Here is a 113,232-nt window from a genome sequence, read left to right as displayed (position 1 = left end):
CGCTCGCCCGTGTCGGGGTGGATATGGATAAGGAAAGCGCCAATCGGGCCGCCGGGGATGTGAACTGCCGGCCCGAGTGGCTCGGCTTGCCAGCCCATGGCGAGCACATCCTTGCGGAAGGAGTCGGGAATAACACCCGTGTAGCGTTCGACGCCGCGCTCGAGTGCAACGTCGACCATCGCCGAAAAGAGCAGGTTGCGCAGGTTGCGCCGCCGCGCGGCACCGTGTCGCTGCGGCAGGCACAGCCGCGAGCTTTCCCAGGTGCCGGCATCCACGGGAACGCCGAAAGGGCAGAGATGAGGAAAGAGCGTGCCGAGCATATGCGGCTGGGTGCTGGGGAACAGCCGGATCGATGCCGCGTGCCCACCCTCGTCGTCAGCAACGATCAGGTAAATCGTGTGCTCATTGTCGAACTGGTCGATCTCATATTTGCCATCGATCACGGGCACGTCCCAGCCGAACAGGTCGACGAACAGGCGCTTGCGGTCGGCAAACATGGATTGCAGCAAGGGCCGGTTTTCCGCCGCGTGCTGGTTGTCGATGACATGGATCATTGCGGTGCTCCGGTCGTGATTTCACGCACGAAGGAAGCAGCAGAGCGTGATACAAAACAGACCGAGTGATTACCCGGGTTGACGGCGGACCAGTTCGTCAAGGCCGACCTCACCTGCAAGCACGGCGCTAACCACCAGTTCGGTGCGGTCATGAGCGCCGAACAGGCGCCGTGCCTCGGTCAGATAGCCGTCGACGGTGCGCGGCGTCAGGGCAAGCGCCCGGGCGATTTCCTTGTTCGAGAGGCCGCGCCCCGCGAGAACCACGCAATCCCGCGGACGAGGATGCAGCCGGGGCCTGTGCGTGAACGACTCCGGAGGGGCGATCAGTCGGCGCGCCGCCTGAAATGCAAAGATGCCGACCATCTGGGCTACGCCGAGGTAGCGATATGCCCGATCCGGAGAACGTGTCCCGGCGAATGTGCAGGAGCCCATGCAGTCGCCTAGACGCACGTAAGGCACAGTGATGCCCTCATTTAGGCCTTCGCGCATGCCGAATTCAAAACTGTCCCGGTCATGGCGGTTGAGCTCGATGAGGCTTTCCAGATCTGACCAGAGAAATGCGCCATCAACAAAAATGCAGCCGCGAATGACCGGATCGCGGCGATATCGATTGTTACTGAACAGGCGCTCAGTTACCGCCGGTGGATAATCTTTGAGATCGACACGATCGAGACGTTGCGTTCGTAGATCGTCATGATGAATCAAGGCGAAGTGGCGAAAACGCATTTCGCGAGTGACAGCTCTCATAAGCGTCGCCAGTTCCGCGCGCGTCGGGATCGTTCGCAGCGTCTGGACTACGTCACTTGCGAACGCCAAGCAAAATGCGGTTTTGCGCCGAGCCAAGCTGGACGGCATGCAGAAATATCCTCCCTGCTCCAAGCGCTGATGGAAAGGCCTGAGTGAGGCACAGCACGACCAGTTGCGACCGCTATCGCGGTACGTCATTCGCGAGGTCATTTCGTCGTGCGCGAGCTCTCGGCCTTTCGATTGCCTCACAGAAAATGTTCGTCGTGGCCCCCTGTAATATCTACGGAGGGGGTTACCGCCGGACTCGTTCCATAGAAAATGACTTGTCCACACGCCAATGATGCGCAAAAGTAATGATTGAGCAAGCTGGGATTTTTGGGATGGAGCTGCGCACGTTACGCTATTTTTGCGCGGTAGCGCGAGAGCGCCACTTCACGCGTGCAGCACAACTTTGCAACGTCAGTCAGTCTGCCCTGTCGCATCAGATCAAAAAGCTGGAAGAAGAGTTAGGTTGCCGGCTGGTCGAGCGCTCCAGCAAGCGGGTAGAGCTCACAGTTGAGGGAGCCATTTTCTTCGAACATTGCCGCCCTGCGATCGATCGCATTTTTGAAGGTGTCGAGAGGTTGCGCCAATTGTCGCCGGAGCCGCGAAGCCTTCGTATTGGCGTGTGGGGACATTTCCTTCTCACAGAGATCTTGCCATCCAGCCTATTGCGTTTGCGGGAAGGCGGGTTTTCTCAACCTATCCAGGTCATTGAAGTCTCAGGAATAGATCTTTTCGCCGCGCTCGACGATTCGCGAATTGATTTCGCGATTGCCGGCGAAGTGACACCGCGCCGCGGATTTACACTCACGCCCCTTTATATGGAAGAACTTGCGCTTGCTGTTCCGTTAGACGACCCCTTGGCTCCACTTGAAACATTACCGCTGACCGCACTTAATGGGCGCTCGTTGGGCGCGCTCACTAAGAATTATGCGAGCCGGCTGGCGCTGGAACGCGCGCTCGCGGAAGTCGACGTTCACCCGTGTTTTGTGGCCGAGCTCAATTCTCCAGAAACACTGAGGGACTTTGCAAATCGCGCTCAACTGCCCATCGTTGCTCCTATCCAAGGCTTTCGTGATCTACCGGAAGTCAAAACAGTCAGACTTGTATCGCCAACGCCGTCGCGACCAATGATGTTAATAACCCGTGAGGGCACGGAGTTCACTGCACCAGCTTTGGAATTGATCAAGACGATGCGCGAAATCTGGGATGCGTTCGGTCCGTCCGCCAACGAGACCGCAGCGTAAGCACATCGTTTATGAGTTCGGCGGATACGAATGGCGGCCAGCATGCTCTCGCGTAGCGCTTGGGTTTCCGAGATTTGCGCAGCGATGTGATTGGCGGCCAGTCCTGGGGTTAGCTTGGACGGTGACGCGACACCTCATCTCGGGATGCTGTCTATCGCATAATTCATTTTTGCGCTGCGCCAAATGGGCGGGATCGTGATCGCCTCGCCGGAGGCGACACAGCATATTACACTACTCAGCTCACTTGCCTCTACACGCACAGCGGCACAGGCGCCCCGCACTAACACGCAAGGGGTGGCCCTTACCTTGCGATGTGGCGAAGATTGGTCTGCGACCAAGGATTAGTTTTATGCATCATCAGGGTGCAAACATATCATTTTTCACCGCGCCCTCCGTAAGATATCTGCGGCAAGGCACGCAACTTAGAATAATATTTGCTAAAGGCAAAATTTAGACTGAATTCATTGTCGAATAAATCGAAAATTTTATTCGGAATGTATATTCAATCTCGCAATAATCTCACGCATGACAGCGAATTTAATATGAGCTATGCGCATTACTAATTGTGCTGTTCAAAATATTTGGGGGAGGTATATTTAACATGCGCACATTTTTACTTGGAACAACCGCCATAATTGCAGCCGGAGCCACTTCGCAGGTCCATGCACAAACCGCCGATGTCGCACCTTCTGCCTTCCGTCCGCAGAATGCCGAGGCTGCGGCTCCGCTTGATGAAATTATCGTGACGGCGCAACGCCGGTCGGAAAATCTGCAGAAAGCGGCTGTCCCCGTCACCGTGGTGACCGGCGACGCCTTGGCGACTGCGCAAGTATCGACCCCCGAGCAGCTGTCACGTCTCGTACCGTCCCTTGCTGTTCAAAGCGGTGGCGGTGCTAATACAACATTCTTCGTGCGGGGGGTTGGGAACTTCACGAATAATGCTTACAGCGATCCCGCGATCGCCTTCAACTATGATGGCGTCTACGTCGGGCGCCCCACCTCCACCTCGGGCGCTTTTTACGATTTGGAGCGGGTAGAAATGCTACCTGGCCCGCAAGGCACGCTCTATGGCCGGAACGCCACTGCTGGCGCCCTGAACATTATTCCAAAGCAGCCCGTACTAGGGCAGCTCAGCGCCAGCGCGCTGATGAGCTACGGCAATTACGACGCAATCAACGCCCAAGGCTCGGTAAATGCTCCCCTTGGTGGTTCCGCCGCCTTCCGGTTGGCAGGTAACCTGGTGAAACATGACGGCTATCTGTCGGACGGGACCTCCGATCAGCGCGATAGCGCACTGCGCGCCCAGATTTTGGGCGAATTCGGCCCTGATCTGACCGTGCGATTTGGCGTCGACTGGGCGCACCAAGGCGGCAAGGGGATCGGCTACTCTTACGCGACATTCTCGTCATTGAATCAAGGAGCAGGTACTTACTCCTATCCGCCGACACCGTTCGACCCCGAAATCGGCATTCTCGATCCCAAGGCGCAATCCCTGCGCGAGGCACGTTTCGTCCCTGTCATCGGCCGAACGTTGAGATCGCTGGATAGCCGGCAAAATCAGGATAATACCTTCTTCGGCGTGACTGGCGAAGTCAAGTATCAGACCCCTCTCGGTGCCTTGACCTTAATCCCAGCCTATCGATCTGCTAAACTCGACAATATTTTCCATGCCGGAGGCGGAACCTCGCTGATCAATGAATTGCAGCGCCAGCACAGCTTGGAGGTTCGTTTGGCAGGTGAGCGCCATGGCGCGCTCGATTACATGCTTGGAGGGTACTATTTCCACGAAACTGTGGACGGAAACGACAATTATAACCAAGAATTTCTCTGGAATCTGCAGACCTTTCGATCAAGGACCGATTCATATGCCGCATTTGCGCGGATCACTGCCCATCTTGCAGATCGCCTGCGGCTTGTCGGCGGCCTGCGCTACACGAAGGACAAGAAGCAGTTTGACGGCGTATCGAACGTCGTGACGCTGGTTTGCGCGGCTCCAGCGTGTCCGACTGCCCCGGGAATCCCCGCTTCGCTCAGCCTGTCGGATATCCCATTTCCCATACCGGCAGTTGGTGGCACGCCGCTTCCGGTAGGCAGCACGGGAGCGCTAGCCATTCGCATACAGACGGTAGTCGATCAGGGCATATCGACGGGCCAGGTTACGGCGCATGCTGGCGTCGAACTTGATCTCACGCCCACCTCGCTGCTCTACGCCAACTTTGAAAACGGCTACCACGCCGGCGGGTTCGCGCTGGCGGCAGGCTTCACCACCTACGCGCCTGAGTACATCGACGCCTACACAATCGGGTCGAAAAATCGCTTTTTTGGTGGCCGCCTGCAGGTGAACATTGAAGCGTTCTATTGGAAATATCGAAACCAGCAGGTCAGTCACTCCGGAATCGACGCCAATGGCAATCCCGGCTTTCTTACCGAGAACGCTGGCGCCTCAACAAATAAGGGCGTGGCAATCGACATCCAGGCTCGGCCGGCGACGGACACCCTGCTCACCGCAAACGTCCAATATCTGGATGCACGCTTCAACAATTTCTTATACACGCTCCCCAACCGAAACCCACCACAAGTCGGCTGTCCCTACAGTACAAACCCCGCAAACGCGGCAACCTTCCTTGTGAACTGTTCGGGCCAAACCAGCTTCAATGCACCCCGCTGGACCCTGAATCTCAACGCCCAGCAACGCGTATCGGTGGGGAACTTCAACTTGGTGCTTGATGCCAGCACGCAATTCAAAACTAGCCAGATGACCGGCTTCGAATACCTGCAATTCGAGCGGACCCCGTCTTACTGGTCATCAAATGCATCGATCACGTTAGAGCCGCGCCAGAAAAACTGGTCAATTTCTGCCTTTGTGCGCAATATCGAAAACCGGCGCATTGTGTTCACATCGACCATCTCCAACATTGGCTCAGGCACCGTCGCGACAACTCCTCCGCGCACCTACGGCATGCGTCTCGGCGCCACCTTCTAGCCCCCCTTTGTAAATCTGGCGGAGTTAACTCTCCGCCAGATATCACTCTCGGCTAGGGCGGCAAATCTCATGCGTCACGCAGGTATGAAGAGCGGATATGCCATCACTGAATGACACCCCCACAAAGTCAAATATTTGAAGTGACATCGTTCTATGGAGGTTATAATCGTGACTGATATTAACGTTCTTCAGCACAAATTAGATACACTCTCTCTAGAGGTTGATCGGCTTAAATCCGTCAATGACATTACAAACTTGATGTCGTCGTACGAATATCTGCATTTCCCACATCTGTTCCATCGCAAACCGGAGCTGTTCGCCCTGTCCATGCCCGATGTTAGTATGGACCTCTCCAATGGCGGTATATTTGTCGGGAAAGATGCGATCGAATTCCTGTGGAACGGCCTGCTAGGGCGAGCGGGGAATGAACCTGGCGCTTTCTTTTTGCACACGCTCACCACTCCGAACATCCAGGTCTCGGGCGATGGCGAGACAGCGAAGGCTATCTGGCTCTCGCCCGGTCTTGAGACCTATTATCATGATCATGCACACACAGTTCCGGAGGGGCATGTCGAAGGGAAAGCCCCAATGCGAGCGTATTGGTGTTGGGGGAAATACGCCTGCGATTTCATTCGAGAGAAGGGCGAATGGAAAATTTGGCACATGAAGTGGATCCGTAGCTTCCGCTGCGACTTTTACGAAAGCTGGGTGGACGACAAGGTCAGCACGGCACCTGCGGCAGCATATCCGAAGTTTCCGCGGGACGACATCAAGCCTCCCCGATTTCATGAGCCTTACAATCCCAAGATTCCGCAAAAAGCAATCCCGGCTATCCCGCAGCCTTATGAAACATTCGATGACCCGGACTGGATTTACTCGGGTTATGAGGATGTTATCCCGCCAAAGGCCTGACGATGGCCGATACCAGCGAGAATGTCGAAATCTCCAGCACGAGCACGAACCAAATGAGCCCCGCCGTTTCAAATTTGAACGCCCCGGTGCAAACGCCCGGTGATCATCGGCAGCGGTGGGGGCTTTTAGCCATGCTGCTCTTAGCGAATGGCCTGATGCTAGCGCCATCAATCGGATTTGTGCCGCTGATCCCCCAAATCAAGGCCAACTTTGACCTGACTTTCTCTCAAGTTGGTTTTTTCTCTGGGATAGCAGGGTTAGCCGGTATTCTCTGCGCTCTTCCAGCCGGCGCTGCCATCGCTCGGTTCGGCTATAAGCGTGCGTTGCTTGGCGGGATAGTTTTGGCTACGCTTGGACTGCTGGCGCTTGCGATAGCCAAAGGCTTCGTGCTGTCACTGACAGCCCGGGCGCTCTGGCAGGTCGGCGTCCGTTTCGCCGTCCCAGCCGCCGTGACCGGGGCGGTCCTGTGCACTGTACCGCAGTACCGCAGCACAGCCATGGGCCTGCTGACCGCCGCCGGAATGTTGGCAACCGTCGCTACGATGAATGTCAGCAGTGCGATCGCAGAACAAAGTGGCTGGCGCGCTTCCATTTTGTTCTTCGGCGGGGTTATGTTCTGCGCAGCGGCGATCGCGACCTTTCTACCTACGATGAAGGTGGAAGGAGAGGCGTCGGCTGATCCTGCGGCCTCCACCCACGACGCCGCCAGAACTGAGCATCGCTCTGCTTACCGACAGCCATGGATGTGGGTACTTTGCCTGCTGGTGCTCCTTGCGGGCGAAGAAGGGGTGGTGGACAACTTTGCAGCTCTCCAGATGCAGTCTGTCTGGGGCTACGGGCCAAGCACGTTCGCCAAGTTGACCTCGATCGGACTCGTTCTTGCCGTTGGGATGAATTTGGTGATTGGGCTCGTTGCCGACCGCTTTGGCCGGTGGCCACTCGCAATTGCAGTCTGTGGAATCAACTTGGTCGCAAGCCTCCTATTGCTGGTCGGTCAACACGCGACGACACCGGTGATCTACTCTGTCGGCCTGATAATCGCCAAGGCATTTCAGCTCAGCATACCGCTGCTCGTGAATTCTATGGCGCCCGCGTTCATGGGACGCGCGGAGGCGGGGCGTGTTATCGCTCTAACTGCGCTGGGAGCCAGCTTGGGGCAGTTCATCGGGCCCCAGTCGCTCGGCTGGCTGCGCGACATTACGGGTTCCTACTCGGCGGGCTGGCTATTTATGAGCGCCACCTGTGCGGCGACGCTAACCCTCGCGCTGCTACTCCGAGCCAAGTTCCCGTCGGCCGGCAGCGTTCATCCACCCTTGTAGACGCAGAGTGCTCTTATCGACGCAGGCATATGGAGAGGCGCAGTGGGGCTTATGACGTGTTCCCACCTCTTCTAACAGCCCACCTCCATTCTAACCGCGCCGTAGACGCGAACTTTCGCCTAGCCCCAATGGGCTACTGCCTTCGTCACCGCGTCGCACACAGCGAAAGCCAACATGGCTTGTGGTGGTGTCGATCGGTTGCGCGTAGCGAGCGGCTGGCCTGTAACGCTGACAATAATTGTCGGCGCATAGATGCGACCCGCCTTTGAGCACTTTTCGGGGCATGCGACTGCTATCGGACTTCGAGATGCTACCCCCTCGCGTGCCACCACGGGGGTTAGCCGGAACGCAGCAAGAACCGCTGACCTTCTTATTATTCTTTGGCTGCGAGAACCAGTCCCCAGTCCATTCCCAAACATTGCCGATCATATCGAAAATCCCGTAACCATTCGGCGGAAAGTGACGGACAGGAGAAGTTCGCAAGTATCCATCAGTAAGCTGGTTTTCGTATGGGAATTGTCCTTGCCAGTAATTGGCCAACACTTCGTCATCCGGCATCAGTTCGTCGCCCCACGCATAGTCACAGCCGTGCAAACCACCGCGCGCAGCAAATTCCCATTCGGCCTCGGTCGGCAGCGATTTGCCGGCCCATCTCGCATAGGCCTCCGCATCATCGTAAGCGATGTGAACGACCGGGTGATCCTCGATGCCCGAGATTGAGCTGCCGGGTCCGGTCGGTGCGCGCCAGTTGGCACCCAGGCGGAATTCCCACCAACTAGGTACATTGTAGTCGACCGGCCCGGTCGACATTTCGAAAACGGCTGAGCCTGGATGGGCTAACGCTGGGTCCATACCCGGATATTTCTGTAAATCAGGAGCGACTTCTGCGAACGAGACATAGCCTGTGTCTGCCACGAAAGCGGCAAACTGCTCGTTGGTCACTGGCGTCTTGTCGATCCAGAACGAGGCGACGGATACGCGCCGCACCGGCGCCTCTTCCGGATAGAAACGGTCGGAACCCATAGCGAAGGCCCCCCCGGGTATATACCCCATGCCCGCGTGCGTATCCGCTGAAACCACAGATCCCATCAAAATTCACCTTTATTCGCGCAGCCCGGGCCAGCAAGGCGACAGAGAAATCTATCAACCATCAATATCTATAACTGTCCAATTTTCTGCGTATCCAGCTAATCCACGTCAATTACTGCCATATGCACCGCACGTGCCTTTTAGACGTTTACATCAGGCACCTGAAGAACCCGCCCGAAATGCGGCAAGATCAAATGTCCAATCAACATTTGCGGCCGGATAATTCGGTAGAGGGGTGCTTGACACATGATGCGCAAGCTCGCGCTCAACGCCCATCATCCGCATGATGGATTCGACGATGAGACACGATTCTTCAGCCACCAGCTTGCCTTCATAAATGTCATGAATGGCTCCAACCAGCATCCAATTAGCCTGCCCCCAGCACGTTTCGATATTGGCTGGATCTAGCGCCAGTACACCGATCCGGATGCCGTCCCGCATGTCGCGCCTACCGAACGGCCCGAAACCATCTCGCATCCGATCACAAAGAAGATCGGGTCGCTTCGCCCACCACTGCCACATAGTACTAGATACGGCCTCGTGTATGAACAACCGCATTGAAGTCGGAATAACAAGTGCTGGCTCTCTTTCGCGCAACCCAGCAGTGACTTTTATATTTCTCCTACCCATGTCGTGTATGACGCAGTCGAGCACCTGCCCCGCTAATGCATCCCGACTTTCAAAGTAGTTGTAGAACGTACCAAAGCCGACATCAGCTCGATCGGTTATGTCACGAATCTTGACGCTATCGATTCCGCTAGATGACATTTCAACATACGCGGCTTCAAGCAATGCCGCCCTAGTCTGCACCTTGCGCCTCGCGAGGCGACCATCGGCTGCTACGTTCTTCAATCCAAATACCCCGTTTTCCCGCCCTACATGCCCACCCCGCACCCAAAGGGGAGTGGGGGGGGGCACAGCACATCCTATCGGTTTCAACATAACATATCAACTTTGATACCCGGTCATATTTGCGCCACCTTATGATATGATCATAATTCAAACTTGACCGCTGATCAGTTTTGCGTAGACTCGCGCTATTGACCACGAATCAGGATCAAACCCGGCCGCTGACACCAAAAGGCCTAAACGCCAGCCCCTGTTGTAAATTTCACAGAAAAAGTGGCGCTCTGAAGGAACAGCCATAACGGACGAGGATAAAATGAACGACAAACTCATGAATATTCCGGATGAATTTCCATTGGCGATCATAGGTTTGTCTATATCCTTTGAATTTTAAAGGTGCTGCAACATGTCAGGCATGGGATCAACAATGTCAGTAGCATCTGGCGTTCCTGTTTCAGATGTTGACCTGTTCAGCGAAGAGGTCATCTCCGATCCGTATCGAGCGTACTCTAATTTTCGTTCGTTAGGACCTGTGGTTTGGTTGACCCAATGCAGCTGCTACTTCCTCACGCGCTTTTCCGAAATTCATGCCGCGCTTGGTGACTGGAAAACATTCACGTCTGCACAGGGCGTGACTCTGAATGATCAGATGAATGCCGCCTTGCGGGGCGGGGTCCTTTGCAGCGACCCGCCCGAGCACGACGCTATTCGCAAGGTCTTGATCAAGCCGCTCATGCCAAACGCCCTTAGGGATTTGAGCGATAAGATAACCAGCGAAGCGGAAGGCTTGGTGGACAGGCTTGTTGCCAAGGGCAGTTTCGATGCCGCAACAGAGTTGGCCCAACATCTGCCCGTAACAATCGTTTCCGATCTTGTCGGCCTGCCTGAAGAAGGCCGCGAAAAGATGTTGGAATGGGCGGCTGCCAACTTTCAGTGCTTTGGGCCTCTGAACGACAGGACCTTGGCTGCCTTCCCGACGGCACAGGGAATGGTGGACTATGCCTTCACGCAATGCGTTCCAGGTAAGCTGAAGCCCGGCGGTTGGGCCTCCATGATTTGGGACGCGGCCGACCGTGGGGAAATCAGCCACGATCAGTGCGGCCCGATGATGAATGACTATATGGGCCCATCCTTGGACACGACTATCTTTGCGACTTCAAGCGCAGTTTGGCTGTTCGCACAGAACCCTGACCAGTGGGATATCCTGTGCGCAAACCCCCAATTGATTCCGAACGCAGTGAACGAGGTCATCCGCGTCGAGTCCCCGATCCAGAACTTTTCCCGTGTGCTCACTCGAGATTTCTCGGTTGGGGGCGCCGTGTTGCCTGCCGGATCCCGCATAATTGTATCGTATGGCTGCGCAAATCGCGATCCAGATAAGTGGGCAGCGCCCGATCGTTTCGACGTTCGACGAAGGGCCATGGATCATGTCGGCTTTGGTCACGGTGTGCATCGCTGCATCGGCAACAATTTGGCACGTATGGAGATCGCAGCCTTGCTGACGGCACTCACCAAGCGGGTCAAGCGCTTCAAAGTAGTGAACGCAGAACGTCACATCATCAACGTCCTTCGCGGCTTCAAGAAGCTGGAAGTTTCAGTGTCCTGACGTGTCACCGGATTAATAAAATACATATTTTCAATCTGATACTTTTGGAGAAAGATTATGCCCGGTTGGGAAGAAGGCGATTGGCGCGACGAAAGCCTGTGCCAGTTCAAGGAAACGAACCTGCTCAATTCGATGGGGCTGGAGTTCTATGATCTCAGCCATCCCTGGGGCCTTGGCCAGCCGTGCTGGCCCTATTTCGAGGATGTGAAGATCGAGCGTCTGCACGGCATGTCCAAGTCCGGCGTGCTGACCCAGAAGATCACCACCGTGATGCATTCCGGCACTCATATCGACGCGCCGGCCCACGTCGTGCCGGGTACGCCGTTCATGGACGAAGTGCCGCTGCCGTATTTCTTCGGTACGGGCGTGGTGGTTTCGATCCCCAAGGAAAAGTGGGGGGTGATCACCGCCGAGGATCTGGAGAATGCCCGCCCGAAAATCCGGGAAGGGGACATCGTGATCGTCAATACCGGCTGGCACAAGTACTACGGTGATAATCAGCACTACTACGGCTACTCGCCGGGCTTCTACAAGGACGCGGGTGAATGGTTCGTCCAGAAGAAGGTCAAGATGTGCGGGTCGGATACCCAGGCGCTTGACCACCCGCTCGGCACCGCCATCGGCCCGCATGGCCCGGGCGCACCGCACGGCCTGTTGCCGGGTATCAATCAGGAATACGAAAAGCTGACCGGCCGCAAGGTGATCGAGGACTTCCCGGAATGGGAACCCTGCCACAATGCGATCCTCTCTGCCGGTATCTGCGGTTTTGAGAACGTCGGTGGCGACATCGACAAGGTGACCGGCCAGCGCGTGACCTTCGCCGCATTCCCGTGGCGCTGGAAGAAGGGTGACGGCTGTATCGTCCGGCTTGTCGCCATCGTCGATCCGAACGGCACCTTCCGGATCGAGACCGGCAAGGACAACGACTGAACGAGCGGGCGCGGTCGGCCTGTTCCGGCCGCGCCTGCACTTCCGACCGGGAAATGCCCGGCACGTGGTTGAGAGGAATGTCATGGAAATCGTCCGGCTGGCCGATGCGCGGCCCTATATTGCCCCCAAACACTACGACATGCGTTCGCTCCGCCTGCAGGGCTTCGAAGCCAGCGGCGCCGATTTTGCCTGGACCGGCCTTTCCTATTTCCTGCCCGGTGGCGGCGCCGAAATGGACGCCGGACCGCTCGGCAAGATCTATGTCGTGCTGGAAGGCGCGGTAACCATCGAACTCGGATCCGGCGAGGTTCACGTGCTCAAGGCTCTCGACAGTTGCTTCATCCCGGGCGGGGAAGCGCGGGCCGTGCGTAACTACGGAAATACCGTGGCGGCCATGCTGGTCGTCATGCCCTACCCGGAGAAAAGCGCATGACGCTCCCCGCTATCGACACCCGCCAGTTGTTCGACGTTGCCGGAAAGTCGGCCATAGTAATCGGCGCGACTGGCTCGTTCGGCAAGGTGGTCTGCGCCACGCTGGGCAATGCCGGCGCGCGGCTGGTGATCACGGCTGGAAACGCCGGGGAACTCGATGCTCTCCGGGCCGAATTGGCCGGGAACGGCATTGAGGCTACCGCGGTAAATCGCCGCCCGAACACCGAGGCGGATTGTGACGCCATAGTCGCGGCGGCGGTCTCGGCTTATGGCGGGGTGGACATTCTCGTTATCGCTTCGGGCGTGAACGATGTTGGCATGATCAATGACCTTACGCCGGAGAGATTCCAGAAGGTCATGCTGGCCAATGTTGATGGCGCCTGGCTGATGGCCCGCGCGGCGGGCAAGCAGATGATCGCCCAGGGACGCGGCGGCAAGGTGGTATTCACCTCGTCCGCGCGCGGGAAGCTTGGCCATCCGGCAGGCTATACGGCCTATTGCACGTCGAAGTCGGCAGTGGATGGACTCACCAGATCGCTTGGCTGCGAGTGGGGCAAGCACGGCATCACCGTCAACGCCATCGCGCCCACGGTCTTCCGCTCACCGCTCACCGCCTGGATGTTCGAGGATAACGGGAACGCCACAAAAGTACGCGAAGGCTTTCTCGCCCGCGTGCCGGTGGGGCGGCTGGGCGAACCGGAGGATCTTGCAGGCCCGCTGCTGTTCCTGTGCAGCCGCGCCTCGGATTTCCATACCGGCCACATCATCTACGCCGACGGCGGCTATACGGCGGGCTGAGCCATGACGAGGCAATCCATAGCGGTCCTCGGCGGCGGCCTGATGGGTGCGGGTATCGCGCAGGTCTTTGCCGCTGCCGGTCACCCGGTCTCGGTCTATGAACCCTTTGCCGAAGTCCGCGCCACGGTGGTGGAGCGGGTGCGCGAAGGACTGTCCCAGGTGGGCGACCATCCCGGCGCGGCAGACCTCGTCATGGCCACGGACGACCTTGCGGAAGCTGTGGCCGCAGCCGCATTCGTGACCGAAGCCGTGCCCGAAAAGCTCGAACTGAAGCGCGCGATCTTTGCCCGGCTGGTCGAACACGCCCGGCCCGACGCGATCCTTGCCAGCAACAGTTCGGTCATGCCCATCGGCTCCATCGCTACAGGCTTGCCAACCGCGCACCGCATTGTCGGCACGCACTGGTGGAACCCTGCGGTGCTGATCCCGCTGGTAGAGGTGATCCAGGGCGCCGAAACGTCCGACGAGACCGTGGCGATCACGATGGATCTCCTCGCCAGCGTCGGCAAGAAGCCGGCCCATGTGAAGAAGGACGTCGCAGGCTTCGTAGCCAACCGGCTTCAGCACGCCCTGTGGCGCGAGGCGATCGCGATGGTGGCTGACGGCATCTGCGATGCGCGCACCGTGGACGATTGCGTCAAGAACTCGTTCGGCCTGCGCCTTGCCGTGCTCGGCCCGCTGGAAAATGCCGATCTGGTCGGCCTGGACCTGACGCGTGACATCCACCGCACCATCATTCCCGAACTCAATCGGGACAGCGGCCCCAATCCGCTGCTCGACACCCTGATCGAGGACGGCCGCCTTGGCTTCAAGTCGGGCGCGGGGTTCCAGGTCTGGTCCGAAGCGGATCAGGCCGCGCTCCGGGCCCGGCTGGTCAACCATCTGGTGGCTGCGCGCAAGGGCGGCAGGGCATGACTGCGGCGAGCCGCTCGGGCGAAGTTCAGGTGGTTGCGCTGATGGCGCTGGGCTTCGGCCTTGTCGGCATCGACCGTTTCCTCATCTCGCCGCTGTTCCCCACTATCGCGCGCGAACTGCACCTCGGCTATGGCGACATTGGCACCATAGCGGGCGCGCTTGCGTTGGCATGGGGCGTGGCAGCGCTGGTCATGGGCAACCTGTCCGACCGGATTGGCCGGCGCAAGGTGCTGACCGGCGCATTGCTGATGTTCTCGCTCCTGATCGGGGCGAGCGGGCTCGCCACGGGCCTGATGGGGCTGGTGCTGGTCCGCATTGTTATGGGCATGGCCGATGGAGCCTTCACCCCGCCCAGCATCTCGGCCACGCTCGAAGCATCGCCGCCGCGGCGTCACGGGCTCAACATCGGGATCCAGCAGATGATGCTGCCGCTGTGCGGGCTGGCCCTGGCGCCCTTTCTCGTCGGGCTGCTGTTGCCGCACATGGGCTGGCGCTGGATCTTCGTCGTGTTCTCCGTCCCCGGCCTGCTCCTAACCCTTGCGGTGTGGAAGCTGCTCCCCGATGCGGCCGCGCCGGATCAGGAACGCAACTCCTGGGCCGATTGGCGTGAGGTCTTGCGGCATCGCAATGTCCGCCTGCTGATGGCTCTGATGCTGTGCTGGTTGACCTGCCTCATTACCACCAGCGCCCTGATGCCGAGCTATCTGGTGGACTTCCACCATCTGAGCGAAGCGCAAATGGGCGGCGTCATGGCGGCAATCGGCCTTGGCTCCACGGTGGGAACCCTTGCCCTGCCCACCTTGTCGGACCTTACCGGGCGCAAGCCGGTGATGATCGGTTCCACCCTTGGGGTCGCAGGTTCGCTGTGGATGCTGTCGCAGTCCGATGGCTCGGTCACCAGTTTGTTTTTGTGGCTTGGCGCGGTCCATCTGTTCAACAACGCCTGCATCACGCTGACCGTTGGACCGATCTGCGCCGAAACCGTCCCGCCGCGCCTGATGGCGACGGCAACCGGCATGGTCATCGCTTGCGGCGAACTGTTCGGCGGCGGCCTTGCTCCCATTGTCGCGGGGCAAGTCGCCGACCGGTTCGGCATAAACCACATCCTCTGGCTACCGCTTGGCGCAATGGCGGCGGCCTTCGTCCTTACCCTTTTCCTTCGGGAAACCCGCTGGAGCGGCAATCATGGCCAATAAAGTCATCATCACCTGTGCGATCACGGGCGGCATCCACACGCCGACCCTGTCCGATGCGCTGCCCTACAAGCCTGCCGACCTTGCCTCTCAGGCGATCGAGGCAGCCGAGGCTGGCGCGGCGATCCTGCACATTCACGCCCGCGACCCCGAAACCGGCGCGCCGACCGGCAGCCCCGATGTCTATCGCCAGTTCCTGCCGATCATCAAGCAGGGCACCGATGCGGTGATCAACCTTACCACCGGCGGCAGCCCGGACATGACGCCTGAAGACCGGCTGGCCGGCGCGCTGACCTTTTCGCCCGAGATGTGCTCGCTCAACATGGGGTCGATGAACTTTTCCTTCCACGACATGGGCCGCAAGGTGAAGGAATGGAAGTTTGCCTGGGAGGACCAGTACATCCTCGATTCGGAAAAGTTCATCTTCCGCAACACCTTTGCCGACATTCGCCGCAACTACGAACTGCTCAGCGATCACGGCACCCGGTTCGAACATGAATGCTACGATATCGGCCACCTCTACAACCTGGCCTATTTCGTCGACAAGGGCGTGGCCAAGCCGCCATTCTTCATCCAGTCGATCTTCGGCATTCTTGGCGGCATTGGCGGCGATCTGGACAATGTGATGTTCATGAAGCGCACGGCGGACCGGCTGTTCGGCAAGGACTACGTCTGGTCCGTTCTGGGCGCGGGGAAATACCAGATGCCGGTCTGCACCATGGCCGCGCAACTGGGCGGCAATGTCCGCGTCGGGCTGGAGGACAGCCTGTTCATCGGGCGGGGCAAGCTGGCCTCGTCCAATGCGGAGCAGGTCAGAAAAATTGTTCGAATCATCGGAGAAATGGGGTTGGAACCAGCAACTGCTGATGAAGCGAGACAAATGTTGGCGTTGAAGGGCGCAGACAGAACCCAAATATGATGGAGGATAAGGTAATGTTTAACCTGGACAATCTGAGACTCCAGCTGGAGCACAAGGTCGATGCTTTGGAACGTGACGGTGCTGTAATTCTCCGCAACGTCATCGAGCAAAGCTGGATCGATAAAATGCGAGATGCCATCGATGCAGTCCTCGCTCAAGGAAGCAATTTCTCCGCGGAGATGTCCGACGACGGTCCAGGACGCTTCTACGGTGATTTCTTCGTTTGGCGTCGCGATCCAGTATTCCGAGATTTTATCTTGAACTCAAATCTCGCCGAGATCGCGGCCGTGATGATGCGTTCGTCGAAGGTCAACTTCTTTTACGATCAATTGCTCGTCAAGGAGCCTGGGACGAGCGCCAAGACGCCTTGGCATCAGGATCTGCCATATTGGTGCGTTGACGGGTGGCAGATCGTTTCGATCTGGGTTCCTTTCGACTTGGCAACGCCCCACAACGGCGCCGTCACCTATGTAAAGGGCTCGCACCTATGGGGAAAATCGTTCCGCCCGAGATCTTTTGGCCTAGAACGGCGCGCCGTTGACGATTCGACCGCGCATATGGACGAGGCACCGGACATCGACGCGTTTCCGGAACAATACGAGTTTGTAACGGGTGTGCTTCAACCCGGCGATGTGTTTGTCCATCATGCCCGTACGCTTCACGGCGCTCCAGGCAACGCCTCCGGCTCGAATCGGCGCAGGGCGCTCGCCACCCGGTGGACTGGGGACGATGCATTCTTCAACGACCGACCAGGAAATTTCTTGCGCGGTGAAAAGTTTGCCTCATTGTTGCCGCTCGCGCCCAGTGAGGAAGGTGCTCCGATGGACAGCGATATCTTCCCTCGCGTTCTTCCCCGTACGGTCTGACGATGAGACTTCATCCAGTCGTGTATATGCGGACGCTGGCGCGTTCGGGTGACAGATAAACATGCTGTATACGTGTCTGGGAAATCTCAGACACGTATCAGACTATGGGCTCCGTGCGGTCGGAATTAGCGTTCATAAATCTCAGTTAAGCAGTTCCGATGCAAGGCAACTTAGACTAACTTGGTAGTAGGTAGAGGTAGTGGCCGCAAGCCAGGATAGGTGACAGTGCGCTATTCAGCTACGCAGCCAATTTTAACAATTTATTTGACGAAAAGCCGATAGCCCAAAATTAAAAGTTGAAACCCCTCTTCCTTAAAATAAGCCAAGCTCGTACACCTCGTTTGCGGTACGACTAAAAAGTCTTGACTTCTCATGTTCAGTCCAATTTGTTGTCACAATCTTGAATGCATTCCAAATATCATGGTATGAGCGAGACGTTATGCTCTCGATCGGAAAATTACTTTCAAACATACACCGTTCCGGCGTGAATATTTCAACACAGCTTTCTATGTGGTGACGCTCGCGTTCCGCAATGCCGGCCGCATCGGTGCCAGGTTGTTGCGGCTCAAATAACCCCACCTGAGGCATTCCGAAGCCGCCCACTTTGAGGTAAATGTTGTCGAATTGCGCAAGCTTGCGCAATTCGTCCTGCCATTGCCGAAACGCAGCCGGTCGATCGCGCGCATTACGACCTACCCCAACCGGTCCGCCGCCATGGTCAAGAATGATGCGAGTCGACCCTGCCTTCGCAGCTAATGCAGCCAATTGAGGAAGCTGATGCTGGAACAGCCACGCTTCGTAAGCAAGGCCAAGTCGGCCCAGTTCCATTACTCCAGCCTGGTAGTCGTCCTGAAGCATAAGATCGGACGCAGGATAGGGTCCTCGAACGGGCGGCAGTGCGGGATCATCGCTCCAAACCGTAGAGTCGCGCACTGCGCGGAACCGTCCGCCCCCAGCTGCAATGTGCGCTTCAAGCACCGGAACAACGTGCGCCCCGAGTCTGAGGTCGGCGTATCCTACAATCCCACAGCAAAGGCCCTTTGGCCCGAAATTGCCGCTGGCACTGAGTGCGGCCATGCCATTGACAAATTCTGTCTCGCCCACCGGGCGCAATTCTACCGGCCCAGTACCCTTGTATCCGGTCCCCGCCTCAACATGGACGCTGCCGACAACGTTGTGCCCCGAGCTCACATCGCTGACGAAATGGTCGAACATGTACCGATGCGCAGGTTCGCCGATAAAATGATGATGAGGGTCTACAATGGCGAGTTCCGGCTCTAGAGTCATCTTACGCGCATTCTCCGGATGCATAGTGTTGTACGCCTCGCAAGATGTCTGTGCCCGGGAAAGACCAGGCCCCAGCGCGGTGGCTGCCGAAAGCGTGAATATTGCCCCCCTGCGCGAATAGCCGCTCGTACTCACGTTCCGCTCCCCGGCTTCGCTCGCATGATGATCAGTGCAGTTGCCGCTATCAGGATGCAGGCCACGACATTAACCGTTGCCATGGCTTCGCCAAGATGTTGAGCTCCGCCAAATCCCTCTGACAACGCGCCTACGAGCGGAGGCCCGACCACTGACCCCGCCATCGCAATCATTGTGAAAAAGATGGCGCCCACTCGTGCCCTCAAGGGTTCGGGAGTGAACTCGTTGAACGCCGCCGCGGCGTAACCAATGAATGGTGCGAACAGCAGCATGGTGAAAGCAAACGTTCCGACGAAAATTGCTTGCGACGAGGAAAGAAATCCCAATGCGGAAACGGGTAACGCCAAGACCGTAACGAAGAGCGAAATCAGCACATAAGCGTTCGCAGAACCACGCTGGCGTAGCAGCACTGCCCCCCGCCCCGTTACAAAGCTACCCGCCACAGCCGCGACAGTACCCATGATCGCCATTGGTGCAGCAGCGCTAGCGCCGAACATTCGTTGAGCATGGGGCGCTGACCATAACTGGAGTGACACACCCACGATCGCCATAATCCCAAACAACACCAGCAGACCTACGATTCGCCGCAAATTCTGCGCGAGAAACGGTTTCAGCTTAACGCGGCGGGCCTCTGCCAATTGCTCGGACGATTGCCCCCCTCCGGGCAGAAGGAAAATTAGCGGACTAATTACGAGCCCGATCACGGCTGTCGATATGAAACCCGCCTGCCAGCGGTGCAGGATACCAATCAGGGGAACCTCTACTGTGCCGATGACTCCGAGGTGTCCGCCCATCAGCAAGGCAAGGCCGAAGCCCAACGAGCTTCCGGTGGCGTAGACGGCCATCGGAAAAGCGGCCTTCCGGGGTGGGAACATGGCACCAATTAATGCGAAAGCAGCCGGGGAGAGTGCCGCCTCTGCAATGGCCACGACACAGCGCGCCACAATCAGCCCCGCGACGGTCGTAACCAGCGCTGATGCAAGTGAGGCCAGCGACCATATCGCAACAGCGACAAACAGGACGAGGCGGCGGCCGAACCGATCAGCGATCCATCCCATGGGGAATGCCATTACCCCGTAGAAAATTCCAAAAGCAGGCCCCAGTAATAGACCAGCCGAAAAGTCAGTTAGCGTGAAAGCTGCCTTTATGGGCGTCAGCAGAACCGAAACCAGAAGACGATCAACCACTGCCACAACATAGAGTGCGAAAAGCAGAGCTACGGCAGCCCATATGGTTAGCAATCGAGCAGGCGATTCGCGATCTTCAGCGGCAGCGGGCGATTCCTGCCCCATATAATGCGTTCCTTCAGCTTCACATAACGGTGCCAGTGTGTTGTCTGGTGCTCGCCATCCACCCTTAGTGGGCAACTTGAGCTTCGCGCGCATAAGCTTCCCAGGCTTTTGCCATCAACGTCGCCCGTTCGGGGTATTGGCCCGACAGATCCCTTTGTTCCGCAGGATCGAGGTCCAGGTTGTAGAGTGCCCAGGTTGCGTTACCCAAAGGGGGTTGCAGCCGGAGCAACTTCCAGCTGCCCTGCCAGACCGCGCGCTGGCCATGCAACTCGAATGAGATCGTCTCGTCGGCAGAGTGCACTCGCGGCGCCTTGTTGTCGAAATAGGGCAACATGGACTTGCCCCTGATCGGCGCTACAGCGTGATTTTCTACGACATTGCTTGTCTTGATCGACGCTAGTTGGAGCATGGTAGGTACGACGTCCATAACAGTCGCAAAGGCCCGACCAAACCCGCGACGCTTGAGCAAGGTCGGCGCGGTGACAAACGCCGCAACGCGGGTTCCACCTTCGGCGGTGGTATTTTTATAAAGCCGATAGGGTGCCGAACCCGCCTGAGCCCAGTTCTTTCCGTAGAAAATCATCGATTTCCTCGAACCCATCGATGCGTAACTGTTGTCACTAGAAGCGATGAAATTTGCCATGACCGGAAGATTCGCAAAAAGCTCAGGACCTTCACCCGCAGGACCATTGTCCGAAAGGAAAAAGAATAGCGTATTTTTGTAGGCGCCATCTTTTTTCAGATTAGCGATCAATCGACCAACATTTTGGTCCATGCGATCCACCATCGCGGCGTAAATTTCCATCTTTCGTGATTCAATCTTCTTCTGCTCCGGCGTCAGCTTGTTCCACTCCTCGTCATCAGCCAGTGGCGCCGGAATGGTATTTTTAGCGACAATTCCCAGCGCCTTCATTCTTTCCAACCGCTGACGACGTAAAGCCGCCCACCCGCCGTCATACTTGCCTTTGTAGCGCGCAATGTCTTCCGGCAGCGCCTGCAAAGGCGAGTGGGGCGCGGTGTAGGTCAAATAGGCAAAAAAGGGCTTGTTACGCGGGCGGGCAGCTAGCTGCGCGAGCAGCTTGGAGGTGTAAGTGTTCGACGAATAAAAATTGGCAGGAGTGCCGACCTCAACGCCGTTCTCCGTGTAGTTGGCCCGCGAGCTCGGGTCATCTTCAGGCCCTTTGCCACCACCGAAATGATTTCCGCCCCCCTGTAGTAAGGCAAAGCTAGTATCAAAACCCCGGGCATGCGGATCTTGAGGGGGCTTAACCCCCAGGTGCCATTTTCCGGCCATTGTGGTGAAATATCCACCTGCCCGCAACCGCTCCGCCAAGGTGGCGACCCGGTTTGTGAGAACACCTTCATAGCCCCACCCGGAGGGGAAATTGGGATCTCCGCTCAACACCCGGGTTTCGGCCATCGCCCCCACTCCGGCGGTGTGATTGTCCGTACCAGAAAGCAACATAGACCGTGTCGGCGAACAGGTCGGCGCAGCGTGGAAGTTCGTCAAACGCAGGCCACGCCGAGCAAGGGCGTCGAGGTTCGGCGTACGTATTTCGCCGCCGAATGCCCCAAGATCTGAGAAACCCAAGTCATCGGCAACGATAACGACGATATTGGGCTGCTGCCTCGCTGGCGCCTGAGGGGCGGCTAGGGATACAGATGACGTGGTGGCTACCAATGTGGCACACAGCGCCTTGATTATCGGCTTCATAAAGGCTCCCTACCAACTTACGACATACGCACGACACCCAGCGGCCAACCGCTACAAAGCGGCCCCGACGCCGAACTCCGATTCAATCAGCCCCACCTTTTTACAGATATGTCAGTATTGTGGCGGAACGTAGCCAAGGCGGTCCTTCCACTCACCGAACCACCAGTCGAATTCCCCCTGGTAGGACTCATAAGGTTCCGGATTGACAGGAACAGGAGTTCGCTCATCGTCAGCGCTGTATGGATGATGAAACGTCGGCGGCTCCACCCCGGGGAAGTCAGAACGGTTTGGTGCTCCGGTCATGACTTCGCGGTAGGCATCAACTGGACTCTTGTAATAGTCAGTTCGAAGCAGTCGGAACCATTTCAGGTGCCAGATTTTCCATTTGCCGCTTTCCCTTATGAAATCTGCGGCATACTTACCCCATGCCCAATAAGTGCGGATTTCATTGTCGCGCGGGTCACCTGCTGCTTGGTCCCCTATGGTGGGCAGGATTTCAAAGCCAGGAGACCAGAACACCGCCTTGGCGGTTTGACCATCACCGGCCACCTCGATCATTGGGGTAGTCAGATGATGCTCCGTCACCGTACCCTTGCGGGGAACATTCATCACTTCTTCGAAGAGGTGGCGGAGTGCCTCTGGCCCCCGCCATACCCCCCAGTCCGAAATCTCAACGGACACGTCATCTCGCGTCATCGCGAAGACTTCGGACGATCGATTTATCTGCGCGGGCGTGTGAATGACCTCATAGCGAGCCATCACACTCTGTATCTCTTGGTATGCCCGTAGGCGATCAAGTTGACGCTCCAAGGTTACGAAGCGTGCTTCAATGCTCTCACTGTTATTCACGCGCAGCGCTCCGCTCAATTAGAAGGTCAGACGAGCCTGGACGCCATAACTGCGTTCCCGGTTGGACACGACCGGGATCCCGTCACGCGTGTTGGCGTCGTTTGACCGATTGAAAAGACTGTTTGCGGAGAAGTTCAGCACCCTCTTGTTGGTGAGGTTGTTGACGTATCCCGTAACGGTCCAGCGGCCGTTCGAGGGCCCGATACCAAGGCGCATATCGACCGTTGCGTAGGTATCGTTCCTGAAGAATGGATCAAGGTTGGCGTTGATGTTGTAAGGCCCGCTAACAAAGAGCGTCCCACCCAGCGTGGCCTGCCAGCCCTCGGCGAGATCGATTTTGAGGTCTGGGGTCAGCGAAACCGACCACGGAGATGCGAACGGGATGCGCCTGCCCGACAGATCCTGCGTGCAAAGACCTGCGGGCTGGCCAGTCTGCTGGGTGAATTGCTTGCCTTGAAGGGCATAGCAGGATGCACCGGCATAGTTACGATACGTTGCATCGAGTAACGAAGCGCCGAAGCCGACGATGAAATTGCGGGCCAATAGCACTCGACCATCAAGTTCGATGCCACGGTTGCGAGCCGCCGCCGCATTGCTTGTGACGAACGATCCCGAATTCGGATCAAATACGCTAACCTGAAGGTTTGTGACGTCGGTGGTGAACAAGGTCAGGTTGGCGGTCAGTCGGCGGTTGAACAGCTGGGTCTTCGCACCCAATTCAAAGGTCCGAGCCTTTTCCGAAGCGAAGATTGTCCGCGGAGGCGGGAAAGCGCCAAGGGGCGCGCCAAAAACAAAGCCCCCGCCCTTGAATGCCTGAGCATAGCGGCCGTACAGCATCACGTCGCCCTGCTTCCACTGGAGCCCGACTTCAGGATTGAAGTCGCTGTCATCGAAAGCAAGCGGAAGGTTGACATTGCCCGGGGTTCGCGGCCCGAACGCCGTATCGCCGACCCCAAGGGTAGCCACGCTATTGGACAATACAGCCCGCTTGCGAAGATCGGTATAACGGGCACCGGCGTTGACGGTCAGCTGATCCGTCAGATTGTAAGATAATGACGCAAAAGCCCCCAACGAACGTGCATGTTCGTCCAGATTTGCCCCAGGACTGGTACCAAGGGGCAAAAAGAGTTCATCCGTCGTATCGAGGTGGTTCTTCTGATAATATGCACCAATCATCCACCGGAATGACGATGTTCCCCGGGACGCCAACCGCAACTCCTGACTAAACTGTGTAAAGCTTTCTGGCCGGTGATCCTGAAAGAATGCGATCGAAGTCCCATCGATGTCCGCCCAGAAATCTGCCTTGTAGGCGATATAGCCCGTAGTGGAGGTCAGCGAGACTCCGCCCAGATCCGCATCGAGAGTTCCGGCAACGATGTTGGAATAAAACTTACGGTCATTGTTGTTATAAACTGGGAGCTTATTTAGACCTGCGCGGATCGCACCTGAGCTCAGCGGATACCCAGGCTGCCCGACATGGGCAGCATTGATCTGATTGATGAGTGCAACATAATCGAGGGTGCCAGCATTTTCCGTAACTCGATCAAGGGCAAAATTGCCAAGACCAGCAAGAGCTTGAACGGTGCACGGAGCAGGACGCCCGGTGTATGGTCCGGCAGCGGCGTATGGGGGAGACAGGGCGGCGCCGGACGTCTGCGGGTTTAGATCGCAGCCAACTGTCTCGCTCGCCAAGCCCGTGCCACGCACGTCCTGATGTTCGTACTTGAGCGTTGCGGTGATATTTTCAATTGGCTTCCATTCGGCGATCAACCGGGCGGCGATGTCCCGAGTGATGCCATTCTGCCGACCCGTTACAGCGTCAGGCTGATTCTGCCCCAGTTTGTAATATCGCGCCGCAGCCCTTACGCCGAACGTGTCAGTGAGTGGCCCGCCAAAGGCACCTTCGATGGACCCTTCCTTCGACGAGCCGTAGCTCCCCAGAACGTAGCCATTCCAGGTATTGCCGGGCTTGCGGTTAATGATGTTGATCGCACCGGCAATTGCATTCTGCCCGGCAAAGAGGGGCTGAGGGCCCCGCACAACTTCTACCCGGTCCGTGTCCAGAAATACGGATTTTGTCAGAACGCTGCGGCTATAGTAGATTCCATCGACAAACGTTGCCACCGACTGCTCGAATGCTGCGTTCCCACTGCCGCTGCCGACGCCGCGGATGTTCACCATTTGGCCGGTAGCCGTCTCAGCGAAACGCAGCGACGGCACAAATGAACTGAGGTCCTGAACCTTTGCAGAGCCGCTGCTCTGAAGTGCGTCCCCCCCGACGGCCGCGACGGATACGGGAACATCCTGAAGGCGTTCAACTCGACGGGTCGCCGTCACCACAATGTCAGCGAGCTGATCGGGATTGGGCTGGGTCTCCGATGAGCTCGATTGGGCTTGGGCGGGTGCGCCGTTGACCTGTGCGGATGCTGAAGTCGCAACCGCGCCAGCAGCGGCAGAAGCGAGCAAAATAGACGCAAATTTCCTCACGATTGTATTCCCTCTCCGTAGACCATTTTAGCGAGGACATCTTGTGCCGGACGCCTCGCTCTCTGGTTATCACGGGGGAATTTGCCCGCTCAGCATAACGCTGGCCAATGATTATACTGGACTCTGCTATCCATTTATGGATAACCGCTGTCGCGCCGGGCAACGGCAGAACCTGTTGGAGTGCAAACATGTCCTATGGGCGCCTGTTACACCGCGTGAGTGAACTGCTCAAAGTGCGGGCAATTGTGGTTGCGGGTAGCTTCAATCGTGCCGCGACGTCCTTGTTCCTGTCGCAACCGGCGCTCACGCGCCGCGTCCGTGAACTGGAAACCGACCTTCAGATGGAATTGCTGATCAGATCTGCCAGCGGCGTGATTCCAACCTCGGCTTTCAACGAAATCTCGGCTCACCTGAATCAGATTCACGACAGCGTGATGAAACTGGGCACACTACTCGATCAAATTGCACTGGATCACCAAACCCGAATTCGATGCGGCGCGACATCTCTCGCCTCCAGCGCCCTCCTACCTGACGCACTCGACCTTTTGGGAGAGAGGGCCAATCTAACGTTCGAAGTTGTTGACGGTGGATTCGATGATTTACTCGGGCGTTTGGCCCGGCGAGAGATTGAGGTCGTTCTGGGCCCAGCGTTGAGCGGAAAAATCCCAAGCGATTTAAAGGGCGAGTCCGTTTGCTCATACGAGATCGGCCTATTCGTACGCCCCGAAGATCTCGATGGCATTAAATCAGTGCGATTAGAAGATCTTTCTGACAACAGTTGGCTTGTTCCTCCCCGAGAAAGCAAAGCATTTTTAGATGTTGTCAGAATTTTCGACGAAGCAAATTTGAAACTTCCGCGAAAACTTATCTACGCAAACAATATAGATTTGATACATAGGGTCCTCAAAAATCGAAATGTATCTGCGTTCGCTCCGGTTCCTATGTTTGAAAAGGAAGTAGCAGACGGATCACTTGTCAACGTAGAGCCAAAAGGCGCGAGCATCCAAGGCGAAGTGATCTTGTATACCCATCGCTCTTCCGTCGAAAACAATCGCCTGAAAGCCTTTTTTGACGCTGTACGTCGGGTAGCGATGAATTCGCCGGGATTCGTCGCACTTGCTAAATCCATCCCAGGCCAGGCAACGATGCGACGCGCGCGCACCTCGACACCCATCTCGCGGAGCTAAAGCGTCCGAGAAACCTAGGCTTCAGATAATGCCATCGTGTCTGGCAAACTTGAATAGTTCATCCAACGTCGCGGGATCGACACAAAACTCCAAGGAATGGGCCAGAGCCGCAGAGCGCATCATTGTCCAAAGTCAGCAGGTCTATTCGATATATGTGTTCTCCTTCGAACATGATCCGGTTTGCCCAGCTGCTCCTGGAACTGCCTAGATACGGCTCACCATAACCTTCTTAAGAGCGCCGGTTGCCTCCGCAGACTCTTCCAAAGGGCTGTAGCGGTCAATCGATCAGCTTTAGAGCGCGACGCAGTCTGTTGGCCACTCACATACCAGTTGCCACTGGTCGTCAGTTTCGTCGATTCATTGCTGCGGCAAGCTCGTTTTTGAGCGCCTCTATGGCATGTTGAAGTTTGGGGAGTAGATGCCGGCGTTGCGGATAGACCGCCCAAATTGGCTCATCAGGTGCTTGGACCTCTTCGAGAACGAGTTCCACCATGCCACGCTTGAGAAATGGAAAAATATAGAAATCGGGCAGCTGGCAAACCCCCATGCCGTCGATGCATGCCTCAATTACCGCATGGCCGCTATTGCAATGGAATCGACCCGCAGGGCGATAAAGAAATTCTCGCCCGTCTATTTTGAATTGCCATGTTGCCGCAGTACCAATGATGCATTCATGCGAAGCGAGCGCCCCAATTTGATCGGGTCGACCCCTGCGCGAAAGGTAGTCAGGAGCGGCACAAGTGTGCAGCGTTCTTGACGCGACCGGAACCGCCACCAACCGCGGATCGTTTGTGCTCCCCGTCCGTATGGCAAGATCGAAGTCCTCTGCAACCATATCAATGACCCGATTGGTGAGCTCTATCGTCAGGCTTAGCCGGGGATGCTGCATCGCAAAGCGGCGGAGGATCGGTGCGACAAATCTTTCTCCCATTGCAGTCGAGCATGTCACGCGCAATTCGCCGTGGGGCTCTCCCTTTTGACCGACTAATGCGAAGGCCTCGTCACGTTCCTGAACAATGCGCTCGCAACGTTCAAGAAACCCGCGCCCTGCGTCTGTGAGCCGCACTGTACGAGTGGTGCGATGAAAAAGCTGGGTATCAAGGCGACGCTCTAGCGCCATTACCGCGCGGCTAACATGCGTGGGAGACATTCCGATCAGGTTGGCCCCTCGGGTAAAACCTCCAGCGTTCGCCACTGCGACAAACTCGTCAATGCCTTCCCAACGCGTCATTATAACTCCAAATGGCAAAGTATATTGTCAAACTAGCATATTAACACTCTGTAGGGATAATGATAGCTCGCCGCACTTCCCTTTTGGAGAGCAATGATGAAGACTCGCGCCGCCGTCGCATTCGCGCCCAAGCAGCCGCTCGAAATCGTCGAGCTTGATCTGGAAGGCCCCAAGGCCGGTGAAGTGCTGGTCGAAATCATGGCCACCGGCGTGTGCCACACCGATGCCTACACGCTCGACGGGCTGGACAGCGAAGGGATCTTCCCGTCCGTCCTTGGCCACGAAGGGGCGGGCGTTGTGCGCGAGGTTGGCCCCGGCGTTACCAGCGTAAAGCCGGGCGATCACGTGATCCCGCTATACACCCCAGAATGCCGCCAGTGTAAGTCGTGCCTCTCGGGCAAGACCAATCTGTGCACCGCGATCCGCGCCACCCAGGGCAAGGGGCTGATGCCGGACGGTACCACGCGCTTCTCCTACAAGGGACAGCCGATCTTCCACTACATGGGCTGCTCGACCTTCTCGAACTTCACCGTGCTGCCCGAAATCGCGGTGGCTAAGATCCGCGAGGACGCGCCGTTCCAGTCGAGCTGCTACATCGGCTGCGGCGTGACCACCGGAGTCGGCGCGGTGATCAACACCGCAAAGGTCCAGGTCGGCGACAACGTGGTGGTGTTCGGGCTCGGCGGGATCGGGCTCAACGTGATCCAGGGCGCGCGGCTGGCCGGTGCTGGCCGGATCATCGGCGTCGACATCAACCCAAGCCGTGAGGAATGGGGCAAGCGCTTCGGCATGACCCACTTCCTCAACTCGAAGGGCCTGAGCCGCGAGGAGACCGTCGCCAAGGTGGTCGAACTGACCGATGGCGGCGCCGACTACACCTTCGACGCCACCGGTAACACCGAGGTCATGCGCACGGCGCTCGAAGCGTGCCACCGCGGCTGGGGCACCAGCATCATCATCGGGGTGGCCGAGGCCGGCAAGGAGATCGCGACCCGTCCGTTCCAGCTCGTGACGGGCCGCAACTGGCGCGGCACCGCGTTCGGCGGGGCCAAGGGCCGCACCGACGTGCCCAAGATCGTCGACATGTACATGACCGGCAAGATCGAGATTGACCCGATGATCACCCACGTCATGGGGCTGGAGGAGATCAACACCGCCTTCGACCTGATGCACGCCGGCAAGTCGATCCGCTCGGTCGTGGTGTTTTGAGTTTTAACGCAAGGGAGAATAGTAATGGCTGATCCAGTTATCTCGGGTAACGAAGTCTTTTCGCACGCCTGCTTGGGTGCAAACGACCTCGACGTCTCGACCGCATTCTATGACGCCGCGCTGGCGCCGCTGGGCGTGAAGAACATGGGGCCGTTCGGCGAAACCGTGGTTCTCTACGGCAAGGACAAGCCGGCCTTCCTCGTGCTCAAGCCGGGCAATGGCAAGGCCCCGTCGGGCAACGGCGTGACGCTTGGCTTCGCCGCCGCCACTCCGGCGCAGGTCGATGCCTTCCACGCAGCCGGCCTTGCCGCCGGTGGGACCGACGAAGGCGCTCCAGGCGCTCGCAGCCACCTGCCCGGCGCCTACGCCGCCTATTTGCGGGATCCGGCCGGCAACAAGGTCTGCTCGTACACCTTCGTCTGACAGAGCTGGTCATTGAATAGGTCAGCGCCATTCAATCTCATGACGGCATTGGTACGTTGTACGCATTTTTCCGCCGGAATAGGCAACACCATGGCGATCTCGCTCTGCGTGAATGAACAGCCAGTCAGCGCGAAAATGTTGTGGTATCGATTGGGGCTGACCTGTCCTCATATTTACGCTCTCAACTAGCCCACGTAGCATCCCCGCACGTCTATCTATCTAGTCGCGCGGCGAGATCCGCCGCTTTCGGCCTGTAATAGGCTTGAATCGAAAAAGACTTGTGCCCGGTGATCGCGGCTAGGTCCAACACGTTGGACAACTTAGGGGCCATTTTCGACGCAGCTTCTCGGCGGCTGTCGTGGAAGTGAATATGCGACAAGCCGGCGTCGCGCCTTTCCAAGAAGCAGGTGAGCCGATCGTCTGCCGACATCCGGCCTTTTCCAGACGATCTGTTGGTGCTAGTAACGACTTCGGCGATTTCCTTCCGTCAATTTGCGATGGAAATCAGCTGCTTGGGAGCCCTCGAAGTTTCCTCTTCTGGGCACCATTACCCCTCTAAGGGGTTGATTTTGGGGGAAATCCCCGGATATCGCTACTTTTCAACCGCTCGGTCGTACACTTACTCGTACACCGAGGCATGAGATGAAGGTAGTGGTGTCGTACCTCCAAACCGAGAAGAGCGGTATTCTCAGCTACCGCCGCAAGTTCCCCAAGGAGCTCGTGCAACTTATCCCGAGCTCCAGTCCGACTGGTAGAGGCCGGATCGAATACAAGAAGTCGCTGCACGCCAGGTCTCTGAACGAACCCGGGGCCATGGACCGATACCGCGCTGCCGAGCGGGACTTCGAAAACATCGTCGCTGCCGCGAGAAAAGCAGAGGTCGCCGGACACAAACGAGCGTTGGGCAACTACGACGAGCTCGATGCGCCAACGATTGCCATCTTGGCCGAACGCTACCGGGTCGAAGCCCTGGCATCTGACGACGCCCGGCGTCGCGACCCAGAGGCAAAGGCGCTCGCGGCTCTTGGATCAGACGTGGCCCGGCAGGTTGGCTTTGAGCTGCCCGAAGTGTCTGCCGCCGCCAAGTGGACCCAGAGCATCCGGCTCGCGCACTCGGCCATACGGGAAAGCGCCCGCACGCTAAGAGCCACGGGTGACGAACCGGGCATTATCAGCGCCTGGGGCGACCTTGCCATGTCCATGGCGTCGGACTGCGAACTGGAACTGGAGCCGGGCGGAACCTCTTTCCGAGACCTGTGCTCGGCCCTGAACAACGCGGCGGCAACCGCTCACGAAGAAGCCCTGCGGCGCCTGGACGGGGACGATGTGCCTACCCCTCCGATGCCTGAACTCCCGCAGACGAAGAAGGGAAGCGCGACGCCTTCAGGCCGGATCAGCTTGCTCGACCTTTTCAACCAATATGCAGCGGTTCCCGGCAGGCATCCCAAAACGGTGGCCCAGTGGCGTCCCTACGTCATCCATCTGGCTGAGTTCGTCGATCAGGCCGACGTGCAATCCATCACCCACGACCAGCTCGTGGCATGGCGCAATCACCTACGAGACGAGGTCAAATTTCGCGGTCAGCCCCTCTCGGCGAAGACGATCAACGGCAGCTATCTTGGTGCGGTGAACGCCTTGTTTGCATGGGCTAAGGGCGACAACCTTATTCCCCGCAATCCGGCCCTGGAAGTTACCCCGGTAAAGCTGCCCGCCAAGCCCAAGACGCGGGGCAAGGCGTTTACCACCGAGGAGGCCCTGACGATCCTGCGGGCTTCCCTGGTGCCTGCGCAATCGAGAGAAGGCCAGGACCTCCGCAATGCCAAGCGGTGGTGCCCCTGGCTCATGGCCTACTCGGGCGCCCGCGTGAACGAGATCACTCAGCTCCGTAAGCAAGATGTCTTCCAGGATGAGGGCGTGTGGGTGATGCGGATCACCCCTGACGCTGGGACCGTAAAGACCAGGACCTTCCGAAACGTGCCACTGCACAGCCATCTGCAGGAGCAGGGCTTCCTGGACTTCGTCGCAGCTCATCCGGACGGACCGCTCTTCTACAACCCTTCCAAGCGCCGTAGCGACAACGCCATAAACCGTCAGTCGAACAGGCTGGGGTCGAAGCTGGCCGAATGGGTGCACTCGTTGGGGATTGACGGCGTGAAGCCCAACCATGCCTGGCGCCACCTATTCTCCCACCTGGCCGTCCGCCATGGACTGGATCGAGTGGTCACCAAGGCAATCACTGGGCACGCATCGTCAGACGTCCACGACAAGACCTATCTCGAAGACCTTCCGAACCTTGTCGACGTGTTGTCGCGCGAGCTGGAAAAGATGCCGCGCTTCCTGGAAGTTACCTAAGGCCTCGCCGAGTTCATCGGGCGCGATCGAAGACCGTTGCCGCTGTCGTCGAGAACATGTTTAAGGTTGCGAGACTATCAGGGCGTGCTCTTCGCCCAGGGGGATAATTGTGTCAGTCGATCTTCAGGACCTCTCGCGCCGCCTCTTCCAGACGGCCAACCAGCTCTGGACCAACACGGCGCTGCGCCCTGACCAGTACGCCCAGCCGGTCCTGGCGCTCATCGCCCTGCGGCAGATGGAAACGAAGTTCGACACCGTCCACGAGGAGTTGGCGCAGAGCTTCACGGGCCGCCTCAAGCCCACTCCTGGCGACTATCAGGGCCGGGGGGCTGTCTACCTGCCCGACCATGCCCGCTTCTCCTACCTGCTGGGCCTGCCGGAGACGGAGAACCTCGCAGACGCCCTCAACGCGGCCATGAAGGCCATCACAGAGCACAACCCGGACCTGGCGGGGGTGATGCCCCAGGGCTACGGATCGTTGCCCAACAGCGTCCTGAGGGAGCTCCTGCGCCTCCTCCAGCCCCTCCAGATCACCGGGGACGCCTACGGGCTGATCTTCGAGTATTTCATGGGCGAGTTCGCCTCGGCCTTCATGCAGAAGGGCGGGGAGTATTTCACGCCGTCGTCGATCGTTAAGCTGATCGTGGAGGTGATCGAGCCCTACCACGGGACCATCTTCGATCCCGCCTGCGGCTCGGGGGGCATGTTCGTCCACTCCGCCGAGTTCGTCCGGCGCCACCACAAGACCCCGTCGCGCGAGATCAGCGTGTACGGGACCGAGAAGATGGCGGACACCCAGAAGCTGTGCCGCCTGAACCTGGCGGTCCATGGGCTCTCCGGCGACATCCGCGAGGCCAACAGTTACTATGACGACCCGCACGGGATGGTGGGCAAGTTCGATTTCGTCATGGCCAACCCTCCATTCAACCAGTCGGAGGTGGACCGCTCGCGGCTGGTGAACGAGGCAGGCAAGGTCGACGCCCGGTTCGCTCTGGGCATCCCCACGGTCAACAATGCGAACTATTTGTGGATCGGGCTGTTCACCGCCGCGCTGAACGAAACCGGGCGGGCTGGGTTCGTCATGGCCAACTCGGCCTCGGACGCGGGCGGAAACGAGCGGGACATGCGCCGCAAGCTGATCGAGAGCGGAGCGGTGGACGTGATCGTCACCACCTCGCCCAACATGTTCTTCACAGTGACCCTGCCGGTGACCCTGTGGTTCCTCGACAAGGGCAAGGCGAAGGGGCCTCGCGCCGACGAGGTGCTGTTCATCGACGCTCGCCACATCTTCCGCCAGATCAGCCGCGCCCACCGCGACTTCACGCCCGACCAGATCGAGTTCGTGGCCAACATCGTCCGCCTGTGGCGCGGCGAGGAGGAGGAGCTGGATGGCGGCAGCGGCCCCCGGATGACCGAGACCTTCGGCGACGATGGCTACAAGGACGTCCCCGGTCTGTGCAAGGTAGCCAGCCGGGCCGAGATCGCCGCACAGGACTGGAGCCTGAACCCTGGGCGCTATGTGGGCGTGGCAGTGGGCGAGGAACCGGACGACGAGGACTTCAAGCTGCGACTGGAGGCGCTGCAGGAGGAGCTGGAGGGGCTGAACGCCGAGGCGGCACGACTGCAGGCGGTAATCGCTCAGAACGTGGCCGAGGTGCTGGAGGCATGAGCGGTTGGCCTATCGTGGAACTTGGGGGGCTGGCAGTCTTCCGCAATGGCCTGAATTACTCGTCCGCTGATGCGGGAGTAGGTCTGGCTGTTGTGGGCGTGTCGGACTTTAAGGATAACTCTTTCGTCGACTTCGCCAGCCTTGATGAGTTGGCCCCATCGGCTCTCGCGACGGAGGATGCGCTCGTTCGCCGCGATGACATCCTCTTCGTCCGATCGAACGGAAATCGCGAGTTGATCGGTCGGTCGCTCCTGGTATCGCATGATCCACCTAAGCCGACGTCGCACTCTGGGTTCACGATCCGGCTGCGCTTTCATGATCATCGCGCCGATCCTCGTTTTTTCGCCTACCTTTTGCGGGGCGGGACGGTGCGACGCCATCTATCAAGTCAAGGCGGCGGCACGAGCATCAACAACCTGAACCAAGGTATTTTGTCGAGGATGGAGGTTCCGCTCCCACCCCTCGAAACCCAACGGCGCATCGCGTCGATCCTCGGGGCCTATGACGACCTGATCGAGGTCAACCGGCGGCGGGTGGCGGTGCTGGAGGAGATGGCGCGGGGGCTATTCGAGGAGTGGTTCGTCCGCTTTCGCTTCCCTGGGCACGAGACTGCGCCTTTGGTAGATACCACCGACGGGAGTCTTCCTGCAGGCTGGCGAAATGGCACCCTCGGAGACTTGGTCGACTTCCGCAGGGACGGTACACAGCCCGGTGAACACCTCCAAGGCAGGGCCTATGTGCCTATCGAGTGTATCGGTCGGCGCACTTTGGTGCTCGACGAGGTGCGGCCTTGGCAAGACGCTCAGAGCAGTCTCCAGCTCTTTGAGAAGGGCGACATACTTTTCGGGGCGATGCGAGCCTATTTCCACAAGGTGGCTCCTGCCCCCCTCGCAGGCGTGACACGATCCACCTGCTTTGTGCTTCGCCCCCGCGAACCACAATTTGCCGCGTACGCTCTGATGCAGCTCTTTCAGGATGATACGGTTGCTTATGCCGCAGCGCATTCGAAAGGGTCCACAATCCCATACGCGCAGTGGGGCGGCGTGCTGGAACGCATGTCTTGCGCGGTCCCTGACCTGGGGTTGGCCGAGAAATTCCAGGCTGCTGTCCAGCCAATGATCGACCTTCTGGAGGCAATCTGGGCTTGCAACCACCGGCTCGCCGCCTCGCGTGACCTCCTGCTCCCCCGGCTGATCTCCGGGCAGCTATCCGTCGAAGTCGCCGAGTGCGAGCTACAGGAAGCTGCCTGACATGGCCCCGTCGCTGACCGGCATCATCGCCTCCGAGGACGGCATCGTCGAGCAGCCCGCCCTGGAGCTGCTGCAGGAGCTCGGGTGGACGCCCATCAACCTCATGGACGAGGTTCCAGGGCCAGCGAACCCCACGGGGCGGACCAGCTTTCACCAGGCCTGGCTGCCCGCCCGCCTGCGAGCCGCTCTGGCCAAACTCAACCCCGAGCTCCCCCTGGACGCCCTCCGCCACGCCGAGGTCGAGCTGACGCGGGACCGCTCGGCCATGCTGCCGCTCCATGCCAACCGCGAGGTGCTGTCGCTGCTGGTCGACGGCGTGCCGGTGCAGGTGCGGCGCGAGGAAGACGGGAAGTTCGAGGACCTGCTCGTCCGCGCGATCGACTGGCAGGACGTTGGCGCCAATGACTTCCTGGTGGCCAGCCAGGTGTGGATCGACGGCGTGCTCCATCGGCGGCGTCCGGATACCATCGGCTACGTCAACGGCTTGCCGCTGCTGTTCGCCGAATGGAAGGCCCCGACCAAGCCCCTCGCCGACGCGCACGAGAAGAACTTGCGCGACTATCGGGACACGGTGCCCCAGTTGTTCGACGCCAACGGCTTCGTGATCCTCTCCAACGGGATCGACACGGTGATGGGGGGCAGCCACGCCCCCTTCGACGTCTTCGCGCCCTGGAAGAAGCTGGAGGAAGGCCAGCCGGACGATCCCAGCCTGGAGACGATCCTCAGGGCCACCTGCGAGCCCTCGCGGTTCCTGGACCTGATCGAGAGCTTCCTGCTGTTCGACGACGCCCGTGGCGGGATGCGCAAGGTGGTTGGGAAGTACCACCAGGTTCTCGGCGTCAACCGCGCCATCGAGGCCGTGCAGCGGGTCAAGGAGAACCAAGGCCGCCTCGGGGTATTCTGGCACACGCAAGGCAGCGGCAAGAGCCTCTCGATGGTGATGTTCTGCGAGAAGGTCCTGCGCCGACTGGGGGGTAACTACACCTTCGTGATCATTACCGACCGGACCGAGCTGGACGACCAGATTGCGGGGCAGTTCGCCTCGGCGGGGGCTCTGACGAAGAAAATCCACGAGGCCCAGGCGGGAAGCCGAGCGCACCTGCGGGAGCTGCTGGCGGGCAACGAGCGGTACGTCTTCACCCTCATCCACAAGTTCGGCACCGAGGACCGGGAGCCCATGCCGGTGCTCTCGGATCGCTCGGACATCATCGTGGTGACCGACGAGGCCCACCGCAGCCAGTACGACCAGCTCGCGGCCAACATGAGGGCCGCCCTGCCCAACGCGGCCTTCATCGGTTTCACCGGGACCCCGCTGATCCAGGGCGAGGAGAGCAAGACCCGCGAGGTCTTCGGCGACTACATCTCGATCTACGACTTCGCCCAGTCGGTGAAGGACGGGGCCACGGTTCCGCTCTACTACGAGGCCCGCAAGCCCGAGCTCCAGCTCAACGCCGACGAGCTCAAGGATGAGCTGGAGGCCTTGCTCGACGAGGCCATGCTGGACGAGGAGCAAGAGAAGAAGCTCAACCGCGAGTTCGCCCGGCAGTACACCTTGCTCACCAACCCTGACCGGCTCGACAAGGTCGCCGATGACGTGGCGCTGCACTTCGCCATGCGCGGCTATCGCGGGAAGGCCATGTTCGTGGCGATCGACAAGGCCACCGCTGTTGGCATGTACGATCGGATCAAGGCTGCCGTCGCCAAGCTGATCAAGGTGGACGAGGAGCGGCTCAAGACCGCCCACGAGGCAGAGGGCGCCGCCATCGCCGAACGGCTGGTGTGGCTGCGCGAGCTCGACATGGCCGTCGTGGTGTCCCAGGGACAGAACGAGATCGACGACCTCAAGAAGAAGGGTCTCGACATCCTCCCGCACCGCGAGCGGATGCAGAAGGAGGACTTGGAGAGCAAGTTCAAGGACGCCAACGATCCGCTGCGCCTGGTGATCGTCTGTGCAATGTGGGTCACCGGTTTCGACGTGCCCACCATCGGCACCGTGTACCTCGACAAGCCGATGCGCAATCACACCCTGATGCAGACCATCGCCCGCGCCAACCGCAAGGCGGAGGGGAAGACCTCGGGCGTTATCGTGGACTATGCCGGGGTGTTCCTCAACCTCCAGAAGGCCCTGGCGGTCTATGCCGGGGGCGGCGCAGGTGGAGACCCGCCGATCAAGAACAAGGACGCCCTCGTGGCAGCCTTGGAGCAGGCGCTGGAGACCGCCAGGAGCTACGTCCAACCGCACGGCATCGACGCCCAGGCGATCCTCTCCGCCAAGGGCCTGGAGCGGCTCAAGCTGATCAACCAAGCCGTCGAGGCGACGGTCGCCCCCGATGATCGTCGCCGGGAGTTCCTGCGCCTCTCAGGAGCCGTTTCCAAGGCCTACAAGGCCATCCTACCGGACGAACGGGCCGCCCCCTATCTCGGGCCGGTTGCGGTCTTCCACACCCTTGCAGACGCCGTCAGGGCCAAGCTGGGTCCGGTGGACATCTCTGCCGTCGCCGACCGCATCGCCGAGCTCCTCGACGAGAAGATCGAGGGGGTGGCGATCCTGACCCCGATCGTGGAGGGCACGGCTGCCGAAGGGCGGGTGGACCTATCGGGCATCGACTTCGACAAGCTCGCCGACCTGTTCGCCGTCAGCCCCAAGGTCACCGCCGAGCGACTGAAGGACGAGGCCGAGGACAAGGTCGCCGCGATGGCCGACAAGAACCCCACCAGGGTCAAGCTGGTCGAGCGGCTGGAGAAGCTCGTGGCCGAATACAACGCGGGCTCTATCGACGCCGAGAAGTTCTTCGCGGCCCTGAAGGACTTCATCAGCGACCTCGACGAGGAAGAGCAGCGAGCGGCCCGCGAGGGACTCACTGACGAAGAGCTGGCCATCTTCGACTTGCTCACCACCCCTGATCCCAAGCTCTCCAAGAGCCAGGAGCAGGAGGTCAAGCTCGTCGCCCGTAAGCTCCTCGAACGGCTGCACGAACTGGTCGACGCGGTCGACTGGGTGCGCGGCCAGGAAACCCGAGGCGCCGTGTGGTCAGAAATCCGGGTGAAGCTCAACAGCCTCCCGGAGGACCCGTACCCGCAGGAGCTGTGGGACGCGAAGGTCAACCAGGTGTGGGACTTCGTGCTGCGGCGGTACGGTGAGGGGCCCAGGGCGCCAAGCTGACCCGGCCAGTGGGCACACAGCGCCTACTCTTCGTCATCATCATCGTCGTAAAGATAATGGACGGGTCCAGTCCTGAACACGACCCTTCGAGGCCCTGACTTGTTCTTTGGGCTGGCGGCGGGCTCGTTGGCTACGCTTGGCGGCGCGGGAGGAACGGCCTCGTCATGGTCCGGCTCTCGTTCGTCGGGTGGGACCCACTGATCCACGCCATCTTCCGGCTGGGCGACATAGGTCGGGTCAAACTGAGCCCACCACTCCATGATGAAGGCTTCGCGTTCCTTGCCGATGCCGCGAATGCCGCGGCAAGCCAGCAGCACGCCCTGGTGCATCTCCATGAGCCCGAAATCCTCCCCGGGTATCAGACCGGCCGCGTGGAGCTTTTGGAAGACGAGGTCGACGTCCAGCATGGACATGCGGACCAAGACGGACAGGTGCTCGTTGGCCCTCGCGGCTTGGTGGACGCGGTCGAACTCGTCCAAACCTCCGGGGAAGCTGCGGGTCACAGCCTCGCGCTTGACCACGATCGAGTAGAAGCTGACGTAGAGTGGCGGCTGGGCATCAGTCATTGGCCGATCCCCGTGTTCGAGGATAGCCGCAGGTCCGGGCGGATCGCGTACATCCAGCCATCATCGCCATCACGCCCTGGAAACGGCGCGACCCCAAGGGTCGAGCGGTAGTGTCGCATCATCGCCTCACGACGGCGGGTAAGGGATCGCTCGTACTGAGCGCTGGCCTTGCCTTCGTACTCCAGCGGGAACGCCTTGAGGACCAGCAGGCTCCGCTCTGTACTCAAGTCGACGAGCGCGTTGGCGGCCAGCGCGAAGCGCCTGCCGTTGGAGAACGAAGGACACATCCAGACACGGGTCAGTTCGAGAATGGTTCCGCAATCCGAGACATCGGACACGTTCTCCCAATGCTCCAGAATCACTTCGGCAAGTTCAATGCGCCCAGCGGACAGCGCGTCCGCCCAGTCAATGAACTGGCGGTTGCTGATGAGGGGCTCAGGGCGCATCTCGGTCAGCTTGAAGCTGCCCGCGTGACAGCCGTCGACATGAAGTGTCGCTTCCAGCAATCGTTCGCGAACGCCAGGGTGGTCAGGGTCACCCCGCCAGCGAGAACGGCGAAAGCGCAACTCCAACTCTTCTCGATCACCAAGTGTGCTCAGGGTCGTCTGCGGACGGAAGTGCGTCCTTCCGAGCACGGCATCTTCGCCATTGCGCCGGATGCGATCATTCGTTGCTGGAAGTGCTGTGCAGGCCATGGCTTGGCGCTCCTTGGTTGAGCGCGTGATGCCACAGGGGCACCCGGAGCCGTGGTTGAGAACCTACGCTGCCACGCGGTTAGATGGCGGTCCAGAGATATTTGTGCTCAATAATGGGTAAACCATCGGAAACGGGCGGTTTTCCTATTAGTGCCATATAATGCACATCCTGTGGCCGACGGGACCATGGGCATTTGTGCCGAACTAAGCATAACCTCCGCCCAGGAGGACCATCGTGCATTAATGCTGACACATAGAATATCCCAAGGCCGAGTGGAGGAGGACACCTTCGACCATCTACCCTCAGCCACCCTTCCGTCTCGGCGGTGAACCGATCGCCTTTCGGCTGACCCGCCGCATCCGGAAAAGGTCATAGGACCTCCCAAAGACCCTTAGGAAATCCGATTACCTTTGGGTCTTCCCTTCGCCACCACACGGGTGGCTATCAAGGACACCATCACCATCATGATTACCGAAACACCTTCGGGTAGCGTAAGGCTGCCCGAGGAAGCCTTGCGTCTGCTCGTCGAATGGCAGACTTCCAGGAGCTCCTCGATCGACACCTCCACCACGACTGCCTTCCAGGCGCTGTTCGGCCGCATGGCCTCCCTGTTGCATGGTCCGGCACCGACCGGCCTTCCGCAGTTCTACTTGGCGTCCCTCGACCCCGGCAAGGGAAAGACCGAGGCCGCCTGCGCCTTCCTCAAAGCCTGGGCTTCTCTGAATTTTCAGCCCGGTGGTGGTGTCCTTGTCGCAGTCTCCCGTCTGGACGAGGTCGATGCCTACATCGAGCGTTCGGGACTTGCAGACGATCAGTTCGCCGTCCTCGTCGCCCAGGACGCCAACGTAGGACTAAAGGGACGCAGGGACAGGACCAACGCGCCCGTGCTCTTCACGACCCACGAGATGATCCGTAGACGTACCCGAGGTGAACCCTTTAGCAAGGTCGGCGCCTTTCACTTCCATAGCCGCCCCCGCTCATGCCGCATCTGGGACGAGAGCCTGCTCCCGGCGATACCGGCAACCCTGCGGCTCGACGCGATCCAGGGGCTGCTGGAGCCCGCACGACCTGTCTTGGGCGAGGCGATCACGCTGGTGGAGGACCTGATCGAGAAGGTGTCCAACACTCTGCCGGGCAACACCGTCGACATCGACCCCGAGTTCTGCGTCGAAGGGGGGCATGGAAAGAAATTGCAGGGCCGCGACAGGGAGCGTTGGGAAGCCTTGGTGGCATGGGCCGGTGATGACGTCGTGGTCACGAAGAGCAACCGGCGCGGTCTGGAGTTGGTGGGTACGACCGACCGTCTGCCCGACGACTTCGCCCCTGCCGTGATCCTCGATGCCTCCGGTCGCGTTCGGCACACCTATCGGACCTGGGAGGCCAACGGCAGCCAGTTGGTTCGGCTACCATCGGCTACCAACAACTATGCCAAGCTGACCATCCATCACTGGGACCGAGCGTGCAGTCGCTCGACCTTCGACAATCCCGACGACCGCGCCGAGCTCCTGCAAGTTGCTGCCAACCTCATCAACGCAGAACCAGACCGGCGCTGGCTCGTCGTCCACCACCAACCACGAGGGGACTGGGACGCCCCCACACAGCTCCCGCCGCTCATCGACGGGCACGGGGACGCGAGCAGGGTGAAGTTTGTCCACTGGGGCAATCATCACGGAACCAACGACTTCCGCGACATCGACCGGGTCCTGGTGTTGGGCCTGTGGCACCTGCCGACCACGGTCCTCCAAGCCTACCACCTGGCAACCATGGACCCGGAAGAGCAGTCGCCAAATCTCCAGGACGACATTCGGGGCATGGCCACCGGAGAGCACCAGCACAACCTGCTCCAGGCGATCTGCCGGGCCTCTGTCCGGAACTCGATCGACGGCGTCTGCGGCGACTGTGCCGCCTACGTTATCGGTCGGATCGCTGGGGCTGACACGAAGGCGGTGTTGCGCGACACCTTCCCGGGGGCAACGGCAGGCGACTGGAGACCGCTGGAGGCGCCTTTGCGAGGACAGGCGGCAGCGGTGGCGGGGGTGATTGAGGGGCGGTTCGCTGATCCTGAGGTCATCAGCATCCGCAAGGCCGACCTCAGGGCTGCCGTGGGAATCGAGCGGTCCCAAGGGCTCGCTCAAGTCCTCTCGCGACCTGATGTTGGCCGGTGGCTGGCCGAGCGGGGCCTGGGGGTCACCAGCCGCACCGTTGCCCGTATCGCGGCATAGCCTGACCTAAGTGCAAGACGAGAGGGGGACCTGCCACAGTCCCTCTTTCGCTTTAACCGTCGATGTTTGTGGCCCCCGCCACTTCACTGCCCCAGGGGCGGGCTGCACGTCTGGAGACCGCATAAAATCTGCGTTCGGCGACGCTGATGTTGCCCGATTATTTCCGGCGGCATCACCGTGCGCGGGCCTCCCCACAGTACCGCTTGACGCTGGTGGGGCTGATCTTGAAGTGGGCTGCGGTCTGGCTGATGCTGGCTCCGTTCTCCTTCCTCCAGGAGACCACCTCGGCTCCCTCGGCGACCCTCGGCCTTCCCAGGCCGACCTTCCCGCGATGGGTACGTCCAGTGGCCTCCAGTGCCGCCCTGGCAGCCGCACGGCCAGCATCGCACCGCTCCCTGATCCTGTTCCTCTCAATCTCAGCCATCTGGGCCAGGACGGCCACGATCAGTTTCCCGGCATCACCGGAGATCGGACCCAGGCCCCGCACGTCCACAACGACGCCCTTGTCGATCAGCCGCTTAACGGTTGCCTGGACGTCCAGCGCATCGCGGCCCAGGCGGTCGATGGAGTACACGCAGAGGGTGTCGCCCTTTCGGACGTGAGCCAGGAGCCCGCCGAAGCCTGGCCGATCCGCAGCAAGCGTCCCGCCACTGACACCCTCGTCGGTGAACTCTTCGTCGAACCCACCGCCCAGGGCTTCCCGCTGGGCTTCGATGGACTGGTCGAGGGTGGAGACGCGGTAGTAGGCGACGCGGTGGGCCATGGGTTGCTCCAGATGGTCCGAAAGATATGCTCAATATATGAGCTATGGCCCATTATTCTGTCAAGTATCTTTCCGACCAACCAGGAGCCGCCGGATCGCCGTGGGCCACAAGGTACAAGTTCTGGACCCACAGGCGTACAATCGAGGTTCGGAGGCATTGCTGTGTGGCCGAATGTCGCAGCATGCCGAGTTGTAACGTGGGAGTGCTTCTCGCGACCTGACTCTCGCCCCCAGCATGAAACTCAGGATAGATACACTCCAGCCTCGAACGGCAAATCGGCTTCAGACGTCGGTGAGGCTCTTTTGGGTCCCTCCCTGGCCGATCAATGGTACCGGCGAATAATGCGATCCTCAGCTTCGAGAACTGGCGCTTCGCTGGCGATGTGCACATAGGTCGGACCGCAACCACATTTTCAAGCGCAGCGAAATCCCCAACTATGCGAGGCCTTCCCATGTGCATGGAGACTGCGTTCCTGTAGGAGCGCGAGCAATGAATAGCGGATTTCTGTTGTGGTGGTGGAGAGCGCTGACGCTTGGCCTAAAACGGCGGCTCACCCGTGGGGGAAGTTCGGCGCTCAGTGCGTTGGGCGCGGTCTGGCTGGTAACGGAGATCGCTACTCGGGTGTCCACAGACGCGAAGGACTATTTCGACGCTCACCATCAAGCATACCTCGGGTGCATTGCCATCATCGCTATCCTTGCCTTCCTGAGGGCTGTTTGGGAGCCCTCATCGGTCCGCTTCAGGGTTCCCACCACATCGACCCACGTCACGCTTCGCTACGGTGACTTCTTTGCCGGAGATGCGGACCTCCTCCTGGCCGTCAACGAGTTCTTCGATCACTCGCTCGGGACCCTTGTCGACCAATCATCCCTGCACGGGCAACTGATCTTGGGGGAGTTCCAGGGAGACCTGCAGCGCTTCCGCGCGAGCGTCGACGCCGCACTTGCTGGAGTGCCGGGTGAAGCCGTCCACCGGCCCAATTTACCGTCGACCAGATACCCCATCGGCACGACGGCAAACCTTCAGTTAGGGGCGCGGCAGGCGTTTTTGGTGGCGCTGACCCATACCGATTTGGCCACGGGCAAGGCATCCACGACCGTCCACGAGTTCTGGGCGGCGATGGCGGCAGCATGGCAGGCCGTTCATGATCGCAACAATGGCCGCCCTCTCGCCCTCCCCCTGATTGGTAACGGGCGGGCGTCCATCAACCTCCAGCCGCAGCACCTGCTTCGGCTACTCGTACTGTCCCTGGTCGATTACGCTCGCAGGCTGAGGTTACCTGACGAAATCGCGATTGTTCCGCCGCTCGGATGCTTCGAGCACCTGGACCTTCGTGAAATTGCGAGAGACTGGAGCCACTGATGGCCTACCGCAACGGAACGTATGTCGCATTTCATGCAGGCGGCACCACAGACCCGACAGCATCGGACATCCGGTATTACAACATCATGAAGGCGTGGCATGAGAATGCGGACGTCGATTTCCGGTTCGTCAACAGTCACGAAAAGACCGCAGCCGTCCGAGACACGAGCGCAAGGGAAACCTTGATGCGCAGTCTGCGTTCCCGGCTGGGAAACTCCAAGAACATGGTGTTGATCTTGAGTTCCACGACACGCGAGGACACGGACTGGGTGCCATACGAGATAGGCCAGGCCGTTGATGCATGCGGCATACCCATCATCGCCGCCTATGTCGGGTACGACTGGATTATGGCACCCGGCGAGTTAAGCCACCTGTGGCCGACCGCCTTGGCCAGCCGGATAAACAGCGGCACGGCACGTGTCATCCACGTCCCTTTTCAGCGGCGCGTACTCACAGCCGCCATCCACCAGTTCAACTTGTCGACGCCCCCGCAGGGAGCGCTGACATGGTACACGAAGGAGGCATACGCATCGTTTGGCGTGACGATCTATTGAGCTCTCAGCGGAGTAGGCTCCGGCCAAAGCACAATGTTGAAAACGTCGGTTGAAAGTCGTACACCGAGGCGGTACACGCACTCTCGACCAGGTGGTCTAAGAACGGCAGAAATCCGCCACTTCAGAGGTGTACCCCTCCGGTCCTCTTCTGGCACCATTTTCTGATCGGCGCACCGCGTCTTTCCGTGAAAACAGGCAGTTATGGCCGGATCCGCAGCGCGGGTCCGGCCGCCTGTCGTTGTGGGCCGGACCCGCGCCGTGAGGGCGGGCGGCCCTCTCAGACCGGGAGGGATTGGGCGGCAGTGCGGTTGCCGGTGAGGCCGACGGCGGCGAAGTAGCGGGCCATGCCTTCGGCGGCCTTGTCGGTCAGGGCGATGAAGGCGCGGCGGCGGTCGGCCTTGTCCTCGACCCGCTGGAACAGGCCGGCCTGCTGGAGCTGGCCGATCCAGCGCAGGGCCGTGGTTGGCGGGACGCCGGCGGCAATGCACAGCGAGGTCACCGAGACCTGCTTGCGTTCGGCGCGGGCGGCGGCGAGATCGAGCAGCATGTCCCAGGCCGGATCGGCGAAAAGATCGGCATCGAAGAAACGCTGGCGCTGCTGACGCTGGCGCAGAATGCGGCGGACCACTTGCGGATCGGGAAATTCGGTATTGGCCGGGGTGACGAGACGCAGGCCAGCCTCGGCTGCGGCGCCGCGAAAGGCGATTGCGGGAGATTCGACCCGCCCGTTACCCGGCCTTGCTTCGCCCGGCCCGGCTTCGCCCAGTCGTCCATAATCCGGCCCGCCCTCCCCCAGCCGGGCGGCGAGGCGGCCGACCTGTTCGGTCAGCCGCATCAGTTGCATCCGGTCCTCATCCGCCATTTCGCGCACGCTGCGGCCCGGGGCGAGCGCCATGGCGCGGCCGAGCGAAAGGGCCAGATCGGTCATCCCGGCATCGACGAGGAGCTGCGGATTGGATTGATCGAGACAGGCAAAAACGTCTTCCAGCCCGGCTGGCGTGGTCGAGACGATGAGTTGGGCCCCGGCCTGGGCCACGCGCATGTCGAGCCGCGAGAGGGCGGCGAGCGCGGCGCCATCGGGCCGGGGGCAATCGACCAGCACGACTTCGGCGAGCGGGCGCAAATCCCCTTCGATCAGCGCTTCAAGACCAAGGCAGCGCGAGACGCGATATCCGGCGACGAGCGCATCTTCCCGCAATTGTTCGCGCAGGTGCGGGCGATCGGCATAGATCGCCACGGTGAGCGCGATCCCGCCCATGTGGTTGGCCGGGCCGTGGTTACCGGCGGCGGCATAGGCGAAATCGGCCCCGGCGATGGCCACCGGGGAAACGACCAGAGGCTCGGCCGGGAATGCGGGGATGCCCAGATCAAGTGCCGTTTCCATGCCCATTTGTTCCAACTCCGTTCCTTTCGAACATAATTAGAACAGAAATGGAACCTGTCAAGAATACATAGGCACAATTACGGAAGGAGGTCGATCGGCGTGCCATCGGGCACAAGTGCCCATAATTGCTCGATTTCCTCGTTGGAAACGGCGATGCAGCCGGCGGTCCAGTCGCCCGAAATACGTCCGTTTCGGAGGGAGTTGGGCTGGCCGTGAATGAAGATGTCGCCGCCGGGAGAGCGCCCGGTTGCAGCCGCGCGGGCGCGGTCGGCCGGGGCGGGATAGGAGATGTGGAGCGAGAGGTGATAGCCGCTCGCCTCGTTGCCGTAGTCGATCGTGTAGCGCCCCTCGGGCGTGCGGCCATCGCCCTGCTGCCGCTTGGGGCCGGTCGGGGCGAAACCGAGCTGAAGGCCGGTGATGACCCTGAGCGGGCGATCGGCCTCGTCGAACAGAGTCAGGCGGCGCGCGCCCTTTTCGACGAGGACGCGGGCGACCTCGCCCGGCTCGGCATGAGCCGCGGCGGCAGGAGCGGTGAGCAGCGCCGCCAGCATCCCGGTGAGGAGCAGGCGGCGCATCACCCGATCAATCCACGAAGGGATCGCGCACGAGGATCGTGTCCTCGCGCTCGGGGCTGGTGGAAACGAGGGCCACCGGGGTCTCGATCAGTTCCTGCACGCGCTGGATGTACTTGATCGCCTGGGCAGGCAGATCGGCCCAGGAGCGGGCACCGGCGGTGGTGCCGTTCCAGCCGTCCATTTCCTCGTAGATCGGCTCGACCCCGGCCTGATCGGCGGCGTGGCTGGGGAAATAGTCCAGCACCTTGCCGCCCAAGCGATAGCCGGTGCAGATCCGCACCTTGTCGAACCCGTCGAGCACGTCGAGCTTGGTGAGGGCAATGCCGGTCACGCCCGAGATGGCGCAGGACTGGCGCACCAGCACGGCATCGAACCAGCCGCAGCGGCGCTTGCGCCCGGTGACCGTGCCGAATTCGTGGCCGCGTTCCCCGAGGCGCTGGCCGGTCTCGTCCTCCAGCTCGGTCGGAAACGGGCCCGAGCCGACGCGGGTGGTATAGGCCTTGACGATGCCGAGGACGAAGCCGGTGGCATTGGGGCCGAGGCCCGAGCCGGAAGCCGCCGTGCCGCTGACCGTGTTGGACGAGGTGACGAAGGGATAGGTGCCGTGATCGACGTCGAGCAGCACGCCCTGCGCGCCCTCGAACAGGATGCGCGCGCCGGCCTTGCGCACGGTCTGCAGCCGCTTCCACGAAGGCTCGGCATATTGCAGCACGAAAGGCGCGATCTCGCGCAGTTCGGTGAGCAGGGCCTCGCGGTCCACCGGAGGCTGGCCGAAGCCGGCGCGCAGCGCATCGTGGTGGGCGCAGAGCCGGTCGAGCTGAGCATCGAGCGAATCGAGGTGGGCGAGATCGCAGACGCGGATCGCGCGGCGGCCGACCTTGTCTTCATAGGCCGGGCCGATGCCGCGGCCGGTGGTGCCGATCTTGCCGGCGCCGGCGGCCTGTTCGCGCAGCCCGTCGAGATCGCGGTGCAGCGGCAGGATCAGCGGGCAATTGTCGGCAATCGCAAAGTTGCTGGTGTTGATTACCACGCCCTGCGATTCGAGCTTGGCGATCTCGGACTTGAGGTGCCACGGATCGAGCACGACGCCGTTGCCGATGATCGACAGGGTGCCGGTGACGATGCCCGAGGGGAGCAGCGACAGCTTGTAGACCTGCTCGCCCACCACGAGGGTGTGGCCCGCATTGTGGCCGCCCTGGAAGCGCACCACGGCATCGGCGCGGCTTGCCAGCCAGTCGACGATCTTGCCCTTGCCTTCATCGCCCCACTGGGCGCCGATCACGGTGACGTTGGCCACGTGGTTCCTGCTCTTTATCTGTTGCCGAAAGGGTCCGCCGCGCGCCCTAGGCCCTCGCGCGCGGAAGGGCAAGGTGAGTCAGCGCCCCAACCTGCGCAGTCAGCTTCGGTTCAGCCGTTTTAGGCTGGTTTGCGCGCCGGGATCGCACGGCACACACTGTTCTTCGGGAGGACTTCACCATGCGCAGGCCCTTGCTGCTGACCCTGGCGGCCACCATCACGCTCACTTCGCTCACCGCCGCCGAGGCGCAGGGCCTGCTGCGCGAGCGGCTGCGCCAGCGCATGGCCGAGCGCGCGCAGAAGGCCGAGGCCGGCGCCCCGGCGGCGCGCGCGGCCGCCACCATCGCCTATGGCAGCGATCCGCTGCAGGTGCTCGATTTCTGGCCGGCGGCAGGGGTGAAGTCCCCTGCCCCACTCATCGTCTTCGTCCATGGCGGCGGCTGGCAGCGCGGCACCAAGGACAATGCCACCGGGCGCTGGAAGCCCGCCCATTACCCGGCGGAAGGCTATGCCTTCGCCTCGATCAATTACCGGCTGGTGCCCGAGGCGACGGTCGAGCAACAGGCCGCAGACGTGGCCGCGGCGCTGAAGGCCCTGCTGGCGCGGGCGGACAAACTCGGGATCGACCGTCGCCGCGTGGTGCTGATGGGCCACAGCGCGGGGGCGCAACTCGTGGCGCTGGTCGGCACGGACGAGCGCTATCTCAGGGCTGCCGGGCTCTCGTTCGGCGATGTCGCGGGGGTAATCCCGATCGACGGCGCGGCCTACGACGTCCCGGCGCAGCTGAGGCAAGGGCCGCAGGTGATGCAGAAGGTCTATGCCCAGGCCTTCGGCACCGATCCGGCGCGCCAGCGCGCGCTTTCCCCAACGGCTCAGGCAGCCGGGCCGAACGCCCCGCGCTTCCTCCTGCTCCATGTCCAGCGCAGCGACGGGATCGCCCAGGCCAAGGAACTCGAAACCGCGCTCAAGGCCGGGGGCAGCACGGTCGAGCGGCAGGACTTTCCGGGCAATGGCCTTGCCGGACACATGGAGATCAACCGCAGCCTCGGCGATCCCGCCTATGCCGCGACACCAGTGGTGGACGACTGGCTGAAGCGGGTGTTCGCCGGCTAGCGCCTAAAGCCGGACAACCTCGGTGCCGTCCAGCCAGTAGGTGCAGCCGAGCACCCCGGCATCGTCTTCCAGCGCGAGGGCGGCGCGGGTGCGCCAGCCGATCGCGCGCAGGCGGATAGCCACTTCCGGATCGTGGCCGAGCGGCAGGAACAGCGTGTCGCGGCCCTGCTCGGCGGCGGCGAGCGCGTCGATCAGCGGGTCGGGATAGAGCGAGAAGCCGGTGGCCGGTTCGCCCTCGTCCCCGTCCGACAGGATGGTGTAAGTGCCGCCCCGGCCCAGCGCGCCGCGCACGCCGTCGGCATAGATGGTGAAGCCGAACCACGACTGATATTCGAAGCCGTGCCGCTCCGACGGGTCGAGCGTGAGGCGCGCCTTGCCGGCAACGCGCCCGGCGATTTCGCGCAGGGCGGCGATGCGGGTGGTGAGCGCCCCGCCGACATCGAAGGCGCAGAGCCGCTCGATCGCCGTGGCGAACGGGCCGATCGCCTCGAGCAGCGGCAGATAGGCCGCGCCGCCGGCCGCAACCAGCGCCCCGGCATCCTTGGCGTCAAGCTCGCGGCGGACCTGTTCGACCTGCCCGCGCTCCAGCGGCAGCGCCTTTTCGGCGAGGGTATCGACGAGGTCCGGCAGGGTGAAGTCCACCGAGATCCCGGTCGCCCCGGCAGCGCCGAGCGCCTCGATCGCAACGCTGACCACTTCGGCGGCGGCGGCCACGCTGTCAGCCCCGATCAGTTCGATGCCGACCTGCAGCCGCTCGCGCGCCGGATCGAGCCCGGCACCCTTGATGGTCAGGACCTGCCCGGCATAGCACAGCCGCAGCGGGCGCGGCGCGGCGGCAAGCCCCGTCGCGGCGATGCGGCCGACCTGCACGGTCATGTCCGAACGGATCGCCATCATCCTGAGCGATGCCGGATCGACGAAGCGGAACATACGGCGCGACTGGACCCCGGCCATGCGGCTGGCCATCGACTTCTCGAACTCGATCGTCGGCGGCTGGACCCGGTCGTAGCCGTGCCCGTCCATCGCGTCGAGAATGGCGCGGGTGACACGGGTGGCCGCGGGCGTCGTCGCCGGCAGCCGGTCCTCAAGCCCTTCGGGCAGCAGGTCGCGGTCGATATCGTTCATGGCGAGGCGCGCTTTAGGCGGGCTTGGCCGGGACGGGAAGCCCTTTCGCACCGGGGCACCCGGCAGGACAGCGCGACGTTATGGGGCGGCATAACGATTTCCGGAATATCCGGCGGGGCCAATCCGCTCTACCCTGCCGTGAAACGACAGGACCGGGAAAGCGATGATCAACAAGGCAGTTCACACGGGTTTGGCCATGGCGGCGGCCCTCGGCGCGATGGCGCCGGGCGCGGCGCTGGCGCAGCAGGCGGCGCCTCATGCCACCCCGGCCTCGGCCGGCATCGCCCAGCCGCACCTGGTCAAGGCGCTGGAGATCGCCGCGGGCGAGAGCAACTGGAAGCACACGGCCCTGCTCACCTGCTATCCCGAGCAGGCCTATACCGCGCAGGAAGTGATCCGCGATCCGGGCGCGGCGCGGGTGTTCGACAATTTCTACTACCTCGGCAACGGCGTGGTCGGGTCTTGGGCGGTCGATACGCCCGAGGGGATCATCCTGATCGACACGATGAACGACCAGGCCGAGGCCGACCGCTACATCCTCGCCGGGATGAAGAAGCTCGGGCTCGACCCGAAGCGGATCAGGATCATCCTCGTCTCCCACGGCCACGGCGACCATTACGGCGGGGCCAAGTACCTGCAGGACACCTACGGGGCCAAGGTCTACATGCCCAAGGTGGACTACGACATGGCCGCCCTGCGCACCGGCGACAAGGCGCGGCCCCAGCCCCGGCTCGACGTCGACATCAAGGACGGCGACACGGTGAGCCTTGGCGGCACCGCGCTGAAGGTGTTCATCACGCCGGGCCACACCAAGGGCTCGGTCTCGCTGCTGATCCCAGTGCAGGACAAGGGCCGGGCCACGACCATCGCCTATTTCGGGGGGATCACCAACCGGCGCATCTCGCCCGAAATGCACGCGGGATATGAGGCCTGGACCGAACGCTTCCTCTCCCTGATCGCCAACGAGCATGTCGAGGGCTATATCGGCAACCACCCCTCCTACGACGATACGGCCGGGCGGATCGCCTACCGGCGCCTCTTCCCCAAGGAGGCCAATCCCTTCGTCAGCGGCACGCCGGAAACCCTGCGCTTCGTCCGCGTGCTGCAGGAATGCAACCGCAACAACACCGAGATCGAAAAGCAGGTGGCCGGACTCGCCGAGCCCACGCGCGGTACGCACGACTGAGGAGGCCAATTCACCCATCCGGCTAGTCGACAGGAAAGCCCGTTACCATCACACTCCCGGGTAACAAGCGGCAGGCAGGCCGCAGGGGGAATGGCATGACTGGTTGGCTGGCCCGACGGCTTGGGCGCGGGGTTCTCGTTTTCGGTGTGGCATCGAGCTTCGCCGCGGCCATTCCTGCGCGCGCCGCAGACCGCCTCGCCCTGCCGGTGGTCAAGCCGGCCATGGCCTGCGAGGACCTGACGAAGGCCGATGTCGGGCGCCAGACCGGCACGGCAACACGGATCAGGACAGCCGAACGGGTCCAGACCGACAAGGGCGCCTATTGCAAGGTGATCGGGGTGATCGCCCCCTCGATCGAATTCCAGGCATGGCTGCCGATGGAGCGCTGGACCCAGCGCTTCTTCGAGGGACCGTTCAACCGCCCCGCCCCTGACAATGCCGCGGGCTGCCTGCCGGCGCACAACGGCGAGTTTGCGACGATCGCCAACAACCGCGGCGCCGCGACCACCGGCCAGACCGATGCACGCTGGACCACCGACATGCAGCTCAGGATCGACTGGGCCTATCGCGCCAATCACGAGGCGGCGCTGGCGGGCAAGGCGCTGATCCGGCTCTATTACGGACAGGCGCCGCGCTTTTCCTATTTCACCGGCTGTTCCGAGGGCGGCCGCGAGGCGCTGATGCAAGCGCAGCGCTATCCGGGCGATTTCGACGGGATCTCGGCCGGCGCGCCGGTCGCCATCGACAGCGTCCACAATGCCTTCTTCCACCCGTGGGAGGCCGAGGCGAACCGGCTGCTCCCCGGTGGCGGCCGGGTGCTGACCAAGGATCGGCTGGCCCTGCTCCACGCCGGGGTGATGGAGCACTGCGCCGCCAGCGCGGGCCTGCTCGACGGGGTGCTCCTGCAGCCGACCGCCTGCACGTTCCGCCGCCAGTGGCTCGAATGCGCGCCCGGCGCGGCGCCCGAGGCCTGCCTCAGCCCGGCCGAACTCGACGTGGTCGAGCGGCTCTACGAGGGGGCTTCGGACGGAGCGGGCCACCGTTTCGAGATCGCGGGCTTTCCGATCGGTTCGGAAAACCTGTGGAAGCTCTCGACCGCGACCGAGTTCGGCGACCGCGAGACCAAGGAGGGCTTTGCCCTGCGCCGCCTGCTCCCCCCGCCCGAAGGCAACCTTTCCGCGCAGGAGCTGGAGGAGGCCTTCCGCTTCGATCAGGCGTGGTATGAAAAGCTGCGCTGGGCCGCGCCGCTCTACAACGCCGCCAATACCAACCTTGCGCCCTATTCCGCGCGCGGGGGCAAGCTGATCCTGTGGCACGGCGCGGCCGACCTGACGGTCCAGCCGCAGGTCTCGATCGCCTATTACGACGGGGTCCGGGCCGCGCTGGGCGCCGCCGCAACCGACCGGTTCCTGCGCTTCTTCATGCTGCCCGGCATGGGCCACTGCGCGGGCGGAGACGGGCCGGACCAGTTCGACGTGCTGACCCCGCTGATGGCCTGGACCGAGCTGGGCCGCGCGCCCGCGCAACTGGTGGTGGGCAAGCGCGCGGCGGAAAAGCCGGCACCGCCCTCCCGCTCGCCCTCGCCCTATGCCGCGCCGGCCCAGCCCACCGTGTTCACCCGCCCGGTGTTCCCCTTCCCGCAAGTGGCGCGCTATTCCGGCAAGGGCGACCGGGCGCTGGCCGGCAGCTACGTCCCGGTCCGTCTCCCCGCCCCGGCGGTGAGCGGAACCCAGGCGCTCGAACTGTTCGGGCCGGACAACCAGAGCGCCTATCAGGTGAGCGGCAACGAACTGGTCGCGATCAGGCGCTGAGCCGCAGACAACGAAAAAGGGGCGCAAGGACCAGCCTTGCGCCCCTTTTCTGTTTCAGGTGGGCTCAGCTCAGAACTTGAGCGCCATGACCTTCTTCACGCCGGGCAGCTTGCGCGCCTGATCGAGCACGGCCGAGGTGACCGGGTTGTCGACCGAGAGGAGCAGAACCGCCTCGCCGCCCGCTTCGCGGCGGCCGAGGTTGAAGGTGCCGATGTTGATGCTGTTCTCGCCCAGCAGGGTGCCGATCCGGCCGATGAAGCCGGGGGCGTCCTCGTTGACGATGTAGAGCATGTCGCCGGTCAGCTCGGCCTCGACCTTGATGCCGAACAGTTCGACCAGGCGCGGCTCGGCGTTCGAGAACAGGGTCCCGGCCACCGAACGCTCACCCGCCTCGGTCTTGACCGAGACGCGGACCAGCGTGTGGTAGTCGCCTTCACGCTCGGTCTTCACTTCGCGCACCTCGATGCCGAGGTCCTTGGCGAGGAACGGCGCGTTGACCATGTTCACCGTGTCGGACTGGACGCGGAGGAAACCGTTGAGCACGGCAGCCACGATCGGACGGGCATTCAGCTCGGCAGCGGCGCCCTCGGTGTGGATCGAGACCCGCGGGACGGTGCCGGTGGTCAGCTGGCCGACGAGGCTGCCCAGCTTTTCGGCCAGCGCCATGTAGGGCTTCAGCTTCGGCGCTTCCTCGGCCGAGAGGCTCGGCATGTTGAGCGCGTTGGTGACGCCGCCGTTGACGAGGAAGTCGGCCATCTGCTCCGCCACCTGCAGGGCGACGTTGACCTGGGCTTCGTTGGTCGAGGCGCCGAGGTGCGGGGTGCAGATGAAGTTCGGCGTGCCGAACAGCGGGCTGGCCTTGGCCGGCTCGGTCTCGAACACGTCGAGCGCGGCGCCGGCAACGTGGCCCGCGTCCATCGCTTCCTTGAGCGCGGCTTCATCGACCAGGCCGCCGCGCGCGCAGTTGATGATCCGCACGCCCTTCTTGGTCTTGGCGAGGTTTTCCTTGCTCAGGATGTTGCGGGTCTGCTCGGTCAGCGGGGTGTGCAGGGTGATGAAGTCCGCCTTGGCCAGCAGGGTGTCGAGGTCACCCTTCTCCACGCCCATTTCCACCGCGCGCTCGGGCGTGAGGAACGGGTCGAAGGCGACGACCTTCATCTTGAGGCCGAGCGCGCGGGCCGCGACGATCGAGCCGATGTTGCCCGCGCCGATCAGGCCGAGCGTCTTGCCGGTGACTTCAACGCCCATGAAGCCGTTCTTCGGCCACAGGCCCGCCTGGGTCTGGGCATTGGCTTCCGGGATCTGGCGCGCGAGGGCGAACATCAGGGCGATGGCGTGTTCGGCGGTGGTGATCGAGTTGCCAAACGGGGTGTTCATCACCACCACGCCCTTGGACGAGGCATAGGGGATGTCGACGTTGTCGACGCCGATGCCGGCGCGGCCGATGACCTTGAGGTTGGGCGCGGCGTCGAGGATTTCCTTGGTGACCTTGGTCGACGAACGGATGGCGAGGCCATCGTATTCACCGATGCGCGCGATCAGCTGTTCCGGGGTTTCCCCGGTGATCACGTCGACGTCGCAGCCCATCTCGGCGAAGATGCGGGCGGCGTTGGGGTCCATCTTGTCGGAAACGAGAACCTTGGGCTTGGTCATGTCATGTGTCCTTCGTCATCCCGGGAATCGTGCCGGGAACGCGGAAAGGGAATCGGGTGCGATAAGGCCAGCGGTCCCGGGCCGAAGCCCGGGACTCCGCGTAAATCAGGCAGCGGCCAGCGCGGCCTTGACCTCGGCATAGGCCCAGTCGAGCCAGGGACCGAGCGCCTCGATATCCTCGACGTTCACGGTCGCGCCGCACCAGATGCGCAGGCCGGCCGGGGCATCGCGGTAGCCGGCGATGTCGTAGGCCGCGTTTTCCTTCTCGAGCAGGCCGGCGAACTTCTTGATGAAGTCGGCGTCCGCGCCTTCGACCGAGAGGCAGACCGAGGTCTTGGAACGGGTCGCTTCATCGGCCGCGAGGTGCGACAGCCACGAACGCTCTTCGACGATCTTGTTGAGCGCGGCGGCATTGGCGTCCGAGCGGGCCTGAAGACCCTTGAGGCCGCCGATTTCCTTCGACCATTCGAGCGCGAAGATCGCGTCTTCGACCGCCAGCATCGAGGGGGTGTTGATCGTCTCGCCCTTGAACACGCCCTCGGCGAGCTTGCCCTTGGAAACGAGGCGGAACACCTTGGGCAGGGGCCAGGCGGGGGTATAGGTTTCGAGCCGCTCGACCGCGCGGGGGCCGAGGATCAGCACGCCGTGACCGCCTTCGCCGCCCAGCACCTTCTGCCAGGAGAAGGTGGCGACGTCGATCTTCGACCAGTCGATGTCATAGGCAAAGACCGCCGAGGTGGCGTCAGCGAATGCCAGGCCTTCGCGGTCGGCCGGGATGAAATCGGCGTTGGGGACGCGGACGCCCGAGGTGGTGCCGTTCCAGGTGAAGAGAACGTCGCTGGCCCAGTCGATGGCGCTGAGGTCAGGGATCTGGCCATAGTCGGCACGGACGATCGTGGGATCGAGCTTGAGCTGCTTGGCAACGTCCGTCACCCAGCCTTCGCCGAACGATTCCCAGGCCATCGTGGTCACCGGGCGGGCGCCCAGCATGGTCCACATCGCCATTTCGAAAGCGCCGGTATCCGAACCCGGAACGATGCCGATGCGGTGCGTATCGGGCAGGCCGAGCACTTCGCGCATCAGGTCGATGCAATACTGCAGACGGTTCTTGCCGATCTTGGCGCGGTGCGACCGGCCGAGCGATTCGGTGCTGAGCTTTTCGGGGGAGAAGACCGGCGGCTTGGCGCACGGGCCCGACGAAAAAAACGGACGGGCAGGGGTAGTGGCCGGCTTGGCGGCGGGAAGCGTAGTCATTTAAGACTCTCCTTGCAGAGAGCTCGCGCGGCGTTGGGACCGCGTGGCCCGGCGGCGGCAATAGAGGCGGCGGCGGGGAAGTCAAGCGGCGAAAGGGTCGGCGGGACCGGCGGTGGCAGACCGGCGGCAACGGCCCGCCGCGCCGTTTACCCTGCGTTTACCATGCCCGTGCGAGCCTTTGTCCATGCGCTTCGCCCTGCCCTTGCTGCCGCTGCTCGGCCTGATCGCGGGCTGCGGCGCCGTGCCGCAGGCAGCGCAGAAGCAGCCGCTGCAACGCTCCACCCAAGCCTTCTCGCCCCGCCCGGAAGCGCGCGCCTGCCTCGCCGATCTGGGCAAGAGCAAGGCCGCCTTCACCCCGCTGCCCGACCAGTATTTCGGCGCCAGTTGCTCGGCCCTCAACGCGGTCAAGCTGACCAGCCTCGGCGGTGACGGGACAAGCCTTGCCGTGTCGAATCTCGGCCCGGTCACCTGCCCGCTGGCCCAGACCTTCGCCGCCTGGGCCCGCTTCGGGGTCGACCGCGCGGCGCGCCAGATCATGGGCGCGGGCCTCGCGCGGATCGAGACCATGGGCAGCTACAATTGCCGCACCGTCGCCGGAAGCGACCGGATGAGCGCCCATTCCACCGCCAGCGCGATCGACGTCGCCGCCTTCGTCCTCACCGACGGACGCCGCATCACCGTGCGGGGCGACTGGTCGGGCGGTGACAACCAGGCCCGCGCTTTCCTGCAAACCGTCCACGAAAGCGCCTGCAAGCGCTTCGGAACCACGCTGGGACCGGGCTACAACGCCGCACACAAGGATCACTCCATCTCGAGCTTGGCCACGGGCGGACGTTCTGCCGGTGAGGGTAGGGACACGAACTGCAATGCCGGGGGAAGCGGACCTTCTTGGCCCCACTACCAAACCCCGCTCTGCCTGAGCCTGTCGGAGGCCACGCGCCAAGGCTCGCCCCACTCACCCGGCCTTGCGCGCCATCTCCGAGACCTGCGGCCAGTCCAAAGGCCGTCCGCCCAGTTCCGAGGGCAGCGCGTGGCCTTCGACAGGCTCAGGCTGAGCGGAGCAAACAGCAAACCAGCCGCCCCTAACTCTCGAACGTATACTCCGGCAGCGAGTGAAACGCCGACTTGAGCGCCTCGCCCCAGCCCGAGGAGATCTTCTGGAAATAGGGGTCGGTCGCCGTGATCCGCTGCGAATGGAGCGGCTCGAACTTGTCGCGTTCCAGCACCAGCAGGTCGAGCGGGAGGCCGACCGAGAGGTTGGCCTTGAGCGTCGAATCGAAGCTGACCATCAGCAGCTTGACCGCATCCTCGAACGACATCGTCTTCTCATAGCCGCGCAGGATGATCGGGCGGCCGTACTTGGTCTCGCCGATCTGGAAGAAGGGCGTGTCGTAGCTCGCCTCGATGAAGTTGCCTTCGGGATAGACGAGGAACAGGCGCGGCTCCATGTCCTTGATCTGCCCCGCCACGATCATCGAGGCGGTGAAGCGGCCCTGCCCTTCCTGCCCGTTGAAATCCTGCCGCTCGCGGATCGTGTCGTTGAGCAGCTGGCCGACGATGCCCGCCACCTTGAACATGGTATCGGCCTCGAGCAGCGAATTGTGCCGGTCCTTCGGCTGCTTCGACCGTTCCTCGAGCTGGCTGATCACATATTGGGTGGTGGCCAGGTTGCCCGCGGTCATGATCGTGATGATCCGCTCCCCCGGCACCTGCCAGTGGAACATCTTGCGGAACACCGAGATATTGTCGACGCCCGAATTGGTGCGGGTGTCGCTCATCAGGACAAGCCCGCGATCGAGCATCATGCCCACGCAATAGGTCATGGATTGATCGGCCCCGTCACAAATCTGGCACACGCGCCGGATATCCAACGCACCATAGGCCGATTCGCGCAATCGGCTCGCCGCTATTGTTGAACGGCCTGCTGCTCCACCGCAAGGCTGACAGTCAGCGTGCTTTCGGTTTCCCCAAGGTTGATCCCGATCACCGGCGCGGCCTCCGCATAGTCACGCCCCGAGGCGACGCGCACGTAGCGCGCATCGGGGCAGATCCCGTTGGCGATGTCGAACCCGACCCAGCCGAGCCCGTCGACATGGGCCTCGGCCCAGGCGTGACCGGCTTCCTGCTCGACCCGGTCGTTCATCATCAGGTATCCCGAGACATAGCGCGCCGGCACGCCAAGCGCGCGGGCGCAGCCGATGAACACGTGGACATGGTCCTGGCAGACCCCCTTGCCCGCGGCCAGCGCCGCTTCCCCTGTGGTCGCCACGTCAGTGTGGCCGGGGGCATAGTCCACCGCCTCCACCACGGCGCGCGACAGGCCGTGCAGCAGGGCAAGGGCATCGCCGCCGTCGTTGTCTCGCGCGGCGGCGGCGGCCAGTTCTTTCATCTTCGGCCCCGGCTTGGTCAGCGGCGACTGCGCGCGGAAGGCCCAGAGCGGAAGACGCCCGCCATGCTTGCCGAGCAGCCCGACCCGGTCGGAGGTCTCGACCTCGCCGGTGCAGGTGATGGTCAGCTCCTCGGTGCCGGGCGGGATCGAGATCAGGCTGACCTGGTTGAAATTGTGATCATCGTAAGCGCATTCGGCCTTGCCCCCGGCAATCTCCATCGACCACGAGCGGATGGTCTGGCCGTGGGTTTCCTTGGGGTGCAGGCGCAGGCGCTGCAGGCCATGCTCTATCGGCGGGTCGAAACGGTAACGGGTTACGTGACGAACCAGAAGATGCATGGGCTGGCGCGCTCCTATTCGGTAAAACGATAGTCCTGGGAAATGGCGTTTGCGATTTCGACGTTGCAGTCGACGAAATCGGTAATGAACTCGTGGAGACCCACTTCGACGATATCCTCGATCGTGGTCTGGTGCAGGCGCGACCCGGCATCGCGCAGCAAGGCGTGGGCCCGCGTCTCGCCGTCATATTGGCGGGCGAGGCTGGCCATGTTGCTGCGCAGCTTCTCGTAACAGAAGACCAGGCTCTTCGGGAAACGCTGATCGAGAATGAGGAAGGCGGCAATGCCCGAGGCATCCATCCGCCCGGCATTGAGCCAGCGGTAGGCCCGGTCCCCCGCGACCGAGCGCAGCAGGGTTTCCCACTGGGCATGGTCAAGGCTGGAGCCGACCCACGCGCTCGAGGGCAGCAGGACGTGATACTTCACGTCGAGGATGCGGGCGGTATTGTCGGCCCGTTCGAGGAACGTGCCGATCCGCGCGAAATTGAAGATCTCGTTGCGAAGCATCGTGCCTTCGAGCGCGCCGCGCACATAGGTGCATTGCCGGCCGATCAGGCCCAGCACCTCGCCGAGGTTGGTCTCGCGCACCGGGCGGGCAAGGAGATCCCTGAGGATCATCCAGGACTCGTTGGTCGCCTCCCATACCTCGCGGGTGATCGCGGTGCGGACCATGCGGGCATTGGTCCGCGCGCCCTCGATCATGGAGAGGACCGAGCCGGGATTGTCCTTGTCCCTGAGGATGTAGTTGAAGATGTGCGGGGGGCTGAGCTCGCCGCCCTTCTCGAAATAGGGCTCGTCCAGCCCCATGGTGACGAGGACCGAGCGCCACTCGTCGGTGCTGGTGCGGTCCCCGCGGGTAAGGGCCATGCGGAACCCCGCCTCGAGCAGGCGCGCGGTGTTTTCCGCCCGTTCGAGATAGCGGCACATCCAGAAGATGCCATAGGCTGAGCGTCCGAGCATCGCGTCAGTCCTCCAGCACCCAGGAGTCCTTCGTTCCGCCGCCTTGGGAGGAATTCACGACCAGGGAACCTTTCTTGAGCGCGACGCGGGTGAGCCCGCCGGGGGTGATGTCGACCCCGTTCGGGCTGACCAGGACGAAGGGGCGCAGGTCGACATGGCGCGGGGCCAGACCCGACTTGGTGAAGATCGGGCAGGTCGACAGCGCGAGCGTGGGCTGGGCAATGTAATTGTCCGGCTTGGCGCGCAGCTTGGCGGCGAAGGCAGCGATTTCCTTCTTCGAGGAGGTCGGCCCGATGAGCATGCCGTAGCCGCCCGAACCGTGGACTTCCTTGACCACGAGGTCGGCCAGGTTGTCGAGCACATAGGCCAGCGATTCGGCTTCCGAGCAGCGCCAGGTCGGCACGTTTTGGAGGATCGCCTTCTCGCCGGTGTAGAACTCGACGATGTCGGGCATGAACGAATAGATCGCCTTGTCGTCGGCGATGCCGGTGCCGGGGGCATTGGCGATGGTGATCCCGCCCGCGCGGTAGACGTCCATGATCCCCGGCACGCCGAGCACCGACTTGGGATTGAAGGTGAGCGGATCGAGGTATTCGTCATCGACCCGGCGGTAGAGTACGTCGATCGGCTCGAAACCGCGAGTGGTGCGCATGGCGATGCGGCCATCGACCACGCGCAGGTCCGAACCCTCGACCAGTTCGGCGCCCATCTGGTCGGCCAGGAAGGCGTGCTCGAAATAGGCCGAATTGTAGATGCCCGGGGTGAGCACGGCCACGGTCGGCCGGTCGGTCCCGCGCGCGGCGAAGGCCGGAGGGGCGCAGGCGGCAAGGCTGCGGGCAAGGCGGCGGGGATAGTCGCTCACCGGACGGACCCGCACCCGGCTGAACAGCTCGGGGAACATGGCCATCATCGTCTCGCGGTTCTCCAGCATGTAGGAGACGCCGCTGGGGGTGCGGGCATTGTCTTCCAGCACCATGAAGTCATCCGGTCCGGTGCGGACGAGATCGACGCCGACAATGTGGGTATAGACCCCGCCGGGCGGCACGAAGCCGGCCATCTGCGGCAGGTAGGCGTCATTCTCGCGCAGCAGGCGTTCGGGCACTTTGCCGGCGCGGACGATTTCCTGGCGGTGATAGACATCGTGGAGGAAGGCGTTGAGCGCCCGCACCCGCTGCTCGATCCCGCGGGCAAGCTTGCGCCATTCGTCGGCCGTGATGATCCGGGGCACCATGTCGAACGGGATCAGCCGTTCCTCGCCCGCATCGTTGCCATAGACGTTGAAGGTGATGCCGGTGCGGCGGAAGAACCCCTCGGCCTCGGTCGACTGCTTGCGCAGCCAGGACTGGTCCTGCCCCTCGTACCACTGCGCATATCCGGCATAGGCCGAGCGAACCGAACCGTCCGCTCCATGCATTTCATCGTAGGTCGTGTTCTGGCTATTCATAGACCCCCGCGGATTAGGCAAAGGTCTGCACCACGAATTCACGTTTGCCAAGAGCGAAATGCTGCACCTGCGAGGAGGTTTTTCAGGCCACCGCCGCCGCGCTCACGAACGGGCCGATGGGCACGGAGACGGCGCAGCCTGGCCCCGCATGAACGGCGCGGTTGCGCCCCTCGCTCTTGGCCCGGTAAAGTGCGATATCGCCGCGGCGGTAGAGATCGCGCCACTCGTCCTCGCAGCGGACCATGCCCTCGGCCATACCGATCGAGACGGTCAGGCGAACATGGCCGCCCATCGCCTTGGCGCGCATGTCGGCCAGGATGGCAAGGGCCAGCCCCTCGGACAGTTCGTCGGACGTCCCGATCAGCGCGAATTCCTCGCCGCCCAGCCGCGCGACACTGCCGCGCAGTTCGGCCCGCATCGCCATGACCTCGGCCACATCGCGCAGCACCTCGTCGCCAACGAGGTGGCCGTGCCGGTCGTTGATCTGCTTGAAGTGGTCGATGTCGACCAGCAGCAGGCGCAGCGGTTCGGGGCTGGACCAGGCGATGACCTGTTCGAGCAGGGCGCGGCGGTTGAGCAGGCCGGTCAGCCCATCGACATTGGCAAGATGGCGCGCCGCCCGTTCGTCGGCGAGGGCCTGGTCGCGCTCTTCGGTCACCAGCTTGATGCGGTAGGACATGGCGAGCGAAGACAGCAGGGCCTCGATGCTCATCCCGATCACCAGGCTGTACTCGACCACGGAGCTGAGCTCGACCAGGTGCAGGGCATGGGCGATGCGCAGCACGGCCATGACCAGCGGCATGGCCCAGGCGATCGCCAGGACCCGCACCGAGCCGCTGCCGCGCCGCCAGGCGATCATCCCGATCGCGGCGACCAGCGGCGGCAGTGGAATGAAGGTCAGGACATAGGCCCGGTCGGCCAGCGGCCGCCATGCCTCGGGCACGAGGATCACCGCGACTGCGGCGGCAATGCTGGCGAGGCCGACATTGCGCGCGAAGCGGCGCAGGCGCGCGGGCAGGCAATGCGGCTCGATGAAGTCAGTGATGAACTGCAGCGCGAGAGCCCCGACGAAGGCCAGCATCAGGTAGCTCGTCTCGATCCGCAGGACCTGGCTGGTCGACGGCGCCTGCAGCGACATCGCCCCCGAGCTGGCCCAGACATAGGCGAGCATGGCCAGCAGCGAGAGGCAATAGGTCAGCTGGAACCGCTCGCGGATCGTCAGCCAGAGCACCATGTTGTAACAGAACAGGCCGATGCCGAGCCCGGCGAAGGCAGAGAAGATCGCCGCGGCGGCCAGCTCCGCGCCGCGCAGTGCCGTGCCGCGCATCAGTTGGGGCTCGACCACGAGGCCCGCGGCGTTGAGCGCTCCATCAAGGCGGACCATGATCTGCGTACCGAGGCGAACCCGCTTTTCCAGCGGGATGCCCACCGCGGCGCCGATCCCCATCAACGGCGACAGGTCCTGATTGTCATAGGACCGTGAGACGATCCGCCCGTCGGCAAGGCGGGTGTGGACCGTGATCATGCGCTGCCACTGCGGGGCGAAGCGCAGGTAGCGGTTGGGCATGTCCTCGGGATCTTCGCTGAGGCGCGAACCGGGCGGCAGGTCCAGCCTGACCCAGTAGGAGCCCGCGCCCCAGGCCGCCTCTGCCCTGCGGCAATCGAACCGGTCCGGGCTGGCGAACAGCTTCGCCGCCGTGTCGCCGTGGCGGACCGGGGCGACGCAGGCGTGCAGCCGGATGGCGCCGGGCTCGGGCGGCGAGTTGAAGGGCGAATGGGCGACAGGCGACGGGGCGGCACGCGCCGCATGCTGCGGCATGACCATACCGCACAGGACCACCAGCATGACCAGCGCCGCCATGCGCCGAACCGCCCGTCCAAATCCCTGTTCCGCCGGAACCCTCATCGAGAGCCGGTTAAGTCCAAAAAGATAAGATAAGTTTAGCGACAGTGCAGATGCGCGTGAAGACTTCTGCCGAATACTATCGGATTCGCAGCATTACGCCTTGATTTCAACGTTTCATCCAAAACGGATCAATCTGGTCGGTCGAGTTGCGCAAGGACTTCCGCGATTGATTCGGGGCTGGCCGCAAAGCCGAGGTGCGTACAGCGCAGCGCCACGGCGCGGTCGCGCTCGCCGGGCCAGCCGCAGGCGCTGCGCGGGGCCACCACCCCGTCGCGCGGGCTCCACAGGGCCACGGTCGGCACCGGCGGCTTGGCCGCGAAATCGCAGGGGATCGGCGGGGCGTCGACCGGGTGGCCGGTGATCGCCTGATAGGCGCGCCAGGCATTGTTGGCCCGCCGGTCGCCCGAGAACGGGCTGCCGAGGGTAATCACGCGGGCCACGGCATCGGGGCGCAGGCGGGCGATTTCGCGCGCAAAAAGGCCGCCAAGGCTCCACCCGACTAGCGCCACCGGGCGGCCCGAGACCCGCGCGATCCGCGCCACCCGGGCAAGCAGGAAAGCGAAGTTTTCCGGCGTGGGCCCAAGGTTGAAGCCGAGACCCCAATCATAGACCACATGGCCGGCCTGTTCGAGCGCAGCCCCCATCTTGCGCATCCGCGCCGGGTGCGCTCCGAAACCGGGCAGGATCATCACCGGCATCGGATCGCGCGCGGGGGCCACTTCGCCGATGGCCCCGCGCTTTCCGCCGCCCAGCAACACGGCGAATTCGCGCATCAGCAGGCCCAGCGACGGGCTCTTGACCCCTTGCGGGCCGGGCTGGCGAACCAGCTCGGCGCGGCGCCGGAGCCCTGCCCCCGAACTGGCGGCGGCCGCGCGCATGGCGGAAAAGGTCATCATCGCCTCATTGTCGGCCCGCGCGGCTGTGCGGGGGCTGAACGGATGGCGCCACTTCACCGGTCCACCTCTCAGGCCTTCGGGCAATCCCCGACCCGCTCGGTCTTCACGTGCATCTTCATCGTCATGGCGCCGCCCGGCATCTTGCCGCCGGACTGTTCCATGCCCAGCGTCATGTCGGAGCCTTCCGGAGTCATCATACCCTGCATCGTGGTGACCGAGGTGATCCCGCCCTCGGCGGTGCAGGTCATCCGCGCGTCAAGCTTGCCGCCGTCGGCCGAATAGTGGTCGAACTTGCAGTCGGGCCGCCCGGCGAGCTTCTTCACCCGCTCCTCGTAGCCCTTGGCCGCTTCCTCGCCGGTCAGGCAGAAATCGTGCGGCGTCGATCGCTTGCCCATCATCGCCTTCATCTGCTCGCCCATGCCCGCCGGCATGCCGGGCATCTCCATCGACAGGATCTCGGCCGTGGAGCGATAGAGGCCTGGGACAGGCTTTGGCAGCGAACCGGCCGCCTCCTTCGCCGCTTCGGCGATCGACTTGGGCCCTTCCGGTGCCTGTTCCTTCTTGCATCCGGCGAGAGCCAGCACGGCGGCAAGGCTCGTGACAACAGCGGCACGCATCGGCGGTTTCCCCATTCAGCCCAAGAACGGAAGGAGGCTTACCACCCCGCCCCGCTGTAGGAAAGCGCCGCTCAGGCCGCGAGCGAGCGCAGGCCCGAGCGGTGAAACGGCACGACCGGCGGCAGGAAGCTGGCAAAACGATTGTGCAGGTGTTCGACCACGGGCAGGTAAAGCGGGCTGTCGAACTCGATCCCCGCCTCGTGCCCGCAAATCCACCGCACCGTGCCGCACAGCCCTTCGAGCCCGGTCGGGCGGATCACCACCTTGGCCTGCGGGCTGATACTCAGCGAGTGGGAAATGAGACGGCATCCCTCGACCGAGATGTCGCGGATGACCACTTCCTGCGCAAAGCCGTTGAGCGACCGGCAGCGCGCCGGCAGGGCCAGCGTGAGCCGCACCGAACGGCGCATCTCGTCGTCATCATGGCGCATCGATCCAAACCCTTCCAAGCGACCCCTTCAGAAGGACGGCAGGTCAGCTCAGGATTACAGGGACGAAGCGAGCACCACCCAACTTCCGTCGCCCCTGCGGAGGCAGGGGCCCATCCCGACTGGCCTAATTGCACACCCGACGAAACGGCGCGCTGGACGGTCTGTTCGAGAGGATTCGCGCTCGACTGATGGCAACTTGCGGAGATGGTCGGGATAGGCCGCTGCCTGCGCAGGGGCGACGGGAGGTAGGGGCAGCAGGCCCGCCCATAACGCCATTGGCCCCACCGAACCGGCTCACCGCAAGCAGAGGGTCGTTCAAACGTGAATCCGCCCACACCGCCTGCACTTTCCTACATCGGCCGATCCTGCGATGCTGTGCAGGCTCTTTGAATCCGCGAACCGCACTTCACCGAGTTGGACAAGTGTCACCCATGCACTCTTCTCCAACCCGTTGAAATTGCTTGGCTCACATCGCATTCACGGGTGACACTCGTGTCACCCTGCCGGCCCGGATCAGCCCCGCTGTTGCGGAACCAACCCGGAACGCCCATATTCGCGTCCCATGGCCGAACTCGTAATCCGCCGGGGGCTGGAAGAGCCCGACACGTCCGGCAACTTCATCCCCCACAAGCCGCAGCGGCCGGAGAAATCCGACGGCGGACGGGCGTTCCGGATCGTCTCGGAATATCATCCGGCGGGTGATCAGCCGACCGCGATCGCCGATCTCGTCTCCGCCACGCTGGAGGGGGACAAGACCCAGGTCCTGCTCGGCGTGACCGGCTCGGGCAAGACCTTCACCATGGCCAAGGTGATCGAGCACCTGCAGCGCCCGGCCCTGATCCTGGCGCCCAACAAGATCCTCGCCGCCCAGCTCTACGGCGAGATGAAGAGCTTCTTCCCCGACAACGCTGTCGAATATTTCGTTTCGTATTACGATTACTACCAGCCCGAGGCCTACGTCCCCCGGTCCGACACCTACATCGAGAAGGAAAGCTCGGTGAACGAGGCGATCGACCGGATGCGCCACTCGGCCACCCGCGCCCTGCTCGAACGCGACGACGTGATCATCGTCGCCTCGGTCTCCTGCCTCTACGGCATCGGTTCGGTCGAGACCTATTCGGCGATGATCTTCGACCTCAAGGTGGGAAGCACCGCCGACCAGCGCGAGATCATCCGCAAGCTGGTGGCCCTGCAATACAAGCGCAACGACGCGGCTTTCGCGCGCGGCATGTTTCGCGTGCGCGGCGACAACCTGGAGATCTTCCCCTCGCACTACGAGGACGTGGCCTGGCGCATCTCGTTCTTCGGCGACGAGATCGAGCAGATCGTCGAATTCGACCCGCTGACCGGCAAGCCGGGCACGAAGCTCGACACGGTGCGGGTCTATGCCAATTCGCACTACGTCACGCCCGGCCCGACGATGAAGCAGGCCACCCAGGCGATCCGCTTCGAGCTGGAGGAACGGCTCAAGGAACTGGTCGCCGAGGGCAAGCTGCTCGAAGCCCAGCGGCTGGAGCAGCGCACCAATTTCGACCTCGAGATGATCGCGGCAACGGGCTCCTGCGCGGGGATCGAGAACTATTCGCGCTTCCTCACCGGGCGCCTGCCGGGCGAGCCGCCGCCAACGCTGTTCGAATACCTGCCCGACAATGCCCTGCTCTTCGTCGACGAAAGCCACCAGACCGTGCCGCAGATCGGCGCGATGTCGAAGGGGGATCACCGCCGCAAGATCACGCTGGCCGAATATGGCTTCCGCCTGCCCTCCTGCATCGACAACCGCCCGCTGCGCTTCAACGAATGGGACGCGATGCGCCCGCAGACCGTGGCCGTTTCCGCAACGCCCGGACCGTGGGAGATGGACGAGGCCGGCGGCGTCTTTGCCGAGCAGGTGATCCGCCCGACCGGGCTCATCGATCCCCCGGTGCTGATCCGCCCGGTGGAAGACCAGGTGCAGGATTGCATCAACGAGTGCCGCGAAACCGCGGCGAAGGGCTATCGCACCCTCGTTACCACGCTCACCAAGCGCATGGCCGAGGACCTGACCGAGTTCATGCACGAGGCGGGCCTGCGCGTGCGCTACATGCATTCCGACGTCGAAACGCTGGAGCGCATCGAGCTGATCCGCGACCTTCGGCTCGGGGTCTATGACGTGCTGGTGGGCATCAACCTGCTGCGCGAAGGGCTCGACATTCCCGAGTGCGGACTTGTCTGCATTCTCGACGCCGACAAGGAAGGGTTCCTGCGCTCGGAAACCTCGCTGATCCAGACCATCGGCCGCGCGGCGCGCAACGTCGATGGCCGGGTGATCCTCTATGCAGACCGGATGACCGGATCGATGGAGCGGGCCATCGCCGAGACCGACCGGCGCCGGGCCAAGCAGCAGGAATACAACGAGGCCCACGGGATCACCCCGCAGACGATCAAGCGCAACATCCACGACATCGTGGCCGACACGGCCAGTCGCGACGGGGTGCTGGTCGAGATCGACGACGATAGCCGCAACAACCTCGTCGGGCACAACCTGCGCTCCTATATCGAGGAACTGGAAAAGCGGATGCGGGCGGCGGCGGCCGATCTCGAATTCGAGGAGGCCGGGCGCCTGCGCGACGAGATCCGCCGGCTCGAGGCGGACGAGCTCGGCCTGCCCGAAGGCGAGCGCAAGGCGCCGGTCGTCGGCCGCTCGAACGAGGGCAAGCCGGGCACGCGCAAGACGCGCTTCGGGAAGAGCCAAAAGAAGTGGGGGCGCTGACCGGTTCCCGCGACTGCCGCGAACCGTGCAAAAGTCCCGCCGATCCGTGCGCTTGCGCAGGGGCGCGTATTGCGTTGCCGGGCGGGAGATCGCACATTGGCAGGTGATGATGAAACAACGGTCGCTTGCTGTCCTCGCCCTTGGCGCATCGCTCGCCCTGGCTGCCTGCACCCAGACGCAGAGCCGGGAAGTCGCGGCCAATGACGCATCGGGCTATCCCGCGCGCCTCCCGCTGACCGGGGTTTCGCTGCCGGTCGAAGCGGCTCCGGCCCAGCCCGAAGGCGGCAAATGGCAGCTGGCGGGCGAGACGCTGAGCTTCGCCGTGCCGGGCGGGGCAACCCTGCTGGCCATGAACTGCACGCATGCGCCCGACGGAACGGCGCAGTTGCACCTGACCCGGATGACCCGGGCCGAAGACGGAGCCAAGGCGCTGTTCGCGCTGATCGGCAATGGGCGCATTGCCCGCCTCCCCCTCGACGCTACCCGCGCCGGTGAGCAGGGCGAATGGCAAGGCACCATGCCGGCGGCCGATCCGCGGCTCGAGGTGCTCAGGGGCGGTAACCGGATCGAAGCCACCCTGCCCGGCGGCGGCACCCTGCTGCTGCCCGCGAGCCTCGAGCCCGGACGGCTCCTTGCCGCCTGCCGCGCGAGCGACCGGGCCTAGGCGCTTTTACAGCTTGCCGAAGCGGTCTTCGTAACCGGCGGTATCTCCGGCGGCGAGCAATTGCGCCTGTTCGATCCACTTGTCGCGCGCGGGGCGGCCGGCGAAGGCGCCGAGTTCGGGATCGATGCGGGCGAGGTCGGCGTCGGTCCATTCGGCGATCTGGGCGAAGCGGGTGACGCCGAGCCCGGCCAGCAGGGTCGAGAGCTTGGGGCCGACGCCCTTGATCCGGGTGAGATCGTCGGCGGAAGCAGCGGGGGCCGGGGCATCGGGGATGCCCGGCGCGGTCTCGATCGAACCGGCGGCCGCAGCCTCCTCCTGAACCGCCGCGGCGATGACCTCGGCGACACCGCCCATCAGTTCACCCGCCGGCGGTACCGCGAAGGCGGCCGAGGCGGCGGGCGCCGAATCGATCAGCAACTGGTTGCGCTGGGCGGGAGCGGCACCCTCGTCCAGCACATCGGGGCGGCGTTCGCGGCGGACCGGGGTGCGGGTGGCGCGGCCGAACAGCCAGACGGCGATGAGCAGGACCACCACGGCCACGATAAGCAGGACGGGCCAGTCAAGATCGATCTGCTGCATTGTTCGGCTCCCCCGGAAAATTCAACGGTTGCGCCGCCCATAGCGCAAGGCCCCAGCTGCGAAAAGCCGCGACGAAAACCTCTTGATCAACGCAGGCGGCGCGGCATTTCGTCCTGCTCCGGCCCGGGCGCACCGCGCGGGGCGAGCCCTTCGGCGACGCCGACCAGCTTAACGAATTCCTGCCGCCAGAAATCGGACTGGCTGCCGGCGAGGCCGCGGATCTCGGCCAGCGAATAGTCGCCCAGCAGCGGATCTCCGCGCAGCTTCTGGCCGAAGGCAGCGACGGCGGCGGCGAAGCGGAAATCGGGCGAAGGCGCGCGCTTGAGGTACAGCAGCGAGGCGGCGACCGGCCGCTCGACCAGACGCGAGGTCTGCCCGTCAGGCAGCTTGTAGCGCAGCTTGACGAAGGCCAGTTCGGCGGCCTTGCCGGGCGCGGCGCCCCCCTGCCCTGCCCCATCGTAGCGGCGCGGGGCGATCCAGCCCTGCTGGCCGGCGGGGACGATCTCATATAGCGCGGTGACCTGATGGCCCGCGCCGATATCGCCGGCATCGACCTTGTCGTTGTTGAAATCCTCCTCGCGCAGGGCGCGGTTTTCATAGCCGAGCAGGCGGTACTGGCTGACCATGGCCGGGTTGAATTCGACCTGCACCTTCACGTCCTTGGCGATGGTGAACAGGGTCGAGCCCATTTCCTCGCCCAGCACTTTCTTCGCCTCGAGCGCGCTGTCGATGTAGGCGTAGTTGCCGTTGCCGTGATCGGCGACCTGCTCCATCATCGCCTCGTTGTAATTGCCCTGCCCGAAGCCGAGCGTGGTGAGGGTGATGCCGCTGTCGCGCTCCTGCTCGACCATCGAAATCAGCGCCTTGGTGTCGCTCACCCCGACGTTGAAATCGCCGTCCGTGGCGAGGATCACACGGTTGACCCCGCCCTTGATGAAGCCTTCGCGGGCGACGTTGTAGGCCAGCTTGAGCCCCGCCCCGCCTGCGGTCGAGCCGCCGGCCTGAAGCCGGTCCAGCGCATCGCGGATGGCGCGAGCATCGCCGGTGGAGGGCAGGACCACGCCGGCCGCTCCGGCATAGACCACGATCGCCACCCGGTCTCCCGGTGCCAGTTCGCCGGCAAGGCCGGAAAGCGCGGTCTTGACCAGCGGCAGCTTGTCCGGCGAATTCATCGAGCCCGAAACATCGACGAGGAAGACGAGGTTGGCCGCCGGGCGCTGGGCGCGGGCGAGGTCATAGCCGCGCAGGCCGATCCGCAGCAGCTTCGTGCTGGCGTTCCACGGGGTCTGCATCAGGTCGGTGGTGAGCGAGAACGGCGCCTCGGCCCGCTCGGGCCGGGCATAGTCGTAGCGGAAGTAGTTGATCAGTTCCTCGGTGCGGACCGCATCCTTCGGCGGCATCTGGCCCTGGACGAGGAAGCGCCGGGCATTGGCATAGGCGCCGGTATCGACATCGACCGAGAAAGTGGAGACCGGCTCGGCGGCGGCGAGGTGAACCGGGCTGACTTCCTTGCCGTCATAGCGTTCGCGGCCCGGATCGGTGGGCAATTGGATGCCCGGCACCCAGGCCATGCGGCGGTCCATCTTCATCGCCGGGGAAGCGGCGACCGGGGCCGCCGGTGCGATCATCGAGACCGGGGGCGGAGGGGCCGCGACATCGACCTTCGCCGGAGGCGGGGCCGGGGCGTTGGCTTGCTGCTGATCGTCGGTCCGCCGGGCGCCGGTCACGATCACGTCCTGCAGGCCCGCCTCGCCGATCACGGAAGTCTGCTTCTGCTGGGAGGCACAACCGGCGACGAGCGCGATGGTGGCGGCTGCGCAGGCGAAACGCGCGATGCTGTTCATGGCTTCCAGTCCCTTCCTCGTTCCCGCGCCGAAAGTGGCTCTTTCAGCCGTTAACGCCGACTGAATGGTGCCTGCGCGCGACGAATGGTGCAAGTTCGCTGCTCGCCGCCGCCCATTTCGTGGGCAGGGTGACACGAGTGTAACCCTGCTTTCGGCGCCAACCTTGGAATTACAATGACTTGGCCAAGAGTGGATGGGTGACACTTGTCCTACTCGCTTTGCGCGCCTGCTTCCGGTGCGGGATGACAAAGGCATTGTGACAGGGTCGCGCCAAGTAGGAAAATCGCGGGATGCTGGGGTGGGGCAATGACCGGAAAGTCGGGAGAACTGTCCATCCAATCTTGTCCAAATCCCTCTGCCTTCCGTCATCCCGGGCTTGCCCCGGGATCCCGCTTTTCCTCGCTAGCGTCACTGGAAGGCAGCGGGGCCCCGGATCAAGTCCGGGGCGACGGGGAGAGGGGGAGCGACGGCGCCTGAAGGGCTAGGCTGGCGCCGGAAGACGGCAAGGGATCTGGGGCCGGGACTTTCCCTTGTTGCTCGATCAGCCGACGTTCTTGCGGAACAGCATCCGGTCTTCGTGACCGAAGCCCTTGCGCCAGATGATCCAGACGTAGATGCCGAGGATCGCCGGGATGCCGAGGACCATGCCGGCCCATTCGGGCAGGGTGTACGTGGCGGTGAAGCCGACCGCGGCGGCGGGGAGCGCGGCCCAGGCGAGCGGCCAGCGCCAGTTGTTGATCGGCTCGCCCAGGATGCGCGCGAGAAGGCGCGATTTCATCAGCGAGGCCGTGCCGAGCGAGAGCATCAGCGCGGCGGCGGCGGCGGCGACCCACCAGCCCTGCCCGTAGCCGAGGCGGGCGACGAGTTCGATCCCGCCAATGGTGAGGAGCGCCTGCAGCAGGATGGTGAAAAGCGAGACGATGAGGTTCTGGTAGCGCGCGAGGTAGACCAGCGCGCCCTCGCTGACGACAGCCGTGGCCGCGACGACTTCGGCGAGGAGAAGGAAAACCAGTGCCCCGGTGCCCTTGACGAAGTCCGGCCCGCCAAGGCCCATCAGGCCGGTGCCGGGGATGGCAAGGGCAAGGGCAATGCCGGCCTGGGCCGTGGTGATCCAGAAGCCGACCTGGCAGACCTGTTTGGCGATCGCGGCGTAGTTGCGGTCGTTCACGTTGCGGGTGATGACCGGGCCGAGCACCGGCTCGAAGCTGGTTTTCAGCTTTTGCGGGAGCGAAGCGAACTGCTGGGCGAAGTAGTAGATGCCGAGCGCCGCCTCGCCCACGAAGAAGCGCAGGATGAACACGTCGAGCTTGCGGGTGCCCCATTCGACCGCGTCTGCCCCGGCCAGCGCGATGTTGCGGTTGGCCAGCGCGAGGAGGTGGCCGGGCTGGAACCGCCAGCCGCGCGGCAGGCCATAGTTGCGGACCAGCGCGTAGAGCGCGGTGAAGGTCGCCGCCGCAGTGGAGAACAGGTAGGCGAGGCTGAGGCCGCTTTCGGGGGCCACGAAGTAGAAGGCCCCGGCCGAGAGCGAGAGCGCCCAAGGCTCGATCACCGAGCGGGCGCGAACCGTGGTGGCAACGTCAAACCGGTAAGCGAGCGCGGCCAGCGCAAGGTCGCCCATGGCCAGCAGCCAGACCGAGAGGACCAGCAGTCGCTCGCCCTGCGTAAAGTTTCCCTTGGGATACATCGAGGCCGGGAAGGCATAGATCAGCGCGGTGAAGACCAGCGCGATCGCCGTGGCAACGACCAGCGCGTCGGTCACGGCATGGGCGGGATGCTCGCGGTCTTCGGAGAGGCGCTGGGCAAGGCCGCGCTTCTGGCCGAGGGTGGCGATCATCCCGGCGAATTCGACCATGACGAGGGCCGAGGCGAAGCGGCCCATGGCGCTGGCGCCATAGAGGCGGCTGGCGATGAACAGGAACGGGATGCGCGCGACGAGGCGCAGGATGAAGCCGAAGAAATTGGTGCGCCCACCCTTGGCGAGGGCGGCGATATCTTCCTGCTGTTCCTTGTCAGCCCCTTTTTCGCTCACGGCGTCAGGCCCTCGGCGCGCAGGGGGCGGGCCAGGAGTTCGGCGGCGACCACCTTGGCCGGAGCCTCTCCGCGCAGCAGGCGGCAGACTGCGGCGACGATCGGCAGGGCGATCCCTTCGCGTTCGGCAAGGTCGGCAAGGACCGGGGCGGTGGAAGCGCCTTCGGCCACCGAGTTCTTGCCGGCAAGCGCCTCGGCCGCCGAAAGCCCCTCGCCCAGCGCCTTGCCGAGCGAGAAATTGCGACTGGAGGTGGAGGAGCAGGTAAGCACGAGATCGCCAAGGCCGCACAGGCCGGCAAGGGTTTCCGCCCGGGCGCCGCGCGCCGTGCCGAAGCGCAGCATCTCGGCATAGCCGCGCGCGATGAGGGCGGCGCGGGCGTTCTGGCCGAGGCCGAGCCCTTCGACCACGCCGCAGGCGATGGCGAGCACGTTCTTGATCGCGCCGCCGATCTCGGCGCCGATCACGTCGTCGGAATAATAGGGCCGCAGGGTTGGCCGGGAAATCGCCGGCGAGAGCCGCTGCCACTGCGCTTCCCCGCCCGAGCAGGCGAGGGTGACGGCGGTGGGGAGGAGGGCGGCGACCTCATGCGCGAAAGTGGGGCCGGAGAGGACGGCGATCGTTGCGCCTGGCGCGGCGGCGCGGGCAACATCGGCCATCAGGCGGCCGCTGCCGGCCTCGATCCCCTTGGCGCAGAGCACGAGATCGCGCGGCGCGGCGGGAAGATCGGCGAGGACCGAGGCGAGGTGCTGGGCCGGGGTGACGGCGAGCACGACGGGCAGATCGGCAAGGTCGGCCAGCGCGGTGGTGGCGCGGACCTGATCACTGAGGCGGGCGGTGGGGAGATAGGGGGTGTTGGTGTGGGCCGCGTTGATTTCGGCGACGAGCGCTTCCTCGCGGGCCCAGAGCAGGACCTCCCTGCCGTCGCTGGCGAGGACCTGGGCGAGAGCCGTGCCCCAGGCGCCGGCGCCGATAATGCCGATGGCCCCGGTCATGCCTTCACCCCTGCGCCGCGCGCGGGCTGGGCGTTCGGATCGAGCGGCCAGCGCGGGCGGGCGGCGAAATCGAGCGGGTCCGACAGGGTCCAGCCGGACTGCTCCATCCGCTCGATCCCGGCCCAGGCGATCATCGCGGCGTTATCTGTGCAGAGCACCTGCGGCGGGGCGACGAAGCGCAGGGCATGCTGGGCGGCGAGGCTTTCGAGCGCGGCGCGGACCGACTGGTTGGCAGCGACGCCGCCCGCAACGACGAGGGCGGTGACTTCGCCGGCGGCGGCGAGGGCGCGGCGGGTGCGGTCGATCACGCAGTCGATCGCGGCTTGCTGGAACGAGGCTGCGAGGTCGGCGTCGGCGTGGATGGCGGCTTCCTTGGCGCGCAGGACCGCGCTCTTGAGGCCGGCGAAGGAGAAGTGCGGCTCGGCGCTGCCCAGCAACGGGCGCGGCAGGGGCACCGCCCTTGGATTGCCTTCGCGGGCGAGACGCTCGACCGCCGGGCCGCCGGGGAAGCCGAGCGCGAGGATCTTGGCAGTCTTGTCGAAAGCCTCGCCCAGCGCATCGTCGATCGTGGTGGCGAGGCGGCGGTATTGGCCCACCCCCTCGACCAGCAGGAGCTGGCAGTGGCCGCCCGAGGCGAGGAGGAGGAGGTAGGGGAAGGCCAGCGTGGGATCGGCGAGGCGCGGCGAGAGGGCGTGGCCTTCGAGGTGGTTGATCGCGAGCAGCGGCTTGCCGCCCGCCATGGCCAGCGCCTTGGCCGTGACAAGGCCGACCATGACGCCGCCGATCAGGCCGGGCCCGGCCGTGGCCGCGATGGCATCGACATCGGCGAGGGTCTTTCCGGCATCGGCCAGGGTGGCCGCGATCAGCGGGGTGAGCCGTTCGGCATGGGCGCGGGCGGCGATCTCGGGAACCACGCCGCCATAGGGGCGGTGGGCATCGTCCTGCGAGGCGATCCGCTGCGCGACGATGACGCGGTCCGGCGTCACCAGCGCGGCCGCAGTCTCGTCACACGAGGATTCAATGCCGAGGACCAGTCTCATGCCCGCTTCCCCTTACCGACAAAGCCGCCTAGCACAAGCCGCGATGACTGCGCCTACACCTATGCTCAAGCTCGGAACCCGTCGCTCCCCCCTTGCCATGGCCCAGGCCGAGGAGGCGCGGGCCCGCCTTTGCGCCGCGCACGGCTGGCGCGAGGAGCAGGTCGAACTGGTGCCGGTGACCGCGAGCGGGGACAGGATCCAGGACCGGCCGCTGGCCGAGATCGGCGGAAAGGCGCTGTGGACCAAGGAGCTGGACGCCTGGCTGCTGGCGGGCGAGATCGACTTCGCGGTCCATTCGCTCAAGGATGTCGAGACGATCAGGCCCGCTGGAATCGCCATCGCCGCGATCCTGCCGCGCGAGGATGTGCGCGACGTGCTGGTGGGGGCCGCCTCGATCCACGCCCTGCCCCGCGGCGCCCGCGTCGGCACGAGCGCGCCGCGCCGGGCGGCGCAATTGCTCCATGCCCGGCCGGACTGCACGGTGGTGCCGTTTCGCGGCAACGTGGCGACCCGGCTGGCCAAGCTGCAGGCGGGCGAGGCCGATGCGACGCTGCTGGCGCTGGCCGGGCTCAACCGGCTGGGGCAGCACGGGGTGGGCCATCCGCTGGACGCCGAAGACTGGCTGCCCGCGCCGGGACAGGGTGCGATCGCGATCGAGTGCCGGGCCGGAGACGAGGCCGTGCGCGCCCTGCTGGCCGCGATCAACGATACGCCGAGCCACGCGGCGGTGACGGCCGAGCGGGCGCTGCTCGCCGCGCTGGGCGGAAATTGTCACAGCCCGATCGCCGTGCTGACCCGCGCCGAGGGACCGGCACTGGTGATGGAAGCCGCGCTGTTCAGCCCGGACGGGGCCGAGCGGGTGGCGGGCGAGATTCGCTTTGCCGCTGGCGATGACGCGGCGCCGGGGCGGCTGGCGGACGACCTCCTGGCCCGCGCGGTGCCGGCGATCGCGGTGCATTTCACCGGGCGATGATCCCCCTGCTGGCGATCCGGCCCGAACCGGGCGCGAGCGCAACCGTGGCGGCGGCGCGGGCGCTGGGGCTGGAGGCGGAGGGATTTCCTTTGTTTTCCGTGCGCCCGGTTGCCTGGGACTTGCCCGATTCGGGCGCGTTCGACCTGCTGCTCGCGGGCAGCGCCAATGTCTTTCGCCACGGCGGGGCGGGCCTTGCCGCCTTGCGCGGCCTGCCAATCCATGCCGTGGGCGAAGCAACGGCCGAGGCCGCGCGCGAGGCGGGCTTTGCCGTGGCTGCGGCGGGCAGCGGCGGCTTGCAGGGCGTGCTGGACCAGGTGCGCGCCGGAGCGCGGGTGCTGCGCCTCGCCGGGGCCGAGCGGGTAACGCTGAGCCTGCCCGCAGGGGTGAGCATGACCGAGCGCACGGTCTATGAAAGCTTGAGCGCGCCGATGCCGGCCGCACTGGTGCGCCGGCTGGAAGGGGCGGCGGTGGTCCTGCTCCACTCGGCCGAGGCGGCGCGGCACTTTGCCGCCGAATGCGGCCGCCACGGGGTGGTCCGGGCGCGGCTTCATCTTGCCTGCATCGGCCCGCGCGTGGCGGCGGCGGCCGGATCGGGCTGGGCCAGCGTTTCCACGGCGCAAGAGCCTCTGGAAAACGCGCTGTTGGCGAAAGCCGCCGAACTGTGCCACACCTGAGACGGGTCTGGGCCGAAAGCGGCGGGAACAAAGGAAACCGGATTTAGGCATGGCGGAAGATTTGCAGAGCGCCGAGCCGGTCGTAACCGCGCCGCGCCCGCGCCGCAGCATCGGTTCGGTGCTTCTGGCCGCGATGGTCGCCTTCCTTTTGGGTGCCGTGGTCGTGGGCCTTGCCGTGGTGAAGGGCCTGTTCCCGCTGCCCGGCCCGCAGGCCGAGACCGCGCAAAAGGCTGCGGTACGCGCGGGTTCCCTGCCCGCGTCCGCCCCGGCGGCCAGTCCCGCTGCATTGGCCGAGCACCAGAACGACATCGAAGGCCGGATGGCCACGCTGGAAGAGCGGCTCGACACGCTCAATGCAGAGGCCGAGGCCGCATCCGGCAATGCCGCCCGCGCCGAGTCCCTGCTGATCGCCTTCGCCGCCCGGCGCGCGCTCGATCGCGGGGCGCCGCTCGGCTACCTTGAGGACCAGCTGCGCCTGCGCTTCGGCAATGCCCAGCCCAATGCCGTGGCCACCGTGATCGCCGCCGCCAAGGCCCCGGTCACGGTCGACCAGTTGCTGGCCGGGCTCGATTCGCTCGCCCCCTCGCTGACCGAAACCCCCGCGAACACCGGGGCTTGGGACCGGATCAAGCGCGAAGTTTCCGGCCTGTTCGTGATTCGCCGCGATGCCACGCCGAGCCCTGCCCCGCAGATGATCCTCGGCCGCGCCCGCATCCTGCTTACCGCCGGGCGGACCGACGACGCCGTGGCCGAACTGCGCCGCCTGCCGGGCGCCGCCGGCGCGACCGACTGGTTCGCCGCCGCCCGCCGCTATGACGACGCGCACCGCGCGCTCGACGTGCTGGAGACGACGGCAGTGCTCGACGCCCACGCCCTGCGCGACGCGGGCGGGCAAGCGGCTGCCCAGCCGGCGGCAGCGGGGGACTAGGAGGCGAACGCTTCTCAAGCATGCCGCCGTCGTCCCTGCGCAGGGACGACGGCGCGAGGAATTCGTTAGCCCGGCACGTTGCGCCGCATCGCGGCGAGCCTCAGGCCTGCAACAGGTCCGGCAGCTTGCCGCTCATGCCGCGGGCTTCGTCCATGAACCAGCGCTTGAGGCCGGGCCAGCGCTGGATCGCGCCCATGCCGGCGCGGCGGACCAGCGAGGGCAGGCGGCCGGGGACGCCGAACAGGCGGGTGATGGTGTCGGTCGCGGCCATGACCGAGAGACTGTCCACGCTGCGCCAGCGCTCGTAGCGGGCAAGGAGCTGGGCATCACCGACATCGAGGCCGAGGCGAATCCCTTCGGAGAGGACCTGGACGAGGGCGCCGACATCGCGCAGGCCGAGGTTGAGGCCCTGGCCTGCGATCGGGTGCATCCCGTGAGCCGCATCGCCGACGAGCACCAGCCGGTCATCCGTGATGCGCCCGGCGTGGTGGAAATTGAGCGGCCAGCTCATGCGGGGGGCGGCGAGTTCGACCGTGCCGAGGACATCGGCCACGCGCTTTTGCACTTCGGCGAGGAAGGCCCGGTCGGACAGTCCGGTCCAGCCAGCCGCGTCCTGTTCGGCCACGGTCCAGACCAGCGCCGAGCGGTGGCGGCCGTTCTGGTCGAGCAGGGGCAGGAGCGCGAAGGGCCCGGCGGGGTAGAAGATTTCCCAGGCGGTGTTGCCGTGGGGCCGCTCGTGCCACAGGGCCGTGACCATGGCGCGGTGATGATAGTCCCACTTGGCGAGGCCAAAGCCGGCTTCGTCGCGCGTGGGGGACTGGCGGCCCTCGGCGGCCACGAGCAGCCCGCCTTCGAGCAGGCGGCCATCGGCGAGCGTGACCGAGACGCCGTGGAGGCCGCGGTGGCGCTCGGTCACCTCGGCGCTGGTGTGCCAGGCGATGGCCGCTTCCTCGCGCGCGGCTTCGAACAGGGCGAGGCGGATGTCGCGGTTGGCATACATCCGGCCGAGCGAGCCTTCATGCGGCTCGGGGCGGAAGTCGATCCGGCCGGGCTTCATCTGGTCGGTCACGGCAATGGAGTCGATCGGACACCCGAGCGGTTCTAGCCGCTGCCCGAGGCCGATATTGGCGAAGAGGTTCCAGCTGGCGGTGGAAATGGCCGAGGCACGGCCATCGACGCCTTCGGCGGTAAGGTCTTCGGGGGCTGCCCGGTCCACCACGTGGCTGGTGAGGCCGCACTTCGCCGCGGCAAGGGCCAGGGTCATGCCGACGAGGCCGCCGCCGAGGATCACGAGATCGCGCTTTTCGCTCATGCCTGCGGGCTTAGCCCCGGCGCGGGGGCCTGGGCAAGCCCGCAGGCCCGCCCGCCCCTTCCCGGCCCGGTTCGAGACGGATCCGGTGGCCGCGCCGGACGAAATGGCCGACGAAACGGATTGCCAGAGGGCCGCCCGCCCGACCACAATGCAAAGGCAATGATTCCAAGGCGAGCGGCAGGCCCGATTCGCCAGATCGGCGAGGAGATGGCCCTGATGAAGGTGCGCGTATTCGTTCCGGGCGTGGCCGAGGCGGCCGACGGTCCGTGCTATGGCGGAACCGACCACCAGTTTCCGGCCTTGCCGAGCCTTGGCCAGACCCTGCGCTTTACCGACGAGCGCAAGGGCGACTTCACCGTGATCGACGTGGGCTTCGTGCAGGAGGGCGATGCCTTCGTGGCGGCGGTCTGGCTGGAAGCCGATGCCGCGCGGCGGGCCAGCTATGCCGAGCCGGTCGTCGTGATCGAGGCGGCGGACCGGCATAGCGAGCGCGATCTCAACCACGACGTGCCGCCGGACAGCATGCCGACCTATTGAGGGGGCAGGCAGGACGTCAGGGGGCGGCAGCGCCCCCCATCGCCCGGATCAGCGGCAGGTGCTCCCCGCCCCGCCATCGAGGTCGAGGCAGCGCCCGTCGAAGGTTCCGGCGGGGAGCTTGAGGCCGAGAATCGCCGCGAGGGTCGGCGCGATGTCGACCGTCTCGACCGGGGCGGGCTGTTCGAACTGGCTCATGCCCTTGCGCCAGAACAGCAGGGGGACGCGGCGATCGTAGTCCCACGGACTGCCGTGGCCGGCGACATAGCCCGGTCCGGGCGCGGCGCCGGCAAGAATGGCGCGCTTCAGCAGGAACAGGACGTCGCCGGTGCGCTCGGGATCGAACGAGGCGCGGGCGCGCTCGGCCAGGGTCCAGTCCTGCGGGTTCTCCGTGGGCACGGGAAGCGCGGCGAGATCGGCGCGGGTGAAGACGGCGGCGACCTGCGGGTGGGCCCTGAGCCGCGCGACGAGGGCCTCGATCACGCGCGGGCGCTGATCGGCAGGGATCTTCGCGGAAAGGTAGACGTCGCCCGCCGCGCCGTCGCCCAGCAGCAGGGGGCCATCGACAGCGAGGCCCAGATCAGCGGAAATCGCCTTGCCGAGCGGGCTGGGTTCGAGCGCACTGTCGACCCGGCCGGCGAAGGGATTGGCTTGCTGGTCCAGCCGCTCGGGCAGGTCGGAGCCGCCGTGGTCGGCCGAGAGGACGGCGAGGTAGTCGATCCCGCGCGCGTCGAGCGCGGCAAAGAGCTTGCCGATGGTCCGGTCCAGCTCGGCCATCTGGATGCACATTTCCATGCCCTGGTTGCCATAGGCGTGGCCGATGTAGTCGGTCGCCGAGAAGGAGACCGAGAGAATGTCGGGCGCCGGGCCCCTGCCGAGGTGGTTCTCGTCAACCATCCGCACGGCGAGATCTTCGGTGACGGCGTCCATCCGGGGCGAGACGCGGAAGGCATCGGGATCGTTCGGGGCCAGCGCGAAGCGGCCCGATCCAGGGGTTCCGGCCTTGCCGGCGGGGACCGGGCGATCGTGCGCCGCGCACCATGCGGGCGGGGCATAGGCGGGGGCGCCCCGCGCCGCGATCGCGGCCATGGCGGCATTGGCGGACATGGCGGCCGGGCTGGGGGTGCGCCCCTTGAGCGTGACGAACTGGCCCTTCAGCGCCCAGTAGGCGGCGTCGATCGAATGGCCGCCCATCATCATCACCGCGCGGTCCTTGGCCGAGACGGCGACGCTGCGGCTGCGCGGATCGGCCTGCTTCATGTATTCGCCCAGCGTCGGCACCTTGAGGTGAACCGCCGAGACGACCGGCTCGCGGCTGGTCGAGGCGGGGTCGCGTTCGTCTTCCGAACAGTAGATCCGCTTGTCGCCCCGCGCGATGGCGGGATCGAACCAGTTGTTGGCAATGATCCCGGTGCGCGAGGGATGGACGCCGGTGAGCAGGGTGGAATGGCCCGGGCAGGTCTCGGTCGCCGCGTGGCTCTGGAAGGCGCTGGGGAAGACCGCGCCGCTCAGCAGGCGGGCGATGCCGCCGGTGTAATGCTCGCGGTACTGGGCGAAGAGATCGGCGGCGTACTGGTCGACCGAGATGGCGACGATCAGGCGCGGCGGCGGCGGCGGCGCGGCGGCGGGGGCCGGCGTTTCGGCGGGCGCGGCGTGGCAAGCGAAGAGGAGGGAACCGGCAACAACAAGGCCAAGAGCGCGGGAAGCGGCGCGAAGGTGCATGATCGTTCCTTGAATTGCGGCCGCGGGGACGGCACTAGGAGATTTGCCGGGGCCATCCGCCTCGCGCAAGCCGCAATTAGGCGCAGGTGAATTCCCGACATATGCCCGGCTACGCACGGTTTTTTGCAATCTGGTGTCAGGCGCTGCTGCTGGCGGCGGCTTTCGTCGTTCCGGCGCGCGCGGCGCCCACGCACATTGCCGCGAGCCTCGTCGCCGAAGGGGCGGCCGCGCCGGGCAAGACGGTGACGCTGGCCTTCGTCATGCGGCCGGAAAAGGGCTGGCACGGCTACTGGAAGAACCCCGGGGACGCGGGCTTCGGGATGACGCTGGACTGGGCCCTGCCCGAAGGCGCGTCGGCCGGGACGCTGCTCTATCCGGTGCCGCACACGCTGGTGATCGCCGGGCTGATGAACCACGTCTACGAGGAGGACTATGTCCTGCTCGCCCCACTCACCCTGCCCGCGAACGCGGTGCCGGGATCGCGGCTGCCGGTGCGGGTGAAGGCGGACTGGCTGGCCTGTACCGACAAGATCTGCGTGCCCGAGCGGGCCGAGCTGGCGACCGAGGTCGTGGTCTCTGCGCCGGGGACGATGACCCCGCCCGATCCGCGCTTCGACGGCTGGCGCGCGAAGCTGCCCGCGCCGCTGGGCAGTGTGGCCATGCTCGCGGCCGAGGGCCAGTCGATCCGGCTGGGCATCCCGCTGCCGCGCGGGCTGGACCTGCAGCAGCCGCATGTCTTTGCCGACGCCGACCGGGTGGTGGCCTATGGCGCGGCGCAGGAGTTCCGCCGCAAGGGCGACCTGCTGATCGTGACGCTCACCCGCGCGCCCAATGCTGCGGCTCCGCAGGCCTTTTCGGGGCTGCTCAGGCTCAACCGCGCCGGCGACGGGGTGGAGTTCGCCGCCCGGCCCGGCCCCGTGCCGACCGGCGGCGAACTGGTGGGCAGCAAGCAGGATGCGGGCGGAAACCTTGCCCTGCTGGTGCTGGCGGCTCTGGCGGGCGGACTCCTGCTCAACGTCATGCCCTGCGTCTTTCCGATCCTCAGCCTCAAGGCGCTGTCTCTGGCGCGCGCCGGGGAGAGCGAAGCCGAGGCGCGTGCCGAGGGGCTGGCCTACAGCGCCGGGGTGGTACTGGCCTGCTCCGCGCTGGGCGCCCTGATGCTGGCCCTGCGCGCGGGTGGGAGCGAGATCGGCTGGGCCTTCCAGTTGCAGGAGCCCGGCGTGGTCGCCGTACTGCTGCTGGTGGCGGCGGCGGTGACGGCGAACCTTGCCGGGCTTTATGAATTCGCCGTGCCCGGCTTTGCCCGCGCGGGGAGCCCGCAGGGGGCCTTCGCCACCGGGCTGCTGGCCGCTTTCGTGGCGACGCCCTGTACCGGGCCGTTCATGGCGGCGGCGATGGGCGCGGCGCTGCTGCTGCCAGCCGCGCAGGCGATGGTGCTGTTCGCCGCGCTGGGCCTCGGCCTTGCCCTGCCCTTCCTCGCCATCGCGCTGGTGCCGCCGCTGCGCCGCCTGCTGCCCCGCCCGGGCGCGTGGATGAACCGGCTGCGGATGATCATGGCCGTGCCGATGGGACTGACCACGCTGGCGCTGGTCTGGCTGGCGTCGCGGGTGGGCGGGATGGGCTTTGCCGGGCTGGCCCTGGGCCTTGCCCTGGCGCTGGTGGCGCTGCTGGAATGGACCGGGAGTCGGCAGCGGCGGGGCCTTTCCGCGCTTGTGCCGACCTCGGCCGGCATCGCCGCGATTGCCGCGCTGGGCGCCGTGGTGCTGCCGCAGCACGTATCCGCCCCGGCCGCCGAAACGGCGGGCCTGCTGCCGAGCGCGCCGTTCAGCGCCGAGGCGCTGGCCCGGGCACGGGCCGCCGGAAAGCCGGTCTTCGCCTATTTCACCGCCGACTGGTGCCTGACCTGCAAGGTCAACGAACAGGTCGCGATCGAGCGGGCCGAGACCCGCGACGCCTTTGCAAGGGCCGGGGTCGTCGTCCTGCGCGGAGACTGGACGCGGCGCGATCCGGCGATCACCCGCTACCTTGCCGAGCAGGGCGCGGCGGGCGTTCCGCTCTATGTCTGGTATGCGCCCGGCGGCGCGGCGGAGACCCTGCCCCAGCTCCTCACGCCCGACCTGCTGACCGGCCTGCCGGCAAAAAACCGCTGATTGGCAACAAATATGGGAACCGCAACGATTGCAGCGGATTTATCGGCCTGAAGGGGGAGGCGCTTTTCGCTGCTGGAAAGGCGCAACCCAACGGAAGCCAATTATCGTGGGCTCGGCAGAGCAGGTTCTGACACATCCATGTTGCACACTGAACACAGAGATCAGGGAATCAGGAATCGGGAGACCCCGTGCATCCTGATCATGGAGGACGAGTTTATCGTCGCCCTCGATCTTTCCGACATGACCCATGACCTCGGCTTCGACGTCGTCGGCCCCTATGCCACCGTCGCCGAAGGACGCGAGGCGATCGCGCGGCACCGCCCCGATGCCGCGATCCTCGACGTGCAGCTTGCCGACGGCGAGGTTTTCCCGCTGGCCGACCTCCTGATCCAGCTGGACGTGCCGATCATCTTCCACTCCGGCCATGCCGACACTACTTCGCTGCTGGCGCGCTATCCGGCCGCGCGCAGCGCGAACAAGCCCTGCACCTCGGAGCTGATCGCGAGCTATCTGGTCCAGGCCACCAGCCACCAGTTTTGATCCGGCGCGCGATTTTCGCGGCGCGACAGTTCCCTTGATCTCCATCAATGCGGCGCGGCGCGCCCATGGGGTAGGCAAGTGTCAGTCGGGCGCCAATTCGTTGCCGCCCGGCGACTTTTCTCCCCGACTGAAGGGCGGCCTACCTCGTGACGGCCGCCCTCTTTTTGTGGTGCGCCCTTTGCTTGGTGCGCCCTTCGCCTCCGCGAAGGGCTTGCGGCACCGGCCCGCTCCCCCGGCCCAACCACCCATCGAGTGTACCCTGTGGGTGGTTGGGCCGGGGGAGCGGGCCGGTGCCGCAAGGAAAGCCCGGATGGGCTTTCCGTACAAGTCAAAGACTCGTGGGCCGGTGCCGCGCGAGGATCAGGCGACAGCCTGATCCGGTCCTTGCATCAAACAGCCGAACTGAAGCGGCGGGCCGAGTCCTGGCGGTAGGGGTCGAACAGGGCGGCGATGGTGCGGGTGTAGGGCAGGCCCTCTGGGCGGATGGTCAGGACCGCATCGCTGGTTTCGATCAGGCCGCGCGCCGCGAAGGGGGTGAGCACCTCGACCAGCGCGAACATCCGGTCGGCGCCGATTTCGGCCGAGCCGCGGCACAGCAGGCTCTTGATGATCGTGCCGATTTCCTGATCCTCCGCCGAGCGATGCACACCGTGCGTGCCGGTCAGCCGGTCTTGCGAGAGAAGCATGCGGTAACGCCCGGCGTTCTTCTCGTTCTGGACGAGGAGGTCGGGGAACTGGCTGATCGAGGAGGCGCCGAGCCCGAGCAGGACCGGGGCCTGATCCTCGGTGAAACCCTGGAAATTGCGGCGCAGGCGGCCCGCGACCGTGGCCTGGGCCAAGGCATCGCCGGGGCGGGCGAAATGATCGAACCCGACCGGCTGGTAGCCCGCCTGCGTCAATTGCTCCCACCCGTTCCATGCCATGCGGAAGCGGGCTTCCTGCCCGGGCAGATCGCTCGCATCGATCCGCTTCTGGCGCGGGATCAGGTGGGGGACGTGGGCATAGCCGAACAGGGCGATCCGGTCCGCGCCGAGCCGGGCGGTGCGGCCGAGCGAATCGGCAAGGTCTTCGTCGGTCTGGCCGGGGAGGCCATACATCAGGTCGAAATTGAGCGAGGTGATGCCCGCCCCGCGCAGCAGGTCGGTGCCGCGCAGGATATCATCCTCGGGCTGGACCCGGCCGATCGCGGCCTGCAGGTGCGGGGCGAAGGTTTGCACACCCATCGAGGCGCGGGTGATGCCGACGCAGCGGATCACCGCGCCCCAGTCTGCCCCCAGCGTGCGCGGATCGAGTTCGATCGAGACGACCGGATCATGCAGGGGAAAGTGCACCGTCAAAGCATCGACGATCCGCACGAAATCGAACGGGGTGATCGCATTGGGGCTGCCGCCACCAAAGGCGATCCGCCGCACCCGCGCGCCTTGCGGCAGGCGGGCACCGAGCAGGGCAATCTCGTGATGCAGCACATCAAGGTAGGAGGCGAGGCGCTGGACCTTGTTCGCGCGGCCGGTGTTGCAGCCGCAATACCAGCAGATCTCCTCGCAGAACGGGATATGGACGTAGAGCGAGACATCGCCGCTCACGCGGGACAGGGCCAGTTCCTGCTCGGCCGCGCCGACATGCGCGCCGAATTCGGCCGCCGTGGGGTAGCTGGTGTAGCGCGGCACCGGGCGGGCCAGCAGTTCGGGATGGTAGGGCCACATGCAAGGCAACTGGCCCGAAGCAGGCGGGATGGTCATTGCTCGGAATCAATTTCCCCGCCGCCATCTGCAAGCCCGCACTTCTTGCGCGAACCGGTATGGCAGGCCTTGGCGCAGCAGCCGGGCATGTCCTTGCCGGGAAGCTCGCCGCCGGAGACGGGAATCGTCACCGTGCGGGTCAGCCCGTCTCCGGCGCAGAGCGGCACGGTGATGCCGCGCGCGGCGGCGGGGCTGGTGTTGCAGGCCGCCGGGATGAGCGCGGCGAGGGCGAAGAGGACGGGGATTCTCACGGCCGCCCCTCCCCCTCGTCGTCGAGCAGGATGCGCGCGGCGGCGCCGTCGCAATCCTCGAACTGGCCCGAACGCAGGGCCCAGAGAAAGGCGCCGAGCCCGGCAAGGCCCATGGCCAGCGCGATGGGGATGAGCATGGCCAAGGAGTTCATCGGGCGGCTCCGGCAAGGCGCAGCGAATTGGCGATCACCACCAGCGAGGAGATCGACATGGCAGCGGCCGCGATCAGCGGCGTGACCATGCCGGCCATGGCCAGCGGCACGGCGAGCAGGTTGTAGCCGATGGCAAGGACGAAGTTCTGGCGGACCACGGCCATGGTGCGGCGGCTGGCGCGGACGATGCGCGGCAGGGCGGTGAGGCCGTCTGAGAGGAAAACGAAGTCCGCCGCCTGGCGGCCGACGTCGCTGGCCGTGCCGGGCGCGATCGAGGCATCTGCGGCGGCGAGCGCAGGGCCGTCGTTGAGGCCATCGCCCACCATCAGCACCTTGTAGCCGCCGCGCTGGAGCCGGGCGATTGCATCCTGCTTGGCCACCGGATCGGCGCTGGACTGGGCGGTGAGGCCCACGGCGCGGGCGGTTTCGCCGACGGCGGCGGCATTGTCGCCCGAGAGGATCGAGCATTCGACGCCGACCTGGCGCAGGGCGGCGAGCGCTTCCTTCGCCTCGGGGCGGAGGCGGTCGGCGAAGGGGATGAGCCAGGTGGGGCGGCCCGCGATGTCGAGCGCGGTGGCCATGCCGGCGGCGTTTTGCGGGCGGCGCAAGGCCACTGCAACGCCATTGCAAAAGGCATGGACGCCCTGCCCCGCTTCCTCGCTCACTTCGGCGAGGTCTGCGGCGCGCACACCGCGCTGGGCGAGCGCCTCGACCAGAGCGCGCGACAGCGGGTGGCGGCTGTGCGAGGCGAGCGCGAGGGCGATGGCGGCGTCCGCCGGCCTGAGGCTGTCCAGCACCAGCGGGTCGGGCAGCGGGCGGCCCATGGTCAGCGTACCGGTCTTGTCGAGCAGGGCGCGGTCGATCGTGGCCATGCGTTCGAGGGCGGAGCCGTCCTTGACCATGACGCCCCGGCGCATCAGCGCGCCGCAGGCGACGACCTGCGCCACGGGGACAGCCAGACCCAGCGCGCAGGGGCAGGTGATGATGAGGACGGCGATGGCGATCTTGAGCGATTCGTGGACGCCCGCGCCCGCCGCCATCCAGCCGAGGAACGACAGGGCGGCGAGGGTGTGGACCGCCGGGGCATAGAGACGCGAGGCGCGGTCCGCGATCCGGACATAGGCCGAGCGGGCCTGGCCCGCCGCGTCCATCAGCCGGGCGATTTCGGCCAGCGTGGTGCCCTGCCCCGCCGCAGTCACCGTGACGTCGACCGGGTTTTCGAGGTTGAGCGTGCCGGCGTGGACCTCCGCCCCGGCCCCGGCCGCGACGGCCGCGCTTTCGCCGGTAAGCAGGGAATTGTCGAACCGGCTTTCGCCCGAGACAATCGTGCCGTCGGCCGCGAGGCGTTCTCCGGCGGCGACGCGCATGACCATGCCGGGAACGAGATCGCGCGCAGGCACCCATTCGACCGCGCCGCTCCGGCCAACCACCAGCGCGCCGGGCGCAGCCTGGCGCAGCAGGGCATCGACCCCGGCGCGGGCCTTGTCGCGCATGGCGGCATCGAGCGTGCGCCCGGCAAGGAGGAAGAGCAGCAGCATCAGGGTGCCGTCGAACCAGGCGTGTTCGCCGTGGGTCGCGGTCTCGTACAGCGAGAGGCAGGTGGCGAGGATCACGCCGATCGAGATCGGCACGTCCATGTTGGTGCGGCCCTTGCTGAGCGCGGACCACGCCGAGGCGAAGAAGACCCGGCCCGAGAAGGCGATGGCCGGAACCCCGATTCCGGCCGAGAGCCAGTGAAACAGGTCCCGCGTCGCCCCTTCGGCGCCCGACCAGATCGAGACCGAAAGCAGCATGACGTTCATCGCCGCGAAGCCCGCGACGCCGAGCGGGGCGAGCAGGGGCCGCGCGGCCGAGGGCGGCGGGGCGGCATCGTCGGCGCGCGGCTGGGCGGCGAAGCCGATCCGGCCCAGCGCGTCGATCAGCGTGGGCGTGGCCAACGCGGGGTCGTGAGTCACGCGGACCTGCCGGGCGGTGAGGTTGACCCGCGCGGCGCTGACGCCGGGCAGATCGGCCAGGCCGCGCTCGACCTTGCCCATGCAGCCGGCGCAATGCATTCCGGGCACGACGAGGACCGTTTCGGCATGGGGCGCGGCAGGTGCGAGGGCGGGGGCGCTCATGACACGGCTTCCTGGGTGCGCCAGCGGCGGGCCGCGGCCTTGACCTCGATCCGGATGTTCCAGCGCCCGGCGGGCAGCCGCTCGGCCGAGCGGAAGCCGGCGCCTTGGCGGCGGAAGTGGAGGAGGTGATCGCGCTGGCGGCCGAGCGGATGCCAGGCGTCGGCCGAGACCTCGGCCCCGGCGGGGACGCCGGCAAGCGTGATCACGACGTGATCATCGCCGGTGCGCGTGGCCACGGCCTGCCAGCCGAGCTTCTCCTCGGCCTTGGCCTCGGCCAGCCAGCGGTTGTAGTTCTGGCTGGCGACGTAGGAATTCTCGACCACGATCCCGGTGAAGCTGGACCCGGCAAGGCGCGCCATGAACAGGTTGACCGTGATCACCACGGCGAAGAAGCCGACCATGATCAGGGCCATGTGGCGGCCGGTGAAGGGCCGTGCTGCGGAAATGGTCATTGGCCTTGCTCCCCTTCATTGGGTGCGTCGAAACGGGCTTTTTCGAGATCGCCGCCGCCTTCGCGGTCAGTCGCCTTGAGGATCAGCGCGAAGGACTGTTCGCCGGTCCCTGCGGGCGCGGCGACGTAGATCCTGAGCGGCAGGATCGCATCGGCGGCGACCGTGGCATGGACCGAGCGCGCGGCATCCTGCTGCGACATCGCATCGGTCCACATCACCGCGCCGGGCAGGCCCTTCAGCGCCACGACCATCGGGCGGGGGCGGTTTTCCATGTTCTTGAGCTTGACGGTCCAGGCATTGCGCACCTTGCCGTCGCTCAGCACCATGTAGGGCGGGTTGCGGTCCTTCTGCACGGCAAGGTCGATGTGGGTGCGGGTGCCGAGGGCGAAGAGCAGGGCGCAGCCGATCGCCGACCAGAGGCCGAGATAGACCAGCGTGCGCGGGTGCCAGATCAGCTTCCAGTGCGGCGTGGGCGGATTGCCGGCCTTTTCGCGGGCGGCATCTTCGAGCGTGGCATAGTCGATCAGCCCGCGCGGGCGGCCGACCTGGCCCATCACCCGGTCGCAGGCGTCGATGCAGAGGGCGCAGGTAATGCAGCCGACCTGCGCGCCCTCGCGGATGTCGATCCCGGTGGGGCAGACCGCGACGCACTGGTTGCAGTCGATGCAGTCTCCGAAAGCGGCGGCGGGCTGCTTTTGCGCCGCCTTGACGCTGGCGCGCGGTTCGCCGCGCCAGTCCTTGTAAGTGACGATCAGCGACTTTTCATCGAGCATCGCGGTCTGGATGCGCGGCCAGGGGCACATGTAGATGCAGACCTGTTCGCGCATGAAGCCGCCGAGCCAGAAGGTCGTCCCCGTCAGCACGGCGACCGCGCCATAGGCGACCGGATCGGCCGTGCCGCTCCAGAATTCGCGGACCAGCGTGGGCGCGTCGGCGAAGTACATGATCCAGGCGCCGCCGGTCCAGAACGAGATGACGAGGTAGATCGACCACTTGAACAGGCGGCGGGCGAGCTTGGAGCCGCTCCACGGCGCGTTCTGGAGGCGGATCTGGGCGTTGCGGTCGCCGTCCACCAGCCGGTCGACGTGCTGGAACAGGTCGGTCCACACGGTCTGCGGGCAGGCATAGCCGCACCATGCCCGGCCCACCGCGCTGGTGACGAGGAACAGGCCGATCCCGGCCATGATCAGCAGCCCGGCCACGAAGTAGAACTCCTGCGGCCAGATCTCGATCGAGAACATGTAGAAGCGGCGGTTGGCGAGATCGATCAGCACCGCCTGGTCGGGCGCATAGGGCCCCCGGTTCCAGCGCAGCCACGGGGTCACGTAGTAGATCCCGAGGGTGATCACCATGATCGCCCATTTCAGGCGGCGGAAGGTGCCGTCGATCTGCCGGGGGAAGACCCCCCGGCGCTTTTCGTACCATTGTTGCTGCACGCCCTGCATCGGCTCAGGGTTACGCATCGGACTTTACCTCGGAGCAGCGGCGGCGGGGGCTGCGCCGCCCGCCGGAGTGCTCTCCTCAGGAGTAGGGACGGGGGCGAACTTCTCGCCGCCGCCCAGCGAGTGGACATAGGCCGCGAGCATCTTGATCGTGACCGGATCGAGACGGTGGGCCCAGGCGGGCATGACCCCGGCATGAGCGCTGGTCACGCTGGCCGCGACATCGGCATGGGTGCCGCCGTAGAGCCAGATCGCATCGGCGAGGTTGGGCGCGCCGAACTGGCGGCCGCCCTTGCCTTCCGGCCCATGGCAGACGGCGCAGTTGGCCGCGAAAGTCGCCGCGCCGCGCTGGCTGGCCGCGCCGGGCTGTTCCTTGCCCGAGAGGGTCAGGACATAGCTGGCAACGTCGCTGACAGACGCTGCCGGGAGCAGGCCGTCCTTGCCGAAGTTGGGCATCTGACTCTGCCGGGTCTGGTCATCCCCGGGGAAGCGGATGCCGTGGGTAATCGTGGTCTCGATCGTCCTCAGGTCGCCGCCCCACAGCCAGTCATCGTCGTTGAGGTTGGGATAGCCCTTGAAGCCGGCCGCGCCCGCGCCGTGGCACTGCACGCAGTTGACCCGGAAGGCCGCCCTGCCCCCCGCGACGGCCGCCTGCATCAGCTGCGGCTTTTCCGGCAGGGCCTCGATCGGGGTGGCAGCGATGGCGGCGAGCGTGGCGGCGCGGCCCTGTTCGGCCTTGCTCATCTCGGCCGCGAGCGCGCCCCGGCTCGACCACTTCCACGCCCCGTCGGTGCCCTTGGAAAGCATCGGGATCGCCGGATAGACCACGCAGTAGGCCACCGAGAAGGCGATCGTGGCGTAGAAGGTCCAGAGCCACCAGCGCGGCAGCGGGTTGTTGAGTTCCTCGATGCCGTCCCATTCGTGGCCGACGGTCTCGACGCCGGTGGCATCGTCGATCTTCCTGTTATCCATTGTCTTCATCCTCGAAGATCATGGTGGCGGCGGTCTCGTTGGCGCGCCGCGCTCCGGGGCGGAAAGGCCAGGCGCACAGGCAGAGGAACACGGCGGTCATCACCACCAGCCCCCAGCTGTCGGCGAGATGGCGCAGGGTGTCGTAGTGACTCACCGGCCCGTCTCCTTCGCCAGGTCTTCCTGCGCTGCGGCGCTGTTGGTATCGACCATCGTGCCAAGCACCTGGAGATAGGCGACCAGCGCGTCCATCTCGGTCAGCCGGGCGGGATTGCCGTCGAAATCGCGGGCCTGGGCCTTGGGCCAGCGCTTGGCCAGCTCGGCGGCGTCACCCTGCCCGGCCTGGGCCTTGAGATCCTCGTCGGCATGGGCGATCTGGTCCTGCGAATAGGGCACCCCGACATGATAGAGCGCCTTGAGTTCGCCGCTCATCGAGCCTTCGGTGTCGCTCTTCGACAGGTCCCGATCCTTGAGGAAGGCGTACATCGGCATGACCGATTCCGGCACGACCGAGCGCGGATCGACGAGGTGCTGGACGTGCCATTCATCCGAATAGCGCCCGCCCACGCGGGCAAGGTCCGGCCCGGTGCGCTTGGAGCCCCATTGGAAGGGATGATCGTACATCGATTCAGCGGCGAGGCTGTAATGGCCGTAGCGCTCGGTCTCGTCACGGAAGGGCCGGATCATCTGGCTGTGGCAGACGTAGCACCCTTCGCGGATGTAGATGTCGCGCCCTGCCTGTTCGAGCGGGGTATAGGGGCGCACCCCGTCCACCTTCTCGATCGTGTTGTCGATCCAGAACAGCGGGGCGATCTCGACGATCCCGCCGATGGTGACGGCGGCAAAGGCGAGGACCGCCAGCAGGGTGACGTTGCGTTCGAACTTCTTGTGGCCGGTAACCAGCCCGTTTTCAGCAGCAGTCATGGCTGATGTTCCTTATTCGGCCGGGACGGCGACGGGCACGAGAGGACGGTCCTGCACGGCGTTGTAAGGCGCATCCCTGAGGGGAGCCTCTTCGCGCAGGGGCGAGCCGGCGATGGTCTTCCACACGTTGACGGTCATGATCACCGCGCCGGCGAGGTAGAGCAGGCCACCGAAGGCGCGCAGCAGGAACATCGGGTGGACCGCCGCGACCGATTCCGCGAAGGAGTTCACGAGGTAGCCGTCGGCGCCGTATTCGCGCCACATCAGGCCCTCGGTGATCCCGGCCACCCACATCGAGGCGGCGTAGAAGACGATCCCGATGGTCGCGAGCCAGAAGTGCCAGTTGATCATCCTGAGCGAATACATCCGGCTCCGGGCCCAGAGGCGCGGGGTCAGGTAGTAGATGCAGGCGAAGGTGATCATGCCGTTCCAGCCGAGCGCGCCGGAGTGGACGTGGCCGATGGTCCAGTCGGTATAGTGCGACAGCGAGTTCACCGTCTTCACCGACATCATCGGGCCCTCGAAGGTGCTCATCCCGTAGAAGGCGAGGCTGATCACGAACAGGCGGATGATCGGATCGGTGCGGACCTTGTCCCAGGCGCCGTTGAGCGTCATCAGGCCGTTGATCATCCCGCCCCAGCTCGGCATCCACAGCATGACCGAGAAGACCATGCCCAGCGTCTGCGCCCAGTCCGGCAGCGCGGTGTAGTGCAGGTGGTGGGGGCCGGCCCAGATGTAGAGGAAGATCAGCGCCCAGAAGTGGATGATCGACAGGCGGTAGGAATAGATCGGGCGTTCGGCCTGCTTCGGCACGAAGTAGTACATCATCGCGAGGAAGCCGGCGGTGAGGAAGAAGCCGACCGCGTTATGGCCGTACCACCATTGCACCAGCGCGCCCTGCACCCCGGCGAAGACCGGGTAGGAGCGGCTGCCCAGCAGGCTCACCGGCAGGTTCAGGTTGTTGACCAGGTGGAGCATGGCCACGGTCAGGATGAACGAGAGGTAGAACCAGTTGGCGACGTAGATGTGCGGCTCGGTCCGCTTGACCAGGGTGCCGACGAAGACCGCGAGGTAAGCGAGCCAGACCACGGTCAGCCACAGGTCGACGTACCATTCCGGCTCGGCATATTCCTTGCCCTGGGTGATCCCGAGCAGGTAGCCGGTGGCGGCCAGCACGATGAACAGCTGGTAGCCCCAGAAAACGAAACGGGCGAGGCCGGGGAAGGCCAGCCTCGCCCGGCAAGTGCGCTGGACCACGTAGAACGAGGTCGCAATCAGCGCATTGCCTCCGAAAGCGAAGATGACGGCGGAGGTGTGCAGCGGGCGCAGGCGGCCGAAGGTGGTCCATTCCAGCCCGAGGTTGAGCACCGGATAGGCCAGCTGCAGGGCGATGTAGAGCCCGGCGAGGAAGCCGGCCATGCCCCAGAAGACCGTGGCGATCACCCCCCAGCGGATCGGATCGTCATCATAGCGCGACTGGTCGGCCGGGGCGTGGATCAGGCCGCGGGCCACGCCTGCATAGTCGGCCCGGGTGAGCGCGGTCCACAGGCCCACGGCGCAGGCCGCGGCAACGATGCCCATCTGGATGGCAAAGCCCTTGTCGGCCGCAGCGGCGACGGCAAGGATAGCGAGAAGCAGCGCGACCAGCCAGATGCCAGCGCGCGAAACAACGGTAACCATGAGCCTTCCCTCTCAGGTTGATTTGACCGTCCCGCACTGGACCGCTTTGGGCAGTGCAACATTGACGAGAGTCAAATTCCGCTCGGGAAGAGGCGATATTCGACCAAAGTCGCATGTTTGCGCTCGATCAATGTCAGGTTGCGATTGGCTCCCGATTTTTTGTGCGACGCCGCGAGGGATGGTTCGCAGGGTGCGAACCGGGGCGGCGCGAAGATGAGGGAACATGAACAAGCTGATGCTCACCACCGCCGCCCTTGGCGCGCTGGCGGTCTCGGGGGCGCTTTCGGGCACGGCCCATGCCGGCGACGCGGAAGGCAGGCTGCAGATCAAGCTGCTGGCGACGGGCGTGCTGGCCGATGGCAAGGTGACGGCCGTGAAGAACGACAGTGCGGGGCTGGTCGCGGCCGGGGCGGTCAAGGACACCAAGGCCAACGACAATGTCGTGCCGACCGTGGCGATCGAGTATTTCTTCACGCCGAATGTCTCGCTCGAGACGATCTGCTGCGTCACCGCGCATCACGTGACGATTTCCTCGGGCTCGCTGGCGGGCAAGGTCGCGGTCGACAACGTCAAGATCATCCCGGCGACGCTGACCGCCAAGTATCACCTGCCGCTCGGCGCGATCAAACCCTACGTCGGCGTTGGCCCGGCCCTGTTCATCGTGTTGAGCGACGAGCCGAGCGCGCTGGTCAGGTCGGTCGGCGTGACCCGCACCCACCTGTCGAGCGAGCTGGGCGTGGCCCTGCAGGCGGGCGCCGACGTGGCGCTGGGCAATGGCTACTCGCTGTCGCTCGACGCCAAGAAGTACTGGGTGCGGACCGACGCGACCTTCTATGCCGGGTCGGCGACGGCGCTCAAGACCCGCCACAAGCTGGACCCGTGGGTGGTGAGCGGCGGGATCGCTTACCGCTTCTGAACGGAGATGGTGCTCCGGCCCCACAGGGCCGGGGCGTCAGCCTGCTTCGGCGACCAGGGCCGCCCGGTCCAGCACCACGACTTCGCGGCGCGAGGGGAGGTCAATGATCCGATCGGCCTTGAGGCGGGTGAACTGGCGGCTGACCGTTTCGATGGTGAGGCCGAGCACGTCGGCGATCTGCTGGCGCGAAACCGGCAGGTCGAGGTGGATCGCGCCGGGCGGCATCAGGCTGGAACAGCCCGGCGAGGCGACGCGGTCGGTCATCTCGATCAGGAAGGAGGCGACCTTTTCGCTCGCCGACTTGCGCCCGAGCAGCAGCATCCAGCGGCGGGTCCGGTCCAGCTCGTCAAGCGTGCGCTGCAGCAGCTTGTGTTCGAGCGCGGGGTGCGCGCGGGCGAAGGAATCGAAATCGCGGCGGTTGAACACGCAGACCTTGGCCTCGGTCAGCGCGGTGACGCCGTGGCCGGTGGTCGTACCGAAGGGGCGGCCGATGAAATCGGAGGCGAAGACCATGCCGACGATCTGCTCGCGCCCGTCCTCCGTGCCGGTGGACAGCTTGAGCACGCCTTCGATCACGTTGGCGACGAGGACCGAATCGTCCCCCTCCCAGATCAGCGATTCGCCCGGCTCGAGCAGGCGCTGGCGCCCGATCGTGTTGAGCGCGCCGATTTCATCCGCGTCGAGAGCCGCACAGATCGCCCGGTTGCGCACGAGGCAGGTATCGCAGGAAGCCATGCCTTCGCGCCTATCACTTACAGGTCTGTCAGGCAATCGCCCGCACCGCGCGCTACAGAATCTCGGCCATCCCGCTTAGCGCCTTGCGCAACTGGTCGAGCGCCTGGGCCTTCAATTGGTGGACGCGCGGGATCGAGACTTCGAGCACCCCGGCGATTTCCGAGAGATTGAGTTCCTCGACGAAATAGAGCTGGGTGACGAGTTGCAAGCGCTCCGGCAGGGCGGCGATGGCGCGGACCACGGCGCCGCGGATTTCCTCGCCCTCCAGCACGGCGAAGGCATCGGGGCCCTGGTCGGCGAAGGCAAGGTCGCTGTCGGAATAGGCTTCGTCGAGCGTCTCGAAACGCAGGGGTTCGCTCGACGAGCGCAGATCGGCGAGTTCGTTCTCGGTGATGTCGAGCGCCTTGGCCAGTTCGGCGGGAGTGGCATCGCGGCCAAGCCTGCCGCGCAGGGCGTCTTCCTGTTCGCGCAGCAGCTTGCGCCGCTCGCTTGCCCCGCGCGAGAGCGGGACCGAGCGGCGGATCAGGTCGACCATGGCCCCCCTCACCCGCATCTTGGCATAGGCGGCAAAGCCGTCCTCGCTCGGCCCGGCATGGCGCTGGGCGCATTCGGTCAGGGCGACGAGCCCGGCCTGGACGAGGTCTTCCAGTTCGATCCCCGGGCGGCCCGAGCCGTGGACGTGCCAGGCGAGGCGCCGGACCATCGGCAGGAAGCGGCGGACCCGCTCGGCGACATCGCCGCCATAGGCGCCCGCAACGGAGCGAACTGCGAAGGATTTCTGATCGTGTTTCATGCTGCCAGCTCTTCTGCAAACGGGCCGTCGGGATGGGGGAGCGCGGGCGCAGGGGCCGGGTCGCCGCCGATGACGGCGAGGACCTCGATCGGCTGGGCCGGCGGAAGTTCGGAAATCGAGAGGACGAGGCACTGCGGCGCACGAAGCCTGAGCAGCGCGGCCAGCGCCCGGCGCGCGCGCGGCTGGACGATCAGCGCGGGCGGGATCGCGCCGGGGCCGCGCTCGGCGACGATCGCGGCGACGCGTTCCCCGATGGCGCGGGCGAGATCGGGCTCGATCACCGGCTGGCCGGTGGCGGGATCGTGGAGCCCCTGGACGATCGCCCCTTCGAGGCGGGCTTCCAGCGTCAGCACCGGCAAGCGTTCGTGCGGGGCGCAGACCCGGCCGACGATCAGCGCGCCGAGATCGGCCCGGACCATGTCGACCAGCCGCTCGTGATCGAGCGTGACCTGCACCGCCTGGCTGAGGCTCTGCAGGATCGGCAGCGGGTGGCCGAGCGGCACCCCTTCCTCCAGCAGGGCGCGCAGCAGGCGCGTGGCGGCGGCCAGCGTGAGCGGGGCGGGATAGACCGTTTCGACGAGGCCGGAGGAATGTTCCTTCACCGCCTCGAGGATCTGGCGCACTTCGTCTGGCCCAAGCAGGGCCGAGGCGCGCTCGACCAAGAGCTGGTTGAGGTGGGTGGCGATGACGGTTGAGGCATCGACGGTGAGGAAGCCCTCGGCAATGGCATGGTCGCGCGCCGCGGGATCGATCCACAGCGCCGGGCAGCCGAAGCTGGGGTCGGTGGTCGGCTCGCCGACGAGGGTGTGATTGTCGCGCGCCTCACCGGCGTTGATCGCCAGCACCTTGTCCGAACGGATCGTTGCCTGGCCGAGCGGAACGCCGCCGAGCACGATGCGATAGTCGTAAGGCGGCATTTCCAGCGCGTCGCGCACCCGGAACTGGGGGACGATGAAGCCGAAGGTCTGCGAGAGCTGCTTTCGCACCCCGGTGATCCGCGTGACCAGCGGCGAACCGCGCCGGTCGTCGACCAGGTGGACGAGGCCGAAGCCCAGCTCGATCGTGACGAGGGTGTGGTCCGACACCTCGTCGAGCGCGATCTTCTGCGGGTCTGCCGCAGGGGGCGGGACGACCACGGGAACGGCGGCCCTGGCGGCGCGCTGCTTGAGGCTCTTGTAGAGCCAGAAGGCGAGGCCGGCGGCGGGCAGGAACACGGTTTGCGGCATGGCCGGGATCGCGCCGATGGCGGCGAGGATCACGGCGACGGGGAGCCAGGTGGCGGGATTGGCGAACTGGCCGCCGATCTGCCCGGCAAGATCCCGGCTGTCGGACACGCGGGTGACGATCACGGCGGCGGCGATCGAGAGCAGCAGGGCGGGCACCTGCGCCACCAGCGCGTCGCCCACGGCAAGGGTGATGTAGCGCTCGGCCGCTTCGCTGGCGGAGAGGCCGTGGCTGACCATGCCGAGCACGAAGCCGGCGATGATGTTGACCCCGAGGATCAGCAGGGCGGCGATGGCGTCGCCCTTCACGAACTTGGAGGCACCGTCCATCGAGCCGTAGAAATCGGCCTCTGTACCCACTTCGAGGCGGCGGGCCTTGGCTTCGTCGGCCGTCATCAGCCCGGCGGCGAGGTCGGCGTCGATCGCCATCTGCTTGCCCGGCAGGGCATCGAGGGTGAAGCGCGCCGAGACTTCCGAAACGCGGCCCGCACCCTTGGTGACGACGATCAGGTTGATGATCATCAGGATCATGAAGACGAACAGGCCGACCGCGAAATTGCCGCCGATGAGGAAGGCGCCGAAAGCCTCGATCACATGGCCCGCCGCCGCGCCGCCCGAATGGCCGTTGACCAGTACGACGCGGGTGGAGGCCACGTTGAGCGCGAGGCGCAGCAGGGTGGCGAAGAGCAGCACGCTCGGGAACGAGGAGAAATCGAGGGGCTTGGCCGCGTTCATCGAGGCCATCAGCACGGCGACCGAGAGCGCGATGTTGAGGACGAAGAACACGTCGAGCAGGACGGTCGGCACCGGCACGATCATCAGGCAGATGAGCGTGAGGATGCCGGCGGGAAGCGCGATGGCCGAGGCTTTTGCGAGCTTCATGGCTTAGAATCCCAGGGCCGAGAGGCGGTGATAGGCGGCGGCGACATTGGCCGGGGCTGCACCCTCGCCGCTGGCGTTGCCGCCAAGGTTGAAGGTCTGGCGCAGGGTCTCGGCCATCGAGGTCGGGGCCTGCGCGCCTTGGGCGGCCGCCTGGAACGCACGGGCGACCGGGCCGCCGGTGAATTGCGGGGCGGCGGCTGCGGAGGCAGGGCTCGCACCGTAAGGCATGGCGTTCGCCCATTGCGAGGCGTCGCCGCCTTCCATGGCGCCGGCAACGCGGCTGCGCAGCAGGCTCATCACCTCGCTCACCGAGCGGGGGCCGGAGGGGGAGAAGAAGATCGCGCGGTTGGTCGCCGCGGCGGCGGGCAGCACGGAAGCGGCGCTTTGCGAAGGATCACTGGCGAGGGCCGAGAGGAATTGCCCTGCCCCCTGCGCGCCGAGGAAGTGGGCGAGGTAAAGTTCGGCGGCATCGGGTTCGCGGCCCAGATGGCCGGAAAGGGCAGCCTTGTTATCGCTGGCGAGTTCGGCGGCCATCAGCGCCGAGGCCTGGGGATCGTGGCGCAGGGCCATGATCTGGGCGCGCATGGCCGGATCGGACGCCGCAGCGCCCGCCCAGCCGAGGCCGTGCTCGGCGCCGTGCTTCTTCAGGGTATCGATCCAGGTCGAGCCGAGGAACTGGTAAAGCCCGGTGGCGCTGGAGCTGCCCGAGCGGGCGTGCGGGTCGAGCCCGGATTCGAGCTTGGCCTGGGCCAGCAGGTAGTCGAAATCGACCCCGGTGGCATTGGCGGCGCGGGCGATGGCCGCCCTGGCAACGGCGGCAGGGGCGGCTGTTGCGCTGCCTGCCGAGTTAACGCCGGAAGATGATATCTCGCTCAAGCCAAATCCCCGAGTGCGATTGCCTCGGGGACCGGTTCAGCAAGGGGCGTGCCAAATCGATTCAGCGCGCTCCGGCATAGGCATAGGCGGGGGTGGCCCGGTAAAGCTGGGGCGAGCCGACCAGCGCATCGAGGCGGGCCGAGACATTGGCCGCAATCAGGTTGCGAACCTGCCGGTTTACCTCGTTCAGGCGCCGTGCGGCTTCGAGCAGGCCGCGGCATTCGTCGTCGACCTCGGCCGGGTTGGCGCTCGAGAGAGCATCGCACAGGCCGTTCTTTTCGAGCGAGCTGGCCATGATCTGGTCAAGGTCGAGCCCGGCAAGCGCCTGCCGTTCGGTTTCCAGCGCGGCAACCATCTGCCGCAGCCTATCGCGCAGGGTGGGAATGCTCATGCCTGGGCCCTCAGCAGCATGCCGGCCGCGATCATCGCGTCGGCGATCTTGGTGGGAATGACCGGGTAAGTGCCGGATTCGATCGCGTGGCGGATAACCGCGACGCGCTCGGCATCGACCGGGGCCTGGCCCGGGTCGAGCGCCTCACTCGGCTGATAGGTGACCTGTTCGCTCGCGCCGGTTGCGGCCGCGCTCGCAGCGCCGTCCTTCGCACCGGCGGCGGTCCGGGCGATACGGGCATCCATGGCGCCGACCGGTCGGACACCCGGTATGTTCTGGCTGGATTCGATAGGCATGGTGGCCGCTCCGTGTGTTCTCAGGTGAGAGAACGGCGGCCGCTAGGTCCGTTTAAGGGATGCGGTAATAATTTGCCGGGTTACGGCAAATCGGTGCCGAGATCGAGCCGGACGAGGCCGGGGCGGACGATCCGGGCGCGGACCGGCTCGGCGCCGGCGGAAGCTGCATTTTTCACGCGAATCCAGGAGCCTACGGCGCCCCCGTCGAGCGCCTGGCCGGGCTGGAAGACGGTGAAGCCCTCACCCGAGATGAGGATTGTCACGGCCTCTCCGCGCAGGATTGCCGGGGCCGCCTGCGCGGGTGCCAGCGCATTTTGCAGGAGCGGCACGAAGAGGCGCCAGCCGGCCGCGTCGGGGCACTGGACCAGCACCGTATCGCGCCGCCCGGCATACCAGCCGAGGCTGAGCGGATTGCGGCAGGCGGCGAGTTTCAGCCTGCGATCAACGCCTTGCGCGGCCCCGCCGGGGGTGCCGAGCGGAGCGCCGGTGAATTCGGCCACGGTCTGGTCGATCGCGGCGGGATCGGCAAAAGCGGTGGCGGCGGCGAAAAGAAGCGCGGCGATAGGGGTCATTTGCAAAGCCTCTGCAACGGGAGTGCAACGGGCGTTGCCGCACTCTATCGCCGCACTTGCTGCAAGGGCCGTGCCATCGCGGGTTCAGCTATCCCACGTGAGCGTGGCGGAGAGGTCGTCCATCGGGGCGGGTTCGACCACCATCCGGGTCGAGCGGGGCAGGACTTTCACTTCGGCCATCACCCCTTGCGCGCGGGCGAAGGCTTCCTGCGCATGGCCGCCGGAATAGCGCGCGACGATGGTCAGGCGCTGGCGCGGGTCGAGGGTCTGGCCGGCAAGCCACGTTTCGAGGCTGGGGCCGCCGGGGCCGGCGCGCCAGACGGCGACGGGATCGGCCAGAGCGGGCGCCGTGGGCGCGGAGGTGACGGCAGGCGGCGCGGGCGGCTGCTGCCGGGCGAGCGCCGAGGCGGTGACGAGGAACAGGATCAGGGCGAGATCGGCCAGGGCATATTGCCAGCCGAGCCCGGCGCGGACCTGGACCGAGCCGAGCGGATCGGAGGCGGGAAACTCCGCGCCGGTCATCAGGCAGCCGCTTCGTGGTGGTGGTGAACGGGAGCCGCGCGCAGGTGAGGCATTCCTTCGGCCACCTGCGCGGCGATCCATTCGGTCACTTCCTCGCGCGCGGCGTCTTCGGCGCGGGCGGCGCGTTCGACTTTCCGGGCGAGCGGGGCGAGAACGAGGTTGGCGGCGAGGAGCCCGTACAGCGTGGTGACGACCGCCATGCCGACCGCGCCGGTTATCGCCTCGGGCCCGGACGTGGCGGGCAAGCGGCTCAGCGCCACCAGCGTTCCGACCATGCCGCAGACCGGGGCCAGTTCGGCCGACTGGGCAAGCACCCGCATGGCGAGCGCGGCTTCGCCGAGGCGGCGGGCCTTGTGCTTCTCATGCGCGGCGAGCAGCGCGGGGATCGAGCGGTGCTGGATCAGGGCGTCGGTCGCCTCGTCGAACTCGCGGTCTCCCACCGGGCGGCGGCGGGCGCGCAGCACGCCGTCCTCGCGGATCGCGCGGACCTGGGCGGCCAGTTCGCCCCGCGTGCGTTCGGCGCTGAAGCCGGGGCCGAAGGCGGCCAGCGCCGCGCGCAGGGCCAGGGCGCTCTCGCGCCAGCCCGAGCGCAGCAGGGTGGCGAGGAGCGTGCCCCCGAACACGATCAGGGCCGAGAGTCCATCGATCAGGGGAAGCGGCATCGCGGGGCAATATCCTTTGGGGTGCTCCTGAGAACGGCAGGAGCGGCGGCATATTCAGGGGCGCGGCGCCATTTTGCCGCCGCCCGGCAAGGGCCTGCCGGATGGCGCTGCCGGTGCGGGCGAAAGCGGCGGAAATGCGCGTTTGGCACGGCGCTTGCTAATCCCACGACGATCCATTCCGCCATCGCAAGAGGACGGCAGACGTGAGCGAGACCCTGTTCGGCATTCATGGGACGGCCCTGGCGCTGCGCTCGCAGCGCATGGGGCTGATCACCTCCAACATCGCCAATGCGGCGACCCCCGGCTACAAGGCGCGTGACATCGACTTCGCCGCCGCGCTCAAAGCCAGCGAGGGCGGGGCCAGCACCGACCAGGCGGTTTCCGGCGCGACGCGGTTTCGCGTGCCGACCATGCCCAGCCTCGATGGCAACACGGTCGAGATGATGACCGAGCAGACCGCCTTCTCCGAAAACGCGGTCGGTTATTCGGCCACGCTCCAGTTCATCAAGGGCCGGGTCGAAACCGTGACCCGCGCGCTGAAGGGCGAGTGAGATGAGCGGCCCCAACTCCACCAATGGCGCCCCCCTCACCCTGTTCGGCCTCGCCCAGCGCGGGCTTTCCGCCCAGCTGGTGCGGATGAACGCGGCGGCATCGAACCTGGCCAATGCCGGGACCGTGAGCGGCAGCGCCGAGGCATCCTATCGCCCGATCCGCCCGGTCTTCGCCGCCGCGCTCGACCAGCAGAGCGGGCTGGCCACCGTGGACGTGCGCGGCGTGGTCCAATCGACCGCCCAGCCGATCCGCGAACACAATCCCGACCACCCGCTGGCCGATGCCAACGGCGACGTCTGGACTGCCCCGGTCGATGAGAACGCCGAGATGGTCGAGATGCTCGACTCCTCGCGCCAGTACCAGAACCTGGTCGAGGCCCTTTCCACCGCCAAGCAGCTGATGCTCGACACGATGAGGATGAAATGACCACGATTTCCAACACTTCGGCGGCCACTTCGGCCACTTCGTCCAGCGCGTCTTCGGGCGGGCTGTCCTCGCTCGGCTCGAGCGACTTCCTCAAGCTGATGACTACCCAGCTTCAGCAGCAGGACCCGTTCAACCCGACCGACAACACCCAGATGCTGGCGCAGATGGCCCAGTTCACCTCGCTCTCGCAGACGACCGAGATGAACGACGGGGTCTCCGCCCTCAACGAGAAGCTGGCGGTGATCGCCGACAAGCTCGACGCCGTGGTGGCAGCCCAGGAGGCGACGCTGGCCGTTGCCAGCGGCAACGCCGCCGCGAGCGCCGCCGCCACCACCACGACAACCGCCTGAGCAAGGGAGCAAACCGATGTCTTTCTACACTTCGCTGACCGGGCTGAAGAACGCCCAGACCGACCTTTCCGTGATCTCGCACAACATCGCCAATTCGGAGACCAACGGCTTCAAGAAGAGCACGGTCGAATTCGCCGACATCGTGGCCGGTTCGGCCTATTCCAACCCCAAGATGATCCAGGGGATCGGGGCCACGGTCGAGGCGATCAAGCAGAACTTCGCGCTGGGGCCGATCGACCAGACCGGCTCGGCGCTCGACGTGGCGATCAATGGCGACGGGTTCTTCGCCACGGTCAACGCCGCGACGGGGCAGACGTACTATACCCGCAACGGCAGCTTCACGATGGACGGCGCGGGCTATGTCCACGACGGTTCGGACAACCGCCTGCAGGTCTTCCCGGTCGATGCGACCGGCGCCGTGACCTCGACCACCCCGATCGACGCCCAGGTGCCCGCGACCAATGCCGCCGGGGCCGAATTCGCCGGGGTGACCGTGAGCGGCAACGGCGACGTGACCGCATCCTATGCCGACGGCAGCAACACGATCATCGGCAAGATCGCGCTGGCCTCCTTCGTCGCCCCGAGCGGGCTGAAGCAGGTCGGCTCGTCCAACTGGGTCTCGACCGGGATCTCGGGCGCGGCCACCTTGGGCCAGCCGGGCAACGGCCAGTACGGCGAGCTGCTCTCGGGCGCGCTCGAACGGTCGAACGTCGACATTGCCGAGGAGCTGGTGGCCCTGATCAGCGCCCAGCGCGATTTCCAGGCCAATGCCAAGGCGATCGATACGGCCACCCAGATCTCGCAGACCATTATCAACCTGCGCACCTGATCCCAGCTGACGGAGTGGCCCGATGGACCGCCTGATCTTCACCGCCTTTTCCGGCATGAACAACTCGATGGTGCGCCAGCGGGTGATCGCCAACAACATGGCCAATACGCAGACGGTCGGCTTTCGCGCCGAGACGCTGCAGTTCACGCCGATGACGATCAAGGACGGGGACGGGCTCGAAGTGCGGGCCATGACCGATGCCGAGGTGCGCGGCGCCTCGATGAAGCAGGGCGCGCTGAACGAGACCGGGCGGAGCCTCGACATCGCCATGACCGGGCAGACCATGCTGGCGGTCCAGTCGGCCGAGGGCGAGGAAGTCTATACCCGGCGCGGGGACCTCTCGGTTTCGGCCGGGGGCGCGCTCACCAATGGCGAGGGCTTGCCAGTGATCGGCGAGAACGGGCCGATCACCGTGCCGCCGGGCGGCGAGGTTTCGATCGGGCCGGACGGATCGGTACTGGTGCGCGATCCGGCCACGCCCGACGCACCGCCCGCGCGGGTCGACCGGCTCAAACTGGTCAGCCGCGAGGGCAGCAGGATCGAGAAGGGGCTGGACGGGGCCTTCCGCGTCTATGGCGGCGGCACCCTGCCCGCCGACCTTGATGCCAGGATCGTGCCCGGCAGCCTTGAGGCGTCCAACGTCAACCCCAGCGAAGTGCTGGTCGAGATGGTCGAGGCCCAGCGCCTGTTCGACATCCGCACCAAGCTGATCAGCACCGCCAAGGACATCGACGAGGGCGGCACCGCTCTCATGCGCCTGTCGTAAGCATTCACCGGAGAAAGACCCATGCCTTCCAGCGCCCTTCACGTCGCCCGCACCGGCCTCGAGGCCCAGGACCAGCGGATGCGGGTGATCGCCAACAACCTCGCCAACGTCGGCACCACCGGATACAAGCGCGACCGCGCCAATTTCGCCACCCTGGCCTATCAGGACGCGCGGGTGGCGGGGCAGCAGTCCTCGGCCGAGACCGCCTATGCCACGGGCCTCAACCTCGGCACGGGCGTGGGCCTGCAGTCGACCAGCCGGATCGAGACGCAGGGCACCCTGCAGACCACCGGCAATGCGCTCGACCTCGCGCTCGACGGGGACGGGTTCTTCCAGGTGACCCTGCCGGGCGGGCAGCTCGCCTATACCCGCGCCGGCAATTTCACCCGTTCGGCCGAGGGCCAGCTGGTGACCTCGCAGGGCTATCCCTTGCAGCCGGCGATCACCGTGCCCGAGGGCGCGAGCGCGATCACCGTGGCCGCCGACGGCACGGTTTCGGCCACGGTGGCCGGGCAGACCGAGCCGACCCAGCTGGGCCAGATCACCATTGCCTCCTTCGCCAATCCGGGCGGACTGAAGGCGACCGGCGACAACTTCCTGACCGAGACCGCCGCCAGCGGCCAGGCCCAGATCGGCCCGGCCGGGCAGAACGGGCGCGGCAATATCCGGCAGGGCATGCTCGAAGCCTCGAACGTCAACGTGGTCGAGGAACTGGTCGACATGATCGAGGCGCAGCGCGCCTACGAGATCAATTCCAAGATGATCTCGGCGGTCGACGAGATGCTCAAGAACGCGAACCAGACGCTGTGAGGACGGGGATGACCAAGACGATGGGGCAGCGCGTAGCCTTCGACAGGTTCAGCCTGAGCGGGGTGGGGATTGTGGGGCTGGTTGCGCTTGCGGTGGGGTCTGCCCCTGCCCTCGCCCGCAAGCCGCCGGTGGGGTTCGAGGCGGCGCAGCCCATGGCCGCGCCGGTCCTGCGGCCCGCGACGGGCGGCATTTTCGATGCAGGGCTGGGTTATGCGGGCCTCGTGCAGGGCAATGTCGCCCGCCGGGTCGGCGATCCGGTGACGATCCTGCTGATCGAGAATACCACGACCGCCAAGACCGCCGGGTCCAAGACCAGCCGCAACGGAGGCTTCTCGCTGACCCCGCCCACTTCGGGCCCGCTCGGTTTTCTCAATCCCGATGCCCTTAATGCGAGCGGCCAATCGTCGTTCAAGGGAGATGGCAGCGCCGCGCAGACATCGTCGTTTTCCGGGACCGTGGGCGTGACGATCGCCGAAGTGCGCCCGAACGGGACCGCGCTGGTCAAAGGAGAAAAGCGCTTGCTGCTGAGCCAGGGCCAGGAATGGATCCAGTTTTCCGGGATCGTGCGGCTCGCCGACATCGACCCCCAGACCAATTCCGTGACCTCGGCCAAGGTGGCCGACGCGCGGATGGAATATGCCGGGAACGGCTCGATCCAGCGCGCCGGGCGCGAGGGCTGGCTGAGCCGGTTCTTCAACATGATCTCGCCGTTCTGAGGGGGCCCGCAGTGATCCGCCGCCTCATCACCCTTGCCCTTGCCGCGCTGATCGGGCCTGCCCTGCTGGCGGGGCCGGTCCACGCCGAGCGGGTGCGCGATCTTGGCGCCTTTCAGGGCGTGCGTTCCAACCAGCTGACCGGCTACGGCGTGGTCGTCGGGCTTGACGGGACGGGCGATGACAACCTCGAATACCTCACCCAGGCCATGCGCGGCACGGCCGGGCGGCTCGGGCTGCAACTGCCGCCGGGGGTCTCGCCGGGGCTGAAGAATGCCGCCGCCGTGCTGATCACCGCCGAGCTGCCCGCATTCGCCAAGCCGGGGCAGCACATCGACGTCACCGTCTCGGCCATCGGCAAGGCCAAGTCCCTGCGCGGCGGGGCGCTGGTGCTGGCCCCGCTCTACGGTGCGGACGGGCAGATCTACGGCATGGCGCAGGGCAACCTCGCCGTGGGCGGGCTTGGCGTTTCGGGCCGCGACGGCTCGAAGCTGACCGTCAACGTGCCGACCGTGGGCCGCATCCCGGAAGGGGCGAGCGTGGAGCGCGCCGTGGCCACCGGGTTCGACAGCGCCGAAGTGCTGCGCTGGAACCTGTACCAAGCCGACTTCCTCACCGCCGCGCGGGTGCGCGATGCGGTCAATTCGCACTATCCCGGGACCGCCTCGGTCGAGGATGGGGTGACGCTGGCGCTGCGCCTGCCTTCGGGCGCGGACGTACGGTCGAGCATGATGGCCGCGATCGAGATGCTGACCGTGGTGCCGGCCGAGACGCCGGCCAAGGTGATCGTCAACAGCCGGACCGGGACCGTGGTGATCAACAGCGCGGTGCGCCTTGCCCCGGCCGCGATCAGCCACGGCAAGCTCGTGCTCAAGGTCGACGAGAAGATCAACGTTTCGCAGCCCGGCGCCTTTTCCAAGGGGCAGACCGTGGTGACGCCGGAGAGCAAGGTCAGCGCCGACGAGGAAGGCAGCCACATCGCCTACGAAAAGGGCGGCGCCTCGCTGGCCAAGGTGGTCGACGCGCTCAACCTGCTGGGCGTGGGGCCTTCGGACCTCGTCGAGATCCTGCAGGCGCTCAAGCAGGCCGGAGCGCTCAAGGCCGAGATGGAGGTGCTGTGATGGATATTGCCGCAACCACTGCGACCCTCGCGCTCGGCGCGCAGGCGCCCTCCGAAAAGAACGGACTGGCGGACAAGACCAAGCTCTCCGCCGCCGCCAAGCAGTTCGAGGCGATCTTCGTGCGCCAGATGCTGGCCGAGGCGCGCAAGGCCAAGCCGGCCGGGGAGGACAGCCTGTTCTCCGGCCAGGCGATGGACACTTTCAACCAGATGCAGGACGAGCGCTTCGCCGCGATCGCTTCCGAGCGCGGGGCCTTTGGCCTTGCCAAGGCGATCGAGGCCCAGCTTTCGGCCCAAGTCACCAACGCCTCCGGCACCAAGGGATAAGCGGGCATGGCCAGCGACCTTCTCTCGATCGGGCGCAGCGGCGCCATGGCGGCGCGGATCGCGCTCGACGTGACCGCGCAGAACATCGCCAACGCCTCGTCCGACGGCTACGTGCGGCGTTCGGTCCGGCTGGAGGAGGTCTCCTCCTCGGGCGGGATCGGCACGATCGGCGATGTCTCGCTCTCGGGCGTCAGGCTGGACAGCGTGGTGCGCAATGCCGACTTGTTCCGCCAGGCCGAAGTGCGCCGCACCGGGGCCGACGCGGCCCGCGCCGATGCCGAGGTGGCCGGGCTCGAGAACATCGAGAGCGCGGTCGAGCAGTCTGGCGTCTATGATGCGATGGTGGCCTTCGAAGGCTCGCTCCAGCAACTGGTCGGCGATCCGACCTCCTCCTCGCTGCGCGCCAACGTGATCGAGGACGCGCGGACCATGGCGGGCACGTTCAACATCGCCGCATCGGCGCTGGACTCGGTAGGCACCGGGCTGCGCTTCGAGGCGACCGACGGGGTGACCCAGGTCAACACGCTGGCGCAGGAACTGGCGCGGGTGAACCTGCGCCTTGCCCGCGCGGCGGATTCGACCAGCGACCAGACCGCCCTGCTCGACCAGCGCGACAGCCTGCTCCAGCAGCTGTCAGCCTATACCGACGTTGCGACCACGATCAATTCGACCGACGGGACCGTGGTGGTCCGGGTTGGCGGGGCGAGCGGGGAGAAGCTGGTCGAGGGCGGCAGCGCCTATGCGCTGGGCATGACCACGGCCAGCGACGGAACGATCAGCTTCGATGTTGCGGGCACCGCCGCCAGCCTGTCGGGCGGATCGCTCGCCGGCAAGGCGCTGGCCCTGACCAAGCTCGCCGATGTGCACTCCAAGCTCGACGCGCTGGCCGAGACGATGATGAGCACGGTCAATTCCGCGCAAGGCTCCGGCGCCGCGCTCGACGGGTCGACCGGGCAGGCCATGTTCAGCGGTGTCGGCGGCGGGGCAGCGGGAATCACGCTGGCCCTGACCGACGGCGCCGGGATTGCCGTGGCCGCCGCCGGCTCGGCCGCGAACAGCCGCGACACGGCCAACCTGACCGCGCTGCGCAGCGCGCTTTCCGCCAATGATCCGACCGCGGGTATGGATGCCCTGCTGTTCGACATTTCGAGCACGGTGGCCGGGCGCACGGTGACGCGCAACGCGCTCGACACCATCGCCAGCACGGCCCGGGTCAGCCTTGCCGCCCAGGCGGGGGTCGACCTCGACACCGAGGCGACCAACCTGATCCGCTACCAGCAGGCCTTTCAGGCATCGGGCAAGGTGATGCAGGCGGCCAAGGACATCATCGATACCCTGCTGGGCATCGGCTGAGGAGACCGGGAATGACCACGATCAGCACCAGCACCAGCGCCTTCTACGAGCGCTCGGTCATCGACATGAGCGGGCTGAGGGCCGAGGCCGAGACGCTGCAAGCCAGTCTTTCCAGCGGCGAGCGGCTGACCCGCTCGTCCGACGATCCGGTGGCAGCATCGCGGCTGCGCCAGCTGCAGCGGGCCGATGCCAATTCGACCATCGACACCGCCAATGCCGACCGCGCGACCGGCGACCTTCAACTGACCGACGGGGCGCTGTCGTCGCTTGCCGACTATGTGGCGCGGGTCAAGGAACTGGCGACCCAGGCCGCCAACGGCACCCTGACCGATGCGCAGCGCGCGGGGATCGGCCAGGAAGTGGCCTCGATCCGCGAGAACATCATCCAGCTGGCCAATGGCCGCAATTCAGCGGGCGGCGCGCTGTTCGGCGGGCAATCGCCGGGCGATGCCTATGCCGTCGATGCCAGCGGCAATGCATCTTACATCGGCACGGCCAATGCGCCGAGCCTGCCGCTGGGCGATGGCCAGTCGGTCACCCCGGTGCTGACCGGGCCGCAGTTGTTCGGCTTTGCGGTGGGCGGCAGCTCGACCGACCTGATGGCCGAGCTCAAGACCCTGTCCGACGCGCTGCAGGCCGGGGGAACGGCAGCGCAGACGGCGGCAAAGGACGGGATCGACGCGATGAACGCGGCGACCGACTCGTTGACCACCGCGCAAACCGTGGTCGGCTCGCGCCTCGCCTGGCTCGACCTCACGGCCACGCGCCGCGCCGACCTTGGCGAGCTGCGCGCGGGCGAGGAGAACACCGTGGGCGGGACCGATATCGCCTCGACCGTCGCCCGGCTGCAGCAGACCATGACCGTGCTCGAGGCGAGCCAGGCGAGCTTCACCAAGCTGGCCAGCCTTTCGCTGTTCAACCTGATCAACTGACCTTGCCCTGACCGGGGGCACTATTTTCACGGGGGTTTTCGCAAGATGTTCGCTGGGATCGGGATCGTCGTCCTGCTGGTCATGGTGTTCGGGGGCTTTGCCATTACCGGCGGCGCGCTCGGCCCGGTGATGCACGCCATCCCGCACGAGATGCTGATCATCGGCGGGGCCGCGATCGGCGCCACGGTGACCGGCAACTCGATGCACGAGCTGAAGCTGATCGGCGGCTCGTTCGCCAAGATCTTCAAGGGGCCCAAGCACACCAAGCAGGACCACGTCGACGCGATCATCCTGACCACCCGGCTGATGAAGCTGCTCCGCTCGGAAGGGCCGGTGGCGCTGGAAAGCCATGTAACCGACCCCAAGTCATCCACCATCTTCGCGGAGTTTCCGCGCCTGCTGGCCAATCACGCGCTGGTCAACCTGATCTGCGACACGCTGACGCTGATCGTTGTCTCCTCCGGCACGCTGGAGGTCCACGCCGTGGAAGAGGTGATGGACAATGCGATGAAGACCCATTTCCACGAGATGCACGAGCCGCAGCATGCGCTGCAGACGCTGGCCGATGCATTGCCCGCGCTCGGCATCGTCGCCGCCGTGCTGGGCGTGGTGAAGACCATGGGCTCGATCGACAAGCCGCCCAGCATCCTTGGCGCGATGATCGGCTCGGCGCTGGTCGGCACTTTCATGGGCGTGCTGCTGGCCTATGGCATGGTTGCGCCGATGGCGGGCCGGCTCAAGCAGGTGATCGACCAGGACGAGCAGATCTTCCACGCGGTCAAGCAGGTGATCATCGCGAGCCTGCACGGCTGGCCCCAGCCGCTGGTGGTGGAAAGCGCGCGGTCGGGCCTGGGCCATGCCTTCCGGCCCGGCCTGTCCGAGCTGCTCGACAGCCTGAGGGGGCGCTGAGGTGGCCGGGCCCGCCAAGCGCGGCAAGAACGAGCCGCCGCCGCCGATCATCGTCAAGAAGGTCACGGTCGTGGCCGGGGGCCATCACGGCGGCGCCTGGAAAGTGGCCTATGCCGACTTCGTGACCGCGATGATGGCCTTCTTCCTGCTAATGTGGCTACTGGGCGCGACCACCGAGAAGCAGCGCAAGGGGATCGCCGACTATTTCACGCCGACGCTGGTCAAGATGCGGGAATCGAGCGCGGGTTCGAGCGGGCTGCTCGGCGGCAATTCGATCACCGACGTCGACAACTATCCCAACCGGCAGGGCCAGACCGGGACCAAGACCCTGACCATCCCGCGCGACGCGACCGGCGGGGCCAAGGAAGGCGCGGGCAAGGTCCAGCGGATGCAGCAGAGCCTCAAGCAGAAGCTTGAACGGTCGGAGACCCTGCGCAAGCTGGCGCGGCAGGTGCGCATGACCGTGACCCCGGACGGGGTGCGGATCGACCTTGTGGACGATGCCGACTTTGCCATGTTCCGCCTTGGCACCACGGTGCTGACCCCGCAGGCGGTGCAGCTCCTCGCCGTGATCGGCCAGACCGTGGCGCCCGAACCGGGTACGGTGATGGTGCGCGGCCATACCGACGCCCTGCCCTGGCGCGCGGGTCAGGTGACCAACAACTGGTCGCTCTCGGCCGGGCGCGCCGAAGCCACCCGGCAGGCGCTGATGCGCAGCGGCATCCGCGAGGACCGCTTCCGCCGGATCGAAGGCGTGGCCGACCGCGAGCCGCTGATCGCGGACAACCCGCAGGACCCGCGCAACCGGCGGATGTCGATCATCGTGGGGAATTGAGGGGCGGTTCGGGAAATCGATCCCGGCCGCCCGACGGCGGCAGAAGCCGTGTCAGGCCGCCTGCGCCAACGGCAGAAACGGAGAAACGACCGCGCTGGTGCGTTCGACCCAGGCCTCTTTTTCGCCCACCGGAGCTACGTAGTGCATGGCGTCCGCCGCGTCTTGCCAAGTCGCCCCGCGGGCGATCATCCAGGTCGCCAAATACTGCGAAGACAGGCAACCACCCGCCGTCGCAACATTGCCATGAGCCACAAAGGGAGCGTCAACGACGTTGACCCCGGCTTCGATGACCCATGGTTTGGTCGTCAGGTCCGTGCAGGCGGGAAGTTCGCCAATCAGGCCAAGTTTTGCCAGTAGCAGGGTGCCCGAGCATTGTGCGCCGATGAGCTGCCGGGCCGGATCCAGTGCGAGCTGATCCAGCAGTTGCCGATCCGCGGCGATGTCGCGTGTCCTGATACCGCTGCCGATCAGCACCGCATCAGCCTCGCGGGCAAACTCGAGCGGGCGCTGGCGCTTCACCGTTACGCCGTTCATCGACGTGACCTGATCGCTCGGCGAGGTGATCAGCGCCGCCCAGCCTTTTGACGCCATCCTGTTCAGGATGGCCGCGGCTACGAACGAATCGAGCTCGTTGTAACCTTCGAAAGTGAGAACGGCGATCTGCATGACTGGACACTCGAAACTTGTCCCTCCTCCTTAATGCGAGGCGCTCAACCTGTGAAGGTCAACAAAAAGGGCGCAACCCTTGCGGACTGCGCCCTTCCGAGCCGGGCTCGGGTGGGATCGTTTCAGGCGGGGGGCCAGGTGCCCGTGGCGCTGCAGCGGGAAAGGAGCGCGCTGGCGAGCTGGTCGAGCGGGAGGTGCTGCTGGACGCCGCCGGCGGCGATCGCGGCGGCGGGGGCTTCGCCGACCGTGGCCGAGCCGGGGTCCTGCGCGAACGTGGCGGCGCCGGCGTCTTTCAGCATCTTGAGGCCCTTGGCGCCATCTTCGCCCATGCCGGTGAGGACGGCGGCGACGGCTGGCGCGCCTGCCCTTGCCATGGTGCCATAGAGCAGCGTGGCCGAAGGGCGGGCGCCATCGACCGGATCGCGCGCGACGAGGCGCAGGCGCGGCGGGGTGCCGGCTTCGAGCACCATGTGATGCGCCGGATCGGCGGCGACGTGGATCGTGCCCTGCGTCAGCGCCGCGCCATCGGCAGCGGCGGTGATGGTGCAGGCAAGCTGGCCCGACATGCGGTTGATGAAGGCCTCGGCCACCATGTGTTCGGCCTGGAGGACGACGGCGGTGGGCGGGCAATCGGCGGGAAATTCGGAGAACAGCGCGGTCAGCGCGTCGATCCCGCCCATCGAGGCGGAGAGGGCGAGGACGCGGCCGTTCCAGTCGAACGCGGGGGCAGCGGCGGCAGAGGCGGCGGGCTTGGCCGGGGCCGCCTTGCGCCGCTCGCGCGCGTCCTTGACGTTGGAATTGGCGGCGGCGAGCACGATCTTGCCGAGCTGGCCGACGGTCTTGGTGAACTGTTCGGGCGTGGCCTTGAGCGGCTTGGGGAAGCATTCGACCGCACCCAGCTCATAGGCGCGCAGCGAAACCTCGGTGCCGCTTTGGGTGAGCGAGGATAGCATGACGACGGGCATCGGCTTGCTCTCCATGATCTCCTCGAGGAACTCGATCCCGCTCATCCCCGGCATCTCGACATCGAGGGTGAGGACATTGGGGCGCAGCTGGGCGATCTGCTCGCGCGCCTCGTCCGCATTGGCGGCGGTGCCGACCACGACCACGTCCTTCGCCTGATCGAGAAGATCCGAAAACAGCGCCCGCATCGCGGCGGAATCGTCGACTACCAGGACTCGGGCTTCGTGCATCGCGGGTTTACCTCGAAAAGACGCGGAAATGAGCCCATCGGGCCTGCGGGATTCGTAAAGCGGCAGGACATACTTTTACCTTGCCGGCGCCCTCGGGTTTTGCCGTAGCGCCCCTTTCAGCGGCCCTTTGCGCGGATCGCCTAAGCCTGACCCCATCAATCGAGGGGCAGCCATGCAAACCATAGTCCTACCCGAACGCTGCGACCGTGCCGCCGCAGAGGCGTTGCTGCCGGAATTCGCCGCCGCGCTGGGCGGCGGGCCGCTGATGATCGACGCGAGCCCGGTCCGGCAGTGCGGGCAGGCCATGCTGCAGCTGCTGGTCAGCGCGCGGCGCACCGGGGCGGGCGCGCGGATCACCCCCTCGCCCGCGCTGATCGACGTGGCCCTGCTGACGGGCCTCGATCACGAACTGTTCGATGAGGAGCATGGCGCATGAGCCCCGAGGAAATCCAGGGCATCTTCTTCGCCGAGTGCGACGAATCGCTCCAGGCCGCCGAGGCGGGCCTTGCCGCCTGTCAGGCCGGTACGCACGACGGCGAGACGATCAACGCGATCTTCCGCGCGGTCCATTCGATCAAGGGCGGTGCCGGGGCCTTCGGCTTCGAGGCGCTCCAGGCCTTCACCCATACTTTCGAGACCCTGCTATCCGACGTGCGCGACGGGAGCGTGCCGATCACGGCGAAGCTGGTCGACCTGCTGCTGCGCGCGCTAGACACGCTGAGCGATCACGTGGTGGCCGCGCGCGACGGCGGCGAAGCTCCGGCAGACACCGCACTGCTGGCCGAATTGACCGCGGCGCAGGCGCGCAATGCCGGGGCGGCAGCGCCGGCCGAGGCTCCGGCGGCAAAGCAGGCCGCGCCAGTTCCCGCGCCGGAGCCGGTGGCGGCGGACGATCCGTTTGACCTCGATTCGCTGCTGGATTCGCTGGGCGAGGAACTG

General features: G+C 65.0%; 105 protein-coding genes (2 of these 105 only partly in view). 50 read left to right on the top strand and 55 right to left on the bottom strand.

Annotated elements, in window-relative coordinates; translation table 11 throughout:
• Positions 1 to 554, bottom strand: partial view of an acyl-homoserine-lactone synthase gene (locus H7F51_RS09245; RefSeq protein WP_185663969.1) — the 5' portion only. 52 nt of this gene lie to the left of the window's left edge; the window shows 554 of its 606 coding nt (coding positions 1-554); its start codon is at positions 552 to 554; its stop codon lies beyond the left edge, outside the window.
• 69 nt (positions 555 to 623) lie between these two features.
• A complete protein-coding gene (locus H7F51_RS09240; RefSeq protein WP_185663968.1) occupies positions 624 to 1,409 on the bottom strand; it encodes a helix-turn-helix transcriptional regulator in 786 nt (261 codons plus the stop codon).
• A gap of 245 nt (positions 1,410 to 1,654) precedes the next feature.
• On the opposite strand from H7F51_RS09240, the gene H7F51_RS09235 reads away from it, so the two are divergent.
• The 4 genes from H7F51_RS09235 to H7F51_RS09220 all read left to right on the top strand — a co-directional run bounded on the left by H7F51_RS09235 (position 1,655) and on the right by H7F51_RS09220 (position 7,804).
• Positions 1,655 to 2,590 (top strand): LysR family transcriptional regulator, encoded by a 936-nt coding sequence (locus H7F51_RS09235; protein WP_221774075.1) that lies wholly within the window; start codon positions 1,655 to 1,657, stop codon positions 2,588 to 2,590.
• Positions 2,591 to 3,191: 601 nt separating this feature from the next.
• The gene (locus H7F51_RS09230) at positions 3,192 to 5,573 is read left to right on the top strand and encodes a TonB-dependent receptor (RefSeq protein WP_185663966.1); all 2,382 of its coding nucleotides are present in this window, start codon (positions 3,192 to 3,194) and stop codon (positions 5,571 to 5,573) included.
• Between the two features lie 168 nt (positions 5,574 to 5,741).
• Positions 5,742 to 6,485, top strand: a complete 744-nt coding sequence (locus tag H7F51_RS09225) for a nuclear transport factor 2 family protein (RefSeq protein ID WP_185663965.1) — start codon at positions 5,742 to 5,744, stop codon at positions 6,483 to 6,485.
• A 2-nt stretch (positions 6,486 to 6,487) separates the two neighbouring features.
• Positions 6,488 to 7,804 carry an MFS transporter gene (locus H7F51_RS09220; protein WP_185663964.1) on the top strand — a complete coding sequence of 439 codons (1,317 nt, stop codon included), beginning with the start codon at positions 6,488 to 6,490 and terminating at the stop codon, positions 7,802 to 7,804.
• Positions 7,805 to 7,894: 90 nt separating this feature from the next.
• Here H7F51_RS09220 and H7F51_RS09215 read toward each other — a convergent pair whose 3' ends face one another.
• Positions 7,895 to 8,857, bottom strand: coding sequence for a formylglycine-generating enzyme family protein (locus tag H7F51_RS09215; RefSeq protein WP_185664097.1), 963 nt, complete (start codon positions 8,855 to 8,857; stop codon positions 7,895 to 7,897).
• 189 nt (positions 8,858 to 9,046) lie between these two features.
• Entirely contained in the window at positions 9,047 to 9,745 is a 699-nt protein-coding gene (locus tag H7F51_RS09210; protein ID WP_185663963.1) for a TetR/AcrR family transcriptional regulator, read from the bottom strand.
• 400 nt (positions 9,746 to 10,145) lie between these two features.
• On the opposite strand from H7F51_RS09210, the gene H7F51_RS09205 reads away from it, so the two are divergent.
• From H7F51_RS09205 to H7F51_RS09170, 8 genes are all read left to right on the top strand, one after another.
• Complete coding sequence (locus H7F51_RS09205; RefSeq protein ID WP_221774074.1) at positions 10,146 to 11,345, top strand: cytochrome P450; 1,200 nt, start codon at positions 10,146 to 10,148, stop codon at positions 11,343 to 11,345.
• 57 nt (positions 11,346 to 11,402) lie between these two features.
• Positions 11,403 to 12,275: a cyclase family protein gene (locus tag H7F51_RS09200; RefSeq protein ID WP_221774073.1), complete on the top strand. Its 873-nt coding sequence runs from the start codon at positions 11,403 to 11,405 to the stop codon at positions 12,273 to 12,275.
• 82 nt (positions 12,276 to 12,357) lie between these two features.
• Entirely contained in the window at positions 12,358 to 12,708 is a 351-nt protein-coding gene (locus tag H7F51_RS09195; RefSeq protein WP_185663962.1) for a cupin domain-containing protein, read from the top strand.
• Positions 12,705 to 13,505: an SDR family NAD(P)-dependent oxidoreductase gene (locus tag H7F51_RS09190; protein WP_185663961.1), complete on the top strand. Its 801-nt coding sequence runs from the start codon at positions 12,705 to 12,707 to the stop codon at positions 13,503 to 13,505. The genes H7F51_RS09195 and H7F51_RS09190 overlap by 4 nt, the downstream gene beginning before the upstream one ends.
• Positions 13,506 to 13,508: 3 nt before the next feature.
• Positions 13,509 to 14,420 (top strand): 3-hydroxyacyl-CoA dehydrogenase family protein, encoded by a 912-nt coding sequence (locus H7F51_RS09185; RefSeq protein ID WP_185663960.1) that lies wholly within the window; start codon positions 13,509 to 13,511, stop codon positions 14,418 to 14,420.
• Positions 14,417 to 15,616 carry an MFS transporter gene (locus H7F51_RS09180; RefSeq protein WP_185663959.1) on the top strand — a complete coding sequence of 400 codons (1,200 nt, stop codon included), beginning with the start codon at positions 14,417 to 14,419 and terminating at the stop codon, positions 15,614 to 15,616. Before H7F51_RS09185 ends, H7F51_RS09180 begins: the two co-directional genes overlap by 4 nt.
• Complete coding sequence (kce, locus tag H7F51_RS09175; RefSeq protein ID WP_185663958.1) at positions 15,606 to 16,532, top strand: 3,5-dioxohexanoate:acetyl-CoA acetone transferase; 927 nt, start codon at positions 15,606 to 15,608, stop codon at positions 16,530 to 16,532. Before H7F51_RS09180 ends, kce begins: the two co-directional genes overlap by 11 nt.
• A 14-nt stretch (positions 16,533 to 16,546) precedes the next feature.
• Positions 16,547 to 17,398, top strand: a complete 852-nt coding sequence (locus H7F51_RS09170; RefSeq protein WP_185663957.1) for a phytanoyl-CoA dioxygenase family protein — start codon at positions 16,547 to 16,549, stop codon at positions 17,396 to 17,398.
• Between the two features lie 312 nt (positions 17,399 to 17,710).
• Here H7F51_RS09170 and H7F51_RS09165 read toward each other — a convergent pair whose 3' ends face one another.
• From H7F51_RS09165 to H7F51_RS09145, 5 genes are all read right to left on the bottom strand, one after another.
• On the bottom strand, positions 17,711 to 18,685 hold the full coding sequence (locus tag H7F51_RS09165) for an amidohydrolase family protein (RefSeq protein WP_185663956.1): 975 nt from the start codon (positions 18,683 to 18,685) through the stop codon (positions 17,711 to 17,713).
• Positions 18,686 to 18,816: 131 nt separating this feature from the next.
• Positions 18,817 to 20,112: an MFS transporter gene (locus H7F51_RS09160; RefSeq protein WP_185663955.1), complete on the bottom strand. Its 1,296-nt coding sequence runs from the start codon at positions 20,110 to 20,112 to the stop codon at positions 18,817 to 18,819.
• 64 nt (positions 20,113 to 20,176) lie between these two features.
• Entirely contained in the window at positions 20,177 to 21,826 is a 1,650-nt protein-coding gene (locus H7F51_RS09155; protein WP_185663954.1) for an arylsulfatase, read from the bottom strand.
• A gap of 111 nt (positions 21,827 to 21,937) precedes the next feature.
• A complete protein-coding gene (locus H7F51_RS09150) occupies positions 21,938 to 22,675 on the bottom strand; it encodes a nuclear transport factor 2 family protein (RefSeq protein ID WP_343061260.1) in 738 nt (245 codons plus the stop codon).
• Positions 22,676 to 22,693: 18 nt separating this feature from the next.
• Positions 22,694 to 25,162, bottom strand: a complete 2,469-nt coding sequence (locus tag H7F51_RS09145; RefSeq protein ID WP_185663952.1) for a TonB-dependent receptor domain-containing protein — start codon at positions 25,160 to 25,162, stop codon at positions 22,694 to 22,696.
• A 188-nt stretch (positions 25,163 to 25,350) separates the two neighbouring features.
• On the opposite strand from H7F51_RS09145, the gene H7F51_RS09140 reads away from it, so the two are divergent.
• Complete coding sequence (locus H7F51_RS09140; RefSeq protein WP_185663951.1) at positions 25,351 to 26,349, top strand: LysR family transcriptional regulator; 999 nt, start codon at positions 25,351 to 25,353, stop codon at positions 26,347 to 26,349.
• Positions 26,350 to 26,692: 343 nt separating this feature from the next.
• On the opposite strand, the gene H7F51_RS09135 is transcribed toward H7F51_RS09140, so the two are convergent.
• Positions 26,693 to 27,580 carry a LysR family transcriptional regulator gene (locus tag H7F51_RS09135; protein WP_185663950.1) on the bottom strand — a complete coding sequence of 296 codons (888 nt, stop codon included), beginning with the start codon at positions 27,578 to 27,580 and terminating at the stop codon, positions 26,693 to 26,695.
• 96 nt (positions 27,581 to 27,676) lie between these two features.
• Here H7F51_RS09135 and H7F51_RS09130 point away from each other — a divergent pair, with 96 nt between their 5' ends.
• The 6 genes from H7F51_RS09130 to H7F51_RS09105 all read left to right on the top strand — a co-directional run bounded on the left by H7F51_RS09130 (position 27,677) and on the right by H7F51_RS09105 (position 37,646).
• Positions 27,677 to 28,789: an S-(hydroxymethyl)glutathione dehydrogenase/class III alcohol dehydrogenase gene (locus H7F51_RS09130; protein WP_185663949.1), complete on the top strand. Its 1,113-nt coding sequence runs from the start codon at positions 27,677 to 27,679 to the stop codon at positions 28,787 to 28,789.
• A gap of 24 nt (positions 28,790 to 28,813) precedes the next feature.
• Positions 28,814 to 29,212 (top strand): VOC family protein, encoded by a 399-nt coding sequence (locus tag H7F51_RS09125; protein ID WP_185663948.1) that lies wholly within the window; start codon positions 28,814 to 28,816, stop codon positions 29,210 to 29,212.
• A gap of 642 nt (positions 29,213 to 29,854) precedes the next feature.
• A complete protein-coding gene (locus tag H7F51_RS09120; RefSeq protein WP_185663947.1) occupies positions 29,855 to 31,564 on the top strand; it encodes a tyrosine-type recombinase/integrase in 1,710 nt (569 codons plus the stop codon).
• A gap of 109 nt (positions 31,565 to 31,673) precedes the next feature.
• Positions 31,674 to 33,233, top strand: a complete 1,560-nt coding sequence (locus H7F51_RS09115; protein WP_185663946.1) for an N-6 DNA methylase — start codon at positions 31,674 to 31,676, stop codon at positions 33,231 to 33,233.
• Complete coding sequence (locus H7F51_RS09110) at positions 33,230 to 34,483, top strand: restriction endonuclease subunit S (RefSeq protein ID WP_185663945.1); 1,254 nt, start codon at positions 33,230 to 33,232, stop codon at positions 34,481 to 34,483. The genes H7F51_RS09115 and H7F51_RS09110 overlap by 4 nt, the downstream gene beginning before the upstream one ends.
• 1 nt (position 34,484) lies before the next feature.
• Positions 34,485 to 37,646, top strand: coding sequence for a type I restriction endonuclease subunit R (locus tag H7F51_RS09105; protein WP_185663944.1), 3,162 nt, complete (start codon positions 34,485 to 34,487; stop codon positions 37,644 to 37,646).
• Between the two features lie 23 nt (positions 37,647 to 37,669).
• Here the strand turns inward: H7F51_RS09105 and H7F51_RS09100 are convergent, their stop codons facing one another.
• Both H7F51_RS09100 and H7F51_RS09095 read right to left on the bottom strand, forming a co-directional pair.
• Positions 37,670 to 38,212, bottom strand: a complete 543-nt coding sequence (locus H7F51_RS09100) for a hypothetical protein (protein WP_185663943.1) — start codon at positions 38,210 to 38,212, stop codon at positions 37,670 to 37,672.
• On the bottom strand, positions 38,209 to 38,907 hold the full coding sequence (locus H7F51_RS09095) for a hypothetical protein (protein WP_185663942.1): 699 nt from the start codon (positions 38,905 to 38,907) through the stop codon (positions 38,209 to 38,211). Before H7F51_RS09095 ends, H7F51_RS09100 begins: the two co-directional genes overlap by 4 nt.
• A 411-nt stretch (positions 38,908 to 39,318) precedes the next feature.
• On the opposite strand from H7F51_RS09095, the gene H7F51_RS09090 reads away from it, so the two are divergent.
• Entirely contained in the window at positions 39,319 to 41,130 is a 1,812-nt protein-coding gene (locus tag H7F51_RS09090) for a hypothetical protein (protein WP_185663941.1), read from the top strand.
• Between the two features lie 172 nt (positions 41,131 to 41,302).
• Here the strand turns inward: H7F51_RS09090 and H7F51_RS09085 are convergent, their stop codons facing one another.
• Positions 41,303 to 41,893, bottom strand: coding sequence for a recombinase family protein (locus H7F51_RS09085; protein ID WP_185663940.1), 591 nt, complete (start codon positions 41,891 to 41,893; stop codon positions 41,303 to 41,305).
• A gap of 490 nt (positions 41,894 to 42,383) precedes the next feature.
• On the opposite strand from H7F51_RS09085, the gene H7F51_RS09080 reads away from it, so the two are divergent.
• Both H7F51_RS09080 and H7F51_RS09075 read left to right on the top strand, forming a co-directional pair.
• The gene (locus tag H7F51_RS09080; RefSeq protein WP_185663939.1) at positions 42,384 to 43,256 is read left to right on the top strand and encodes a macro domain-containing protein; all 873 of its coding nucleotides are present in this window, start codon (positions 42,384 to 42,386) and stop codon (positions 43,254 to 43,256) included.
• Complete coding sequence (locus tag H7F51_RS09075) at positions 43,256 to 43,810, top strand: TIR domain-containing protein (RefSeq protein WP_185663938.1); 555 nt, start codon at positions 43,256 to 43,258, stop codon at positions 43,808 to 43,810. Before H7F51_RS09080 ends, H7F51_RS09075 begins: the two co-directional genes overlap by 1 nt.
• 277 nt (positions 43,811 to 44,087) lie before the next feature.
• Here H7F51_RS09075 and H7F51_RS09070 read toward each other — a convergent pair whose 3' ends face one another.
• From H7F51_RS09070 to H7F51_RS09060, 3 genes are all read right to left on the bottom strand, one after another.
• Positions 44,088 to 45,194, bottom strand: a complete 1,107-nt coding sequence (locus H7F51_RS09070; RefSeq protein WP_246448058.1) for a winged helix DNA-binding protein — start codon at positions 45,192 to 45,194, stop codon at positions 44,088 to 44,090.
• A gap of 77 nt (positions 45,195 to 45,271) precedes the next feature.
• A complete protein-coding gene (locus H7F51_RS09065) occupies positions 45,272 to 45,769 on the bottom strand; it encodes a L,D-transpeptidase family protein (RefSeq protein ID WP_185663937.1) in 498 nt (165 codons plus the stop codon).
• A 7-nt stretch (positions 45,770 to 45,776) separates the two neighbouring features.
• Complete coding sequence (locus H7F51_RS09060) at positions 45,777 to 47,066, bottom strand: adenylosuccinate synthase (protein WP_185663936.1); 1,290 nt, start codon at positions 47,064 to 47,066, stop codon at positions 45,777 to 45,779.
• Between the two features lie 179 nt (positions 47,067 to 47,245).
• On the opposite strand from H7F51_RS09060, the gene H7F51_RS09055 reads away from it, so the two are divergent.
• Positions 47,246 to 48,178 carry an alpha/beta hydrolase gene (locus tag H7F51_RS09055; protein ID WP_185663935.1) on the top strand — a complete coding sequence of 311 codons (933 nt, stop codon included), beginning with the start codon at positions 47,246 to 47,248 and terminating at the stop codon, positions 48,176 to 48,178.
• Positions 48,179 to 48,181: 3 nt separating this feature from the next.
• Here H7F51_RS09055 and H7F51_RS09050 read toward each other — a convergent pair whose 3' ends face one another.
• Positions 48,182 to 49,303 carry an ATP phosphoribosyltransferase regulatory subunit gene (locus H7F51_RS09050; protein WP_185663934.1) on the bottom strand — a complete coding sequence of 374 codons (1,122 nt, stop codon included), beginning with the start codon at positions 49,301 to 49,303 and terminating at the stop codon, positions 48,182 to 48,184.
• A 163-nt stretch (positions 49,304 to 49,466) separates the two neighbouring features.
• Here H7F51_RS09050 and H7F51_RS09045 point away from each other — a divergent pair, with 163 nt between their 5' ends.
• Both H7F51_RS09045 and H7F51_RS09040 read left to right on the top strand, forming a co-directional pair.
• Complete coding sequence (locus tag H7F51_RS09045; protein ID WP_185663933.1) at positions 49,467 to 50,489, top strand: MBL fold metallo-hydrolase; 1,023 nt, start codon at positions 49,467 to 49,469, stop codon at positions 50,487 to 50,489.
• Positions 50,490 to 50,584: 95 nt separating this feature from the next.
• Complete coding sequence (locus tag H7F51_RS09040; protein ID WP_185663932.1) at positions 50,585 to 52,300, top strand: tannase/feruloyl esterase family alpha/beta hydrolase; 1,716 nt, start codon at positions 50,585 to 50,587, stop codon at positions 52,298 to 52,300.
• 69 nt (positions 52,301 to 52,369) lie between these two features.
• Here the strand turns inward: H7F51_RS09040 and serA are convergent, their stop codons facing one another.
• Positions 52,370 to 53,953 (bottom strand): phosphoglycerate dehydrogenase, encoded by a 1,584-nt coding sequence (serA, locus tag H7F51_RS09035; protein WP_185663931.1) that lies wholly within the window; start codon positions 53,951 to 53,953, stop codon positions 52,370 to 52,372.
• Between the two features lie 105 nt (positions 53,954 to 54,058).
• Positions 54,059 to 55,207 carry a phosphoserine transaminase gene (locus H7F51_RS09030; RefSeq protein WP_185663930.1) on the bottom strand — a complete coding sequence of 383 codons (1,149 nt, stop codon included), beginning with the start codon at positions 55,205 to 55,207 and terminating at the stop codon, positions 54,059 to 54,061.
• 184 nt (positions 55,208 to 55,391) lie between these two features.
• Here H7F51_RS09030 and H7F51_RS09025 point away from each other — a divergent pair, with 184 nt between their 5' ends.
• Positions 55,392 to 56,336 (top strand): extensin family protein, encoded by a 945-nt coding sequence (locus tag H7F51_RS09025; protein WP_343061256.1) that lies wholly within the window; start codon positions 55,392 to 55,394, stop codon positions 56,334 to 56,336.
• On the opposite strand, the gene H7F51_RS09020 is transcribed toward H7F51_RS09025, so the two are convergent.
• From H7F51_RS09020 to H7F51_RS08985, 8 genes are all read right to left on the bottom strand, one after another.
• Complete coding sequence (locus H7F51_RS09020) at positions 56,290 to 57,030, bottom strand: proteasome-type protease (protein ID WP_185663929.1); 741 nt, start codon at positions 57,028 to 57,030, stop codon at positions 56,290 to 56,292. The genes H7F51_RS09025 and H7F51_RS09020 overlap by 47 nt on opposite strands.
• Positions 57,031 to 57,113: 83 nt before the next feature.
• Positions 57,114 to 57,935, bottom strand: a complete 822-nt coding sequence (locus H7F51_RS09015; RefSeq protein WP_185663928.1) for a transglutaminase family protein — start codon at positions 57,933 to 57,935, stop codon at positions 57,114 to 57,116.
• 14 nt (positions 57,936 to 57,949) lie between these two features.
• Positions 57,950 to 58,894 (bottom strand): alpha-E domain-containing protein, encoded by a 945-nt coding sequence (locus H7F51_RS09010; protein WP_185663927.1) that lies wholly within the window; start codon positions 58,892 to 58,894, stop codon positions 57,950 to 57,952.
• A 4-nt stretch (positions 58,895 to 58,898) separates the two neighbouring features.
• Positions 58,899 to 60,338: a circularly permuted type 2 ATP-grasp protein gene (locus H7F51_RS09005; RefSeq protein ID WP_185663926.1), complete on the bottom strand. Its 1,440-nt coding sequence runs from the start codon at positions 60,336 to 60,338 to the stop codon at positions 58,899 to 58,901.
• Positions 60,339 to 60,420: 82 nt separating this feature from the next.
• Positions 60,421 to 62,199, bottom strand: a complete 1,779-nt coding sequence (locus H7F51_RS09000) for a GGDEF domain-containing protein (protein WP_185663925.1) — start codon at positions 62,197 to 62,199, stop codon at positions 60,421 to 60,423.
• Between the two features lie 173 nt (positions 62,200 to 62,372).
• On the bottom strand, positions 62,373 to 63,137 hold the full coding sequence (locus H7F51_RS08995) for an esterase/lipase family protein (RefSeq protein WP_246448056.1): 765 nt from the start codon (positions 63,135 to 63,137) through the stop codon (positions 62,373 to 62,375).
• A 71-nt stretch (positions 63,138 to 63,208) separates the two neighbouring features.
• Positions 63,209 to 63,757: a DUF3617 domain-containing protein gene (locus H7F51_RS08990; RefSeq protein ID WP_185663924.1), complete on the bottom strand. Its 549-nt coding sequence runs from the start codon at positions 63,755 to 63,757 to the stop codon at positions 63,209 to 63,211.
• 71 nt (positions 63,758 to 63,828) lie between these two features.
• Positions 63,829 to 64,188, bottom strand: coding sequence for a PilZ domain-containing protein (locus H7F51_RS08985; protein WP_185663923.1), 360 nt, complete (start codon positions 64,186 to 64,188; stop codon positions 63,829 to 63,831).
• A 562-nt stretch (positions 64,189 to 64,750) separates the two neighbouring features.
• Here H7F51_RS08985 and uvrB point away from each other — a divergent pair.
• Both uvrB and H7F51_RS08975 read left to right on the top strand, forming a co-directional pair.
• Positions 64,751 to 66,937, top strand: a complete 2,187-nt coding sequence (gene uvrB, locus H7F51_RS08980; RefSeq protein ID WP_185663922.1) for an excinuclease ABC subunit UvrB — start codon at positions 64,751 to 64,753, stop codon at positions 66,935 to 66,937.
• 109 nt (positions 66,938 to 67,046) lie between these two features.
• Entirely contained in the window at positions 67,047 to 67,601 is a 555-nt protein-coding gene (locus tag H7F51_RS08975; RefSeq protein WP_185663921.1) for a hypothetical protein, read from the top strand.
• Between the two features lie 6 nt (positions 67,602 to 67,607).
• Here the strand turns inward: H7F51_RS08975 and H7F51_RS08970 are convergent, their stop codons facing one another.
• The 5 genes from H7F51_RS08970 to tsaD all read right to left on the bottom strand — a co-directional run bounded on the left by H7F51_RS08970 (position 67,608) and on the right by tsaD (position 74,085).
• Entirely contained in the window at positions 67,608 to 68,180 is a 573-nt protein-coding gene (locus H7F51_RS08970; RefSeq protein WP_185663920.1) for a hypothetical protein, read from the bottom strand.
• A gap of 86 nt (positions 68,181 to 68,266) precedes the next feature.
• Positions 68,267 to 70,024, bottom strand: coding sequence for a YfbK domain-containing protein (locus H7F51_RS08965; protein WP_185663919.1), 1,758 nt, complete (start codon positions 70,022 to 70,024; stop codon positions 68,267 to 68,269).
• Positions 70,025 to 70,565: 541 nt separating this feature from the next.
• Positions 70,566 to 72,053, bottom strand: a complete 1,488-nt coding sequence (locus H7F51_RS08960; RefSeq protein WP_343061255.1) for a lipopolysaccharide biosynthesis protein — start codon at positions 72,051 to 72,053, stop codon at positions 70,566 to 70,568.
• Entirely contained in the window at positions 72,050 to 73,045 is a 996-nt protein-coding gene (locus H7F51_RS08955) for an NAD(P)H-dependent glycerol-3-phosphate dehydrogenase (protein ID WP_185663918.1), read from the bottom strand. The genes H7F51_RS08960 and H7F51_RS08955 overlap by 4 nt, the downstream gene beginning before the upstream one ends.
• Positions 73,042 to 74,085: a tRNA (adenosine(37)-N6)-threonylcarbamoyltransferase complex transferase subunit TsaD gene (tsaD, locus tag H7F51_RS08950; RefSeq protein WP_185663917.1), complete on the bottom strand. Its 1,044-nt coding sequence runs from the start codon at positions 74,083 to 74,085 to the stop codon at positions 73,042 to 73,044. The genes H7F51_RS08955 and tsaD overlap by 4 nt, the downstream gene beginning before the upstream one ends.
• 61 nt (positions 74,086 to 74,146) lie before the next feature.
• Here tsaD and hemC point away from each other — a divergent pair, with 61 nt between their 5' ends.
• From hemC to H7F51_RS08935, 3 genes are read left to right on the top strand one after another with little or no spacing between them, the layout of a single operon-like run.
• The gene (hemC, locus tag H7F51_RS08945; RefSeq protein WP_246448054.1) at positions 74,147 to 75,058 is read left to right on the top strand and encodes a hydroxymethylbilane synthase; all 912 of its coding nucleotides are present in this window, start codon (positions 74,147 to 74,149) and stop codon (positions 75,056 to 75,058) included.
• The gene (locus tag H7F51_RS08940; protein ID WP_185663915.1) at positions 75,055 to 75,732 is read left to right on the top strand and encodes a uroporphyrinogen-III synthase; all 678 of its coding nucleotides are present in this window, start codon (positions 75,055 to 75,057) and stop codon (positions 75,730 to 75,732) included. The genes hemC and H7F51_RS08940 overlap by 4 nt, the downstream gene beginning before the upstream one ends.
• Before the next feature lie 49 nt (positions 75,733 to 75,781).
• Entirely contained in the window at positions 75,782 to 76,660 is an 879-nt protein-coding gene (locus H7F51_RS08935; protein ID WP_246448052.1) for a hypothetical protein, read from the top strand.
• Positions 76,661 to 76,760: 100 nt separating this feature from the next.
• Here the strand turns inward: H7F51_RS08935 and H7F51_RS08930 are convergent, their stop codons facing one another.
• Entirely contained in the window at positions 76,761 to 77,972 is a 1,212-nt protein-coding gene (locus H7F51_RS08930) for an FAD-dependent monooxygenase (RefSeq protein WP_185663914.1), read from the bottom strand.
• Positions 77,973 to 78,188: 216 nt separating this feature from the next.
• On the opposite strand from H7F51_RS08930, the gene H7F51_RS08925 reads away from it, so the two are divergent.
• Entirely contained in the window at positions 78,189 to 78,509 is a 321-nt protein-coding gene (locus tag H7F51_RS08925) for a hypothetical protein (RefSeq protein ID WP_185663913.1), read from the top strand.
• Between the two features lie 48 nt (positions 78,510 to 78,557).
• On the opposite strand, the gene H7F51_RS08920 is transcribed toward H7F51_RS08925, so the two are convergent.
• On the bottom strand, positions 78,558 to 80,228 hold the full coding sequence (locus tag H7F51_RS08920) for an alkaline phosphatase family protein (protein ID WP_185663912.1): 1,671 nt from the start codon (positions 80,226 to 80,228) through the stop codon (positions 78,558 to 78,560).
• A gap of 101 nt (positions 80,229 to 80,329) precedes the next feature.
• On the opposite strand from H7F51_RS08920, the gene H7F51_RS08915 reads away from it, so the two are divergent.
• Positions 80,330 to 82,378: a protein-disulfide reductase DsbD family protein gene (locus H7F51_RS08915; protein ID WP_185663911.1), complete on the top strand. Its 2,049-nt coding sequence runs from the start codon at positions 80,330 to 80,332 to the stop codon at positions 82,376 to 82,378.
• Positions 82,379 to 82,579: 201 nt separating this feature from the next.
• Positions 82,580 to 82,918 (top strand): response regulator, encoded by a 339-nt coding sequence (locus tag H7F51_RS08910; RefSeq protein WP_246448050.1) that lies wholly within the window; start codon positions 82,580 to 82,582, stop codon positions 82,916 to 82,918.
• Between the two features lie 389 nt (positions 82,919 to 83,307).
• On the opposite strand, the gene hemN is transcribed toward H7F51_RS08910, so the two are convergent.
• Genes hemN through ccoN form a run of 10 tightly spaced genes read right to left on the bottom strand, consistent with a single transcriptional unit; the run spans position 83,308 to position 92,644 of the window.
• Positions 83,308 to 84,621, bottom strand: a complete 1,314-nt coding sequence (gene hemN / locus H7F51_RS08905) for an oxygen-independent coproporphyrinogen III oxidase (protein WP_185664089.1) — start codon at positions 84,619 to 84,621, stop codon at positions 83,308 to 83,310.
• A 32-nt stretch (positions 84,622 to 84,653) separates the two neighbouring features.
• A complete protein-coding gene (locus H7F51_RS08900; RefSeq protein WP_185663910.1) occupies positions 84,654 to 84,908 on the bottom strand; it encodes a hypothetical protein in 255 nt (84 codons plus the stop codon).
• Entirely contained in the window at positions 84,905 to 85,060 is a 156-nt protein-coding gene (ccoS, locus tag H7F51_RS08895; protein ID WP_185663909.1) for a cbb3-type cytochrome oxidase assembly protein CcoS, read from the bottom strand. Before ccoS ends, H7F51_RS08900 begins: the two co-directional genes overlap by 4 nt.
• Complete coding sequence (locus tag H7F51_RS08890; RefSeq protein ID WP_185663908.1) at positions 85,057 to 87,177, bottom strand: heavy metal translocating P-type ATPase; 2,121 nt, start codon at positions 87,175 to 87,177, stop codon at positions 85,057 to 85,059. Before H7F51_RS08890 ends, ccoS begins: the two co-directional genes overlap by 4 nt.
• Positions 87,174 to 87,629, bottom strand: coding sequence for a FixH family protein (locus tag H7F51_RS08885; RefSeq protein ID WP_185663907.1), 456 nt, complete (start codon positions 87,627 to 87,629; stop codon positions 87,174 to 87,176). Before H7F51_RS08885 ends, H7F51_RS08890 begins: the two co-directional genes overlap by 4 nt.
• Positions 87,626 to 89,092, bottom strand: a complete 1,467-nt coding sequence (ccoG, locus tag H7F51_RS08880; protein ID WP_185663906.1) for a cytochrome c oxidase accessory protein CcoG — start codon at positions 89,090 to 89,092, stop codon at positions 87,626 to 87,628. Before ccoG ends, H7F51_RS08885 begins: the two co-directional genes overlap by 4 nt.
• Positions 89,093 to 89,098: 6 nt before the next feature.
• Positions 89,099 to 90,043, bottom strand: a complete 945-nt coding sequence (gene ccoP, locus H7F51_RS08875) for a cytochrome-c oxidase, cbb3-type subunit III (RefSeq protein ID WP_185663905.1) — start codon at positions 90,041 to 90,043, stop codon at positions 89,099 to 89,101.
• Complete coding sequence (locus H7F51_RS08870) at positions 90,036 to 90,197, bottom strand: CcoQ/FixQ family Cbb3-type cytochrome c oxidase assembly chaperone (protein ID WP_185663904.1); 162 nt, start codon at positions 90,195 to 90,197, stop codon at positions 90,036 to 90,038. The genes ccoP and H7F51_RS08870 overlap by 8 nt, the downstream gene beginning before the upstream one ends.
• Positions 90,194 to 90,964, bottom strand: a complete 771-nt coding sequence (ccoO, locus tag H7F51_RS08865; protein ID WP_185663903.1) for a cytochrome-c oxidase, cbb3-type subunit II — start codon at positions 90,962 to 90,964, stop codon at positions 90,194 to 90,196. Before ccoO ends, H7F51_RS08870 begins: the two co-directional genes overlap by 4 nt.
• A gap of 12 nt (positions 90,965 to 90,976) precedes the next feature.
• Entirely contained in the window at positions 90,977 to 92,644 is a 1,668-nt protein-coding gene (ccoN, locus tag H7F51_RS08860; RefSeq protein WP_185663902.1) for a cytochrome-c oxidase, cbb3-type subunit I, read from the bottom strand.
• Positions 92,645 to 92,867: 223 nt separating this feature from the next.
• On the opposite strand from ccoN, the gene H7F51_RS08855 reads away from it, so the two are divergent.
• Positions 92,868 to 93,560, top strand: coding sequence for an OmpW/AlkL family protein (locus tag H7F51_RS08855; RefSeq protein ID WP_185663901.1), 693 nt, complete (start codon positions 92,868 to 92,870; stop codon positions 93,558 to 93,560).
• Positions 93,561 to 93,596: 36 nt separating this feature from the next.
• Here H7F51_RS08855 and H7F51_RS08850 read toward each other — a convergent pair whose 3' ends face one another.
• From H7F51_RS08850 to H7F51_RS08810, 9 genes are all read right to left on the bottom strand, one after another.
• Entirely contained in the window at positions 93,597 to 94,295 is a 699-nt protein-coding gene (locus tag H7F51_RS08850) for a Crp/Fnr family transcriptional regulator (protein ID WP_185663900.1), read from the bottom strand.
• Between the two features lie 52 nt (positions 94,296 to 94,347).
• On the bottom strand, positions 94,348 to 95,088 hold the full coding sequence (locus H7F51_RS08845; protein WP_185663899.1) for a sigma-70 family RNA polymerase sigma factor: 741 nt from the start codon (positions 95,086 to 95,088) through the stop codon (positions 94,348 to 94,350).
• Positions 95,085 to 97,193 (bottom strand): flagellar biosynthesis protein FlhA, encoded by a 2,109-nt coding sequence (locus H7F51_RS08840; RefSeq protein ID WP_185663898.1) that lies wholly within the window; start codon positions 97,191 to 97,193, stop codon positions 95,085 to 95,087. Before H7F51_RS08840 ends, H7F51_RS08845 begins: the two co-directional genes overlap by 4 nt.
• Positions 97,194 to 97,196: 3 nt before the next feature.
• Entirely contained in the window at positions 97,197 to 98,069 is an 873-nt protein-coding gene (locus H7F51_RS08835; RefSeq protein ID WP_221774072.1) for a transglycosylase SLT domain-containing protein, read from the bottom strand.
• Between the two features lie 61 nt (positions 98,070 to 98,130).
• Positions 98,131 to 98,460, bottom strand: coding sequence for a flagellar protein FlgN (locus H7F51_RS08830; RefSeq protein WP_246448047.1), 330 nt, complete (start codon positions 98,458 to 98,460; stop codon positions 98,131 to 98,133).
• Positions 98,457 to 98,756, bottom strand: coding sequence for a flagellar biosynthesis anti-sigma factor FlgM (gene flgM, locus H7F51_RS08825; RefSeq protein ID WP_246448045.1), 300 nt, complete (start codon positions 98,754 to 98,756; stop codon positions 98,457 to 98,459). The genes H7F51_RS08830 and flgM overlap by 4 nt, the downstream gene beginning before the upstream one ends.
• 80 nt (positions 98,757 to 98,836) lie before the next feature.
• The gene (locus H7F51_RS08820) at positions 98,837 to 99,328 is read right to left on the bottom strand and encodes a flagella basal body P-ring formation protein FlgA (RefSeq protein ID WP_185663897.1); all 492 of its coding nucleotides are present in this window, start codon (positions 99,326 to 99,328) and stop codon (positions 98,837 to 98,839) included.
• 84 nt (positions 99,329 to 99,412) lie between these two features.
• Positions 99,413 to 99,850: a hypothetical protein gene (locus tag H7F51_RS08815; RefSeq protein WP_185663896.1), complete on the bottom strand. Its 438-nt coding sequence runs from the start codon at positions 99,848 to 99,850 to the stop codon at positions 99,413 to 99,415.
• A complete protein-coding gene (locus tag H7F51_RS08810; RefSeq protein ID WP_185663895.1) occupies positions 99,850 to 100,512 on the bottom strand; it encodes a MotA/TolQ/ExbB proton channel family protein in 663 nt (220 codons plus the stop codon). Before H7F51_RS08810 ends, H7F51_RS08815 begins: the two co-directional genes overlap by 1 nt.
• A gap of 203 nt (positions 100,513 to 100,715) precedes the next feature.
• On the opposite strand from H7F51_RS08810, the gene flgB reads away from it, so the two are divergent.
• From flgB to H7F51_RS08750, 13 genes are read left to right on the top strand one after another with little or no spacing between them, the layout of a single operon-like run.
• Complete coding sequence (flgB, locus tag H7F51_RS08805) at positions 100,716 to 101,063, top strand: flagellar basal body rod protein FlgB (protein ID WP_185663894.1); 348 nt, start codon at positions 100,716 to 100,718, stop codon at positions 101,061 to 101,063.
• Between the two features lies 1 nt (position 101,064).
• Positions 101,065 to 101,490 (top strand): flagellar basal body rod protein FlgC, encoded by a 426-nt coding sequence (gene flgC, locus H7F51_RS08800; protein WP_185663893.1) that lies wholly within the window; start codon positions 101,065 to 101,067, stop codon positions 101,488 to 101,490.
• A complete protein-coding gene (locus H7F51_RS08795) occupies positions 101,487 to 101,840 on the top strand; it encodes a flagellar hook assembly protein FlgD (RefSeq protein WP_185663892.1) in 354 nt (117 codons plus the stop codon). Before flgC ends, H7F51_RS08795 begins: the two co-directional genes overlap by 4 nt.
• A gap of 16 nt (positions 101,841 to 101,856) precedes the next feature.
• Positions 101,857 to 102,669, top strand: coding sequence for a flagellar hook-basal body complex protein (locus tag H7F51_RS08790; protein WP_185663891.1), 813 nt, complete (start codon positions 101,857 to 101,859; stop codon positions 102,667 to 102,669).
• A 22-nt stretch (positions 102,670 to 102,691) separates the two neighbouring features.
• Positions 102,692 to 103,435 carry a flagellar basal body rod protein FlgF gene (locus tag H7F51_RS08785; protein WP_185663890.1) on the top strand — a complete coding sequence of 248 codons (744 nt, stop codon included), beginning with the start codon at positions 102,692 to 102,694 and terminating at the stop codon, positions 103,433 to 103,435.
• Positions 103,436 to 103,456: 21 nt separating this feature from the next.
• Positions 103,457 to 104,245 carry a flagellar basal-body rod protein FlgG gene (flgG, locus tag H7F51_RS08780; RefSeq protein WP_185663889.1) on the top strand — a complete coding sequence of 263 codons (789 nt, stop codon included), beginning with the start codon at positions 103,457 to 103,459 and terminating at the stop codon, positions 104,243 to 104,245.
• 8 nt (positions 104,246 to 104,253) lie between these two features.
• Positions 104,254 to 104,961, top strand: coding sequence for a flagellar basal body L-ring protein FlgH (locus H7F51_RS18650; protein WP_246448042.1), 708 nt, complete (start codon positions 104,254 to 104,256; stop codon positions 104,959 to 104,961).
• Positions 104,962 to 104,972: 11 nt separating this feature from the next.
• The gene (locus H7F51_RS08775; protein WP_343061252.1) at positions 104,973 to 106,079 is read left to right on the top strand and encodes a flagellar basal body P-ring protein FlgI; all 1,107 of its coding nucleotides are present in this window, start codon (positions 104,973 to 104,975) and stop codon (positions 106,077 to 106,079) included.
• A complete protein-coding gene (locus H7F51_RS08770; protein ID WP_185663887.1) occupies positions 106,079 to 106,405 on the top strand; it encodes a rod-binding protein in 327 nt (108 codons plus the stop codon). Before H7F51_RS08775 ends, H7F51_RS08770 begins: the two co-directional genes overlap by 1 nt.
• Positions 106,406 to 106,411: 6 nt before the next feature.
• Positions 106,412 to 107,758 (top strand): flagellar hook-associated protein FlgK, encoded by a 1,347-nt coding sequence (gene flgK, locus H7F51_RS08765; protein WP_185663886.1) that lies wholly within the window; start codon positions 106,412 to 106,414, stop codon positions 107,756 to 107,758.
• An 11-nt stretch (positions 107,759 to 107,769) separates the two neighbouring features.
• The gene (locus tag H7F51_RS08760) at positions 107,770 to 108,690 is read left to right on the top strand and encodes a flagellin N-terminal helical domain-containing protein (RefSeq protein WP_185663885.1); all 921 of its coding nucleotides are present in this window, start codon (positions 107,770 to 107,772) and stop codon (positions 108,688 to 108,690) included.
• A 45-nt stretch (positions 108,691 to 108,735) separates the two neighbouring features.
• Positions 108,736 to 109,599 (top strand): flagellar motor stator protein MotA, encoded by an 864-nt coding sequence (gene motA, locus H7F51_RS08755; RefSeq protein WP_185663884.1) that lies wholly within the window; start codon positions 108,736 to 108,738, stop codon positions 109,597 to 109,599.
• A gap of 1 nt (position 109,600) precedes the next feature.
• Positions 109,601 to 110,434, top strand: a complete 834-nt coding sequence (locus H7F51_RS08750; protein ID WP_185663883.1) for a flagellar motor protein MotB — start codon at positions 109,601 to 109,603, stop codon at positions 110,432 to 110,434.
• Between the two features lie 51 nt (positions 110,435 to 110,485).
• Here the strand turns inward: H7F51_RS08750 and H7F51_RS08745 are convergent, their stop codons facing one another.
• On the bottom strand, positions 110,486 to 111,100 hold the full coding sequence (locus tag H7F51_RS08745) for a DJ-1/PfpI family protein (protein ID WP_185663882.1): 615 nt from the start codon (positions 111,098 to 111,100) through the stop codon (positions 110,486 to 110,488).
• 122 nt (positions 111,101 to 111,222) lie between these two features.
• Positions 111,223 to 112,293, bottom strand: a complete 1,071-nt coding sequence (locus tag H7F51_RS08740; RefSeq protein WP_185663881.1) for a chemotaxis protein CheB — start codon at positions 112,291 to 112,293, stop codon at positions 111,223 to 111,225.
• A 172-nt stretch (positions 112,294 to 112,465) separates the two neighbouring features.
• Here H7F51_RS08740 and H7F51_RS08735 point away from each other — a divergent pair, with 172 nt between their 5' ends.
• Together H7F51_RS08735 and H7F51_RS08730 are read left to right on the top strand one after the other, a co-directional pair.
• On the top strand, positions 112,466 to 112,729 hold the full coding sequence (locus H7F51_RS08735; RefSeq protein WP_185663880.1) for an STAS domain-containing protein: 264 nt from the start codon (positions 112,466 to 112,468) through the stop codon (positions 112,727 to 112,729).
• Positions 112,726 to 113,232, top strand: the beginning of a protein-coding gene (locus tag H7F51_RS08730; RefSeq protein ID WP_185663879.1) for a chemotaxis protein CheA. It continues 1,614 nt past the right edge of the window; the window shows 507 of its 2,121 coding nt (coding positions 1-507); the start codon lies at positions 112,726 to 112,728; its stop codon lies off the right edge, out of view. The genes H7F51_RS08735 and H7F51_RS08730 overlap by 4 nt, the downstream gene beginning before the upstream one ends.

It is taken from the genome of Novosphingobium flavum (assembly GCF_014230315.1).
In the GTDB taxonomy this organism is placed as follows: domain Bacteria; phylum Pseudomonadota; class Alphaproteobacteria; order Sphingomonadales; family Sphingomonadaceae; genus Novosphingobium; species Novosphingobium flavum.
The sequence above is the reverse complement of the archived record's forward strand: the minus strand, read 5'-3'. Positions and strand labels throughout refer to the sequence as shown.

Excerpts from the sequence above, each read along its gene's own strand:
- H7F51_RS09200 (WP_221774073.1), top strand. The coding sequence starts at position 11,403 with ATGCCCGGTTGGGAAGAAGGCGATTGGCGCGACGAAAGCCTGTGCCAG.
- H7F51_RS09235 (WP_221774075.1), top strand. The coding sequence starts at position 1,655 with ATGATTGAGCAAGCTGGGATTTTTGGGATGGAGCTGCGCACGTTACGC.
- H7F51_RS09015 (WP_185663928.1), bottom strand. The coding sequence starts at position 57,935 with ATGCATCTTCTGGTTCGTCACGTAACCCGTTACCGTTTCGACCCGCCG.
- H7F51_RS08770 (WP_185663887.1), top strand. The coding sequence starts at position 106,079 with ATGGATATTGCCGCAACCACTGCGACCCTCGCGCTCGGCGCGCAGGCG.
- H7F51_RS08975 (WP_185663921.1), top strand. The coding sequence starts at position 67,047 with ATGAAACAACGGTCGCTTGCTGTCCTCGCCCTTGGCGCATCGCTCGCC.
- H7F51_RS09230 (WP_185663966.1), top strand. The coding sequence starts at position 3,192 with ATGCGCACATTTTTACTTGGAACAACCGCCATAATTGCAGCCGGAGCC.
- H7F51_RS08745 (WP_185663882.1), bottom strand. The coding sequence starts at position 111,100 with ATGCAGATCGCCGTTCTCACTTTCGAAGGTTACAACGAGCTCGATTCG.
- H7F51_RS09130 (WP_185663949.1), top strand. The coding sequence starts at position 27,677 with ATGAAGACTCGCGCCGCCGTCGCATTCGCGCCCAAGCAGCCGCTCGAA.
- serA (WP_185663931.1), bottom strand. The coding sequence starts at position 53,953 with ATGACCAAGCCCAAGGTTCTCGTTTCCGACAAGATGGACCCCAACGCC.
- motA (WP_185663884.1), top strand. The coding sequence starts at position 108,736 with ATGTTCGCTGGGATCGGGATCGTCGTCCTGCTGGTCATGGTGTTCGGG.
- H7F51_RS08790 (WP_185663891.1), top strand. The coding sequence starts at position 101,857 with ATGTCTTTCTACACTTCGCTGACCGGGCTGAAGAACGCCCAGACCGAC.
- ccoO (WP_185663903.1), bottom strand. The coding sequence starts at position 90,964 with ATGACTGCTGCTGAAAACGGGCTGGTTACCGGCCACAAGAAGTTCGAA.
- H7F51_RS09205 (WP_221774074.1), top strand. The coding sequence starts at position 10,146 with ATGTCAGGCATGGGATCAACAATGTCAGTAGCATCTGGCGTTCCTGTT.
- H7F51_RS08990 (WP_185663924.1), bottom strand. The coding sequence starts at position 63,757 with ATGCGTGCCGCTGTTGTCACGAGCCTTGCCGCCGTGCTGGCTCTCGCC.
- ccoG (WP_185663906.1), bottom strand. The coding sequence starts at position 89,092 with ATGCGTAACCCTGAGCCGATGCAGGGCGTGCAGCAACAATGGTACGAA.
- flgC (WP_185663893.1), top strand. The coding sequence starts at position 101,065 with ATGAGCGGCCCCAACTCCACCAATGGCGCCCCCCTCACCCTGTTCGGC.
- H7F51_RS09065 (WP_185663937.1), bottom strand. The coding sequence starts at position 45,769 with ATGCGCCGCCTGCTCCTCACCGGGATGCTGGCGGCGCTGCTCACCGCT.
- hemC (WP_246448054.1), top strand. The coding sequence starts at position 74,147 with ATGCTCAAGCTCGGAACCCGTCGCTCCCCCCTTGCCATGGCCCAGGCC.
- H7F51_RS09010 (WP_185663927.1), bottom strand. The coding sequence starts at position 58,894 with ATGCTCGGACGCTCAGCCTATGGCATCTTCTGGATGTGCCGCTATCTC.
- H7F51_RS09170 (WP_185663957.1), top strand. The coding sequence starts at position 16,547 with ATGTTTAACCTGGACAATCTGAGACTCCAGCTGGAGCACAAGGTCGAT.
- H7F51_RS09140 (WP_185663951.1), top strand. The coding sequence starts at position 25,351 with ATGTCCTATGGGCGCCTGTTACACCGCGTGAGTGAACTGCTCAAAGTG.
- H7F51_RS08735 (WP_185663880.1), top strand. The coding sequence starts at position 112,466 with ATGCAAACCATAGTCCTACCCGAACGCTGCGACCGTGCCGCCGCAGAG.
- H7F51_RS08890 (WP_185663908.1), bottom strand. The coding sequence starts at position 87,177 with ATGAGCGCCCCCGCCCTCGCACCTGCCGCGCCCCATGCCGAAACGGTC.
- H7F51_RS18650 (WP_246448042.1), top strand. The coding sequence starts at position 104,254 with ATGACCAAGACGATGGGGCAGCGCGTAGCCTTCGACAGGTTCAGCCTG.
- H7F51_RS08910 (WP_246448050.1), top strand. The coding sequence starts at position 82,580 with ATGGAGGACGAGTTTATCGTCGCCCTCGATCTTTCCGACATGACCCAT.
- H7F51_RS09000 (WP_185663925.1), bottom strand. The coding sequence starts at position 62,199 with ATGGCGGCGCTGGTCATGCTGGTGGTCCTGTGCGGTATGGTCATGCCG.
- H7F51_RS08740 (WP_185663881.1), bottom strand. The coding sequence starts at position 112,293 with ATGCACGAAGCCCGAGTCCTGGTAGTCGACGATTCCGCCGCGATGCGG.
- H7F51_RS09190 (WP_185663961.1), top strand. The coding sequence starts at position 12,705 with ATGACGCTCCCCGCTATCGACACCCGCCAGTTGTTCGACGTTGCCGGA.
- H7F51_RS09110 (WP_185663945.1), top strand. The coding sequence starts at position 33,230 with ATGAGCGGTTGGCCTATCGTGGAACTTGGGGGGCTGGCAGTCTTCCGC.
- H7F51_RS09070 (WP_246448058.1), bottom strand. The coding sequence starts at position 45,194 with ATGGAAACGGCACTTGATCTGGGCATCCCCGCATTCCCGGCCGAGCCT.
- H7F51_RS09165 (WP_185663956.1), bottom strand. The coding sequence starts at position 18,685 with ATGACTCTAGAGCCGGAACTCGCCATTGTAGACCCTCATCATCATTTT.
- H7F51_RS09155 (WP_185663954.1), bottom strand. The coding sequence starts at position 21,826 with ATGAAGCCGATAATCAAGGCGCTGTGTGCCACATTGGTAGCCACCACG.
- H7F51_RS08815 (WP_185663896.1), bottom strand. The coding sequence starts at position 99,850 with ATGACCGGCGCGGAGTTTCCCGCCTCCGATCCGCTCGGCTCGGTCCAG.
- H7F51_RS08840 (WP_185663898.1), bottom strand. The coding sequence starts at position 97,193 with ATGAAGCTCGCAAAAGCCTCGGCCATCGCGCTTCCCGCCGGCATCCTC.
- H7F51_RS08930 (WP_185663914.1), bottom strand. The coding sequence starts at position 77,972 with ATGAGCGAAAAGCGCGATCTCGTGATCCTCGGCGGCGGCCTCGTCGGC.
- H7F51_RS09215 (WP_185664097.1), bottom strand. The coding sequence starts at position 8,857 with ATGGGGTATATACCCGGGGGGGCCTTCGCTATGGGTTCCGACCGTTTC.
- H7F51_RS09180 (WP_185663959.1), top strand. The coding sequence starts at position 14,417 with ATGACTGCGGCGAGCCGCTCGGGCGAAGTTCAGGTGGTTGCGCTGATG.
- H7F51_RS08995 (WP_246448056.1), bottom strand. The coding sequence starts at position 63,137 with ATGACCTTTTCCGCCATGCGCGCGGCCGCCGCCAGTTCGGGGGCAGGG.
- H7F51_RS09080 (WP_185663939.1), top strand. The coding sequence starts at position 42,384 with ATGAATAGCGGATTTCTGTTGTGGTGGTGGAGAGCGCTGACGCTTGGC.
- H7F51_RS09020 (WP_185663929.1), bottom strand. The coding sequence starts at position 57,030 with ATGACCTATTGCGTGGGCATGATGCTCGATCGCGGGCTTGTCCTGATG.
- flgG (WP_185663889.1), top strand. The coding sequence starts at position 103,457 with ATGCCTTCCAGCGCCCTTCACGTCGCCCGCACCGGCCTCGAGGCCCAG.
- ccoN (WP_185663902.1), bottom strand. The coding sequence starts at position 92,644 with ATGGTTACCGTTGTTTCGCGCGCTGGCATCTGGCTGGTCGCGCTGCTT.
- H7F51_RS09075 (WP_185663938.1), top strand. The coding sequence starts at position 43,256 with ATGGCCTACCGCAACGGAACGTATGTCGCATTTCATGCAGGCGGCACC.
- H7F51_RS08820 (WP_185663897.1), bottom strand. The coding sequence starts at position 99,328 with ATGACCCCTATCGCCGCGCTTCTTTTCGCCGCCGCCACCGCTTTTGCC.
- H7F51_RS09085 (WP_185663940.1), bottom strand. The coding sequence starts at position 41,893 with ATGGCCCACCGCGTCGCCTACTACCGCGTCTCCACCCTCGACCAGTCC.
- H7F51_RS08760 (WP_185663885.1), top strand. The coding sequence starts at position 107,770 with ATGACCACGATCAGCACCAGCACCAGCGCCTTCTACGAGCGCTCGGTC.
- H7F51_RS08845 (WP_185663899.1), bottom strand. The coding sequence starts at position 95,088 with ATGAAACACGATCAGAAATCCTTCGCAGTTCGCTCCGTTGCGGGCGCC.
- flgK (WP_185663886.1), top strand. The coding sequence starts at position 106,412 with ATGGCCAGCGACCTTCTCTCGATCGGGCGCAGCGGCGCCATGGCGGCG.
- ccoP (WP_185663905.1), bottom strand. The coding sequence starts at position 90,043 with ATGGATAACAGGAAGATCGACGATGCCACCGGCGTCGAGACCGTCGGC.
- tsaD (WP_185663917.1), bottom strand. The coding sequence starts at position 74,085 with ATGAGACTGGTCCTCGGCATTGAATCCTCGTGTGACGAGACTGCGGCC.
- H7F51_RS08795 (WP_185663892.1), top strand. The coding sequence starts at position 101,487 with ATGACCACGATTTCCAACACTTCGGCGGCCACTTCGGCCACTTCGTCC.
- H7F51_RS09135 (WP_185663950.1), bottom strand. The coding sequence starts at position 27,580 with ATGACGCGTTGGGAAGGCATTGACGAGTTTGTCGCAGTGGCGAACGCT.
- H7F51_RS09045 (WP_185663933.1), top strand. The coding sequence starts at position 49,467 with ATGATCAACAAGGCAGTTCACACGGGTTTGGCCATGGCGGCGGCCCTC.
- H7F51_RS08925 (WP_185663913.1), top strand. The coding sequence starts at position 78,189 with ATGAAGGTGCGCGTATTCGTTCCGGGCGTGGCCGAGGCGGCCGACGGT.
- H7F51_RS08970 (WP_185663920.1), bottom strand. The coding sequence starts at position 68,180 with ATGCAGCAGATCGATCTTGACTGGCCCGTCCTGCTTATCGTGGCCGTG.
- H7F51_RS08810 (WP_185663895.1), bottom strand. The coding sequence starts at position 100,512 with ATGCCGCTTCCCCTGATCGATGGACTCTCGGCCCTGATCGTGTTCGGG.
- H7F51_RS08985 (WP_185663923.1), bottom strand. The coding sequence starts at position 64,188 with ATGCGCCATGATGACGACGAGATGCGCCGTTCGGTGCGGCTCACGCTG.
- H7F51_RS08935 (WP_246448052.1), top strand. The coding sequence starts at position 75,782 with ATGGCGGAAGATTTGCAGAGCGCCGAGCCGGTCGTAACCGCGCCGCGC.
- H7F51_RS09095 (WP_185663942.1), bottom strand. The coding sequence starts at position 38,907 with ATGGCCTGCACAGCACTTCCAGCAACGAATGATCGCATCCGGCGCAAT.
- H7F51_RS08885 (WP_185663907.1), bottom strand. The coding sequence starts at position 87,629 with ATGACCATTTCCGCAGCACGGCCCTTCACCGGCCGCCACATGGCCCTG.
- H7F51_RS08955 (WP_185663918.1), bottom strand. The coding sequence starts at position 73,045 with ATGACCGGGGCCATCGGCATTATCGGCGCCGGCGCCTGGGGCACGGCT.
- hemN (WP_185664089.1), bottom strand. The coding sequence starts at position 84,621 with ATGTGGCCCTACCATCCCGAACTGCTGGCCCGCCCGGTGCCGCGCTAC.
- H7F51_RS09185 (WP_185663960.1), top strand. The coding sequence starts at position 13,509 with ATGACGAGGCAATCCATAGCGGTCCTCGGCGGCGGCCTGATGGGTGCG.
- H7F51_RS09220 (WP_185663964.1), top strand. The coding sequence starts at position 6,488 with ATGGCCGATACCAGCGAGAATGTCGAAATCTCCAGCACGAGCACGAAC.
- kce (WP_185663958.1), top strand. The coding sequence starts at position 15,606 with ATGGCCAATAAAGTCATCATCACCTGTGCGATCACGGGCGGCATCCAC.
- H7F51_RS08940 (WP_185663915.1), top strand. The coding sequence starts at position 75,055 with ATGATCCCCCTGCTGGCGATCCGGCCCGAACCGGGCGCGAGCGCAACC.
- H7F51_RS08830 (WP_246448047.1), bottom strand. The coding sequence starts at position 98,460 with ATGAGCATTCCCACCCTGCGCGATAGGCTGCGGCAGATGGTTGCCGCG.
- H7F51_RS08785 (WP_185663890.1), top strand. The coding sequence starts at position 102,692 with ATGGACCGCCTGATCTTCACCGCCTTTTCCGGCATGAACAACTCGATG.
- H7F51_RS09050 (WP_185663934.1), bottom strand. The coding sequence starts at position 49,303 with ATGAACGATATCGACCGCGACCTGCTGCCCGAAGGGCTTGAGGACCGG.
- ccoS (WP_185663909.1), bottom strand. The coding sequence starts at position 85,060 with ATGAACTCCTTGGCCATGCTCATCCCCATCGCGCTGGCCATGGGCCTT.
- H7F51_RS09160 (WP_185663955.1), bottom strand. The coding sequence starts at position 20,112 with ATGGGGCAGGAATCGCCCGCTGCCGCTGAAGATCGCGAATCGCCTGCT.
- H7F51_RS09055 (WP_185663935.1), top strand. The coding sequence starts at position 47,246 with ATGCGCAGGCCCTTGCTGCTGACCCTGGCGGCCACCATCACGCTCACT.
- H7F51_RS08920 (WP_185663912.1), bottom strand. The coding sequence starts at position 80,228 with ATGCACCTTCGCGCCGCTTCCCGCGCTCTTGGCCTTGTTGTTGCCGGT.
- H7F51_RS09125 (WP_185663948.1), top strand. The coding sequence starts at position 28,814 with ATGGCTGATCCAGTTATCTCGGGTAACGAAGTCTTTTCGCACGCCTGC.
- H7F51_RS09105 (WP_185663944.1), top strand. The coding sequence starts at position 34,485 with ATGGCCCCGTCGCTGACCGGCATCATCGCCTCCGAGGACGGCATCGTC.
- H7F51_RS09240 (WP_185663968.1), bottom strand. The coding sequence starts at position 1,409 with ATGCCGTCCAGCTTGGCTCGGCGCAAAACCGCATTTTGCTTGGCGTTC.
- H7F51_RS09040 (WP_185663932.1), top strand. The coding sequence starts at position 50,585 with ATGACTGGTTGGCTGGCCCGACGGCTTGGGCGCGGGGTTCTCGTTTTC.
- H7F51_RS09120 (WP_185663947.1), top strand. The coding sequence starts at position 29,855 with ATGAAGGTAGTGGTGTCGTACCTCCAAACCGAGAAGAGCGGTATTCTC.
- H7F51_RS08855 (WP_185663901.1), top strand. The coding sequence starts at position 92,868 with ATGAACAAGCTGATGCTCACCACCGCCGCCCTTGGCGCGCTGGCGGTC.
- H7F51_RS09025 (WP_343061256.1), top strand. The coding sequence starts at position 55,392 with ATGCGCTTCGCCCTGCCCTTGCTGCCGCTGCTCGGCCTGATCGCGGGC.
- H7F51_RS09100 (WP_185663943.1), bottom strand. The coding sequence starts at position 38,212 with ATGACTGATGCCCAGCCGCCACTCTACGTCAGCTTCTACTCGATCGTG.
- flgM (WP_246448045.1), bottom strand. The coding sequence starts at position 98,756 with ATGCCTATCGAATCCAGCCAGAACATACCGGGTGTCCGACCGGTCGGC.
- H7F51_RS09195 (WP_185663962.1), top strand. The coding sequence starts at position 12,358 with ATGGAAATCGTCCGGCTGGCCGATGCGCGGCCCTATATTGCCCCCAAA.
- H7F51_RS08965 (WP_185663919.1), bottom strand. The coding sequence starts at position 70,024 with ATGAACAGCATCGCGCGTTTCGCCTGCGCAGCCGCCACCATCGCGCTC.
- uvrB (WP_185663922.1), top strand. The coding sequence starts at position 64,751 with ATGGCCGAACTCGTAATCCGCCGGGGGCTGGAAGAGCCCGACACGTCC.
- H7F51_RS08915 (WP_185663911.1), top strand. The coding sequence starts at position 80,330 with ATGCCCGGCTACGCACGGTTTTTTGCAATCTGGTGTCAGGCGCTGCTG.
- H7F51_RS09005 (WP_185663926.1), bottom strand. The coding sequence starts at position 60,338 with ATGAATAGCCAGAACACGACCTACGATGAAATGCATGGAGCGGACGGT.
- H7F51_RS08850 (WP_185663900.1), bottom strand. The coding sequence starts at position 94,295 with ATGGCTTCCTGCGATACCTGCCTCGTGCGCAACCGGGCGATCTGTGCG.
- H7F51_RS09030 (WP_185663930.1), bottom strand. The coding sequence starts at position 55,207 with ATGACTACGCTTCCCGCCGCCAAGCCGGCCACTACCCCTGCCCGTCCG.